Annotated in this window: 110 protein-coding genes and 2 pseudogenes (2 of these 112 only partly in view); 48 read left to right on the forward strand and 64 right to left on the reverse strand. The window is 39.1% G+C overall.

All coding sequences use genetic code 11. The features are described from left to right. From AC2IP4_RS10190 to AC2IP4_RS10210, 5 genes are all read right to left on the reverse strand, one after another. Nucleotides 1–1031: the 5' portion of a hypothetical protein gene (locus AC2IP4_RS10190; protein WP_375321939.1), read on the reverse strand. 670 nt of this gene lie to the left of the window's left edge; the window shows 1031 of its 1701 coding nt (coding positions 1–1031); the start codon lies at nt 1029–1031; the stop codon falls past the left edge of the window. Between the two features lie 90 nt (nt 1032–1121). Then, on the reverse strand, nt 1122–2720 hold the full coding sequence (locus AC2IP4_RS10195) for a BCCT family transporter (protein ID WP_486310238.1): 1599 nt from the start codon (nt 2718–2720) through the stop codon (nt 1122–1124). Between the two features lie 99 nt (nt 2721–2819). Then, nucleotides 2820–3809: a membrane dipeptidase gene (locus AC2IP4_RS10200; protein WP_486310239.1), complete on the reverse strand. Its 990-nt coding sequence runs from the start codon at nt 3807–3809 to the stop codon at nt 2820–2822. Between the two features lie 51 nt (nt 3810–3860). Then, nucleotides 3861–5324 (reverse strand): aldehyde dehydrogenase family protein, encoded by a 1464-nt coding sequence (locus tag AC2IP4_RS10205; RefSeq protein WP_486310240.1) that lies wholly within the window; start codon nt 5322–5324, stop codon nt 3861–3863. Between the two features lie 88 nt (nt 5325–5412). Then, the gene (locus tag AC2IP4_RS10210) at nt 5413–5796 is read right to left on the reverse strand and encodes a RidA family protein (RefSeq protein ID WP_486310241.1); all 384 of its coding nucleotides are present in this window, start codon (nt 5794–5796) and stop codon (nt 5413–5415) included. Between the two features lie 169 nt (nt 5797–5965). On the opposite strand from AC2IP4_RS10210, the gene AC2IP4_RS10215 reads away from it, so the two are divergent. Beyond that, a complete protein-coding gene (locus AC2IP4_RS10215) occupies nt 5966–6850 on the forward strand; it encodes a LysR family transcriptional regulator (protein ID WP_375321934.1) in 885 nt (294 codons plus the stop codon). Between the two features lie 68 nt (nt 6851–6918). Here the strand turns inward: AC2IP4_RS10215 and gmhB are convergent, their stop codons facing one another. Beyond that, nucleotides 6919–7470: a D-glycero-beta-D-manno-heptose 1,7-bisphosphate 7-phosphatase gene (gene gmhB, locus AC2IP4_RS10220; protein WP_130047219.1), complete on the reverse strand. Its 552-nt coding sequence runs from the start codon at nt 7468–7470 to the stop codon at nt 6919–6921. 255 nt (nt 7471–7725) lie between these two features. Here gmhB and metN point away from each other — a divergent pair, with 255 nt between their 5' ends. The 17 genes from metN to ureG all read left to right on the forward strand — a co-directional run bounded on the left by metN (nt 7726) and on the right by ureG (nt 23557). Next, nucleotides 7726–8760, forward strand: coding sequence for a methionine ABC transporter ATP-binding protein MetN (gene metN / locus AC2IP4_RS10225; RefSeq protein ID WP_105063353.1), 1035 nt, complete (start codon nt 7726–7728; stop codon nt 8758–8760). After that, nucleotides 8750–9427, forward strand: coding sequence for a methionine ABC transporter permease (locus AC2IP4_RS10230; RefSeq protein ID WP_486310242.1), 678 nt, complete (start codon nt 8750–8752; stop codon nt 9425–9427). The genes metN and AC2IP4_RS10230 overlap by 11 nt, the downstream gene beginning before the upstream one ends. Before the next feature lie 38 nt (nt 9428–9465). Next, the gene (locus tag AC2IP4_RS10235) at nt 9466–10275 is read left to right on the forward strand and encodes a MetQ/NlpA family lipoprotein (RefSeq protein WP_130047222.1); all 810 of its coding nucleotides are present in this window, start codon (nt 9466–9468) and stop codon (nt 10273–10275) included. Between the two features lie 95 nt (nt 10276–10370). Next, nucleotides 10371–11069, forward strand: a complete 699-nt coding sequence (gene tsaA, locus AC2IP4_RS10240; protein WP_486310243.1) for a tRNA (N6-threonylcarbamoyladenosine(37)-N6)-methyltransferase TrmO — start codon at nt 10371–10373, stop codon at nt 11067–11069. A gap of 148 nt (nt 11070–11217) precedes the next feature. Then, nucleotides 11218–12933: a proline--tRNA ligase gene (locus AC2IP4_RS10245; RefSeq protein WP_130047224.1), complete on the forward strand. Its 1716-nt coding sequence runs from the start codon at nt 11218–11220 to the stop codon at nt 12931–12933. A 377-nt stretch (nt 12934–13310) separates the two neighbouring features. Next, complete coding sequence (locus AC2IP4_RS10250; RefSeq protein ID WP_486310244.1) at nt 13311–14987, forward strand: ABC transporter substrate-binding protein; 1677 nt, start codon at nt 13311–13313, stop codon at nt 14985–14987. Between the two features lie 71 nt (nt 14988–15058). Further along, complete coding sequence (locus AC2IP4_RS10255) at nt 15059–15961, forward strand: ABC transporter permease (protein WP_242504744.1); 903 nt, start codon at nt 15059–15061, stop codon at nt 15959–15961. Between the two features lie 18 nt (nt 15962–15979). Further along, nucleotides 15980–16744 (forward strand): ABC transporter permease, encoded by a 765-nt coding sequence (locus AC2IP4_RS10260; protein ID WP_130088102.1) that lies wholly within the window; start codon nt 15980–15982, stop codon nt 16742–16744. 10 nt (nt 16745–16754) lie between these two features. Further along, on the forward strand, nt 16755–17489 hold the full coding sequence (locus AC2IP4_RS10265) for an ATP-binding cassette domain-containing protein (protein WP_486310245.1): 735 nt from the start codon (nt 16755–16757) through the stop codon (nt 17487–17489). Nucleotide 17490: 1 nt separating this feature from the next. Beyond that, a complete protein-coding gene (locus AC2IP4_RS10270; RefSeq protein WP_130047229.1) occupies nt 17491–18078 on the forward strand; it encodes an ATP-binding cassette domain-containing protein in 588 nt (195 codons plus the stop codon). Nucleotides 18079–18445: 367 nt separating this feature from the next. Then, nucleotides 18446–19309 (forward strand): urease accessory protein UreD, encoded by an 864-nt coding sequence (locus AC2IP4_RS10275; protein WP_486310246.1) that lies wholly within the window; start codon nt 18446–18448, stop codon nt 19307–19309. A gap of 15 nt (nt 19310–19324) precedes the next feature. Beyond that, complete coding sequence (locus tag AC2IP4_RS10280) at nt 19325–19627, forward strand: urease subunit gamma (RefSeq protein WP_130047231.1); 303 nt, start codon at nt 19325–19327, stop codon at nt 19625–19627. A gap of 10 nt (nt 19628–19637) precedes the next feature. Further along, on the forward strand, nt 19638–19994 hold the full coding sequence (locus AC2IP4_RS10285) for an urease subunit beta (RefSeq protein WP_130047298.1): 357 nt from the start codon (nt 19638–19640) through the stop codon (nt 19992–19994). After that, nucleotides 19994–21697: an urease subunit alpha gene (ureC, locus tag AC2IP4_RS10290; protein WP_012533253.1), complete on the forward strand. Its 1704-nt coding sequence runs from the start codon at nt 19994–19996 to the stop codon at nt 21695–21697. The genes AC2IP4_RS10285 and ureC overlap by 1 nt, the downstream gene beginning before the upstream one ends. Before the next feature lie 61 nt (nt 21698–21758). Then, complete coding sequence (ureE, locus tag AC2IP4_RS10295) at nt 21759–22250, forward strand: urease accessory protein UreE (RefSeq protein WP_486307060.1); 492 nt, start codon at nt 21759–21761, stop codon at nt 22248–22250. An 11-nt stretch (nt 22251–22261) separates the two neighbouring features. Then, entirely contained in the window at nt 22262–22927 is a 666-nt protein-coding gene (locus tag AC2IP4_RS10300; protein ID WP_130047232.1) for an urease accessory protein UreF, read from the forward strand. A 9-nt stretch (nt 22928–22936) separates the two neighbouring features. Beyond that, nucleotides 22937–23557: an urease accessory protein UreG gene (gene ureG / locus AC2IP4_RS10305; RefSeq protein WP_486307059.1), complete on the forward strand. Its 621-nt coding sequence runs from the start codon at nt 22937–22939 to the stop codon at nt 23555–23557. A gap of 122 nt (nt 23558–23679) precedes the next feature. Here ureG and nanQ read toward each other — a convergent pair whose 3' ends face one another. From nanQ to AC2IP4_RS10325, 4 genes are read right to left on the reverse strand one after another with little or no spacing between them, the layout of a single operon-like run. Then, on the reverse strand, nt 23680–24135 hold the full coding sequence (nanQ, locus tag AC2IP4_RS10310) for an N-acetylneuraminate anomerase (protein ID WP_486307058.1): 456 nt from the start codon (nt 24133–24135) through the stop codon (nt 23680–23682). Nucleotides 24136–24191: 56 nt separating this feature from the next. Continuing rightward, on the reverse strand, nt 24192–25709 hold the full coding sequence (locus AC2IP4_RS10315; RefSeq protein WP_486307057.1) for a sodium:solute symporter family protein: 1518 nt from the start codon (nt 25707–25709) through the stop codon (nt 24192–24194). A 59-nt stretch (nt 25710–25768) separates the two neighbouring features. Beyond that, complete coding sequence (locus AC2IP4_RS10320) at nt 25769–26644, reverse strand: N-acetylmannosamine kinase (protein ID WP_486307056.1); 876 nt, start codon at nt 26642–26644, stop codon at nt 25769–25771. Beyond that, a complete protein-coding gene (locus AC2IP4_RS10325; RefSeq protein WP_486307055.1) occupies nt 26641–27348 on the reverse strand; it encodes an N-acetylmannosamine-6-phosphate 2-epimerase in 708 nt (235 codons plus the stop codon). The genes AC2IP4_RS10320 and AC2IP4_RS10325 overlap by 4 nt, the downstream gene beginning before the upstream one ends. A 257-nt stretch (nt 27349–27605) precedes the next feature. Between AC2IP4_RS10325 and nagA the strand changes: the two genes are divergently transcribed. After that, on the forward strand, nt 27606–28766 hold the full coding sequence (gene nagA, locus AC2IP4_RS10330; RefSeq protein ID WP_486307054.1) for an N-acetylglucosamine-6-phosphate deacetylase: 1161 nt from the start codon (nt 27606–27608) through the stop codon (nt 28764–28766). Nucleotides 28767–28826: 60 nt separating this feature from the next. On the opposite strand, the gene AC2IP4_RS10335 is transcribed toward nagA, so the two are convergent. Then, on the reverse strand, nt 28827–29705 hold the full coding sequence (locus tag AC2IP4_RS10335) for a MurR/RpiR family transcriptional regulator (protein ID WP_375321919.1): 879 nt from the start codon (nt 29703–29705) through the stop codon (nt 28827–28829). A gap of 290 nt (nt 29706–29995) precedes the next feature. On the opposite strand from AC2IP4_RS10335, the gene AC2IP4_RS10340 reads away from it, so the two are divergent. The 4 genes from AC2IP4_RS10340 to AC2IP4_RS10355 all read left to right on the forward strand — a co-directional run bounded on the left by AC2IP4_RS10340 (nt 29996) and on the right by AC2IP4_RS10355 (nt 34061). Further along, nucleotides 29996–30889: a dihydrodipicolinate synthase family protein gene (locus tag AC2IP4_RS10340; protein WP_486307053.1), complete on the forward strand. Its 894-nt coding sequence runs from the start codon at nt 29996–29998 to the stop codon at nt 30887–30889. Between the two features lie 130 nt (nt 30890–31019). After that, nucleotides 31020–31226 (forward strand): YaeP family protein, encoded by a 207-nt coding sequence (locus AC2IP4_RS10345; RefSeq protein WP_045101423.1) that lies wholly within the window; start codon nt 31020–31022, stop codon nt 31224–31226. Further along, entirely contained in the window at nt 31226–31414 is a 189-nt protein-coding gene (locus AC2IP4_RS10350; RefSeq protein WP_375321917.1) for a DUF4250 domain-containing protein, read from the forward strand. The genes AC2IP4_RS10345 and AC2IP4_RS10350 overlap by 1 nt, the downstream gene beginning before the upstream one ends. 451 nt (nt 31415–31865) lie before the next feature. Then, the gene (locus AC2IP4_RS10355; RefSeq protein WP_375321916.1) at nt 31866–34061 is read left to right on the forward strand and encodes an immunoglobulin-like domain-containing protein; all 2196 of its coding nucleotides are present in this window, start codon (nt 31866–31868) and stop codon (nt 34059–34061) included. A gap of 111 nt (nt 34062–34172) precedes the next feature. Here the strand turns inward: AC2IP4_RS10355 and AC2IP4_RS10360 are convergent, their stop codons facing one another. Then, complete coding sequence (locus AC2IP4_RS10360; protein WP_375321915.1) at nt 34173–35519, reverse strand: sodium-dependent transporter; 1347 nt, start codon at nt 35517–35519, stop codon at nt 34173–34175. A 488-nt stretch (nt 35520–36007) separates the two neighbouring features. On the opposite strand from AC2IP4_RS10360, the gene AC2IP4_RS10365 reads away from it, so the two are divergent. From AC2IP4_RS10365 to AC2IP4_RS10375, 3 genes are read left to right on the forward strand one after another with little or no spacing between them, the layout of a single operon-like run. Then, a complete protein-coding gene (locus AC2IP4_RS10365) occupies nt 36008–36448 on the forward strand; it encodes an ATP-dependent zinc protease family protein (RefSeq protein WP_060993619.1) in 441 nt (146 codons plus the stop codon). Beyond that, on the forward strand, nt 36448–37353 hold the full coding sequence (rimK, locus tag AC2IP4_RS10370; RefSeq protein ID WP_012533521.1) for a 30S ribosomal protein S6--L-glutamate ligase: 906 nt from the start codon (nt 36448–36450) through the stop codon (nt 37351–37353). Before AC2IP4_RS10365 ends, rimK begins: the two co-directional genes overlap by 1 nt. After that, nucleotides 37340–38407, forward strand: coding sequence for a succinylglutamate desuccinylase/aspartoacylase family protein (locus tag AC2IP4_RS10375; RefSeq protein WP_486307052.1), 1068 nt, complete (start codon nt 37340–37342; stop codon nt 38405–38407). Before rimK ends, AC2IP4_RS10375 begins: the two co-directional genes overlap by 14 nt. A 285-nt stretch (nt 38408–38692) precedes the next feature. On the opposite strand, the gene AC2IP4_RS10380 is transcribed toward AC2IP4_RS10375, so the two are convergent. Genes AC2IP4_RS10380 through AC2IP4_RS10390 form a run of 3 tightly spaced genes read right to left on the reverse strand, consistent with a single transcriptional unit; the run spans nt 38693 to nt 39875 of the window. Next, entirely contained in the window at nt 38693–38794 is a 102-nt protein-coding gene (locus tag AC2IP4_RS10380; RefSeq protein WP_105055988.1) for a hypothetical protein, read from the reverse strand. A 14-nt stretch (nt 38795–38808) separates the two neighbouring features. Further along, on the reverse strand, nt 38809–39663 hold the full coding sequence (locus AC2IP4_RS10385; protein WP_486310757.1) for an IS3 family transposase: 855 nt from the start codon (nt 39661–39663) through the stop codon (nt 38809–38811). Continuing rightward, nucleotides 39570–39875 (reverse strand): transposase, encoded by a 306-nt coding sequence (locus tag AC2IP4_RS10390; protein WP_486307050.1) that lies wholly within the window; start codon nt 39873–39875, stop codon nt 39570–39572. The genes AC2IP4_RS10385 and AC2IP4_RS10390 overlap by 94 nt, the downstream gene beginning before the upstream one ends. Nucleotides 39876–40060: 185 nt before the next feature. Here AC2IP4_RS10390 and AC2IP4_RS10395 point away from each other — a divergent pair, with 185 nt between their 5' ends. Beyond that, complete coding sequence (locus AC2IP4_RS10395) at nt 40061–41719, forward strand: methyl-accepting chemotaxis protein (protein ID WP_375321912.1); 1659 nt, start codon at nt 40061–40063, stop codon at nt 41717–41719. A gap of 129 nt (nt 41720–41848) precedes the next feature. Continuing rightward, a pseudogene (locus AC2IP4_RS10400) lies at nt 41849–42049 on the forward strand (transposase domain-containing protein); the annotation flags it as partial. A gap of 24 nt (nt 42050–42073) precedes the next feature. Here AC2IP4_RS10400 and AC2IP4_RS10405 read toward each other — a convergent pair. From AC2IP4_RS10405 to AC2IP4_RS10425, 5 genes and pseudogenes are all read right to left on the reverse strand, one after another. Next, nucleotides 42074–42880 (reverse strand): ISL3 family transposase, encoded by an 807-nt coding sequence (locus AC2IP4_RS10405; protein WP_375321911.1) that lies wholly within the window; start codon nt 42878–42880, stop codon nt 42074–42076. A 713-nt stretch (nt 42881–43593) separates the two neighbouring features. Beyond that, on the reverse strand, nt 43594–44001 hold the full coding sequence (locus AC2IP4_RS10410; protein WP_105054159.1) for a phosphate ABC transporter substrate-binding protein: 408 nt from the start codon (nt 43999–44001) through the stop codon (nt 43594–43596). 9 nt (nt 44002–44010) lie between these two features. Then, nucleotides 44011–45123, reverse strand: a complete 1113-nt coding sequence (locus AC2IP4_RS10415; protein ID WP_375321910.1) for a hypothetical protein — start codon at nt 45121–45123, stop codon at nt 44011–44013. Between the two features lie 32 nt (nt 45124–45155). Next, nucleotides 45156–46748: a methyl-accepting chemotaxis protein gene (locus AC2IP4_RS10420; RefSeq protein ID WP_105054157.1), complete on the reverse strand. Its 1593-nt coding sequence runs from the start codon at nt 46746–46748 to the stop codon at nt 45156–45158. Nucleotides 46749–46866: 118 nt separating this feature from the next. Next, a pseudogene (locus AC2IP4_RS10425) lies at nt 46867–47067 on the reverse strand (IS3 family transposase); the annotation flags it as partial. Nucleotides 47068–47509: 442 nt separating this feature from the next. Between AC2IP4_RS10425 and AC2IP4_RS10430 the strand changes: the two are divergent. Further along, a complete protein-coding gene (locus tag AC2IP4_RS10430; RefSeq protein WP_486307296.1) occupies nt 47510–48559 on the forward strand; it encodes a succinylglutamate desuccinylase/aspartoacylase family protein in 1050 nt (349 codons plus the stop codon). A gap of 74 nt (nt 48560–48633) precedes the next feature. Here AC2IP4_RS10430 and AC2IP4_RS10435 read toward each other — a convergent pair whose 3' ends face one another. Then, complete coding sequence (locus AC2IP4_RS10435; RefSeq protein ID WP_486307049.1) at nt 48634–49119, reverse strand: GreA/GreB family elongation factor; 486 nt, start codon at nt 49117–49119, stop codon at nt 48634–48636. A 232-nt stretch (nt 49120–49351) separates the two neighbouring features. Here AC2IP4_RS10435 and AC2IP4_RS10440 point away from each other — a divergent pair, with 232 nt between their 5' ends. Further along, nucleotides 49352–51892 (forward strand): Ig-like domain-containing protein, encoded by a 2541-nt coding sequence (locus tag AC2IP4_RS10440; RefSeq protein WP_486307048.1) that lies wholly within the window; start codon nt 49352–49354, stop codon nt 51890–51892. 44 nt (nt 51893–51936) lie between these two features. Here the strand turns inward: AC2IP4_RS10440 and AC2IP4_RS10445 are convergent, their stop codons facing one another. The 4 genes from AC2IP4_RS10445 to purL form a co-directional block, all read right to left on the reverse strand. Then, complete coding sequence (locus AC2IP4_RS10445; RefSeq protein ID WP_486310247.1) at nt 51937–53271, reverse strand: IS4 family transposase; 1335 nt, start codon at nt 53269–53271, stop codon at nt 51937–51939. A gap of 134 nt (nt 53272–53405) precedes the next feature. Further along, the gene (locus AC2IP4_RS10450) at nt 53406–53732 is read right to left on the reverse strand and encodes a DUF3622 domain-containing protein (protein ID WP_274443932.1); all 327 of its coding nucleotides are present in this window, start codon (nt 53730–53732) and stop codon (nt 53406–53408) included. 169 nt (nt 53733–53901) lie between these two features. Continuing rightward, complete coding sequence (locus AC2IP4_RS10455; protein ID WP_375321907.1) at nt 53902–54411, reverse strand: RNA methyltransferase; 510 nt, start codon at nt 54409–54411, stop codon at nt 53902–53904. 241 nt (nt 54412–54652) lie between these two features. Further along, nucleotides 54653–58549 (reverse strand): phosphoribosylformylglycinamidine synthase, encoded by a 3897-nt coding sequence (gene purL / locus AC2IP4_RS10460; RefSeq protein ID WP_375321906.1) that lies wholly within the window; start codon nt 58547–58549, stop codon nt 54653–54655. 363 nt (nt 58550–58912) lie between these two features. On the opposite strand from purL, the gene mltF reads away from it, so the two are divergent. Beyond that, nucleotides 58913–60397 (forward strand): membrane-bound lytic murein transglycosylase MltF, encoded by a 1485-nt coding sequence (gene mltF / locus AC2IP4_RS10465; protein ID WP_486307046.1) that lies wholly within the window; start codon nt 58913–58915, stop codon nt 60395–60397. 165 nt (nt 60398–60562) lie between these two features. Further along, complete coding sequence (locus tag AC2IP4_RS10470; protein WP_181044540.1) at nt 60563–60721, forward strand: hypothetical protein; 159 nt, start codon at nt 60563–60565, stop codon at nt 60719–60721. 90 nt (nt 60722–60811) lie between these two features. On the opposite strand, the gene tadA is transcribed toward AC2IP4_RS10470, so the two are convergent. Both tadA and AC2IP4_RS10480 read right to left on the reverse strand, forming a co-directional pair. Further along, entirely contained in the window at nt 60812–61339 is a 528-nt protein-coding gene (gene tadA / locus AC2IP4_RS10475) for a tRNA adenosine(34) deaminase TadA (RefSeq protein ID WP_375321904.1), read from the reverse strand. Next, complete coding sequence (locus AC2IP4_RS10480; RefSeq protein ID WP_486310248.1) at nt 61340–62212, reverse strand: LysR substrate-binding domain-containing protein; 873 nt, start codon at nt 62210–62212, stop codon at nt 61340–61342. It abuts the gene before it with no gap. A gap of 190 nt (nt 62213–62402) precedes the next feature. On the opposite strand from AC2IP4_RS10480, the gene AC2IP4_RS10485 reads away from it, so the two are divergent. Both AC2IP4_RS10485 and fghA read left to right on the forward strand, forming a co-directional pair. Then, nucleotides 62403–63551: an S-(hydroxymethyl)glutathione dehydrogenase/class III alcohol dehydrogenase gene (locus tag AC2IP4_RS10485; protein WP_375321902.1), complete on the forward strand. Its 1149-nt coding sequence runs from the start codon at nt 62403–62405 to the stop codon at nt 63549–63551. 120 nt (nt 63552–63671) lie between these two features. After that, nucleotides 63672–64514: an S-formylglutathione hydrolase gene (fghA, locus tag AC2IP4_RS10490; RefSeq protein WP_486307044.1), complete on the forward strand. Its 843-nt coding sequence runs from the start codon at nt 63672–63674 to the stop codon at nt 64512–64514. Nucleotides 64515–64610: 96 nt separating this feature from the next. On the opposite strand, the gene AC2IP4_RS10495 is transcribed toward fghA, so the two are convergent. Then, nucleotides 64611–65915 (reverse strand): SLC5/6 family protein, encoded by a 1305-nt coding sequence (locus tag AC2IP4_RS10495; protein WP_105054146.1) that lies wholly within the window; start codon nt 65913–65915, stop codon nt 64611–64613. Nucleotides 65916–66207: 292 nt separating this feature from the next. On the opposite strand from AC2IP4_RS10495, the gene AC2IP4_RS10500 reads away from it, so the two are divergent. Genes AC2IP4_RS10500 through AC2IP4_RS10510 form a run of 3 tightly spaced genes read left to right on the forward strand, consistent with a single transcriptional unit; the run spans nt 66208 to nt 68580 of the window. Further along, nucleotides 66208–66588, forward strand: a complete 381-nt coding sequence (locus AC2IP4_RS10500; protein WP_105054145.1) for a Rid family detoxifying hydrolase — start codon at nt 66208–66210, stop codon at nt 66586–66588. A 22-nt stretch (nt 66589–66610) separates the two neighbouring features. Beyond that, nucleotides 66611–67888, forward strand: coding sequence for an L-cysteine desulfidase family protein (locus AC2IP4_RS10505; protein ID WP_130088049.1), 1278 nt, complete (start codon nt 66611–66613; stop codon nt 67886–67888). Nucleotides 67889–67944: 56 nt separating this feature from the next. Further along, complete coding sequence (locus AC2IP4_RS10510; protein WP_130044662.1) at nt 67945–68580, forward strand: helix-turn-helix transcriptional regulator; 636 nt, start codon at nt 67945–67947, stop codon at nt 68578–68580. A gap of 243 nt (nt 68581–68823) precedes the next feature. Here the strand turns inward: AC2IP4_RS10510 and AC2IP4_RS10515 are convergent, their stop codons facing one another. The 3 genes from AC2IP4_RS10515 to guaB form a co-directional block, all read right to left on the reverse strand. Next, entirely contained in the window at nt 68824–70383 is a 1560-nt protein-coding gene (locus AC2IP4_RS10515) for an AbgT family transporter (RefSeq protein ID WP_375321900.1), read from the reverse strand. 277 nt (nt 70384–70660) lie between these two features. Then, the gene (gene guaA, locus AC2IP4_RS10520; RefSeq protein WP_105054141.1) at nt 70661–72214 is read right to left on the reverse strand and encodes a glutamine-hydrolyzing GMP synthase; all 1554 of its coding nucleotides are present in this window, start codon (nt 72212–72214) and stop codon (nt 70661–70663) included. A gap of 201 nt (nt 72215–72415) precedes the next feature. Then, nucleotides 72416–73879, reverse strand: a complete 1464-nt coding sequence (gene guaB, locus AC2IP4_RS10525) for an IMP dehydrogenase (RefSeq protein WP_130044659.1) — start codon at nt 73877–73879, stop codon at nt 72416–72418. A gap of 208 nt (nt 73880–74087) precedes the next feature. Here guaB and xseA point away from each other — a divergent pair, with 208 nt between their 5' ends. Continuing rightward, nucleotides 74088–75425: an exodeoxyribonuclease VII large subunit gene (xseA, locus tag AC2IP4_RS10530; RefSeq protein WP_486307041.1), complete on the forward strand. Its 1338-nt coding sequence runs from the start codon at nt 74088–74090 to the stop codon at nt 75423–75425. On the opposite strand, the gene AC2IP4_RS10535 is transcribed toward xseA, so the two are convergent. The 22 genes from AC2IP4_RS10535 to trmJ form a co-directional block, all read right to left on the reverse strand. Then, nucleotides 75426–75659 (reverse strand): zinc ribbon domain-containing protein, encoded by a 234-nt coding sequence (locus AC2IP4_RS10535; RefSeq protein WP_375321898.1) that lies wholly within the window; start codon nt 75657–75659, stop codon nt 75426–75428. Nucleotides 75660–75966: 307 nt separating this feature from the next. Beyond that, the gene (locus tag AC2IP4_RS10540) at nt 75967–76845 is read right to left on the reverse strand and encodes an alanyl-tRNA editing protein (RefSeq protein WP_375321897.1); all 879 of its coding nucleotides are present in this window, start codon (nt 76843–76845) and stop codon (nt 75967–75969) included. Between the two features lie 75 nt (nt 76846–76920). Further along, nucleotides 76921–78423: a ribosome biogenesis GTPase Der gene (gene der / locus AC2IP4_RS10545; RefSeq protein ID WP_274443951.1), complete on the reverse strand. Its 1503-nt coding sequence runs from the start codon at nt 78421–78423 to the stop codon at nt 76921–76923. A 180-nt stretch (nt 78424–78603) separates the two neighbouring features. Then, nucleotides 78604–79761 (reverse strand): outer membrane protein assembly factor BamB, encoded by a 1158-nt coding sequence (gene bamB, locus AC2IP4_RS10550; protein WP_375321896.1) that lies wholly within the window; start codon nt 79759–79761, stop codon nt 78604–78606. A 10-nt stretch (nt 79762–79771) separates the two neighbouring features. Beyond that, entirely contained in the window at nt 79772–80383 is a 612-nt protein-coding gene (locus tag AC2IP4_RS10555; RefSeq protein ID WP_105054135.1) for a YfgM family protein, read from the reverse strand. Between the two features lie 11 nt (nt 80384–80394). Beyond that, nucleotides 80395–81663: a histidine--tRNA ligase gene (gene hisS / locus AC2IP4_RS10560; RefSeq protein WP_375321895.1), complete on the reverse strand. Its 1269-nt coding sequence runs from the start codon at nt 81661–81663 to the stop codon at nt 80395–80397. A 41-nt stretch (nt 81664–81704) separates the two neighbouring features. Then, a complete protein-coding gene (ispG, locus tag AC2IP4_RS10565; protein ID WP_375321894.1) occupies nt 81705–82823 on the reverse strand; it encodes a flavodoxin-dependent (E)-4-hydroxy-3-methylbut-2-enyl-diphosphate synthase in 1119 nt (372 codons plus the stop codon). Between the two features lie 12 nt (nt 82824–82835). After that, nucleotides 82836–83771 carry a cytoskeleton protein RodZ gene (gene rodZ, locus AC2IP4_RS10570; RefSeq protein ID WP_375321893.1) on the reverse strand — a complete coding sequence of 312 codons (936 nt, stop codon included), beginning with the start codon at nt 83769–83771 and terminating at the stop codon, nt 82836–82838. Further along, nucleotides 83761–84522, reverse strand: a complete 762-nt coding sequence (pilW, locus tag AC2IP4_RS10575; RefSeq protein ID WP_375321892.1) for a type IV pilus biogenesis/stability protein PilW — start codon at nt 84520–84522, stop codon at nt 83761–83763. The genes rodZ and pilW overlap by 11 nt, the downstream gene beginning before the upstream one ends. A gap of 30 nt (nt 84523–84552) precedes the next feature. Continuing rightward, nucleotides 84553–85671 (reverse strand): dual-specificity RNA methyltransferase RlmN, encoded by a 1119-nt coding sequence (rlmN, locus tag AC2IP4_RS10580; RefSeq protein WP_060993652.1) that lies wholly within the window; start codon nt 85669–85671, stop codon nt 84553–84555. Nucleotides 85672–85879: 208 nt separating this feature from the next. After that, nucleotides 85880–86314, reverse strand: coding sequence for a nucleoside-diphosphate kinase (ndk, locus tag AC2IP4_RS10585; RefSeq protein ID WP_105054131.1), 435 nt, complete (start codon nt 86312–86314; stop codon nt 85880–85882). An 89-nt stretch (nt 86315–86403) separates the two neighbouring features. Further along, a complete protein-coding gene (gene pepB, locus AC2IP4_RS10590; RefSeq protein WP_375321891.1) occupies nt 86404–87690 on the reverse strand; it encodes an aminopeptidase PepB in 1287 nt (428 codons plus the stop codon). 62 nt (nt 87691–87752) lie between these two features. Then, nucleotides 87753–87935 carry a hypothetical protein gene (locus tag AC2IP4_RS10595; protein WP_375321890.1) on the reverse strand — a complete coding sequence of 61 codons (183 nt, stop codon included), beginning with the start codon at nt 87933–87935 and terminating at the stop codon, nt 87753–87755. Continuing rightward, the gene (iscX, locus tag AC2IP4_RS10600; protein WP_181044603.1) at nt 87922–88116 is read right to left on the reverse strand and encodes a Fe-S cluster assembly protein IscX; all 195 of its coding nucleotides are present in this window, start codon (nt 88114–88116) and stop codon (nt 87922–87924) included. Before iscX ends, AC2IP4_RS10595 begins: the two co-directional genes overlap by 14 nt. A gap of 131 nt (nt 88117–88247) precedes the next feature. After that, nucleotides 88248–88586 (reverse strand): ISC system 2Fe-2S type ferredoxin, encoded by a 339-nt coding sequence (gene fdx, locus AC2IP4_RS10605; protein ID WP_105054127.1) that lies wholly within the window; start codon nt 88584–88586, stop codon nt 88248–88250. A 2-nt stretch (nt 88587–88588) separates the two neighbouring features. Next, a complete protein-coding gene (gene hscA, locus AC2IP4_RS10610; protein WP_375321889.1) occupies nt 88589–90442 on the reverse strand; it encodes a Fe-S protein assembly chaperone HscA in 1854 nt (617 codons plus the stop codon). 35 nt (nt 90443–90477) lie between these two features. Further along, entirely contained in the window at nt 90478–90993 is a 516-nt protein-coding gene (hscB, locus tag AC2IP4_RS10615; protein ID WP_375321888.1) for a co-chaperone HscB, read from the reverse strand. 15 nt (nt 90994–91008) lie between these two features. Then, on the reverse strand, nt 91009–91332 hold the full coding sequence (iscA, locus tag AC2IP4_RS10620) for an iron-sulfur cluster assembly protein IscA (protein WP_045101378.1): 324 nt from the start codon (nt 91330–91332) through the stop codon (nt 91009–91011). A 128-nt stretch (nt 91333–91460) separates the two neighbouring features. Next, nucleotides 91461–91838, reverse strand: coding sequence for a Fe-S cluster assembly scaffold IscU (iscU, locus tag AC2IP4_RS10625; RefSeq protein ID WP_045101377.1), 378 nt, complete (start codon nt 91836–91838; stop codon nt 91461–91463). A 32-nt stretch (nt 91839–91870) separates the two neighbouring features. Continuing rightward, on the reverse strand, nt 91871–93085 hold the full coding sequence (locus AC2IP4_RS10630; RefSeq protein ID WP_375321887.1) for an IscS subfamily cysteine desulfurase: 1215 nt from the start codon (nt 93083–93085) through the stop codon (nt 91871–91873). A gap of 31 nt (nt 93086–93116) precedes the next feature. Beyond that, nucleotides 93117–93623, reverse strand: a complete 507-nt coding sequence (iscR, locus tag AC2IP4_RS10635) for a Fe-S cluster assembly transcriptional regulator IscR (protein ID WP_060993659.1) — start codon at nt 93621–93623, stop codon at nt 93117–93119. Nucleotides 93624–93733: 110 nt separating this feature from the next. Next, nucleotides 93734–94456, reverse strand: a complete 723-nt coding sequence (gene trmJ, locus AC2IP4_RS10640) for a tRNA (cytosine(32)/uridine(32)-2'-O)-methyltransferase TrmJ (protein ID WP_375321886.1) — start codon at nt 94454–94456, stop codon at nt 93734–93736. Between the two features lie 208 nt (nt 94457–94664). Between trmJ and suhB the strand changes: the two genes are divergently transcribed. Next, the gene (suhB, locus tag AC2IP4_RS10645) at nt 94665–95468 is read left to right on the forward strand and encodes an inositol-1-monophosphatase (protein WP_130046416.1); all 804 of its coding nucleotides are present in this window, start codon (nt 94665–94667) and stop codon (nt 95466–95468) included. Nucleotides 95469–95558: 90 nt separating this feature from the next. Here the strand turns inward: suhB and truC are convergent, their stop codons facing one another. Both truC and AC2IP4_RS10655 read right to left on the reverse strand, forming a co-directional pair. After that, complete coding sequence (gene truC / locus AC2IP4_RS10650; RefSeq protein ID WP_486310758.1) at nt 95559–96233, reverse strand: tRNA pseudouridine(65) synthase TruC; 675 nt, start codon at nt 96231–96233, stop codon at nt 95559–95561. Nucleotides 96234–96345: 112 nt separating this feature from the next. Beyond that, complete coding sequence (locus AC2IP4_RS10655; RefSeq protein WP_375321884.1) at nt 96346–96660, reverse strand: YqcC family protein; 315 nt, start codon at nt 96658–96660, stop codon at nt 96346–96348. Between the two features lie 102 nt (nt 96661–96762). On the opposite strand from AC2IP4_RS10655, the gene AC2IP4_RS10660 reads away from it, so the two are divergent. Both AC2IP4_RS10660 and AC2IP4_RS10665 read left to right on the forward strand, forming a co-directional pair. Continuing rightward, a complete protein-coding gene (locus AC2IP4_RS10660) occupies nt 96763–97803 on the forward strand; it encodes a DUF3549 family protein (RefSeq protein ID WP_375321883.1) in 1041 nt (346 codons plus the stop codon). A 1-nt stretch (nt 97804) separates the two neighbouring features. Beyond that, a complete protein-coding gene (locus AC2IP4_RS10665) occupies nt 97805–98113 on the forward strand; it encodes a DUF3301 domain-containing protein (protein ID WP_375321882.1) in 309 nt (102 codons plus the stop codon). A 90-nt stretch (nt 98114–98203) separates the two neighbouring features. On the opposite strand, the gene AC2IP4_RS10670 is transcribed toward AC2IP4_RS10665, so the two are convergent. The 7 genes from AC2IP4_RS10670 to AC2IP4_RS10700 all read right to left on the reverse strand — a co-directional run bounded on the left by AC2IP4_RS10670 (nt 98204) and on the right by AC2IP4_RS10700 (nt 105292). Continuing rightward, nucleotides 98204–99481 (reverse strand): carbohydrate porin, encoded by a 1278-nt coding sequence (locus AC2IP4_RS10670; RefSeq protein WP_486310249.1) that lies wholly within the window; start codon nt 99479–99481, stop codon nt 98204–98206. A gap of 240 nt (nt 99482–99721) precedes the next feature. After that, a complete protein-coding gene (locus AC2IP4_RS10675) occupies nt 99722–100726 on the reverse strand; it encodes a LacI family DNA-binding transcriptional regulator (protein WP_375321880.1) in 1005 nt (334 codons plus the stop codon). Between the two features lie 69 nt (nt 100727–100795). Then, a complete protein-coding gene (locus tag AC2IP4_RS10680; protein WP_105054122.1) occupies nt 100796–101119 on the reverse strand; it encodes a PTS lactose/cellobiose transporter subunit IIA in 324 nt (107 codons plus the stop codon). Nucleotides 101120–101129: 10 nt separating this feature from the next. Next, nucleotides 101130–102065, reverse strand: a complete 936-nt coding sequence (locus AC2IP4_RS10685; protein WP_486310250.1) for an ROK family protein — start codon at nt 102063–102065, stop codon at nt 101130–101132. A 29-nt stretch (nt 102066–102094) separates the two neighbouring features. After that, on the reverse strand, nt 102095–103504 hold the full coding sequence (locus tag AC2IP4_RS10690) for a glycoside hydrolase family 1 protein (RefSeq protein ID WP_375321878.1): 1410 nt from the start codon (nt 103502–103504) through the stop codon (nt 102095–102097). Nucleotides 103505–103601: 97 nt separating this feature from the next. Then, nucleotides 103602–103907, reverse strand: coding sequence for a PTS sugar transporter subunit IIB (locus tag AC2IP4_RS10695; protein WP_375321877.1), 306 nt, complete (start codon nt 103905–103907; stop codon nt 103602–103604). 32 nt (nt 103908–103939) lie between these two features. Beyond that, on the reverse strand, nt 103940–105292 hold the full coding sequence (locus tag AC2IP4_RS10700; RefSeq protein ID WP_486307034.1) for a PTS sugar transporter subunit IIC: 1353 nt from the start codon (nt 105290–105292) through the stop codon (nt 103940–103942). 1094 nt (nt 105293–106386) lie between these two features. Between AC2IP4_RS10700 and AC2IP4_RS10705 the strand changes: the two genes are divergently transcribed. Together AC2IP4_RS10705 and AC2IP4_RS10710 are read left to right on the forward strand one after the other, a co-directional pair. Next, nucleotides 106387–106656, forward strand: coding sequence for a hypothetical protein (locus AC2IP4_RS10705; protein WP_375321875.1), 270 nt, complete (start codon nt 106387–106389; stop codon nt 106654–106656). Further along, a complete protein-coding gene (locus AC2IP4_RS10710; RefSeq protein WP_061005246.1) occupies nt 106656–107105 on the forward strand; it encodes a YaiI/YqxD family protein in 450 nt (149 codons plus the stop codon). The genes AC2IP4_RS10705 and AC2IP4_RS10710 overlap by 1 nt, the downstream gene beginning before the upstream one ends. 68 nt (nt 107106–107173) lie before the next feature. Here AC2IP4_RS10710 and AC2IP4_RS10715 read toward each other — a convergent pair whose 3' ends face one another. Beyond that, a complete protein-coding gene (locus tag AC2IP4_RS10715) occupies nt 107174–107947 on the reverse strand; it encodes a Zn-ribbon-containing protein (RefSeq protein WP_486310251.1) in 774 nt (257 codons plus the stop codon). 105 nt (nt 107948–108052) lie between these two features. After that, nucleotides 108053–108601 carry a SecY-interacting protein gene (gene syd, locus AC2IP4_RS10720; RefSeq protein ID WP_486310252.1) on the reverse strand — a complete coding sequence of 183 codons (549 nt, stop codon included), beginning with the start codon at nt 108599–108601 and terminating at the stop codon, nt 108053–108055. A 108-nt stretch (nt 108602–108709) separates the two neighbouring features. Here syd and queF point away from each other — a divergent pair, with 108 nt between their 5' ends. The 5 genes from queF to xni form a co-directional block, all read left to right on the forward strand. Then, nucleotides 108710–109555: an NADPH-dependent 7-cyano-7-deazaguanine reductase QueF gene (queF, locus tag AC2IP4_RS10725; protein ID WP_486310253.1), complete on the forward strand. Its 846-nt coding sequence runs from the start codon at nt 108710–108712 to the stop codon at nt 109553–109555. Nucleotides 109556–109674: 119 nt separating this feature from the next. Further along, nucleotides 109675–111894, forward strand: a complete 2220-nt coding sequence (locus AC2IP4_RS10730) for a tetratricopeptide repeat protein (protein WP_486307032.1) — start codon at nt 109675–109677, stop codon at nt 111892–111894. 176 nt (nt 111895–112070) lie between these two features. Next, nucleotides 112071–113633 carry a GGDEF domain-containing protein gene (locus AC2IP4_RS10735; RefSeq protein ID WP_375321870.1) on the forward strand — a complete coding sequence of 521 codons (1563 nt, stop codon included), beginning with the start codon at nt 112071–112073 and terminating at the stop codon, nt 113631–113633. 140 nt (nt 113634–113773) lie between these two features. Further along, nucleotides 113774–115132, forward strand: a complete 1359-nt coding sequence (ppnN, locus tag AC2IP4_RS10740) for a nucleotide 5'-monophosphate nucleosidase PpnN (RefSeq protein ID WP_105054111.1) — start codon at nt 113774–113776, stop codon at nt 115130–115132. Between the two features lie 91 nt (nt 115133–115223). Then, nucleotides 115224–115343, forward strand: the 5' portion of a protein-coding gene (gene xni / locus AC2IP4_RS10745) for a flap endonuclease Xni (protein WP_486310254.1). It continues 669 nt past the right edge of the window; 120 of the gene's 789 nt are visible here — the first part of the coding sequence; its start codon is at nt 115224–115226; its stop codon lies off the right edge, out of view.

Raw genomic sequence — 115343 nt, forward strand, 5'->3', positions numbered from 1 at the left:
CAAGTTGAACTGAGAGCAAGTACATTATCTAAATTGTTCACAAACTCTTTTAATTCAGACACTGCAATATGATTAAGGTTATCTTGAACTTCATTAATAGTAATAACCTGCTCTAAGTGCAGCACTGCTTTTTTCAATAAATAATCCAGAGGTGATTTCTTATTCAGTGACACTCTGTGATGAAGAACCTCAGCCAAAGCCATTTCACGAGCAAACATCCACTGATCTACAATACAAGGATGATTAATTAAATACGGTGCCATCCCTAAGCCAGTCGCGTTGCCTACCCCAAGGTAGCGCTGCAGTTGACGATCTAAATTAACGGCATCTTTCCCTCCTTGCTCGGTTGCTAAATAGTGAACCCAATCTAAACTAAATTGGCGCAACATATAAACCGCACACATTTGGGCACTAAACGACTGATTAAAATCAGGGTTATTTTCCAGCAATTTGAAATCTGCAATGCCAAATTTACCATTACCATAAACAGCGGTCGTTCGAAGGATATAACCCACCTCCGCAAGCACTTTTTGGGCAGGTTGTTCTCCTTTAGCTAAATGAGAAACAAGATGTTCAAACACTCGTACACTTTTATTTGCTCTGGCTAACACCAATACATTATTCGGATTTCTTCCTGCTTCTTGTAATGGGACATTGGCTTTTAAGCGACTTAATAACTCAACATCCACATCTCCAAGAACTAATGCAAAGGTCACGTCCCACTTCTCAGCAATAACACGATCATTACGTTCTTCATCTGCTATCTCATCACAAAATACAACGAGGTGATAAGTGTGATTGCCCGTAACTAATTTATAAATAACATGACCAAAACCTTGGGGGGATAATTGCCATTCATGTTTAGTTACTTGCCAATTTTGTTGTGCCATTTTTCGTATTAAGCTACGAACAAAACTGATCCTATTTTGATGCATTGCACCTAATCTTTCTGGTGCCATTACAATTTCAGGTTTACGCAGATGAGTTTCAGCGTACGTTGAACGATGTGCATCCATGTTGCTCACCACCATTTCTCGTTATAATTATATTGATAGGTAGCTCTTTTATTAGAGCCAGATAGAGTGATGTTTCCACCACTCAATTCACGTTATTGATGTCGTTTATAAACCTTGCTCTTTGGCCATTTTCATTGCTATCTGTGGTGCGTTCCACAATGAAGGCAAAAGAATCAAAGAGACAGGAACCGCGGTGATAACAATGAAGGATTGCAACGCTGAAATACCACCAGACCCTAAGGAAATTAAGATTAATGCGGTTACCCCCATCATCACCCCCCAAAAAGTTCGGATAATGGCATTAGGTTCGGTCTCACCACTGATCACGACACTAATGGTGTACGTCATAGAGTCGCCTGTTGTCACAATGAAGATAGTAGTTAAGATAAGAAATAAGATAGATATCAGCATTGGCATTGGTAGTTGAGATGTAACAGCAAGTAAAACCCCCGGTAAATTAAACCCTTCAAAGGCCGAGCTCACACTACCTGGATTGGCGATTTCAAACGCCAATCCAGATCCACCAACAATAGTGAACCAAAAACACGTCACTAACGGTGCAACAATACAGATCATCGATACTAACTGACGAATACTTCGACCACGTGAGATACGCGCAATAAAGATAGCCATCATTGGTCCGTATCCTAGGAACCATCCCCAGAAAAAGACTGTCCACCAACTTAACCATCCTTCATCACCACGATATGTCGCCATTGGTATGAAGTTATCAATCATGCTACCAACGCCTTGAATATAACTATTCACAATGAAATCAGTTGGACCAAAAATAAGGATATAAAGCATAAGTGCAGCGGCTAAAATTACGTTATATCGACTTAACACTTGCATGCCGCGGTTCAAACCACTTAATGCTGATAAGGTATATAATGCAATCGCAAATAATATGATAATGAACTGTGTGGTAAACCCATCAGGAATATCAAACAACGCGTTTAACGCATAGCTCACTTGTAAACCTAAGAAGCCAATTGGACCTATAGTTCCCGCAGCAACAGCGACAATACAGCATGCATCAATCAATGCCCCAGTGTGACCCTTAAGTACACGCTCACCAAAAAGAGGATAAAGAAGAATTCTCGGTTTAAGAGGCAAACCTTTATCATAATGAAGGTGCATAACAACAATGGAAGTTAAACCACCCACTATCGCCCAGGCTAAAAATCCCCAATGCATAAATGACTGTGACAGTGCATTTACGGCACCTTGCTGAGCGCTCTCTTGAGCACCATATAATGGTGGGGCATTAACAAAGTGTGCTATTGGTTCAGCGGCGGCCCAAAACACCCCACCACCAGCAAGTAAAGTACAAAAGATAATAGCAACCCATCGAAAACCATCCATTTCAGGTTTATCAATGCCACCTAATATCACTCGACCAGTACGTCCTGCGGCAAGCCCAAGAGCAATTAAAAATGTCAGCAATAAAAGTAGCTGCCAATAAGGACCAAATATTTTCACTGCCCATGAAAAGCCAGTATTAACAACCGTTGATAAGAGCTCCCCATCAACCAATGCAAGTAAAACAAATAGAGCGATAAAACCACCGCTATACCATAAAGCAGGGTTATCAAGCCCTAACTTTTCAGATGTTGATTCTTTACTTTGTAATGTTGAGGTTTTAGTTTCCTTTTTTATCGTATTTTTGTTTGACTCTTTCACGCTATTAGCTAAATCAGACATACTCTGACTCCAGAAGTTGCTTTGCAGCTGCAAAGGTGTATTTACCACCTACCCTGTTATTTTTGTATTGAGTAGGCTGCTCCATGTATGGGTCTCGCTTTACGAAATAGGCTCTAGTCCTTGCTGTAAAAAGTTAAACCAGTTTTCACCTAGTATTTTCCCCGCCTCAGATTCACTGAACCCGTGACGCATTAATCCATTGTAAATATTTTCCATCCCAGCACTTCCACAAAACCAAGGGAGCGCATCTGGCCACCCTGAATTACTCGCTGAACCTTCACCATAATTCATCGCTTTTGACCAACGACCATTACGCATCCACTCCAACACTTCTTGTGGTTGATTCAGGCACAAATCACTGCCAATACCTAAATGATCAATTCCAACCATGTCGGCCGTTTTTGCTATCATTTGGCAAAAGTCATTTAATGAACATTGACTGCCATTTGGCAGGTGAAATGGATATAAACTAAAACCAAGTAAGCCACCACGCTCTGCCAATGCTTTAATTACTGTGTCTGATTTATTACGTAATGCATCATGAGCAAAAGAAGGGTTGGCATGACTAATACAAATAGGACGTAACGATAAATCAATCGCTTCAAGGGTTGAGCGCTCTGCACTGTGAGACATATCAACGATCATCCCTACACGATTCATCTCTTCAATCACTTGCTGTCCAAAACGAGTAATACCAGTATCATTTTTTTCATAACATCCCGTCGCGAGTAGGCTTTGGTTGTTATAGGTCAATTGCATGATCAACAACCCTTGTTGACGCATGACCTCAACTAAACCAATTTCATCTTCAATGGGAGAGCAATTTTGTGCGCCAAAGAAAATACCGACTTTGCCTTCCGCTTTTGCAGCTTCAATATCAGCCATCGAATAAACAGGCATGATTAGATCTGCATTTTTCTCAAAACGTAAGTTCCATTCAGCAAAACGACTCAAGGTTTCTCGTGCATTTTCGTGGTACACCATGGTGGCGTGAACCGCTGTAATGCCACTTGCTTTGAGAGTCTGAAAATACTCTCTATCCCAATTGCAGTATTGCAAACCATCGATAACAATCCGTTGTTGATACATAACACGCTCCTTATTTCAGTTTCATCTAGTTAAATAGATTTTCCATCCATTTTAATAAGGACGTTGGTAAGCCGTTTTCACAACCGTATAAAACTCTTTTGCGTACTGGCCTTGCTCACGAGGGCCAAAGCTTGATTCTTTACGCCCACCAAATGGCACATGATAGTCCGTACCCGCAGTAGGCAAATTCACCATCACACAGCCCGTTTGAGCTTGTTGTTTAAATAATGAACTCGTGCGTAAGCTTTGAGTAATAATGCCACCCGTCAAACCAAAGCGAGTATCGTTAGTTGTTGCAATTGCTTCATCTAAATCAGACACTCGGATCACGCTTGCCATTGGTGCAAAGACTTCTTCTTGGTTTACTTCCCACTTATTATCCGTGTTAATAAATAGCGTTGGAGACATGTAGTAACCATCATGTTCAAGATTTAGACGCTCACCACCAAATGCCAATTCAGCGCCACTTTGGCGTGCATTTTCTATCCAACCAAAGTTTGCATCCAATTGATTACCATCAACCACTGGCCCCATGAAGATGCCATCTTCTAATGCGTGACCTACTTTTAATTCACTCATGCGCTTAATTAACGCTTCAACGTACGCATCATGAATACCGTCCATCACAACTAAACGAGATGACGCTGTACATTTTTGACCAGCACCAGAGAACGAACCTGCAATGGTTGCTTCAACGGCAATTTGAATATCCGCATCATCGGCAATCACTAACGCATTTTTACTCCCCATTTCTAATTGGCAACGCACAAAGTTTGGTGCCGTAGCCGCTGCCACTTTACGCCCTGTATCTACTGAACCGGTAAAACTCACACCATTAATTTCTTTTGAATTGATTAACGCATTACCCACTTGAGAACCGTTGCCTAATACCAAATTAAACGTCCCTTCTGGTAGGCCTTGACGATGAATAATCTCAGTAAGTGCCACAGCACTAGCAGGGGTTAGATTTGCAGGCTTCCAAATAACACTATTACCAAACGCGAGAGCTGGAGCTATCTTCCAAGCCGCGGTTGCAGTTGGGAAATTCCAAGGCGAAATCACCGCAATCACACCAACCGCTTCACGCGTCACTTCAACAGAAACCCCCGGTCTTACTGAATCAGCACTATCACCAATTTGACGTAGAACTTCTGCTGCAAAGTATTGGAAGAATTGACCTGCACGATAAATCTCACCACGACCTTCCATAAAAGGTTTACCTTCTTCACTTGAAAGCAAACGGCCTAATTCATCACAACGTGCAATTAGCTCATCACCAATCGCTTGCAGTACCGCTTGTTTGCGCTCTAGTGGTGTTTTCTCCCACTGTGGTTGCACTTTTTTTGCTGCTGAAATTGCGTCTTGAACTTGGCTTTCACTTGCTTGAGCAAAATGGCCTAAATGCTGCGTAATATCTGATGGGTTAATATTGGCAATCGTACTGATACCAGATTGCCATTCACCGCCAATGTACAATGATTTCTCTGCTTGAATATTTAGTGTTTGAACTGTCATGCTATCTTCCTTGTTCTAAGATTATTGCTTGTAAAAATAAGCAATAAAAAACGAATTCTTTAGTATTTAATAAGGTAAAGCGTTGGGCTTATTCTGATCCGACTGCGGCATAAACAACAAATTCAACGAGCATTTCTTCTCGAGCTAACCCTGCAACAATCATTGCAGCACGGTTTGGATAAGGTGCATTAAAGTACTCTGCGTACACTTTATTTACAGTGACTAAATACTCTCTATCAATCACATAAATTAATACCTGCAAAACAGAATCTAAAGATTCACCAGCACACTCTAAGGTATGAGCTAAGTTGTCTAGTGTTTGGCGTGCTTGCGCTTCAATGCCGCCTTCAACAACCGCACCGGATTGGTCAATTGGGATCTGAGCGGTATATAAAGTTCCGTTATTTACAATTGCCCACTCAAGTGGCGCTTTAGAGGCAAATAAGTCAGTTTTTATTGAATGCTTTTTCATTTTAGTCTTCACGCTCTCATTCGTCATGTAATAACAATGTTTCAATATGGTTAAATATTGCACATTGACAGATGATAAATCTAACGGTAAATTTTTTACATTCGATAAGAAAAACTTATCACCTTAGTGAGGGTTCGATAAATAAAGGGATGGCAGTGAGGTTTAAGGTATGAGCATCAAGCTACAACAATTGAAACACTTTACTTTAGTCGTAGAGGAAGGAGGCTTCCGTGCGGCGTCAAATCGAGCAAATCGCTCTCAAGCCGCATTATCAACGTCGATTAAAGAGCTTGAACGCATTTTAGAACAGCCATTATTTGAAGCTGGAAATAAATCAAAACTCACCCCTTTTGGTGAAATTTGCTTTCCTAAAATCTCACAGTTTTTAGATGTGTATGATCGTTTAAAGAATGATTTACGGGCAGATGCCGCAGGACAACAAGGACGCGTTCGGATTGCTAGTGTTCCCTCAGTGGCTGCAAAATTAATTCCAAGTGTACTTGGTGCATTCAGTGAGAAATACCCAAATGTAGAAGTGAGCTTGATAGATGATAATGCCGCAGGAGTAGAAGCGAGATTATTGTCTGGTGAGGTTGATCTCGCATTAGGTAATTATTCACAATTAGAAGAAGAAGCAATTCACTTTACCCCTCTTATTAGCGATCCTATTGGTGTTGTATGCTTAAAAGATAATCCAATTGCAAGTAATCCAGAAGGAATCGAGTGGCAAACGTTACTTGAACAGCCTTTTATAAGAAACGGGACGTGTACTTTACTCAACTCAACACCTGCTCGCATTCTTAGCGAACAAGCCCTCTATTCCGTTGAGAATATCACCTCATTATTTTCTATATTAGAACTTGGTATAGGTATTACCACATTACCTAAATTAGCCTTTCCAACCAATGAAACACGGTTAGTGTGGATCCCTCTGATCGATCCTCCCTTAGAACGACAAATTGGAATATTTCAGTTAGCAGGCAGAACCATCTCACCACAAGCTCAGCAATTCTATGAACTATGCATTGAGTACTTAAATTATCAAAAAGAATAACCAATAAAAAAGCCCACAAACTAAAAGTCTATGGGCTTTCTAAAATTACAGTCGTATGCTTTATTTAATTAAGCAAACAAAAACTTAGGCACATCAGCAATACTATCAAGTACCGTAGTTGCTAACGCTTCACCCTCTTCAGTTACTGGTTTACCAGTACGAACAAGGATACGAGTACCAACACCCGCCGCTTGCGCTGCCATCATGTCTTCTTTCTTATCGCCGATCATGACTGAGTTTTCCATATCGATGTCTAGGAAACTCTGTGCTGAGTTAAACATCCCTGGATTTGGTTTACGGCAATCGCACTCTTCTTTGTATTTTTCTACTGTTGCTTCTGGGTGATGCGGACAATAATAAATACCATCAAAATCAATACCGTGATCAGCAAAGTTCCAATCCATCCATTCCGTTAGGATTTCAAATTGCTCTTCAGTAAACATACCACGAGCAATTCCCGATTGGTTTGTTACTAATACAAGTAGGTAACCCATGTCTTTGCATTTTTTAACGGCATCAAATACACCATCAATATATTCAAAGTCATCACGCTTATGAACATAGCCACGATCAACGTTAATGACGCCATCTCTATCAATAAATACCGCTGGTTTGGACAAGGTGAAACCCTCTAAATAGTCAAATCGGTTAATAAAAAATTATCGCACGCTTTTGCTTTCTTAGCATCATAATTTATACGTTTAGCCGTCTAGACGTAAAAATACCTATTGACTTAAATCAATATCCGAAATAGCATCAGTAGGATATAAAAAATGAGAGATCGCTCAGATTTTTTAACCTTGGTTATCTTTCTATTTACACTGGCTTTCTATTTACATTAGCTCCCTATTTAAAAATGCAGTTCAAGGCGAATCATGATTGAAATAAACCGCGTTAATAAGGTGTTTTATCAAGGTGCAAAGGAAATTAATGCCCTTAAAGATATTAACCTACATATTGCCCAAGGCACCATCTTTGGTGTAATTGGCTCATCAGGTGCAGGGAAAAGTACGCTGATACGCTGTGTAAACATGTTAGAGAAGCCAACAAATGGTGAAGTGATTGTTGATGGTGTTGATTTAACAAAACTCTCTTCAAGCGAGTTAAGCAAAGCACGCCGCAATATCGGAATGATTTTCCAACACTTTAACCTTCTTGCTTCACGAACTGTATTTGAAAACGTAGCTCTACCGCTAGAGTTAGCGGGAAAATCAAAACAAGAGATCAAGAAAAAAGTCACTGAGCTATTAGATTTGGTTGGCTTAGAAGATAAGCACCACACTTATCCTGCAAACCTTAGTGGCGGTCAAAAGCAACGTGTTGCTATCGCTCGTGCACTTTCAACAGATCCAAAAGTACTGCTTTGTGATGAAGCAACCAGTGCGCTTGATCCTGCAACAACAAAGTCAATTCTAGAGCTAATCAAAGATCTAAATCGAAAATTAAATATTACTATCCTAATCATTACCCATGAAATGGAAGTAGTAAAAAATATCTGTCATGAAGTTGCTATTATCGGTGGCGGTGAGTTGGTTGAAAAAGGCATTGTGAGCGATATTTTTGCTCATCCTAAAACCAAACTTGCACAAGAGTTTATTCGTGCAACATTAGATTTATCAATTCCTGATGATTTCAAATCTCGTCTACAAGAAACCTATGTTGAAGGCAGTTACCCTCTTATTCGTTTGGAATTTACTGGTGCCAGTGTTGACGCCCCTGTGATTAGCCAGATCTCTCGTGAATTTGACATTGATATCAGTATCTTAAATGCAGATATCGATTATGCTGGCGGCGTTAAATTTGGCCTTATGCTAGCCGAGTTTTTTGGCAACCAAGAATCAACAGCGCAAGCAATTACATTCTTACGCAATCATCACGTAAAAGTAGAGGTATTAGGTTATGTCATTTGATGTGATTTCTGCATGGCTTGATTTAAACAGCAAGCTGTTATTAAACGCAACAGGCGAAACCCTTTATATGGTTGCGGTTGCTGGTATTGTTGGTTTTGCTATTGGGATCCCGCTTGGTGTTGTTTTACACATCACTAAAAAAGGTGGCTTAATGGAAAACACCACATTCAATAGTACACTTGGCGCTGTTGTTAACGTGGGTCGCTCTGTTCCTTTCTTAGTATTAATGGTTGCGATTATTCCAGTAACAAAACTGATTGTTGGTAGCTTTATTGGTACTACAGCGGCAATCGTTCCGCTGACTATTGGTGCAATCCCATTTGTGGCTCGTCTGATTGAAGGCGCACTAATTGAAGTACCAAGTGGCTTAGTTGAAGCAGCACAGTCAATGGGCGCAACTCCACTGCAAATTATTACGAAAGTACTGCTTCCTGAAGCACTACCAACTATTTTAAACTCAGTAACTATCACACTAGTAACGCTAGTTAGCTACTCTGCAATGGCAGGTACGGTTGGCGGCGGTGGCTTAGGTGATGTTGCTATTCGATATGGTTTCCACCGTTATGATTTAACCATCATGGCTGTGACCGTTGTTATGCTGATTGTTTTGGTTCAAATCATTCAATCTGTTGGTGATTCTTTAGTTAAAAAATTCGATCACCGTTAATTTTATTTAATATGGAATTCATTTTTAAGGAGTAAATAATGAAATTGAATCTAAAAAAACTGGCAGCAGTTGCTGGCCTAGCATCAACACTTATCCTAACTGGCTGTGGTCAAGAAGAAGCAAACACAAACTCAATTAAAGTGGGTGTAATGGCGGGTGCTGAAGCGCAAGTTGCTGAGGTTGCAGCTAAAGTGGCAAAAGAGCAATACGGTCTTGATGTTGAATTAGTAACTTTTACCGATTACGTAACACCAAACGCCGCATTGGATGATGGTTCTATTGACCTAAATGCATTCCAACACAAACCATACCTAGATCAACAAGTGACTGATCGTGGTTACAAAATTGAAATCGCTGGTAATTCATTTGTTTACCCAATTGCTGGTTACTCTAAGCAAGTAACTTCGGTTGACCAAATTGAAGACGGTGCACGTATTGCGGTACCAAACGATCCAACTAACCTTGGTCGTTCTTTACTTCTTCTTCAAGAACAAGGGCTAATCACATTACGTGATGGCTCTGGTCTTGCTGCAACGGTTCGTGATATTACGGCTAACCCTAAAAACATCACTATTGTTGAGTTGGATGCAGCACAGCTTCCTCGCTCTCTTGATGATGTAGCACTGTCTGTAATCAACACAACTTACGCAAGTAGCCTAAACCTTACACCTGAGAAAGATGGCATCTTTGTAGAAGATAAAGACTCTCCGTATGTAAACCTAATTGTTGGTCGTACTGACAACGTAAACACTGAAAACGTAAAAACGTTTGTTAAAGCATACCAATCAGAAGAAGTTTACCAAGCAGCACTTAAAACATTTAAAGGTGGCGTAGTTAAAGGTTGGTAATCCCCTTCTTTTAACAAGCTAACCTACAAAAGGTTGACGTGAGAGCGTCAACCTTTTTTAATATCTAAAGATTATTATTCATAAAGAATACTTCAATGACTTATCACATCGATCCTGTTGGTTTTATCCAATCACCTTACAAAGAAAAGTTTGCGGTTCCTCGCCAACCTCGCTTAGCACCTAGCGCCACATCTCGCTTAAAATTAGTGGGAGAGGCTAATTCACCAGAAGCCGTTCGTGGAATTGAGCAATTCTCTCATCTATGGTTATTGTTCTTATTTGACCAAAACTTAGAGGCGGGATGGAGACCAACGGTTCGCCCACCACGTTTGGGTGGAAACGAACGTATTGGTGTGTTTGCTTCGCGTGCGACCTTTCGTCCCAATGGCATTGGTATGTCAGCCGTCGAATTAAAAGGCGTGGTTCAAGAAGGCAATCAAACCTATTTAGAATTGGGCAGCGTTGATTTGGTGGATAACACACCAATCATAGACATTAAACCTTACATCCCCTATTCCGATTCTATCCCTGATGCACTCGGTGGTTTTGCAGAGAAAGAACCCGATGTTCTTAATGTATATTTATCAATAGAGGCCCAAAAATCACTTAGTTCACACCCACAGAAAACGCAGATAGAAGCGGTCATAAAAGAAGTACTTGGACAAGACCCACGCCCAGCCTACAAAAAAGGGAAAGCTGATAACAAAGAATATGCGGTAAATTTGTTTGATTTGAACGTAAAATTCACTGTAGATAGCAATTCGATCACGGTAACTGCAATTGATCGCTTTTGAGATCGCTTTTAGGCTGATATCATAGAAAGCTTAATTTTAGATTGATCCTGTTCTCATTAAAGAACATACCATAACTAAGATTGAACTCTCGATTTAACTGTTTAAGTCGAGCTATTCCAATATTCATAACTAACAAATGGATGAAAACATGCGCACTAGCAAATACCTTCTTTCAACACTGAAGGAGACTCCAAACGACGCAGAAGTAGTTAGCCACCAGCTAATGCTACGTGCAGGTATGATCCGTCGTCTAGCTTCAGGTTTATATACTTGGCTACCGACTGGTCTACGTGTATTGCGTAAAGTCGAAAACATCGTTCGTCAAGAGATCGACAATGCAGGTGCAATCGAAACTTTGATGCCCGTAGTTCAACCGTTTGAGCTTTGGGAAGAAACAGGCCGTTCTGAAAAGATGGGTCCTGAGCTTCTTCGCTTTACTGACCGTCATGTTCGTCCGTTTGTACTTAGCCCAACAGCTGAAGAAGTTATCACGAGCCTTGTTCGTAACGAAGTTAACTCTTACAAGCAACTTCCACTAAACTTGTACCAAATCCAGACTAAATTCCGTGATGAGCGTCGCCCACGTTTTGGCGTTATGCGTGCACGTGAATTCTGCATGATGGATGCGTACAGCTTTGATATCGATAAAGAAGGCCTACAAAAGTCTTACGATGCAATGCACGATGCTTACTGTAAAGCCTTCGACCGCATGGGTCTTGAGTACCGTCCAGTATTGGCTGACTCAGGCGCTATCGGCGGCAGTGGTTCTCAAGAGTTCCACGTACTTGCTGAAAGCGGCGAAGATTTAATCGCATTCTCAACAGAATCTGATTACGCAGCTAACATCGAAAAAGCAGAAGCTCTAGCACCAACAACTGAACGTGCTGCTCCTACTCAAGAGATGACAACGGTTGATACACCAAATGCAAAAACAATTGCAGAATTGGTTGAGCAACACGGTATCGCGATTGAAAAAACAGTTAAGACATTATTTGTTAAAGCATCTGATGAAATTGACGCTGATATCATCGCTCTTATCATCCGTGGTGATCACGAACTTAACGAAGTTAAAGCTGAAAACCTAAAAGAAGTTGCTTCTCCACTAGAGATGGCTGACGAAGCACAACTTCGTGACCTAATCGGCGCTGGTGCTGGTTCTCTTGGTCCTGTAGGCCTAGAACTGCCATTCATCGTTGACCGCTCTGTTGCAGTAATGAGTGACTTTGGTACAGGCGCAAACATCGATGGTAAGCACTTCTTTGGTGTTAACTGGGAGCGTGATGTACAGCTTGGTCAAGTTGAAGATCTACGTAACGTTGTTGAAGGCGATCTAAGCCCATGTGGTCAAGGTACTCTACAACTGAAACGCGGCATCGAAGTCGGTCACATCTTCCAATTAGGCACAGCCTACTCAGAAGCAATGAACTGTGGCGTGCTTGATGCTAACGGTAAAAACTCTATCCTTGAGATGGGTTGTTACGGTATTGGTGTTTCACGTGTTGTTGCATCAGCTATCGAGCAAAACAACGACGAATACGGCATTGTATGGCCAGAAGCGCTTGCACCATTTACGGTTGCTATCGTACCGATGAACATGCACAAATCTGAGCGCGTTAAAGAAGCAGCAGAAAAACTGTATGCAGAACTAACAGCAATGGGCATCGATGTACTATTTGATGACCGTAAAGAGCGTCCAGGTGTTATGTTTAAAGACATCGAGCTTATCGGTATTCCACATACGGTTGTTATTGGCGACCGTAGCATGGATGAAGGTAACTTCGAATATAAAAACCGTCGTGCAAACAGCAAAGAAGTGGTTGAAATTGCAAACATCGTTGAGCACATTAAAGCTCAATTAAGCTAATTTCATCACCTTTTAAATACCAAAGGCTAAGTAGATTTACTTAGCCTTTTTTATATCCATGAAATAATGTTACTTTTACTCATTTATTTCTTGATTACTTTACATCTACTGATAGAATCCGCAGCAACAAGATCGCTCTCTTTTTTTACCGTTGTTCTACGGCTTGCGATTTTTATATACCGATGAATTTAACTCTCTATTTGTTAATACCATCAAATTCGATCTGATATTATTTACCATCAATCTATACGTATTTAGCACTATAACAACTAATGTGTAATTACCTTTTTATTAAGGTGCTTCGTATTGTCTCAAATATAACTGAATCAACAATCGTTATATTCGTGTGATGAGTTTAGATCGCCACTTAATTTCTAATGCAGTTCGTAAATGCATTCTCTCATTTACCTGCACTACTTCTTTTATATTGGAAACAAGTTGTGAATACATTATTTAAATTAATAAATGGAAATAAAAATCTATTCATTTATTTTCTATTTTCATTAATCATTTCTTTTTTTACTACGTTCAGTCTTTCAACATTCGCTTCTGAACCTCAAGTTAAAAAACCAGATATTTTAAAAGTTGCCCTTGGTAGTGAACCCGCTTCCGGCTTTGACCCGATCCTTGGTTGGGGTAAATACGGTAATCCGTTATTCCAATCTACCCTATTAAAAAGAGATAAAGAATTAAATTTTGTTGGCGACTTAGCGACAAAATGGCGCTTAACCAATAATAAACTGACCTGGATTGTCACTTTAAGAAACGACGTTCAATTCAGTGATGGTACTCCACTGACAGCAGAAGATGTCGCTTTCACTTACAATCAAATTTTACAGCAAAGCAGCACCCATGATCTCAGTGCATTAAAAATGGCAGAGCCTTTAACTCCTTATTCGGTAGCCTTCCATTTGACTCAATGTGACATTACATTTCTAGACCGATTCTCCTCTATTGGAATCGTTCCAAAACACGTTTATCAACAGCAAGATAATAGCTTTCGTTATGGCTCATCCCCGGTAGGCTCTGGTCCTTATGTCCTAACCAAGTGGGTAAAAAACCAGTACGTTAGTATGAAATTGAATCCATATTATTATGGGAAAACACCTCATTTCTCACAGTTAATCGCTGTTTTTGGAAGTGAAGAGTCTCGTTTTATTCAACTAAAAACACACCAATTAGATTTAAGTGTTGTACCTCAACGCTATGCAAATCAAACACTCAAAGGCTATAAGCTATGGTCAGTACCGACACTAGATAATCGTGGTATTGTCTGGCCAATGCACTACAACAAAAATGCTGAAATGACTTACATCACAGCCGACCCTGCCATAAGGGAAGTATTTGATTACTTAATTGATAAGCAATTAATTGTAGATAAATTATTAGATGGTTATGCAACACCTGCGTATTCCATCGCAGATAATATGCCTTGGGGTTTGGATACCCAAGATATTACTTCTAAAAAAGTAAACCTAAGCCATGCTAACGCTTTGCTTGCACAAGCGGGTTGGAGTGACAGTAATAATAATGGGACGCTAGATAAACAAGGTCATGAAGCTGCTTTTTCTCTGCTGTATAAAGCAGGAGATAGTGTCAGAGAACAGCTGGCATTAGCAATCAGTTCAATGGCGGCTAAAGTCGGTATTAACATTAATGTTAAAGGTCTCGAATGGAATGATATTGCCCTCCAAATGACGACAACTCCCGTCCTTATGGGCTTTGGTAGTCACTCTGCAAGTGAAGTAACTTATGTTTATCACTCTCGTTATGCGCATACTGATTTCTATAACTCAGGCGGTTATCGAAATCCACAGGTCGACTCAGCGATTGATAAAGCCCTTAAAGCACCATCATGGGATGCATCATTGCCTTTTTGGCAACAAGCACAACAGCAGATACAACAAGATCGCCCATGGACTTGGTTAGTTAATATTCAGCACCTTTATATGGCTAAAAATTGCTTAGATTTAGGAAAACCAATTACTGAACCACATGATCATGGCTGGCCGCTAACCGCAAATATCGAAGAGTGGCGTTGGACGTGTCAATAAACACCCAACATTCAAGTCGTGTGTGCGTAAGTTTAACTCGCCTTGTGATTCAACTGTGTTTGGCTCTTGTAATGATAACGCTACTCTTGGCGTTATCACCGATTGATCCCATCAGTGCGTATTTTGATGGTAACGCGCTCGCTGTGTTTGGTGAGCGAAAAATACAGCTTATCGAACAACTAGGCCTAAACCAAACCGCCTTGGAGCGCATGATAGATTTTACGACGTCATTACTGTCAGGTGATCTTGGTTACTCTTATCACTATCAAGAGCCAGTCAGTGAGATCATTTGGCAACGCAGTCGTTATTCCATCATGCTAATGGCTAGCGCGAGTGCTTTATCACTTATCCTTGGCTATACCATGGGGCTGTTACTTGGTTTATTTCCGACAAAGAAATGGAGTAACGTTTTTACTCACATCACATTAATGATGAATGCCATCCCTAGTTTTTGGGTTGGTTTAATCCTAATCAGTGTTTTTGCTATAAAATTAGTTTGGTTTCCTATCGGCGGTGTTTCTCCTTTAGGAATTGATCCTGAGAGTTTATCTTTATATGAAAAAGCACCTTACTTCGTATTACCATTAGTGACCTTATGCTTTAGCTTAATGGCACCCATTATTTTACATACGAGAGAAAAGGTCATTGAAGTGAGTCATAGCCAGCATGTGCAATATGCTCGCCTTCATGGTCAATCTATTTTCTCTATTGTTCGGTACCATTTATTAAGAAACACCCTGGTCCCAGCTTTAGTCATTCAATTAGCGGGGTTCTCTGAATTATTAAGTGGATCAGTCATTGTTGAAACCGTCTTTAATTTTCCAGGCATAGGGCAAACCTTAGTAAAAGCAGGCCTTAGTGGAGATACGCCACTGCTGCTGGGGATCACTTTTTGTTGTGCCATCTTTGTTTTTATCGGTAATGCCCTAGCCTCGCTACTCAGTAAGCGGCTCTCTTTGTCCGCCTCATTTTAACCTTAAAGAATATTTATTATGTTAAAGAAGCATCTTCCTTTAACCTTATTTTGTCTTTTATTACTGATTTCCCTCTCTTGGCAAAATAATGGCGAGAACATTGATTTATTCAATAAAAACCTTATGCCAAACGCCCATTATTGGTTTGGAACCGACTGGTTAGGCAGAGATGTCTTTAGCCGAACTCTCAAAGCGCTTTTATTCAGCCTTGCTATGGGAGGGCTAGCCTCTCTCTTCTGCTCATTGCTTTCGATGTGTTTGGCTTTGATTGGAAATATCAATGCAACTTGTAGCTACCTAATTAATACTCTAATTGATGTATGGAGTGCTTTACCACACATCTTAGTCATGATTGTACTGTCCATTTTAGTTGGTGGTGGTTTTGAAGGGTTAGTGGTTGCTATTACCTTTAGTCATTGGCCTAAATTGACGCGCTTGCTTAAAGTTGAAATTGAACAGTTACGCCAAAAGCCTTATGTATTGCATTCACTGGCTTTTGGGCACTCTAAATTGCACAGCTATGTAACGCATTTAACGCCTCACCTTTTGCCACAAATGCTAACCGGAATGTTAGTCTTATACCCTCAAGCATTAGTTCATGGCGCCGGATTGACGTTTTTAGGCTTTGGTATTGAACCGTCCACGCCCTCCATGGGGGGAATGCTCTCTGAAGCAAGTAAATACTTACTTAGTGGCCAATGGTGGCTGGCTTTATTCCCGGGGATAATGTTAATCATTAGCTCATTACTGCTGATGCAAATTGGCGCTAATACAAGAAAATAAGGAGCTGGCAATGATTCAAATTAGTGCACTACATATCAAACAAAAAGATCACCAAATCCCGCTGCTCAGCAACCTTTCTTTATCTATTGATAAAGGTGAAGTTTTAGCGATCATCGGAGCCAGTGGTTGTGGAAAAAGTGTATTAATTAACACCATTATGAACTCCCTCTCTTCTGATTTCAGCGTCACAGGAGAGATTAATATTGATCCAACAATACGAATGGCTTTAGTTCCACAGTACATTGATGCTTTAAATCCGACAGCAAAAATTGGTTCCCAACTAGCGCAATTTGACCCTACAAAAAAATGGTATCAACGCAAAAATACAACCGCTATTCACAAGGCTCTCACTTTTGCTCAATTACCTCAATCTGTCGCTAGTTTGTACCCTTATCAATTATCAGGAGGTATGGCGAAACGAGTGCTCTCTGCGCTGGCTTTCATTCAAAACCCAGACGTTATTATTGCTGATGAACCAAGCTGTGGTATCAATGATGAATATGTTGAACCTTTATTTCAGCACTATCAACACCTCGCTCATAATGAGAAAAAAGGTGTCATCATCATCAGTCATGACTTAAAGCACGTTATTGATATTGCCGATCGAATTCTTGTATTAAATAATAATGATGATGGAAACCAACTGTCATCCATAGAGTACACGAGCCCAAAACACATTAAGGAAGGAAAAAGCCAACCATACAGCCAAGCGTTATGGAAAGCCTTACCTAGCCACTGGGAATAATATGATTCAATTACTTAACACCTGTATTCACTACAAAAATAAACCACTTTCGCTGCCCAATATCAACCTAGAACAGGGAGAGATTCTAGGACTCTCAGGGATCAGTGGCAGCGGTAAATCAACCGTCGCCATGCTATTGGCTGGTTTTATGACTCCTAACTCAGGGAGTGTAACGATACCTGAATACAACAAAAACACACCTAATCCAGTTCAATGGATTGGCCAACATCCAGAACGCTCATTCAATCCTAAGTGGACATTATTACGATCTTTAAAAGAGAGCTTTCGTGATAATCCTTTTGATGAATACCTAGAGCGCTTTAGTATTGATAAAGAGTGGTTGTCTCGTTATCCAGCAGAACTATCTGGCGGACAGCTACAACGTTTAGCTTTATGTCGCGCATTATTGCCCACAACTCAATACTTACTGTGTGATGAGATCACAGCTCAACTCGATCCCATTACTCAAAAAACAATTTGGGAACAACTACTGCAACTGTGTCAGGAAAAAAACATGGGACTTTTAATTATTTCTCATGAAAAAGCCTTACTTAACTCTATTTGTCATAAAATAATTACTATTAATTAAGAAGTTTTATTCAAAGATATCGACCTGTTTTTAGAATAAATTTTCTACTTATATTTAACAAATTTAAAACCCTAAAAAAGTTCTATTTTTCATTATATTTCTGTTGCCAAGTCTAAAATATAGGATTAATATCCAGATCATAAAGCGTTCAAAAATCTTCTCTAAAGTTAATCTATTTTTCATATTCATGTTCACTCAAATTAGATTACCTTTACTGTAAATATGAGTACTTAACTCAACACTGCCGTAATTTAGGCAATTACAATTTATTTAGAATACTTATCTCTCTAGTTTTAAACTGGAGATGTTTGCTATTTATTTTCATTACTTCTTTTGAGGAAAATATGCCATAGCGGCAGGGTTAAATATGCCTGAAATAAATACATCCCCCTCTGGTTGGTTAGCAGACATATCCCTTTTCTATGAAAAAAGAAGCTCAAATACCAAACTAGTTCGTCGTGAACAAGTTGGTCCATTAATGGTGCAGCGTCCTTTTTATCCAGAAACTGGGGTTTCTCATACCTATTTACTTCACCCACCCGGTGGCGTAGTCGGTGGTGATCAACTCAATATTAATATTCATGTTGCACCAGAGGCTCACTCATTAATAACAACACCAGGGGCCACTAAGTTTTATCGTAGCTCTGGCGCAACATCAAGCCAAACACAGCGCTTAAATGTCGAAGAAAAAGGCTTCTTAGAGTGGTTACCTCAAGAAAACATTTTTTTCCCAGATAGCCAAGCACACTTAAATACTCAAGTTGCTCTACATAAAAATTCGCATTTTATTGGTTGGGAAATGAACTGCTTTGGCCGCCCTGTACTCAATGAGATTTTTGAAAAAGGCATGGTGACAGGGCGAACCAACATTAACGTTGATGGCAAATTACTGCTTTCAGAGTCCATGTATATCGACGCCATTAATGAAATTAAGCACGCAGCAGGAATGCGAGATTACCCAATGCTTGGAAATCTGTATATCTACCCTGCATCTGAAACACTAGAAGATAAATTAAGAACACTGATTAATGAACATTTCCATGAACAAACTGGGTTATTTGGCAATAGCGATCCTATTTGTGGAATTACTGAAATTGATGGCTTATTGGTTATCCGTTATTTAGGCCACCAAACAGAGCCAATGATGGCGTGTTTCAGCACTCTATGGCAACACACTCGCCAACATTGGTTAGGCTCCTTACCCGAAGTCCCACGCATCTGGGCTACATAATTAGTTGGAATAGCAATGGAATTAACACCAAGAGAAAAAGACAAACTGCTGCTTGCTTCTGCGGGCATGATCGCTGAAAGACGTAAGGCGCGTGGACTAAAACTGAATTATCCAGAATCTATCGCCTTAATCTGTTTTGAAATTATGGAAGGCGCACGTGACGGACGCACAGTGGCTGATCTAATGAACTACGGTCGTACTATTTTAACCGCTGATGATGTAATGGAAGGCGTCCCTGAGATGATCCCAGATGTTCAGGTTGAATGTACTTTCCCTGACGGAACTAAACTCGTTTCAATTCACGATCCTATTGTTTAAGGAGCAAATGATGATCCCTGGCGAATTAAGAGTTAATAACGACCTAGGTCAAATAGAATTGAACGTGGGCCGCACAACACACACATTATCTGTCGCAAATTACGGCGACCGCCCTATTCAAGTTGGCTCTCATTACCATTTTTATGAAGTTAATGAAGCGCTTCATTTCGACCGTGAGCCAACAAAAGGCTTCCGTTTAAATATCCCTGCGGGCATGGCGATTCGTTTTGAACCCGGCCAACGTCGCACCATTGAACTGGTTGAATTTGCAGGTAAACGTGAAATCTACGGTTTCCAAGCCGCAATCATGGGTAATGTCGATAAGCACATCACTGCAACAATTCCTGACGATAAAGAGGTGAAGTAATGGCGCATATTTCTCGTACGGCTTATGCCAATATGTTTGGGCCGACAACAGGCGACCGCCTTCGTCTAGCAGACACTGAACTGTTTTTAGAAGTAGAAAAAGATTTTACAACCTACGGCGAAGAAGTGAAATTCGGCGGTGGTAAAGTGATCCGTGATGGCATGGGTCAAAGCCAAGTGGTTAATAGTGAATGCGTTGATGTGGTTATTACCAACGCATTAATTCTCGATCACTGGGGAATTGTTAAAGCCGATATCGGTATTAAAGATGGTCGCATCTTTGGTATTGGTAAAGCGGGTAATCCGGATGTTCAACCGAATGTCGATATCGTTGTTGGTCCAGCAACCGAAGTGGTCGCTGGTGAAGGCAAAATCATTACCGCTGGTGGCGTTGATACGCATATTCACTTTATCTGCCCTCAACAAGCGGAAGAAGGCTTAACTTCTGGTGTCACTACCTTTATTGGCGGTGGTACAGGCCCAGTAGCTGGTACCAATGCAACCACGGTAACGCCAGGTATTTGGAACATACACCGCATGTTAGAAGCGGTTGATGATTTACCCATTAACGTAGGTCTATTTGGTAAAGGCTGCGTAAGTAAACCTGAAGCACTGCGTGAACAAATTGAAGCCGGTGCAATGGGGTTAAAAATCCATGAAGACTGGGGCGCAACACCTGCTGCTATTCATAACTGCTTAAACGTGGCTGATGAAATGGACATTCAAATTGCCATTCACTCAGATACCTTGAATGAAGGTGGTTTTTACGAAGAAACGGTTAAAGCCATTGGTGATCGTGTTATTCACGTATTCCACACCGAAGGCGCTGGCGGTGGTCACGCTCCAGATGTGATTAAGTCAGTGGGCGAACCTAATATTTTACCGGCATCAACCAACCCAACCATGCCATACACCATCAATACCGTTGATGAACATTTGGATATGTTGATGGTCTGCCACCACTTAGATCCATCTATTCCAGAAGATGTGGCTTTTGCGGAATCTCGTATTCGTCGTGAAACCATTGCTGCTGAAGATATTCTTCATGATATGGGCGCAATCTCGGTGATGTCATCGGACTCACAAGCGATGGGCCGTGTTGGTGAAGTGATTATTCGTACTTGGCAGTGTGCGAATAAAATGAAACTTCAACGTGGTATTTTAGAAGGTGATAACGAGCATAACGATAACGAACGAATTAAACGTTACGTGGCTAAATACACCATCAACCCAGCGATTGCTCATGGTATTTCACATGAAGTTGGCTCTGTTGAAAAAGGCAAACTGGCTGATTTAGTGTTATGGAACCCAGCATTTTTTGGTGTAAAACCGGCGCTTGTTATGAAAAGTGGTTTAGTCGCTTACGCCCCTATGGGTGACATCAATGCCGCAATTCCAACACCACAGCCGGTACATTATCGCCCAATGTTCGCCTGTTACGGCAAAGCGAAATTCAAGTCTTCAATGATCTTCCTATCTCAAGCAAGTATCGAAGCGGGTGTGCCTGAGAAGTTGAATCTACAAAGCCAAATTGGTGAAGTAAAAGGGTGTCGTAACATCTCGAAAAAATCGATGATTCATAACAGTTATACACCAAATATTGAATTAGACAGCCAAACCTATGAAGTAAAAGCCGATGGCGTTCCTCTTGTATGCGAACCAGCAACAGAGTTACCAATGGCACAACGTTATTTCTTATTCTAACCCCCTGCCTCGCTGGTTTTCTACCTATTTACCGGCGGGGCACTTTTTAGAGTGAACAACCATGATTAAATTTACTCACCTTGTACATCACCATCATGATGAGCATCATAACGGTGAAGAACATACGCACAACACCGCTGAACTAACCATTTGTTTAACGATGCAAGAGCGCACCAAAAGTCGCCTAAAAGTGACCTTAAGTGATGGCTCTGAAGCGGGTCTATTTTTACCTCGTGGCACCGTATTAAAAGAGCACGATATCGTTGAAAGTGACGATGGTATTCAAGCGATTATCACCGCTGCTGAAGAAACCGTATCAACGGTTTACAGCGACGACTTATTGCTACTTGCAAAAGCGTGTTATCACTTAGGTAACCGTCACGTTCCTCTACAAGTTGAAGCTGGTTGGTGCCGCTACCTACACGATCACGTACTGGATGACATGGTGCAACGCTTAGGGCTAAACGTAAAAGTTGAGCAAGCGAAATACCAACCAGAGCCAGGTGCTTACGGTGGCTCAAGTGCAGGCTCACACGATGGTCATCACCACTAAGGGCGGCCATTGTGTTAGAGGATTTACGGCTCTACCAATTAATTAGCCCATCGTTACCCGTTGGCTCATTCACCTATTCGCAAGGATTAGAATGGGCGATTGAAAAAGGTTGGGTGACTAATGTGACTGAGCTAAAACATTGGTTGAATAATCAATTGATGGACAGCTTAGCGACGTTAGAGCTGCCTGTTTTAGCTAAATTAACTCAATTACTGCAGCAAGAAGAGTGGCAACACGCTCAAGATTGGTGTGATTTTATTATTGCCAATCGAGAAACCAAAGAGTTACGACTTGAAGAAAGACAAAGAGGACTCGCCTTCTCTATGTTATTGCCAAAATTAGGGATCGAATTAAATCAAACCACCCTGCCAATGGTAAAACAAACTCAAGTTGCCGCTTTTGCGTTAGCCGCTAACCATTGGAACTTAACACCAACTAAACTCGCCGCAGCGTATGCGTGGGGATGGTTAGAAAATGCCGTGATCGTTGGTATTAAGTTGGTTCCATTAGGGCAAAGTGCCGGACAACAGTTGTTATTAGAAATGGCAGAGGTTATCCCACAAGCAGTAGAAAAATCACAGCACTGGCCTGAACACCTGATTGGTAGCTTCACTCCAGCGCAAGTATTGGCAAGTTCTCGACACGAGAGCCAATACACTCGACTATTTAGATCGTGAGAAAATAAAATGCAAGATTACAAACAACCTTTACGTATTGGTGTTGGCGGCCCTGTTGGTTCAGGCAAAACAGCACTATTAGAAGTACTGTGTAAGACACTGCGCGATACATACCAAATCGCTGTAGTAACCAACGATATCTACACACAAGAAGATGCTAGGATCCTAACTCAAGCTGAAGCACTAGATGCGGACCGTATCATTGGTGTAGAAACCGGTGGCTGTCCTCACACTGCCATTCGTGAAGATGCATCAATGAACTTAGCGGCCGTTGAAGAGTTAGCACAACGCCATAAAAACCTTGATGTAGTATTTGTAGAAAGTGGTGGCGATAACCTAAGTGCAACTTTCAGTCCTGAATTAGCAGACTTAACCATCTATGTGATTGACGTCGCTGAAGGTGAAAAGATCCCACGTAAAGGTGGCCCAGGTATTACTAAGTCTGATCTATTGATCATCAACAAAATCGACTTAGCACCATACGTTGGTGCATCTCTTGAAGTAATGGAATCCGATACCGCTCGTATGCGCCCTACTCGCCCATACGTATTTGCCAATCTGAAAAAAGGCGTTGGCCTAGAAAAAATTATCGAGTTCATCGTTGATCGCGGCATGCTAGACATAAAATAATTACGCTAAGCAAGTTACGATAAACAAGCAACAATCGAATCCTTTCTAGATAAGACAAAGCCCTGATAATACTTATACCATAACTAAGTACTTATCAGGGCTTTTATTTTCAATCAATTATGCTAATGAACTTTAATCACTATCTTTTTAATCAATCCAGATTGAGATATTAAACACCCCGGTTTATGTGGCTCTTCAGGTAAGAACACAGCAAACATTTTAGGGTGCATAATGACTTCATTACACTGATTCATGCTTTCAACTAAGTAAAAATCGTTTTCTTCATCGTAAGATTTAGCGATTGGATTTGCCGCATCTTCCAATGAGTATTGAATCCGCTCTTCGCCATGAATTAAGCATTGTACATCGATGTATTCTTTATGCACTTCAGCTTGCTTACTGCTTGCTTCACCTGTTTCAAATTCCATTACATTAGCAAAAATTCGCTCACCATCAATAATGTGCTTTCCTGTTGGCAAGGCTTCTAAATCTGTCTCATTTAAATAGGCTAAACATTGTTGAATCACACTTGGTAAATACTGGTTTGTTTTTTGATGTTCAATATGACCGTAAATCATAAACTGTCCTTAAAAGAGCCTTTAAGTAAATGCAAAGGCTCAAAGTAAATTATCAATTATGCTTTTGCTGCTGATTTTGAATTCTTGTCTTTCGTTGCACTTAACTCATCAATTTCGTCGTTATTTAAATTATTTTTAAACATCGGTGCCGTTAAATAACCAACAATAACCACCATCAACGTCCCGATAACACCGTAGAAGAAGAAGTTTAAATCCGTAGCAGAACGAACCCACAACACTGTAGCGATACTTGCAACAACACCTAATAACGCACTGTTTGCATTTGCACGGCGGATAAAGATGCCTAGCATAAATAATCCTGTCATTGGCCCCCCCATCAAGCCAAGTAAGCTGTTAAACGCATCCCAGATTTCACTCTCATTCGACATAATCAAATAAGTAGAAGCAACAACACCCAAAATACCAGCGACAACCGTTAAGGTTCTACCCACTCTTAGTTTCTGCTCAGAGGTTGGATTTTTACTTACTTTTTCATAAATATCAGAGGTAAAACACGCGGCAATACTATTCAAGCTACTTGAAATACTTGATTGTGATGCAGCAAAAATAGCGGCAATAATCAGACCTGCAACACCGACAGGCATTTGAGAAATAATATAGAAAGGTAAGATACCACCGGTATTAAAATCAGCAGGAAGCAGCTCAGGATTTTGAGTGTAGTAAGCAAATAGTGCAGAGCCAACCGCAAAGAAGAACACAGGAACACAAGCAACTAATTTTGCATTCGTGATCAGTGCTTTTTTCGTCTCATCAATATTATCGGTAACGATATAACGTTGAACAACATCTTGGCTTGCCGTAAATTGTTGTAAAGAGGCAAAGAAAAAACCAATCATCAATACCGGAATCGTACTTTCAGTCCAACTCCAACTAAATTGCTCAGCTGGGAAGTATTTGTTCGCTTGATTTGACATGCTAAACACTTCAACAATGCCGCCATCTACGTTAAAACAGATAACAACAAAGATAAGAATAGCCGCAATAGAAAGCATAATACCTTGAATTACATCGGTCCAAATAACTCCTTCAATACCACCAAGGAAGGTATAGATAATACAAAGAACACCAATTAAGAAGACAATCATTAACGGGCTAATATCGATGAATGGCATTAGTGCTAATGCGGTTAAATAAGTAACGATTGCAATACGACCAATATGGAACAACATAAAAGAAATACTGCCAAACAAACGCATTCTTACGTCAAAACGTCTTTCTAAATATTCATAAACAGAAGTAAGATTCAACTTTCTAAAAAAAGGAATGTAGAACCAAAAGACAATAGGAAGAATAGCAATAGCAACATATTGACCAATCAAAAAGGTCCAGTCACTGGTGTACGCTTTTGCCGGAATAGACATAAATGTGATAGAACTTAATGTAGTAGCAAAAACGCTGAAACCAGCCGCCCAACCGGGGATCCGCCCTCCTGCTTTAAAGTAATCATCAGCGGATTTCTGACGACGCGCAAAATAAACACCCACAGCCATAATTGCCGCTAAATAGACAAAAAGAGCGATGTAATTTAATGTACCAAATGATTGTGCTTCCATTCGAATATACCTTGTATAATTTTTGTAGGGTTAAGTTTCTATTTCTTATAAGTTCTTACTCAATGTATTGTGTTAGCCCAATGAGCAACGCCAATCAATCCTGCATCAGCGCCACAACGAGCATGCTGAACCTTGGTTTGGTATGGTGAAGGTTGTTGTACTAGGTAGTGCTGTACACGTTCTAAATAATGAGGAGCAAGACCAACACTGCCACCTAAAGTAACCAATTCAATGTCTAGAACCATTTTTAAATCGGCGATTAAATGTGCGATAGCTTTTGCAGAGCGATTAACGATATCTATTGCATTCGGATCATTTTGAGTGAAATGCTTGAAGACTATTTCACCTGTGCAGTCATCACCAAAAAAGGATTTTCCGGCTTCTCCTATCGCCGTTCCTGAAGCAATACTTTCAACACAGCCTTGTCGACCACAACCACATATCGGTCCATTAGGATCAGCAAGTGTATGTCCAGCGTGACCTGCGATACCATTAGCACCAATAAGCAGATCATTATTAATAACAACACCCGCACCAACCCCTGTTGATACCGTAATAAAAGCCATATTGACCATATTTAGCTCAATCGTTTGGTATTCGGCCCATGCTGCAGCTTGTGCATCGTTAATCACAGTTGTTGGTTTTTCTGTAATTTTTTCAATAACTTCTCTTAATGGATAGTTATTTAATCCACCAAGGTTTACAGGATTTAACGCCGTTAGTATTCCGTCTTTAATGATCCCCGTTGAAGCAACGGCAACTATTGTAACTTCGCTAATAAATGGCGTTAATAACCTCTCTAATGCCTTATCCATATCTTCAGGGTGACTAGAAGAAGGGGTTGCTATTTGCTGGCAGCGAATCACTTTTCCTGATTCAATGATTGCCGCCGCAATTTTAGTTCCACCAATATCTACCGCTAAGCAAGACTTCATGCGATGTCCTTAATCATGTTTTTCTTACCAAGTTCAACTTCAGATTTAAACCAACCACAAATATGCTCAATACGTGTAATCGCTGAACCAACAGTGACGCAAGATGCTCCAGCTTCTATTGCCTCTCTAGCCAATTGCGGTGAATTAAAACGCCCTTCTGCCATAACAAAACACCCTTGATTTGCTAACTGTTGGATAAACGGAAAGTCTGGTTCTGCTGGAGTAGTTGGGGTCGTATAACCTGATAGTGTCGTTCCTATAATTTCAACACCAAGATCATGACAGAACATTCCTTCTTCATAAGTCGAAGAATCCGCCATAACTAAACACCCTAAGCTTTGAATTTTTTTCACTAACTCTTCAACAGATACAGGGCGAGGTCGATGAGTCGCGTCTATCGCAATGATGTCAGCCCCTGCCTCTTTTAATGCAATGACATCCTCAATATAAGGCGTAATTCGGACCTCAGAATCATCAAGGTCACGCTTAATAATTCCAATAATAGGGACCGACACATGAGGTCTTACTGCTTTTAGATTATCAATACCTTCTATTCTTAGACCAACCGCCCCTCCTTCAATGCTTGCCATTGCCATAGCAGCGACAATTTCAGGTTTATCCATAGGGCCATCATCAACAGGCTGACATGATGAAACGAAACCTTGCGATAATGCATTCAGTGTTTTGTTGATATTGCTTCCCATAAAGCCAAACTCCAAATTTCACAACAGTACAATAGTATTGCTCCAATATATATTTATGGAGTTATACTTCAACATAAAGGTATGAAAATGGAGATCTAGATCTCCTAAAAAATAAAAACCATAAAATAAAAAAGAACAAAGATCCTTATTTATAAGGTTTTTAATTGATTGAAATCTGACATTACTGTATTTTTCTCTTTATGATTTTCGGAGTGTTACTCCAATAAAATTAAATATTTGATTGATAAGGCAGAAAAATGAACAGTGAAAATGCTCAAAATAATCAGTATATGATTACTAATGTTGATGTATTTGATGGTCAAAAAATAGAAGAAAAACAGGCTATTATTATCAATAATGATTTAATTTCATCTATCATCCCAATGGAAAAAGCACACTCTTTGACGATAAAGAGCATAGATGGGCATGGTGCATTAGCAACTGCTGGCTTTATTGATATTCAACTTAATGGTTGTGGTGGCGTGTTACTAAATACAGACATTAATTTATCTACCTTAGATACGATGAATAAGACCAATGTGAAATATGGCACCACTCAGTATTTACCAACACTGATCACCAGTACTGAAGCCGATCTCAATAACACTTTATCGTTAATGACCCGTTTTGATAATGCAGAACAAGAAGGTGTATTGGGGCTTCATCTTGAAGGACCTTTCATTAGCATTGAGAAAAAAGGGGCTCACCAAGCGAAATACATTCGAGAGCTAGACTTAGTAACAGCTCAACGACTTGCAAAACATAGCTCTCACATAAAGGTATTAACGCTTGCTCCAGAACATATTAAACAAGACGTTTTAGATTGTTTAACAGAGGCAGGGATTACCGTTTCTATTGGACATACCAATGCAACTTACGAGCAAGTCAATGCACGCTCTGGCTTTAGCATGGCAACGCATTTATATAATGCAATGACGCCTCTTTGCTCAAGAGAGCCTGGTGTAGTTGGTTATATTTTCGATAAAAAGCCTCATGCAGGCATTATTGTGGATGGCATTCATGCCTCTTACCCATCGGTTCGAATTGCCCACCAACAACTAAAAGAAAAACTCTTCCTAGTTACCGATGCAGTAACCCCAGCAGGGACAGATTTAGTTGAATTTGATATGGCAGGAACTCAAGCCTATGTGACAGATGGAAAATGTCATTATGAAGATGGAACTATTGCAGGAGCTGCAATTACCATGATTGATGGGGTTAGAAATCTAATTAATCATGTGGGTTTATCAAAAGAAGAAGCATTAAGAATGGCCAGTTTATACCCTGCTCAAGCATTGAAAATAGATGATCAATATGGACAGTTAAAAGACAACTATAAAGCGAACATAACCCTTATCGACAGTAATAATGACATTACTACAACGATTCAAATGGGCAAACTAGTTTATCAGAAATAAAAAATAGGCCGTGAATATACCTTAATATTCACGGCCTAATTATTGTATATGACCAGAAACTTATGATTGATTACAAAGCGCTTCTGTCGTTTTTAACTTATTGGCTTTTGCCCCACTAATGTCGCGTTTCACTAGTAATGTATAAATTAAATCTAATACAAACAACTGCGATATCTTAGTACCAATAGAGTCACCTTGAAGTTGTCCCTGCCTGTTGCCGTTCACTAATACATAATCAGAATATTTAGTGATATCCGAACGGGGATTATGTGTAATAGCTATCGTCGTCGCCCCATTCTCTTTTGCTAGACGTAATGCTTTGGTTGTTTCCACTGAGTTACCCGAGTGGCTAAGACCTACTGCAAAATCTCCCGGTTGCATTAACGATGACTTAATATACATAAAATGGTTATTGGTAAATGCATCCACATTCAAACCAATTCGCATAAATTTATGCTTTGCACTTTCAGCAGTTAAGCCTGATGAACCCACACCAAAAAAGTAAATCGCTTTCGCATCTTTTAGCGCTTCTGACACCGATTCCAAAGATTGAAAATTAAGAAGATTCATGGTTTCAGACAACACGCTTTCAATGGTTGACTGAAGTTTATGCCCTATCACTTCTGCATTATCTTCTGCGGTTACATCCGTATCAAAAATCTCCTTCTCTCTCCCTTGAAGGTTAGAGACCTCTATCGCCAACTCCATTTTGAAATCTTGATAGCCTTTAAAGCCTAATGTGCGACAAAAACGAATGATCGTTGCATCACCTGCATTAACGATCTGTGATAACTCTGCAATTGAATGCTTACTCACTTGAGTCGCATTAGACATAACATAATCAGCAATACGCTTTGAAGACGGCGTTAGGCTATTATAAAGACTGCCTATAGTATCGATGATGTTGCCCGCTTTTATTTGAATATTATGGTTGGACATCAGTAAATAACCCTTGAATAAAACACCTTATACATTCCATTTTGTCACGTCACCTCTAATTTGTGAAGTGTAACTCCATAATTATTATTCCTCTTTTCGACACTAAAAAAGGATAAATTCGACGCATATAAAAATAATTCGTTCTAAATTACCCTTTATAGATCACATTTACAGCATCGAACTATGATTTCCATATTGCCAAATGAAACTTTACTCCATAAAATTAGTTTAACTCCAGTATTGATATTTAAATGAAGAATAACGTCAAGAGATAAACTAACGAGGCTTAAATGAAAAAGTTAACCGGTTTAATTGCTGCTCCACATACACCTTTTGATTCTTCAAACAACGTAAATTTTGAAGAGATTGATAAAATCGCCAAGCATTTAATCAAAGATGGCGTAAAAGGCATTTATGTATGTGGTACAACGGGTGAAGGCATTCACTGTAGTGTTGAAGAGCGTAAAGCGATTGCTGAACGTTGGGTAAGCGCTTCTAATAATCAATTAGATATCATTGTACATACAGGCGCATTAAGCATTGTTGATACTTTAGAGCTTACACGTCATGCAGATACACTGGATATTTTAGCAACTTCAGCTATTGGGCCATGTTTCTTCAAACCGGGCGGCGTGGCTGATCTCGTTGAATATTGTGCAACTATCGCAGCAGCAGCACCATCAAAAGGCTTCTACTATTACCATTCAGGCATGTCTGGTGTAAATTTAAATATGGAAGAATTTTTAATCCAAGCTGATAAACGCATTCCTAATTTATCAGGCCTTAAATTTAACAGCGGTGATCTATACGAATATCAACGCTGCCTTCGCGCTTGTGATGGTAAATTTGATGTCCCGTTTGGTGTTGATGAACATCTGCCTGGCGCACTTGCTGTTGGTGCCAAAAGTGCAGTAGGCAGTACTTATAACTACGCAGCTCCTCACTTTAACTCAATCATTGATGCATTTAATCGTGGTGATCAAGAAGCTGTCTTTAATAAGATGACAAATGTTATTGAGCTTATTCGTGTATTAGTTGATTTTGGTGGTGTAGCAGCAGGTAAAGTAGCTATGGAACTTCATGATATTAATGCTGGAGACCCTCGTTTGCCATTGATGCCACTGAGCGCAGAACAAAAAGTCACTGTAGTAAATAGAATGAGATCTGCTGGTTTCATTCAATAAAATACAACCATCCTTTTGCTCTAAAGCTGAAAAACTTCCCCCTACGTTTTTCAGCTTTTTTTTGATCTATGTTTTCCCTTTTTCAACGTGTAAAATCAATCTTAGTTATCATTTTAAAATGGAAAATTTAATGAAAGTATATGATTGTTGTGAAATGGTTCGTGAGTTGTATTCATTAATTGGTAGTGGCGATCAGGGTTACATTCCTCAAGCAATTACCTGTGCAGTTAAATCATTAAATGATATTGCCGCTGACGAAGCACTTCCAAAAGCCACTCGTGAAAAAGCCGCATTTGCTGCTGCAAACTTATTAATTTCAGATTTTGAGGATGAGTAATGACACCTGAAAAAGTAGCTACAATGGATCCAATTATGTTGATGAGTATCGTTAACATGAAAATTCGAGATGAGTTTGGAGATCTTTATTGCTTAGTTAAGTTCTATGAACTAGATCAGAATGTATTAATTAAACGATTATCTGAAGCAGGCTTCGAATATTTAGAAGAAGCAAAACAATTTAGATAAAATATAAATTAAAAGGGAAATATATTTCCCTTTTAATTTTCTATATCCCCTCGCCTTCCATTACAATGAAAATTTAAACGCAAATTCTTATTATTAACTAATAACAAATAATATAAAAAGAGATGTTGATCCCATATCATTTTAATAAGAAAATACTATAAACCTTATTTGAACACATCGGAATAGTGATATTTATTCCACTTTAAAAATAAGAGCGGAACAAAAAACAAAAACATAAGAATCAATAATTTAATTTAATAAACTACACTTTTATTACGATTAAATATCAATTCAACCTCGATTTAATATAAAAAACAAAAAATAGAAACACTTTGTTACATTTGTAAAATCAGAATTTTCAAATATCCATGATAATTTTATTTTTCTTTATACTCATCGTTAATTAAGTATTTAATTAATAGATTACCCACCAATTAAAAGTGAATTATGTATGGCATTACTAACAAATAAAATGAAGCTAAACACTATTGCATTAGCATTATTGGGAGCAGGTTTCTCTGTTCAAGCAAATGACATGACAAACCCAGATGGCGGTGTTGTTGTTGGCTATTGGCATAACTGGTGCGACGGTCGTGGTTACCAAGGTGGCAACGCTCCTTGTATGGCATTAAAAGAAACAAACCCTATGTATAATGTTGTTGATATTTCATTTATGAAAGTCTACGACACTTCCGAAGGTCGTATTCCGACCTTTCGCCTTGACCCAACAGTGGGTTTAAGTGAAGCTGAGTTTATTGAACAAATTCAAGAGTTGAATACTCAAGGTCGCTCTGTATTAATCGCACTTGGCGGTGCAGACGCTCATATCGAATTAAAGCGTGGGGATGAAATACCATTTGCAGACGAAATTATCCGCTTAGTTGAACTATATGGTTTCGATGGTTTAGATATCGATTTAGAACAAGCAGCTGTAACTGCTGCCGATAACCAATGGGTAATTCCAGAAGCACTAAAAATAGTAAAAGATCATTATAGATCGCAAGGGAAGAATTTTCTTATTACGATGGCTCCAGAATTCCCTTACCTAAAAACTGGTGACAAATACGTTCCTTATCTTGAGCGTTTAGAAGGGTATTACGATTGGATTAACCCACAATTCTATAACCAAGGTGGCGATGGCATTTGGGTTGATGAAGAGAACGCATGGATTACTCAAAACAGTGACACAATGAAAGAGAAGTTTATCTACTACATCTCTGACTCATTGATCAACGGTACTCGTGGTTTTCACAAAATCCCTCACGACAAACTTGTTTTTGGTATCCCAACAAATAATGATGCAGCAGCAACAGGATTTGTAAAAGAACCCCAAGATCTTTACAACGCATTTGATGCTCTAAAGCAGCAGGGCCAACCTTTACGTGGTGTGATGACTTGGTCTATTAACTGGGATATTGGTACTGATTCTGTCGGTACTCCATATAACAGCAGCTTTATTAATGCTTACGGCCCATATATTCACAGTCAAACGCCACCACCACCAGTGGTTGGTAAACCAGTATTTACAGGATTAACTGATACACGAGTTCCACACGGTACTGTATTTGATTCATTAGCGGGAGTTACCGCAATGGATAAAGAAGACGGTAACCTAACATCATCAATTACGGTTGAGGGCTCAGTGAATACACAAGTTCTTGGTGATAATGTACTTGCTTATAGCGTAACTGACTCTGATGGTAACGAAACGAAACAAGCTCGTAATATTGAAGTTTATAGTGCGCTTCCGGAGTTAATAGGCGTTGCAAACACAACCATTAAAATAGGCTCAGATTTCAACCCTCGAACTGACGTAAAAGCAACAGATGCTGAAGATGGAGACTTAACATCTCAGATCTCTATTGAAGGAACGGTAAATACTTCTCTTGCAGGTAAGTACACATTAACTTATTCAGTAACAGACAGTGCGAACCAAACTACAACAGCACAGCGTACAATTACGGTAAATGATGGTTCACAAGTTTGTGTTAACCCATGGAAAGCCGATCAAGTTTATTTAACTGACGAAACAGTAAGCCATAATGGAAAAACATGGCAAGCTGGCTGGTGGACACAAGGTGATGAACCGGGTGCAACCGGAGAATGGGGAGTTTGGAAACAAATTGGTGATAATGATTGTGGTGGTGTAACTCCAGAACCCGGTATTGAGTTAACGGCAAAAATCACAGATCTCAGCAATGAATATTCAATTGCAAACTCTACTGCTAACGTAACGTTTTCTATTACAACAAATAATACCGCTTCTGTAACGGTTGATATCATTGACCGTATGGGCAACAGCATTGCATCGGAATCAACCTCAATAACTGGTATTCAAGCTGTTTCTTTAACGTTAAACAACGTTGAAGCCGGTTATTACTCAATGCGTTTATTAGCATCGAACGCTGATGACTCAGTAGAGGAACGTTACAGCTTTAATCTAGTTTCTGAAGATACGCCAACCCCCCCCCCAACAGATATTCCTGTATATGAAGTAGGTAAAACATACGCCGATGGTGAACAAGTTCTAGGTTCTGATGGCAACATTTATCAGTGTAAGCCTTGGCCATACACACCATGGTGCTCAAGTGCATCTTATGCTCCAGCTGAAAGCCAATACTGGGCTGACGCTTGGGATAAGGTATAAAGAAAAGCACTAAAATATACAAACGTATTTCAAAGTAACACATAGAAAAAAGCCAGCATATCAATGCTGGCTTTTTATATTTAACTCATTTTATTAATGCCGTAACGGGTATTAGAATGATGCCCAAAGAACGGTAATCACCAAAATAGGACAAACAAATTTCACATACAGAGGCCAGATCTTACCAAAGAAGCCTTGCTGAAATTCTGGGTAACCTTGCTCAAGTTCTTTGATTTTAGAATGTCGACTCCACACCCAACCACCAAACACACAGAACAACAATGCCGCAACAGGTTGTAAATATTGAGTAGCAATCATAGCTACCAAACCAAATAACTCACCAAAATTAAAGACAATTACTACGCTGAAAGCAGCTATCAGTGCACCTAGCACCCAACTTGTTGGCGTTCTTTTTGTTTTGAATCGCTCACTCACTAAAGAAACTGAACACTCAAGCATTGAGATTGAAGAGGTTAATGCTGCAATCGTTAATAGTAAGAAGAAAGCAATCGCAAACAGATCACCAAACAACCCTAAGCTATCAAACATCATTGGTAACACAGTAAATACCAAAGTATCAGAACTAATTAATGAACCATCTTCTGCATAGATTTGAACGCCCTTTTCCATTGCAACGAACATTGCAGGCATTACCACTAATCCAGCAATAAATGCAACAGCCGTATCGACCAAAGTTACGTTCATTGCCATCTTTGGTAAGTTCTCTTTTTTACTTAAATAAGAACCATAAATCAGCATTGAACAACCACCAATAGTCAAAGAAAAAAAGCCTTGTCCCATCGCTGCAAGGATCAATTTTTTGTCCATTACCTTTTCAAAATCTGGGATCAGATAATGCTTTAATCCTTCAACGGCACCTTGCTGCATCATGATATAAACAAACAATAAGCCAAATAAAACAAACAAAGCAGGCATTAAACGAGTTGACCATTTCTCTATACCGTCTTTAATTCCACCTTGTACGATTAGAATAGTTAATACATAAAAGATTATCGTACCCAGTAAATTACGTTCAATGCTAAAGCCTTTAAACCATTCAGCAATATCATGCAGCCCAAGCACATTTGCCATTGCACCAAGTAAGAAACAGATTAACCAGCCACCAACAATGCTATAAAACATCAATACAGCGCTAGGTACGCTCAAACCAATCCAACCAACAAAAGCACCTACATGCTTCCCAATTGGGCTAGAAGTCAATGAACGCATACTATCAACAGGGTTTGCTTGACCATGACGGCCTATCGCCATTTCAACAACAAGCATAGGAAAAGCAACCACAAGTATCATGACGAGATAAACCAATAAGAAAGCCCCGCCGCCATTACTAGCCGCTTGGGTTGGGAATCCCCAAATATTTCCTAATCCAACAGCCGCTCCAGCAGCTGCCAATATAAATCCTATCCTTGAGCTAAAACTTTCTCTATTATCCGTCATTCTCTGTATCACCACACTAGTACAATGCAAGTATAATAACTTTACTCATAATTAAACACCAGTTTTAAATCTCTAATTAACTCATTTATTTACATAACAAATAAGAGTCCAGATCTTCTCACCTCAACGGCACCAATAGGCAGCATTATATTTATTCATTATTTGTTAAAAAAAGAGAATTTTAGTGTTCTTTTTTTAAACAATATAAATAAAATTACATTATCTATTCACAACATAAAGCATTAGAAAAACTAATTAAAAAGCGTTAAAATTATAATCTATTTTTTATTTGACGAAATTAAAAACTACTGATAAATTCGCGTCATTGAGTCACGGTGTACACATCCTATAACACCTCTCTACGTATTCCACCAAACTCCAGACTACTGAGTTACACACTCAGACAATTAGATGGTAGCCAAATGGGTTAGATATCCGCCAAGTATTAACTATACTTAGTGTGGATTTTTTCTATTTGAGACAAATTAATGACAGATAAAATCATTGTCGGATGGCGCGAATCATTAAGCCTTCCAGAACTTGGTATTAAATTAATTAAGGCAAAAGTTGACACTGGCGCCAAAACTTCTTGTTTACATGCTTTTAAAGTAGAGCCCTTCACAAAGGATGGTGAAGACTGGGTCCGCTTCTGGATTCATCCAGAAAAAAGAAATAATGACTTCGTACAAATATGCGAAGCTAAAATTTTCGATCAGCGTTCAGTAAAAAGTTCAAGCGGACAAGAAGAGATGCGTTATGTCATCAAAACAATGATCCGACTAGCAGGCCAAGAATGGCCAGTACAAATTACATTAAGTAACCGAGAAACAATGGTGTTTCGTATGTTACTTGGAAGAACATCAATGCAAGATCGCATTGTTGTTGATCCATCATCGTCTTACCTAGTTGATTTTGAGGAAAATTTATAATGAAAATCGGTATTTTATCGCGTAACCAATCTCTTTACTCTACAAGCCGCCTAATTGAAGCTGCTGAGAGTCGTGGACACGAAGTAAAAGTGATTGATGCGTTACGTTGTTATATGAATATCAATTCAGAAAAACCTCAGATCCACTTTAAGGGTGAAGAGCTTGTTGATTACGATGCTATCATTCCTCGTATCGGAGCATCAGTAACGTTCTACGGTACAGCGGTACTGCGTCAATTCGAAATGATGGGCGTATATCCAGTAAACGAATCTGTTGCGATCACTCGTTCTCGTGACAAACTTCGTTCAATGCAATTACTTTCTCGTAAAGGCATTGGTATGCCTATCACAGGTTTTGCAAGCAAGCCTGATGACGTAAAAGACTTATTAGACATGGTTGGCGGTGCGCCAGTTGTGATCAAGCTCTTAGAAGGCACTCAAGGTATTGGTGTTGTTCTTGCAGAAACGCGTAAAGCAGCAGAAAGTGTTGTTGAAGCATTCATGGGCTTAAAAGCAAACATCATGGTTCAAGAGTTCATCAAAGAAGCTGGCGGTGCTGATATCCGTTGTTTCGTAATTGGTGGCAAAGTGATCGCAGCAATGAAACGTCAAGGTGCAGAAGGTGAATTCCGTTCTAACTTACACCGCGGTGGTTCAGCATCACTAGTTAAATTAACTCCTGAAGAGCGTAAGACAGCGGTAGCTGCAGCAAATATCATGGGCTTAAATGTAGCAGGCGTAGATTTACTTCGTTCTGAGCGTGGTCCACTAGTTATGGAAGTGAACTCATCTCCGGGCTTAGAAGGCATTGAAAAAGCAACTGGTAAAGATGTTGCTGGCCTAATTATTGATTTTATTGAGAAAACTGCAGCGACTAAAAGGACTAAAACTCGTGGCAAAGGCTAAAAAAAATCAAGCGTTTGAAATACTAACGCACTCGGTTGCACCTGGTGAAAGAAAGGTAATTGAGATTGAAGCCGCTAAGCTTTATACACACTCACCTCTATCGATCCCTGTTGAGATCATAAACGGCCAGCATGCTGGCCCAATCCTGATGGTAAATGCTGCCATTCATGGTGATGAACTTAATGGTGTTGAAATTGTTCGACAGCTAATTAACAACGTTGATCCTAAGAAATTAAAAGGTACCCTTATTGCGGTACCTATCGTTAATGTCTTTGGTTTCATTCATAAATCACGCTACCTTCCAGATCGCCGTGATTTAAACCGTTGCTTCCCTGGTTCTGAAAAAGGCTCTTTGGCATCTCGTATGGCAAATACCTTTTTCACCCAAATCGCACAACGTTGTGACTACATTGTTGACTTACATACTGGAGCAATTCACAGAACGAACCTCCCTCAAATCCGTGCAGATCTAAGCAATCCTGAAACGTTACGTATTGCACACGCATTCGGTACGCCAGTGGTTGTTGACTCACCTTTAAGAGACGGTTCTCTTCGCAGTGAAGCTGAAAAATGTAACATCCCAGTATTAACCTATGAAGCAGGTGAAGCGTTACGCTTTGAGCCGATTGCTATCAATGCGGGTTATGTTGGGGTGCACCGTGTAATGCAAGCCATCGGTATGCTAAAGGCAAGCAGAAAGCGTTTACCTGAAGCTATTATAGCAAAATCAACAAGTTGGTTACGTGCAGAGAGTGACGGTATTTTACGTACTGTTGTGACTCTAGGTGAACAAGTTGAGAAAGGTCAGGTTCTGGCTTATATCAGCGCACCGCTAGGCCACAGTGAAATCGAGCTTCGCGCTCATAAAGGTGGTATCGTTATTGGCCAGCAAACTTTGCCTTTGGTTAATGAGGGAGATGCTATTTTCCATCTTGCTTATTTTACTGAAGATGATGAAATGGTAGGTCAAACGGTTGAAACCTATATCGATGAAATCATCGAAGCGGATACAGATCAATTGACTAATGGTCAAATCACAACATCTACACTGTAGTATTTTTTACTAACACTGTTTAAAAATAAGAGAGGTTCGCCTCTCTTATTTTATGAATAAAGCCTTTCTTTTATCATCAACCCTACTTATCTCTTTCCATGCATTAGCCGATGGAAATACAACAATTAACTCTTTTAGTAAGGCAAAGAAAACAGGGTCTTCTGCGTTTCTTGTTGGTCAAAATCCGAATGTTTTATACCAATTCCGTTAATTTTATGATCTAATATGGACTCTTAAAAGGAATCCTTATGAAGCATGATTTTCCGAGTTTGATTAATGTAATGGTCAACAAAAACCGGACACCAAATCTCGTGTTTCTTTCTCATATTGGAGCGGTGACAAATAACCATTAGCGGTATGTGGGCGCAATCCATTGTAATACGCCAAGTAATCTAAAATACTTAGCTTAGCTTAGCTTCTTTTTTAGTTTTAAACGTTTCATAATTCAATTGTTCGTGCTTGAGACTACGAAAGAAACGCTCTGTAGGAGCGTTATCCCAGCATTCACCTTTTCCACTCATGCTGATATTCATTTTCATATCGTTCATTAAAGAACGATACTCATAGCTTGTATATTGACTTCCTCTATCAGAATGATGCAATAAACCTGCGGGTGGCTTTCTTTGCCAAAAAACCATTTGAAGGGCTGAGTTACAAAGAGATGTTTTCATGTGGTCTGCAATCGACCAACCAACAATTCGTCGTGAATATAAGTCCATAACAACAGCAAGATAAATAAATCCCTGATGTGTATGGATGTAGGTAATATCTGTTGTCCAACAAGTATTTATCTTATTAACTAAGAACTTACGATCTAGCCTGTTTGGTTCAATCCTATTATTATGAGTGCTATCAGTAGTTACTTTAAATTTCTTAGGATACCTCGGCACAAGCCCTAATCTGCGCATCGTCATTCTGGCTTTGTAACGTCCAATAATGATCCCTTTTTTAGCTAATTCAGAAACCATTCGACGACTACCTAATGTCATCTTATGCTCTTTAAAGGTTTCCTTCACAGCCACATCAAACTGAAACCTATTGATATCAATGACGTTTTTGGGTTTCTTTTGCCATGTGTAAAAAGAACTCGTACCTACATTCATGACCGCGCAAAGTATTGTTATTGGCCAGTCTTCTTTATGCTGTTGAATAAATTGGTATCTTATCCGTTTTCTTTCGCAAAGAAGACTGCGGCCTTTTTTAGAATATCGCGCTCCATCAATAAGCGTTGATTCTCTTTTCTTAAGCGCTCTAATTCACTGCGTTCTGAAAGGTTTAATGTAACTGATTTAGCTTCTTTTGAATCACCTATTGGTGATTTTTGCCTAACCCAGGTAATGATAGCGCTTAATGAGATACCTAAACTGTCAGCTGCCTTCTGTCTTGAATAGCCTTGCTCTGTAACTAATTTAACTGCATCTTGTTTATACTCAAGAGTAAACGTTCTAAGTGTATTTTTCTTATTCATATTCACCTCTAGTGACATAATAACTAAAACTTATAGAGGTGTCCGGAACTATTAGAGCACTACATACCACCAGTGAAGTGGCTCGGATTATTTTAACATATAGTTAGTTTTTAAAACGGATTCTTAATTACTGGCATGGATATTGATAGTAGTATCACTATTTACTTCCAAATAAAGATATTTAAATGAATCTATCAATAAAAGTAAGATTGTACTTGCTTGCAATTTTACCAATTGTTTTAACATCCGTGTTGATCATGGCAATAACTTATAAAGAAACGAAAGCACTTCACCAAGCTAAAATGGATATGACTCGTTCGCAAATGATGGAAATGAAGCGAACAGAGCTTAAATCGTACATGGAAATAATCTCGTCAGAGCTTAAGCATTTGTCAGAAAATGAAACTAAAGAATCGGACATATATGAATTGTTGAGTTCTATAACTTTTGATGGCCCTTATAGTTATATTATGGGTTTTAAGCCTAATGGTTTGAGGGTGATTGGCCCCAATGGTGTAGGTGAAAATGTTTGGGAGCTTCAAGATAAAAAAGGTAATTACCTGATCCAGAACCTTATTAGGGCCGCAAAAAATGGTTCAGGGTATACGGAGTATTTTTTCCCAAAGCCAAACACTAATATCCCTTTAGCAAAGCTGACTTATAGTATTTATGTTCCTCAATTTGATTTAATCGTAGGCACTGGTTTTTATACTGATGATATTGATGCAGCGCTGAATGATATGAAAATGCTGAGTGATGATAAATTATCTCAAAGTATGAGAACTATTATGATCTTTACTTTGATTATTGTTGTGGTTGTTGCTGTGCTTGGTTTTGTTATCAATCGAAGCATTATCTCTCCTATTCGATTATTTGATGAATCTATCCGTTCATTTGCTTCTGGGGATGCAGATTTAACGGCAAAGATGCCCGACTTTACCGCTCCAGAATTTAATCAATTAAGTAAAAATTTCAATCTATTTGTAGCCTCACTTCATCAAATCATCAGTAATGTATCGGTAGTTAGTCAAGATGTTATGGCTGAAACGATAAGCGTGTCTGAACGTTCAGATAAGGTTAATACCGTTGTCATGAATCAACGTTCAAAGACAGAGCAGATTGCGACAGCAATGACGGAGTTAACCACATCCTCTCATGATATTTCATTGAATGCAGAGCTGGCAGCTAGCTCTGCTCAAGATGCCGATAATCACGCACAGGTAGCGATGAGGACTGTTAATGAAGCCTCTGAGTCAGTGAAAACGTTAGCGTCTGAATTGGATGAAGCAAGTCATGTGATCTCTAAATTAGAAGAGGATGTACAAAATATAGCAAGCTCATTATCTGTTATCCAAGGAATTGCAGAGCAAACTAATTTACTTGCATTAAATGCTGCCATTGAAGCGGCAAGGGCAGGAGAGCAAGGCAGAGGTTTTGCAGTGGTTGCCGATGAAGTTCGCCAATTAGCAAGCAGCACTCAGGACAGTACAGCTAAAATTCATCAACGTATTGAAGCGTTGAAATCAGGCTCAGACTCTGCGGTTCAGGTGATGGCGGCAAGCAAAAACTTTAGTTTATTGACGGTGAGTAAAGCAGAAGCGGCTTCTGAAGTATTGAATGAAATTTTAGTATCTGTGAATACGATAACTGAAATGAATTTGTTAATAGCAACAGCGACACAAGAGCAGAGTATTGTAGGTCAAGAGATCTCAGAGCTCATCGTTTCGATTTCAGATCAAAGCTCTGAGTCAGCAGAGCTAGCTGAGCATAATAGAGCAGGTGGCGTTTTACTTAATAAAAAAGCGAATACACTTGTAGATATTGTTGACCGATTCACATTGTAATACTTAAAATAAATATAGGACAAAGTAAAGGCCACTAAAATAGAAGTTAATGCCGATCGTTTAAGGTACTTGAACGACCCTAAGATCGCGTGATAATCCCTACTAACTTTTGTTGGTAGGGATTTTTATATGTTAGTTGATGAGTTAAACCAAGCGCATGAAACGATAGAAAACAATAGTAACTATGAGTCTGTTGTTAATGCTATTGAGATGGAATGGATTGAACAGGCTCTTCATAATACTAACAAAACAAGTATTCGGCGTCGCCGATTACCAGCTCAACAGGCCGTATGGCTCGTTATTTCGATGGATTTACAACGCAACAAGTCAAGGGTCTTCTGCGTTTCTTGTTGGTCAAAATGCGAACATTTTATACCCCTGCAAATCCAGAACCAATCTCTGAAATAATGACTCCGTTTTAAAAAATCCATAGCAACGTCGTTTTATTACTTTGATTTTATTATTTAGTCCTTCGACAAAACCACTCGTATTTCGCGTCTTAAAATAATTAGCGATGTACCCTTTGTACTTTTTGAGAGTCTTGATAAAGCGGTTAAAACAAGTAAGTTCACTACGCTCCACACTTTCTACCCAGCGGTCAATCTTCGAGAGCGTAGATTCTCTATTAGAATGGAGATTGAAGATTTGTGTCAGTTTTAGCCCGTAGCTATGCGCTTTTTTTAGTATCGGTGAGTGCTGGTAAAGCAATGCTAGTTTGTTTTTTTCAGCTTCGGTTAGGCATTCATGCTGCTTGCGTAAGATCCACATCATGCCTTCTAATTCACTATATTCTGCCACAGTAAGCTCTTTCTTAAGCCTTACCATTTCCTTGATCCTGAGATCGTCCAGTGGTTTTCTATAGAACTTAGCTACATGGTACCTATCAGTGATAACTGCTTGTTTTCCGAAGACTTCTATCGCGGGATAGACAAAACCATCATGCATATCTGTGCAGACACATTTTACGGTTCTTCTTAGGTGCTCAGGTATCGAACCAAAAAATTCTTTCACTGTCTCTTGCTTCCTATCATCAAGGACAGCAATCACAGTTAATGCTCCGTACTTATCTTTGGTGCTCACAATAGCAATGAAATTTTGATGAACTTTACAGTTACTTATTTCATCAATGCCAATCGTGTGAATATTCGAGTACTGCTCCAATCAACGGATTTATCTATACGTGACTTCATGATACTCACTAATACGCGATAACCAATTCGTTCTTTTTTGGATACGTCCTCTACCGTGCTATTAATGACACATCGCATCAAATAGTCCTCCAATCCTTTCGTCACCTTCCCACCTTTAGCGCACCAGTCATATTTTTCAGTTGTGGTTGGGTGATCATCGCAATGCTCACATTGATAACGAACTGGTCTGATTTTTAATAGGACTTGAGTATCAAAAATTGAGGTATGCCTGATTTTAATTGGAGATGAGTACCCATAGCATTTTGTCGCGGGTTTTCCACATTTATAGCAGTCAGTTTGAGTTTGCGTACTTGTGACAGTAATTACTATTCGACCTTTGAATCAATGAGTTGCGATTCAATATCAAGAGTTTTAATACCTAGAGGGATGCGTAAATTTTTCATAAAAGCAGGACGTTTTGAAATCAATACTACATTCTAATCCTTATGGTTACTGGGTTCTACTCCAACAAGAAACGCAGAAGACCCATATATCTTTGATCTGTTGATTTAAATAGTTATTTTCAACCATCATGCGAGCATATTCTAGTTTTTGTTCGTTAGTATAATTCATTCGTTCTTTACGTTTCATAACATACCTCATAATAAGATTATAAGGCTTAAATAATCTCCAGGATCATCGTACCATTACAGGAGGCCATGGTGAGCCCCCATCCTACTCAATTTAAAGCTTAAGTAATACTACAACTTGATCATCAACTAAGCTTTCGTCAACATAACCAATCATTGCACTTCCTGTCGCAACTTTTGCTTTCATTTCCGCTTGACTAGCTGTAGTTTTTAGTGGTTTAGCTTTACCAGTAAATAACTGCTTAGCCCAAAAAGAGTTAAGTTGAACAATTGATTTATTGGTTACTTGCTTGTGAAAATCAGATTTAATTGCTTCACTTTCATTGATTTCAATCGCAGTTAACTTACCACCGTTAAAGTTAACTTTTTTTCCTAAGTAAACTTTTTTTACTTCCTTTGCAGAAATTGGCCCCGTAAGGTCTGGAGAACCAATAATTACAATTCCCGCGTTAGCTGTAAAAGATGCCAATAACACTATTAAGACACTTATTTTATTAAACATATTTATTCCTTAAAATGTTGCATCAAGTTTGATTGTGTAAATGTAATCATCATCCGCATTTGATGTGAGGCCTCCAATTGTGCCCCCATTTGTATCCGCATAATCAGAATAGGTTACATCAGCTTTAAGTGCTAAGCCTTGTTTAATATCCCAGCGAGCACCAAGGCTATAAGAATTACGTTCATAGTCGAAAGCCGTCTCAATGGTGCCTCCTCCGATCATATGACCAGTATCATCAATCCCTAGCGTCTCAATTCGAGAGTATGAAATGTATGGCATAACTGAGTTAATATGATAACCAAGCGTTACATAACCAGCATTATTTTCTGGATACAATGGTATGCCATCATTGTTTGATATACGTGTATGAGTAATCTCACTCATAGCTAGCCATACTCCATTATCATATCGAGCGCCTACACTCGCAAAACTAGCATCTTCGGAGCCTTCAGAAAGAACAGGCTTTGGAAATGGCCCAGAACCTTGATTGATCTCATCTGCGACGATAGTCGCTTGACTGTAGCTAGCATGAAGAGTCCAACTATCGTCATACCAAGTAGCATTTAAACCATACGCGTCCTTCCCTTCACCATCTACCCCTGCAAATGAGAACTTTTGTGATCCTGCGAATACTTGCAGTGCTAAGTAAGAATCATCAAATGAGAATTCGTATTGAACATCAACACCAGTTACAGAATCAACAGGAATTAAACCGTAAACTTCTTCTGGTGAGCGCGCCCAAGGTTGTGCATAACCGACATCTAGATACTCAGAAAGAAGAAAGAACGGAGCACGAATAACACCAGCGCGGGCTTTTATACCATTATCAAACTTATAACTTAAATTTGCTTGAGATACTTCAAGATCCCACTCTTCATTACCACGAGCTACAACTTGTACTGTTGCTTCAACACTCTCGTTCACATCAAAATTGCCTTGCAATCCGAATAAGCTTTCTGGATACATATTACTATCATTAATTCCAGCAAAACCTGAATTGTTCTTCGAGTTGGTATAACCAATAGATGCAAAGCCGTTAATCGTTGATTCAGCAAGAGCCTGAGTCGACACTTGTAAAGCTAGTAACGAAGATATAGCGAGAGTTAACCTACTTATTTTCATTTATATTTCCTACTTCCTATTTTAAATATGACCTATTGGCCGGATAGATGATTTAATTGTTTTGTTACTTCGCCTATCTGGTTTGATATTTGAAGTAATTGACTCATCATTTCTATTGATACTTCAGACTGAGAATCTATTTCTTTTAACTTTTGCTCTATACTATTAGAGTTAACTGATTGTTGTTCTGCTGTGCTTGCAATTATTTGATTACTATCAAGTAACTCACTAACTCCTGTGTTAACTTGATTCATTATATTTACGACCTGCTCTGCATTATCCAAACCTATCGCTGCTCTTTCGACACTGGTAGACATAACGGTAGATACCTCAGATGATATATTTGAAAAACTATTTAACATTTCACGAATAGCTAACGTAGTGCTTTGTGTTCGGTTTGCTAAGGTACGAACTTCATCTGCAACAACTGCAAAACCCCTACCTTGTTCTCCTGCGCGAGCTGCTTCTATAGCCGCGTTTAATGCTAATAAATTTGTTTGCTCGGCTATATCGCCGATTGTATTGACCGCTAATCCAACTTTATTTGTATACTGAATCAGTTCACCAACCACCTCTGATGAACGAGTAACATCACGACTAAGTTCATTCATTGCTGTGATAGAATTATTAATAATTACTTTACTTGCTTCTGTTGATTCGCTTGTTCGTTTAACGCTATTTTTGGCATTAACCGAATTATCAGAAATCACTCTTACACCTTGCAACATTTCTGATATATCTGTAGTTGATTGATATATAAGATTTTTTTGGAATTCGCTGTTTGAATAGCTTTCAGAACTAAACTGGTTTAATCCAGAGACAATATCAGTTAACTTATCGACGGATACTTTTATAAACCCTATGTTTTTTTCTTGTAATGACACGAAACTATTAAAGTTATTAATAAGCTGCTGTAAACCATTTCCCTCACCGACATCTATTCGTTGAGTTAAATCCCCTTCACCAAGAGCGAAACTTTGAAGTGCTGAAGCAACTTCATCTATAGCATTAGTCATTCTTGTCGAAACAATAAACGCGTAAGATGCAAAGCCAATGATTATAATTAGCCCTACAATTAGGAAGATAAAAAACACATTTTGCTTTGCTTTAATATATTTATTTGTATAAGTTATGAGTGAATTAAGCTCTGTAGATTGAGTGATGATTAATTTTTCCATCTCTTTTTCTATTTGCTCATACTTCGTTGTGTTTGATTGGGCTTGAACTAAAAAATCATTTATTTTAATCGAACCATTTAGAAAACTTTCAACCTGATTAATAACGGTTTGATGATATAACTTAACTTCTTTTTTTATGTTTGTTACATTTCTTTTATCGCTTACCAATGCTTCTAATTTTACCAATAAATCAGTCATATCATTGAAGTTTTTTTTTGCTACTTTAAGAGCTTCTTTATCACCGATGACTACTGCATTTTCTATATTTTGATGATAACTACGAAGTAAATTATTTGCTTTTACAGCAGCTTCGTTAGCTGGAAATATGTTGTTTTTGACTAGTTGTAATTCTTCTGTTGCTTTGGAACCTACTTCGTGGAAAAAATAACCACTAAGGCTAAGTAGCACTATGACGAATCCGCAAAAAAAACTTAATTTTAATTTCATAACTTACCTTATTAAAAAATTGATAAAAGTCACCTAAAAGATGTTTTTACTCTATCGAATTATCGGAAGAAATCTACTTATACGTACAAAGTAGCACTCTTGGACTCCAAACCTTGGATAGCGCCGCGGTTTCAGCAAGCGCCTTTTCTTTGTACCGCAGCTCTTTCTTTAACTCTTTTATTTCGAGTTTATCTTCTTTAGCCTGTTTTTTGGCTTTAGCTTCCTGCTCTTTACTGGATTTAAAGCCTTGCATACATTCATTTTTCCAGTTTTTAATTTGTTCGAGATACAAGCCTTTTGCTCGACAGTATTGGCTGAGTTGTTGTCGCCAATAATACAGGGTTGCTCTGCTGATACCTTCTTCTTTTGAGACTTCCGCTACTGACATTAAGTGTGGCGGTAACAGTTTTTTAATATTGCTTCTTTTCTTTCTATTGAAATACGAGACAAGGTGAACTCTTATGCCGCCCTAAACTGGTTAAATTTTAACAGTGACAACTATCCTGCCAGATAGGGGGGCTATCGCTGTATATTTTATTATCAGCTTGGTAGTTATATTGAAATACAATAACAACATGAGAGGCTCTAAAGATGACGCGCTAAATTATTGATGTACTGAGTTAATGCTTACAAAGGAATCAAACAGGAAGATAATGCTAATTACAATTAAGTCAGTAAGAGGATACTACTTACAATTAAACAGGATATGTCAGGAGAATGTAAAAGTGTATGTTAGATGTAAAAAAAAATACACATGTCGAATTTCTAATCCTGATTTTAAATGGAAACACTTTGCACCTGGTGAAAGAAAGGTAATTAAGATTGAAGCCGCTAAGCTTTATACACACTCACCTCTATCGATCCCTGTTGAGATCATAAACGGCCAGCATGCTGGCCCAATCCTGATGGTAAATGCTGCCATTCATGGTGATGAACTTAATGGTGTTGAAATTGTTCGACAGCTAATTAACAACGTTGATCCTAAGAAATTAAAAGGTACCCTTATTGCGGTACCTATCGTTAATGTCTTTGGTTTCATTCATAAATCACGCTACCTTCCAGATCGCCGTGATTTAAACCGTTACTTCCCTGGTTCTGAAAAAGGCTCTTTGGCATCTCGTATGGCAAATACCTTTTTCACCCAAATCGCACAACGTTGTGACTACATTGTTGACTTACATACTGGAGCAATTCACAGAACGAACCTCCCTCAAATCCGTGCAGATCTAAGCAATCCTGAAACGTTACGTATTGCACACGCATTCGGTACGCCAGTGATTGTTGACTCACCTTTAAGAGACGGTTCTCTTCGCAGTGAAGCTGAAAAATGTAACATCCCAGTATTAACCTATGAAGCAGGTGAAGCGTTACGCTTTGAGCCGATTGCTATCAATGCGGGTTATGTTGGGGTGCACCGTGTAATGCAAGCCATCGGTATGCTAAAGGCAAGCAGAAAGCGTTTACCTGAAGCTATTATAGCAAAATCAACAAATTGGTTACGTGCAGAGAGTGACGGTATTTTACGTACTGTTGTGACTCTAGGTGAACAAGTTGAGAAAGGTCAGGTTCTGGCTTATATCAGCGCACCGCTAGGCCACAGTGAAATCGAGCTTCGCGCTCATAAAGGTGGTATCGTTATTGGCCAGCAAACTTTGCCTTTGGTTAATGAGGGAGATGCTATTTTCCATCTTGCTTATTTTACTGAAGATGATGAAATGGTAGGTCAAACGGTTGAAACCTATATCGATGAAATCATCGAAGCGGATAAAGATCAATTGACTAATGCTCAAATCACAACATCTACACTGTAGTATTTTTTACTAACACTGTTTAAAAATAAGAGAGGTTCGCCTCTCTTATTTTATAAATAAATGCCCAATATTAATTACTGCACACCTATTATTTCATAGTGCTGTTTCTTACCCGCTAAATTCAATTCAAACTCATCACCAAGTTGTTGCCCTATCATGGCTTTCCCAAGCGGAGCTGATGGTGTGATTAATGAAAATGTCATTTTGTTATGTATTACTTTTACCCCACCAGCTGACGGGCCGATAAAGAATCGACTTTCAATATCATCTTGATTAACAAGCGTCACTAAAGCACATTGATTAATCACACTCCCTTCATTGTATTCTAAGCGTGGTAATTTACGATAAGCAAGAATATCAGCTTCACACTCTGCAACTCGTAATGCTTGTCCATGAGCCAAATAAGACGCTTCTAAGCCAAAAGTTTCATACTTACTGCGTGCAATCGCTTCTTTGTCTGTTGCTTGATCAATCGCTCTCTTGGTTGCTTCTATCGCCATTTGATGTACATCACGCAACGCTTTGATGATTGATTCTAATAATGCTTCTTTTTCTATCATCTTACATAATCCATAAAATCTACCGGGCTATAATAACAAAAATTAAGATTCGCGTTTCTATTTCCAATCATTTTCTTAATGTGAAGTCTTTCTAAAAACAGCCGTAACTTAATGAGAATTAAAATATTCTCTGTGATCCCCTGTTAAATCAGAACACAAAATAAAAGTAATTACCTTATTTTATACTAGTAATTAAGTGTCTATAAACACTCACTAAATTAAGGGTAAATAAATGAAAAGGATTTTTATTAGAAGCGCGATTGCTTCAGCTCTCTTTATGTCATACGGCGCAAGTGCATTTGATTGTAGCTCTCTCCCACTTTGGCAAAGTTCTGAAGCCTATGGAGGTGGTACTGAAGTCCAACAAAATAATACAGCTTATCAAGCACAATGGTGGTCACAAGGTAATTCTCCAGAAGTCCATTCGGGAGAATGGCAAGAATGGAAAAGCCTAGGGCAATGTAGTAATGGAGGAGGGAATATTGCGCCAACATTATCAATAATCTCACCATTGAATAATGCAATAATCACAGAAGGAAGTGAAATCACGCTACAAGCAAACGCTAATGACAATGATGGTTCAATTGCTCAAGTTGAATTTTTTTCTAACAACCAATCTATAGCAACAATAACAAAAGCCCCTTACAGCACACCTTGGATTGCAGTTAAAAATACAACAAATATTTCTGTTATTGCAACAGATAATGAAGGCAGTACAGCAACTGAATCTGTAGCGATTAGTGTTCAATCCGCTGGAGAATTAATACCACCAACAATAGAACTCATTTCTCCGAATGGAACTGAAAACTTATCTATCAATGATTCACTTGTTATCTCAGCAAAGGCGACTGACAGTGATGGAGAAGTCAGTAAAGTAGAATTTTATATTGATAGTCAACTCGTATTCACCGATACCAGCGTTCCATTTGAGCATTTATGGACAGCAACAAGTGGTTCTCATAACTTCAAAGCAAAAGCGACAGATAACGATGGTCAATCAATCATTAGTAAAGAAGTTACACTCACTGTTTCTGAACCGTCTAGCGGCGGATGTACAGGATTACCTCAGTATCAAGCGGGAACTAATTATGCTGCTGGTGATGAAGTTCAAAACCTTAACCAAAAATACCGTTGCGAGATAGGTGGTTGGTGTTCATCATCCTCTGATTGGGCTTACGCTCCAGGAACGGGATCAAACTGGCAAGATGCATGGACAGGATTAGGCGTTTGCAGTACACCACCACAAGTTAGCATTACCTCACCTAGCGACAACAGCGTTATTTTGGCAGGTTCATCAGTCATTGTTAATGCAACTGCAAATGATAGCGATGGAAGTATTGTTGGTGTTGAATTCTTTGCTAATAACATAACATTAGGATCTGACACACAAGCACCTTATTCAATTGGTTGGGACGCAACCCTAATTGGCTCGAATACATTAAAAGCAGTTGCAACCGACAACGAAGGCAATAATTCAGACAGTAGCATTCTTGTTACTGTTAGCGATCAAAACGTAGTAACAAGCCTCACATCACCACAATCAGGTACTAGCCTTGCTCTAGGTAAAATAGCTCAATTAAGTGCAACAGCAACCTCATTAACGAGTTCAATCAGCCACGTCGATTTCTTAGTTAATGGCGTTATTATTGGTTCAGATACTACGACGCCATATAATACAAACTGGATGCCAAGCGCCATTGGTGCTTATTCTATTTCTGTAGAAGCAACTGACGCTCAAGGTAATACAGCCCTATCTACAGCATCTAGTGTTACGGTGTTAGAACAAAGCCAAGCCAAACATAAATTAATAGGCTATTGGCATAACTTTGTTAATGGTTCTGGCTGCCCTACTCGATTATCTGAAATGTCAGATTCTTGGGACGTCATCGATATTGCCTTTGCTGATAATGATAGAAACAGTAACGGAACAGTACACTTCAATCTTTATTCTGGCGATATACACAGTAGCTGTGCCGCACTAGATCCAGCACAATTCAAACAAGATATGGCAGCATTACAAACAAAAGGAAAAATATTCGTCTTATCCCTCGGTGGTGCAGAAGGTACAATTACCTTAAATACAGCAGAAGACGAAGCAAACTTTGTTAGTAGCCTAACCGCTATTATTGCTGATTGGGGCTTTGATGGATTAGACATTGATTTAGAAAGTGGGTCTAACTTACTTCACGGGACACAAATCCAAGCTCGTTTGCCTACCGCGTTAAAGAAAATCGAAGCAAACATGGGAGGAGATATGTATTTAACTATGGCTCCTGAGCATCCTTATGTGCAAGGGGGAATGGTTGCTTACAGTGGCATTTGGGGTGCTTATATCCCAGTCATCGACCAAGTTCGAGATACCTTAGATCTTCTTCATGTTCAGCTATATAACAATGGTGGATTAGCAAATCCATACATGCCAGGAGCAGCGCCAGAAGGCTCTGTTGATATGATGGTTGCCTCTGTGAAAATGTTGGTCGAGGGTTTTGAGTTAGCCGATGGGTCATTCTTTGCCCCACTTAGAGATGATCAAGTCGCAATTGGCTTGCCATCTGGCCCAAGCTCTGCAAACTCAGGTCAAGCACCAACTCAAAATATTATTGATGCTTTAGATTGTGTCACTTATGGATCGGCATGTAGCACTGTTGTACCAAATAAACTGTATCCAAATTTTGGCGGAGTCATGACATGGTCAATCAACTGGGATAGACATGATGGATTTAACTTCTCACAACCTATCGGTGACAAACTCACGCAGATGAACAATCAATAAATAAATAGCAAGTACAAAAAAGGCGCTCAAATAAGTAATGCCAGTCAGTTAAGCTGACTGGCTTTTTTCTTTTTCCAGCAAGGGTACTTCACGGCTTTAGCTCGAACTCTCCTTGGATAGCGCCTATCTTCTCTCTTTGGCGGTAAAATGTAGTGAGCGGTATTTGCCTGTAAAGAGGCGATAGTCTTCGGGATATTACCTGCACTATTTAGTGACATTGTGTACAACATATTTATGATTGCCAGCGAGCATGATGTGAAACTTAATTGGTTTGCGTGAAGCCCCTTCACCGTATGTGACATCTTAACCATTTGATATCTAAGTAAGTTATAACCAAGTAATATCCCCCATAATTCTTGTCTAATCATCTCAGGCTTTTTACTTCGAAGGTGATGCTCACTATTTAGAAGCGTCTGTTTCATTTCTCTATAACCGACTTCTATCTCCCAACGCTCACTGTACAGCTCTACCATTTCAGACGATGGAAAACGCATTGGATCAACCATTGAAGTTAAAATTTGAGTCTCTTTTCCTTTCACTTTTTTACTCACTAACCGAGCTTCAATATATTCCGGCAGATCAAGGAACTTCTTTCTAGCTTGTGGCGATGTTTTTAAACGCACTAATTTATCTTGTCGACCTAAAGTTCGTACTTCCTCATATATTGTTCCTTTCTTCACAGGAAGCAACCAATGACGTTCCGATCCTGTTGTAGACCATTTATGAAGTAAGCCAAGGGAATAAAATCCTTTATCAAACAAAGTTATAGAGTTATCTGGAGTGGATGAGATAAGTTGTTCAGCTAAAACCATTTCACTGACTTTTGTGCTATCAAAAGCACTATTGATCAATAAATGGCTAGTGAGTTCCATTTGGCATACCATTCTGATTTTAGGGTAGCAGGTTTCGCCATGCTGATTACTTTTAGGTTCAAATACTTGAAGGTTTTCTTTTGTGTCAGGCGCTCGCCAAACTACGCCATCAACACCTAATAATTGTAAACCGTTCCATGTTGGATGGTTTGCTTCGGTATTCCAGATTTCAGCTGTTGATGTGAAAATATGTCTTACTGCTTCGCTTCCAAGTCTTTGTCTCGCTTGAACTACTGCACTCGGAGCCACTAGTGGCCGCTTTCCTGGCAGCATAAGCTGCATATTACTGGTAATGTCCCAGACTGACTCATCTCGATAGAAAGCCATGCCTAACACAACCCAAATCATCATATCTAATGGTAATCGGCGCTTACGGATCGTAGCTATCCCAGCCTCTTCTAAACATTGATTAATAAATTCAGGAGGTAATATATCACTGAGTTTTCCGAGAGAATCAGAATCAGGGACGAAATCATTAGCCAGTGTTAGAGCTTTAGTTAGTTGCATAAAAAATCCGATATTGGTTACCCAATATCGGATTTTGAAGGTTTTTAACGATCAGTCAAATGATCTGGAAAATTTCTTAACTGATCGGCATTACTCAAATAAGCGCCTTTTTTATTTTTAATTATTCGAGAAGATTACTCTTCGTCGTAATCGTATTCGTCTTCATCGTTTGCTGCATCACGAGCGGCTTCATATTCCGCTTTTTGTGCTGCTGATTTTTCTTTCTTACGTGCGATCATTTCTTCTTTTTCGCTACGTTGCTCAGCTTTACGGTCGTTACGAACAGCTTGAGTTTTAGCAAATTCAACAAGCTCTTTCTCTGCCCATTCAACTGCTTCAGCTTCGCTTTCAAAACCAAGTTGACGCTTAGATACAACCGTTCTGCGAGAAGTTACTTGGCGCGTAATTTCAGCAGCCCAAGCGTTACGTTTTTCTACAATACGGTAATCAAATTTTGCCATTTTTATTTCCTAGAATTCGATAGTTAAGGGATAGATCATTGCTAAAAAATCCATCTATAACTGCAGCATATTAACTGCATTCCCTTTAATGCCCGCTATTAGAACACATTCAGCCAAAAATGCACCAAAAAGATGTCAATCTACTCATGCTTTAAAGGAGAAGTAAGTCTTATTTTTTCACTACTAAATGATTACGGTTATCTCGACTGCTGCGTATTAGTTCATCGCCTTTAACGATATCCACAGATTTAGCCAGTCGATCATATAAAAGAACATTAACTGTCGCCGCCAAGTTCATACAACCAACCGTTGGAACATACACAACATGATCAGCGCGATCGGCAACTTGTTGAGTAATTGAACCATCTTCAGGGCCAAAAACATAAATGGCTTTGTCTGGATGCTGAAACTCAGGGAGCGACGTTGCACCCTCGGCAAGTTCAACACACACGACTTTCATGTCTTCAGGAAGTCCGTCCAATAAACTATCGACACTGGTCAAGGGGATTTTATTGGCTACTTTTTTAGTATCCGTTTGAAACTTTGCAGCGCGATCGTATCGTTCACCAGTGTAACGAACATCATCAACCTGATAACACCCTGCAGCACGCATGACTGCACCAACATTGGTTGGGCTTTTCGGATTACTCAAACCAATCGTAACGTGCGTATTTTTCATTGTTTCTTCCAACAGATAAAATTAAAGCGTTATTCTAACAAAAAAACCGCTGAAGCCTAAACTCCAACGGTTTTATTTGAAAAGAGCCGTCTTTACCCAACTCTTTTATTTATTATAGAACAGACTGTTAATTCAATTTTCAGATTTTTATCACACTTTCAAAAAATCATGATAAATAATGGATTATTAAATTAAAGCTATTGATTAAAACTTAATAAGCATCAATCAAAACATATCCTAATTAACCAAGGTTCTTACGTGCGTTTTGGAACATACGCATCCAAGCACCATTCTCTCCCCACGTTTCTGGAGCCCAAGAGTTTGCAACCGTACGGAATACACGCTCAGGATGAGGCATCATGATCGTTACACGACCGTCCGTTGTTGTTAAACCAGTGATAGCGTTTGGCGAACCATTCGGGTTGTTCGGGTATTGCTGCGTTTGGTTACCGTTGTTATCAACGTAACGTAGAGCAACCGTACCTGAGTTTTCAATCGCGTTTAGGTGGTCGTTGTCACGCACTTCTACACGGCCTTCACCGTGAGAAACAGCGATTGGCATACGAGAACCTTCCATGCCGTTAAAGAACACAGAATCAGACTTCTGAACTTCAACCAGGCTGAAGCGAGCTTCAAAACGCTCTGATTCGTTACGAACGAAACGTGGCCAGTACTCAGCTCCTGGGATAAGTTCACGCAGGTTAGACAACATCTGACAACCGTTACATACACCTAAAGAGAAGGTATCTTCACGCTTGAAGAAGTTTTCAAATTGGTCACGAGTAGAATTGTTAAACAGAACCGATTTAGCCCAACCTTCACCTGCGCCCAGTACATCACCGTAAGAGAAGCCACCACAAGCCACAAGACCGTTGTACTCTTCTAGTACCGCTTGACCCGTTAGGATATCACTCATGTGAATATCTGTTGCTTCAAAGCCTGCACGGTCAAATGCTGCAGCCATTTCAACGTGAGAGTTAACACCCTGCTCACGTAGAATCGCCATCTTAGGTTTAGCACCTAGGTTGATATAAGGCGCTGCGATATCTTCATTTACGTCGAAACTTAGTTTCACGTTCAGACCTGGATCTGAGTTATCTTTCTTCGCTTCATGTTCTTGGTCAGCACAGATTGGGTTATCACGTAAACCTTGCATCTTATGCGTCGTTTCAGCCCAGATAGTACGTAGTTCAGTACGGTTACGTTCTACTATAACTTGCTCACCAGATTTAATTACGAGTTCGTTTGAATCTTCAACAGAGCCGATTACATGTGAACATGCTTCTAGGCTATTTGCTGCAAGAGTAGAAAGCACTGCATCTAAATCGTCGTTACGAACTTGGATTACCGCACCTAACTCTTCATTAAATAATGCTGCTAGCGTGTCTTCGCCTAGCGCTGCAATATCAGCATTAACACCACAGTGACCTGCGAATGCCATTTCAGCAAGAGTAACAAATAAACCACCATCGCCTTTATCGTGATAAGCCACAACTTGGTCGTTTGCTACTAAAGTTTGAATACCTTCGTAGAAACCTTTTAGCTGCACTGCGTTGTCTACGTCTGCTGGTTTATCACCAAGCTGCTTGTAAACTTGTGCAAGTGCTGTTGCACCCATGCGGTTTTTACCGTTACCTAGGTCGATAAGAACTAGAGAAGAATTACCTTTGTCAGTACGAAGCTGAGGAGTAATCGTCTTACGAACATCTTCAATACGGGCAAACGCTGTAATCACAAGAGAAAGCGGAGAAGTAACTTCTTTTTGCTCGCCGTTCTCTTCCCATTTAGTCTTCATAGACATTGAATCTTTGCCCACTGGGATAGTTAGACCAAGTGCCGGACAAAGCTCTTCACCTACTGCTTTAACTGCTTCATAAAGACCGGCATCTTCACCTGGGTGACCCGCTGGAGACATCCAGTTTGCAGATAATTTAATGTTCTTAATGTCGCCAATATTCGTTGCTGCAATGTTGGTAATTGCTTCACCAACCGCTAAACGAGCTGATGCACCAAAGTCTAAAAGTGCAACAGGAGTACGCTCACCAAGAGACATAGCTTCACCGTGGTAAGTGTCATAACTTGCCGCAGTTACTGCACAGTTAGCAACAGGAACCTGCCATGGACCAACCATTTGATCACGAGCAACAAGACCCGTTACCGAGCGGTCACCAATTGTGATTAAGAATGTTTTCTCTGCAACCGTTGGCAAACGAAGAACACGTTCAATTGCATCGTTCATTTCAATGCCTGAACGATCAATCGCTGGGTTATTCGCTTTTAGTGTTTTCGCATCACGGTGCATCTTAGGCGTTTTGCCTAAAAGAATGTCCATTGGCATGTCGATTGGCGTATTGTCGAAGTGTGAATCTTCTAATTTCAGATCACGTTCTTCAGTTGCTTTACCAACCACTGCATATGGCGCACGTTCACGCTTACAAATAGCTTCAAATGTCGCTAAGTCTTTATCTGCAACCGCCATTACGTAACGCTCTTGAGATTCATTACACCAGATCTCAAGTGGGCTCATGCCCGGCTCATCGTTTGGAACGTCACGTAGGTTAAAGATACCACCACGCTCACCATCATCAACAAGCTCAGGTAATGCGTTTGAAATACCACCAGCACCCACATCGTGGATAAATGCGATTGGGTTTGCATCACCAAGCTGCCAACAACGGTCGATAACTTCCTGACAACGACGCTCCATCTCTGGGTTTTCACGTTGTACTGAAGCGAAATCTAGATCTTCAGAAGAAGAACCTGAGTCCATTGAAGATGCTGCACCGCCGCCAAGGCCGATGTTCATCGCAGGACCACCAAGTACGATTAAGCTTGCGCCTACTGGGATCTCTTTCTTCTGAACATGATCATCACGAATATTACCTAGACCACCAGCAAGCATAATTGGCTTGTGATAACCACGTACTTCTTCACCATTATGAGAGTTTACTTTTTCTTCGTAAGTACGGAAGTAACCTAACAGGTTTGGACGGCCAAATTCATTGTTAAATGCCGCGCCACCTAGAGGGCCTTCAAGCATAATATCAAGCGCAGTAACGATACGGCTTGGCTTACCAAAATCCGTTTCCCACGGTTGAACAAAATTAGGAATTTTTAAGTTAGATACAGAAAAACCAACTAAACCTGCTTTTGGTTTACCACCGATACCTGTTGCGCCTTCATCACGGATTTCACCGCCAGAACCTGTTGACGCACCCGGCCAAGGAGAGATTGCTGTTGGATGGTTATGCGTTTCTACTTTCATCAAGATGTGTGTTTTCTCTTGATGGTAACCATAGCCACGAGTTTCTGGATCTGGGAAGAAGCGACCGACTGTAGAACCCGTCATTACAGCTGCATTATCTTTATAAGCAGACAGTACGTTTTCAGGAGTAACTTCGAAGGTGTTTTTAATCATCTTGAATAATGATTTCTCTTGCTTAATCCCATCGATTGTCCAATCCGCATTAAAGATCTTGTGACGACAATGCTCTGAGTTCGCTTGTGCAAACATCATTAATTCGATGTCCGTTGGGTTACGACCTAACTTTTCAGTAAAGCTTTCAAGTAAGTAATCTATTTCATCTTCAGCCAGTGCAAGACCTAGGGTAACGTTTGCGTTTTCTAGCGCTTTACGACCACCAACAAGTAGGTCGACTTCAGCATATGGTGCAGGTTCAGCTACCGTAAATAATGCCGCTGCTGATTCAAAATCAGTAAAGACCACTTCCATCATACGATCATGAAGAATGGCTTTTAATTCAAGCAATTGAAGTTCAGAAAGAGTTTCAGAAGTTTCTACATAATACGCAGTACCACGCTCTAAACGTGCGATTTTAGCTAAGCCACAGTTATGGGCAATATCAGTAGATTTTGAAGACCAAGGAGAGATAGTACCTGGACGAGGTGCAGAAAGAAGTAATAAACCTTCAGGCTTATGTTCTTCAATCGTAGGGCCGTAAGTTAGCAATTTTTCTAACTTTACAATTTCAGATGCATCAAGCTCTGAGGTTACGTCAGCAAAGTGAGCAAACTCAGCATAAATACCAGTAACAGGTAAATTTAGCTCGCAACAAAGCTCAAGTAGCTTGTTAACACGAAATTCAGATAAAGCAGGTGAACCACGCAAAATTCTCATGTACTTAGGTCTCTTCGGCAATGAATTAAAGGTAATATTGGAATAGTTTCATGTCGTTATAAATAGCTAACTCTATTAATTATTCATAACACATAGTGACTATGCCGATGTTACCTCTGGTATTGCGAACGCATTATAAAGGATTTTGTTTTGTGAAGTAACACCAAAAGCAACCGTTTGCGTGTTTTTTTGGAAAAAAGTTTAAATGGCCTCTCAATTTGATGGTTTTGAATAAAAAATAAACAATGAATAATTTATTCTGCCTTAATCTCTAATAATTGTTCTAATTTGTTACCGTGCTTTTGCCTCTTATTCTCCCATTTGATATAACTACGCCCTACTTATTTAAAAGAGCATTCAGACTTGAGCCGCATCCGATATTATCGCTTTTTACCATCTTGTTTGGTTGTTTTTACTTTGCTTCTTACCTTAACTGGCTGCCAAGTAGAATCAGAACCAAAAAACAAATTAGAACAAGTGAGAGAACGCGGTATTTTACGAGTCAGTACACTAAACAACCAACTCTCTTATTACATCGGTTCTGATGGCCCAACAGGGTTAGATTACGATCTAGCTAAGGCTTTTGCTGAAAAACTAGAAGTTAAGCTAGAAATCACACCAGCTTATACTTATTCAGGTTTATTCCCCGCTCTTGATCGCAATGAAGTTGATATTGTTGCTGCTAATATGACGATTACACCAGACCGCCTACAACAATTTAATCCTGGACCTGTCTATTATTATGTCAGCCAACAAGTGGTTTATAAAAAAGGCAGTTGGCGCCCTCGTAATATTAAAAACCTTACAGAGCTTGATGAGAACTTAACTATAGTCAAAGACTCTAGCTTTGAAGGCACGTTAACAAAGTTAAAAGAAAAGCATCCTGATCTCGATTGGAAAACAGAACCAGATACCGACGTTAGCGAATTATTAAAAAAAGTAGCCAATGGAGAGATACATTACACTCTCGCCGACTCTGTTGAATTGTCATTAACTCAGCGTATTCATCCTGACTTAGCGGTTGCTTTTGAGTTAACTGAAGATCAGCCTGTCGCCTGGTTCCTACAAAAAACTGAAGATGATAGCTTACAAGCATTATTGATCGAGTTTTTTGGTGAGTTAAAAGAAAGTGGCAAACTCGCTCTTTTAGAAGAAAAATATTTTGGTCACGTTGAATCGTTTGATTACGTCGACACTCGTGCTTTTATTCGTGCGTTAGAAAGCAAACTGCCTAAATGGGAACCTCTATTTAAAAAGTACGCAGGGGACTTTGATTGGCGTTTCTTAGCAGCACTGTCATACCAAGAATCACATTGGAACCCATTAGCAAAATCTCCTACTGGGGTGCGCGGCATGATGATGTTAACGCTTCCAACAGCTCAATCTGTTGGCGTTAAAAATCGCTTGAGCCCAGAGCAAAGCATTCGTGGCGGAGCAGAATATTTACGCCGAATAGTAAAGCGCGTACCAGATTCCATTACTGAACATGAAAAAATTTGGTTTGCTTTAGCCTCTTATAACATTGGCTTTGGTCACATGATGGATGCACGTCGTTTAACGCAACGTCTAGGTGGTGACCCTGATTCGTGGACAGATGTAAAAGATAATTTACCGCTATTACGCCAAAAACGTTATTACAAATATCTACGCTATGGTTTTGGTCGTGGTGATGAAGCCCAAAATTACGTTGAAAATATTCGTCGTTATTACCAAAGTATTATTGGTTATGAACAAGAGCAAGCAAATAAGTTGATTCAAGAAGAAATCACGGTTGAAGATTTAACGGTGATTGATGTTCCACTTTCTTCTGCTGCCACTACAATTAGTGATACAACTCCAAGTAAGTAGAACTCTAATTACAAATAAAGAAATATAACTAAAAAATGCGTATAAAATGGCATGTTCATGTTACGGTAACAATTAGCACATACTCTGAGTTAACTTGTACTCAACATCATACCAATTAAAGTTAAATACACTTTAATTTTTATTCGTTAATTTAAGGGGGAGTTTATGCTCTCTAGCAGAAAAAAACTAAAGCCAAGTACATCGCTAAAGGGCAGTACTCAGCGTCGACGTAAACTGTTAAATAACCACAAAAAGGTACTTCATCGTCAACGTACCTATGCGATGTCACTGTTTGATGAAGGCGAAGCATTCTCGTGCCGCTAACCTTTTGGACATATTTTTTCTTAACGCTCAATAAAAAAGGCAAATTGCGATAATTCAATTTGCCTTCTCTCTATTTTAGTGTTTTCTGAATTAATCCATCACCTGATTTTTCAATTCTTCTCGTTGTAATTTTCGCTCTTCTTTCTTCTCTTTACGTCTTCTTTTAAAAAAAGCTTGTAGTTGCTCTCGGCACGCTTCTTCCATTAAACCTGATTCACACTCTACGAAATGAAACGCGGTTGCAGAAGTAAATAAGTTAATAACGCTGCCAGATGCACCAGTTTTCATATCAGAAGCACCAAAAATGACTTTTTTTATTCTACTATGAACAATCGCACCAGCACACATAGGGCATGGCTCTAACGTAACGTATAACGTCGCATCAACTAAGCGATAGTTTTCAATTTTACTTCCCGCTTGTTTAATCGCCATCATCTCAGCATGTGCCGTTGCATCATGAGAACCAATTGAACGATTCCACCCCTCACCTATGATTTCACCATCTAAGACAATCACAGCACCAACAGGAACCTCACCTTCTTCTTCAGCAATTGCAGCCAGTTCTATTGCTCGCTGCATATAGAAGTTCGCACCTTTATTTTCTTTTTCAACACTCATCTATTCAGCTAACTCTTGGGCTAAAAATTCAACCAATAAACGAACTTTCGTCGAAAGGTGTCGATTATTTGGGTAAACCGCCCAGATCCCTTCTTTTGGTTCACGATATGGAACAAGGATTTCAACTAACTCTCCTTTATCCATTGATTCTTGAACATAAAAATCTGGCAGTTGGACAATCCCTAATCCTTTTAAAGCGGCGTTAGTTAGCGCTGCACCACTATTACAATGAACAGATCCTTTTACTCTCACGCTTTTTTCTTTTTTATTTTCAATAAAACGCCAAATAGGCAAACTACCAATTAAGCAGTTGTGCTGAGAAAGCTCAGATAAGGTATGAGGTTCACCATGTTTTTCAATATAGCTAGGAGAAGCACATACGCGTACCTGTCGACTAGATAAACGCTTTGCTATCATGGTTGAATCCGTTAAACGGCCCAGTCGAATTGCTAGGTCAAAATCCTGTTCAACTAAATCTAACGTTTGGTTTGATAGTATTAATTCAAGTTCAAGCTGTGGGTACATCAGCATAAAGTCACTAAGCAATGGGGCTATTAACTGCTCACCATAAGTCACTGACGAAGTGATTTTTAAACGACCTTGAGGCGTTGCATTAAGCTCAGTGATCGCTCTATCTGCTTGTTTTAATCCTTCAACTAAATGGCGACAGTGCTGATAATAAGTTTGGCCAGCTTCTGTAACTGATACTTTTCTCGTTGTTCGGATCAGTAATTTAATTGATAAACGATCCTCTAATGCTGCTACTTTACGGCTGATCTGTGCAACCGATGTTTCCAATGCTCTTGCTGCTCCAGTGAAGCTTTGAGCTTCAGTAACGGCAACAAACTCAGTAACGCCTTCCCAATCAATCACAACGTTTTCCTTATTGCTATTATTACGTATACGTAAAGATAATTTACCATTCTACCGTATTATCAAATAAGGAGAAATGCTTATAATGGCACACAACAAGACGACGAGCACAAACAAAAAATAGCACTATGCTTAAAATGAAACTGCTTATTAATGTCTTAAATTAAATTACCCCACTAAGGAAAATCCAATGGCTCTTGATATTAAACCTGGTCAAACTCACATCAAATCTAAAGCAATGGTAGCTTGGGCTGCTGGCGAACCTCTTAAAATGGAAGAAGTGGATGTTCAACTTCCTAAAGCAGGCGAAGTTTTAGTTCGCATCGTTGCTACTGGTGTGTGTCACACTGACCTATTCACTCTATCTGGTGATGATCCAGAAGGTATCTTCCCTTCAATCTTAGGTCACGAAGGTGGCGGTATTGTTGAAATGGTTGGTGAAGGCGTAACTGGTCTTGAAATTGGTGACCACGTTATCCCTCTTTACACTGCTGAATGTGGTGAGTGTAAATTCTGTAAATCTGGCAAAACTAACCTTTGTCAGGCTGTTCGTGAAACTCAAGGCCAAGGTCTTATGCCTGATGGTACTAGCCGCTTCTCTATTAACGGTGAAACTATCTTCCATTACATGGGGTGCTCTACGTTCTCTGAATACACAGTACTTCCTGAAATTTCATTAGCGAAAGTTTCTAAAGAAGCACCACTTGAAGAAGTGTGTCTTCTAGGTTGTGGCGTAACGACTGGTATGGGTGCGGTTCTTAACACGGCTAAAGTTGAAAAAGGCGACACGGTTGCTGTATTCGGTCTAGGTGGTATCGGTCTTTCAGCTATCATCGGCGCGAAAATGGCGGGTGCAAGCCGTATCATCGGTGTTGACTTAAACGAAAGCAAATACGAACTGGCTAAAAAATTAGGCGCGACTGATTGCATCAACCCAACAAACTTCGACAAGCCAATTCAAGAAGTGATTGTTGAAATGACTGACGGTGGCGTGGATTACTCTTTTGAGTGTATCGGTAACGTAAACGTTATGCGTGCAGCACTTGAGTGTTGTCACAAAGGTTGGGGTGAATCAATCATCATCGGTGTTGCTGGTGCAGGTCAAGAGATCTCAACTCGTCCGTTCCAACTTGTGACTGGTCGTGTATGGCGTGGCTCTGCATTCGGTGGCGTTAAAGGCCGTACTGAACTTCCAGGTATCGTTGACCGTTACATGCAGGGTGAATTCGCTCTTGATGATTTCATCACTCACACTATGGGTCTTGCGGATGTAAACGCAGCGTTCGATCTAATGCACGAAGGTAAATCTATCCGTACTGTTCTACATATGGATAAATAGGTTCTAGGTTCTAGGTTCTAGGTTCTAGGTTCTAGGTTCTAGGTTCTAGGTTCTAGCATTATTACTATTGTACTTTGCTTGCAGAGTACAATAGTTCACCTCTTCAAAAGGCCTCATTTCATGACCGTTGAAAACATCAGCCAAGCTAAAGTTGCCGGTGGCTGGCACAAACAGTATATACATACATCATCGACATTAAATTGCGATATGCGCTTTGCTATTTTTCTACCTGCAAACGCTTCTGAGACAAACCCAGTACCTGTTTTATACTGGTTATCAGGCTTGACCTGCACCGATGAAAACTTCATGCAAAAATCAGGGGCATTCAAAAAAGCGGCTGAATTAGGCATTGCGATTGTTGCTATGGATACAAGCCCTCGTGGTGAAGACGTTGCTGATGATGCAGAAAGCGCATACGATTTTGGCCTAGGTGCTGGATTCTACTTAAATGCAACTCAAGCCCCTTGGAATCGTCATTATCATATGTATGACTATGTGACAAAAGAGCTACCATCATTAATCGAAGAACACTTTCCTGTATCAGATAAAAAATCGATTTCTGGTCATAGTATGGGTGGTCATGGTGCTATTACTATCGGTTTAAAAAACCAAGATATGTACCAATCAATTTCTGCATTTAGTCCTATTGCTAGTCCAATTAACTGCCCTTGGGGACAAAAAGCGTTAGGTTTATACCTAGGTGATAATAAAGAAGCTTGGTTAGAATACGACAGTGCTGAACTTCTTAAAAAAGGCTCAAAACTTCCGATCTTAGTTGACCAAGGTGAAGCGGACGGCTTTTTGGAAGAACAGTTAAAACCGGAATACCTACTTTCTTCAGCAGAGCAATCTGGTGCCGATGTAGAAGTAAGAATGCAACCAGGTTACGACCACAGCTACTTCTTCATTTCTACTTTTATTGATGAGCATTTAGAGTTTCATGCTGCTTATTTGAATAAATAATACTGATTTAAAATAAGCAAAAGTATAAATAGAAAAATCCCAGAGTAGGTTCTCCTTCTCTGGGATTTTTTATGTCTATATATTACTTTTCTATAATTAGATAAACGCTAACACTGGAGAGATACAAAGAAGAATACCTGTAACAATAATTAGATTAGTTGATAAGCCTTTGTACTTATGAAGTGTTGGCACTTTATGCACAAGGTAAGCTGGAATTAAACAACCTACTAAACCAAAAACAGGGCTACAAATCGAAGTAAAAGATAAGATAGGCGCATTTAACGCAACAGCAGACCACGCAAGCAAAATAATAAACACCGTAATTAGTTTATTTACTAACTCTTTATTAATTACAGACTCATCCATACGTCTTAACAATACGTTCATTGCAATACCACGACACGCTTCTTGAAATGCCATAAACACACCAAAGAATGAAGTTACGACAGCAAAAATATTAATCACAATGCCGGTAACCGTTGCCCAACTTCCTGGGAAGTAATGAGCAATAATAGCTAATGCAGAGATGTTTTTATTCATTGCTTCAGCCGCTTGTTCTTGGCTTATTGCAAAGGTAAATGACACTGCAAAAAAGAACACAACAACAAATAAAATAGCAAAAGCAATATTCATCGCTCTTAATGATTTATAACGCGCAACTTCAATTGATTTCTCACGTGAACGATACGAGATAACCATAGGGCTAAGAGATTGAATAAAAAGAATAGACGTTAGGGTAAATGGAAGCGTAATAATCGCATCTTTTAGCATTGGACCAAACGATCCCATTGCTGGAATATTAGAAAAATCCCAACGAGAAACCAGTAATAAGCCCATAACTGCAACTAATGAAAGTACTGTTACAGCCATAAATCCAGATAGTTTAAATAGTACTTTCTCACCTTTAGAGCCAATAAAAGCAAGAACACAGATCAGCCCTAAACCATAAAAAACATTGTCATTTAAATGCCCTTCCGTTACACCAAACGAGTGTAAGTATGAAGAACTGTCATTGGTTACCGCTAATGAGTAAACCAATACCCAAATAACCAACATAATGAAATAAAGGACACCTAAGGCCACTCCCCAATTCTTACCTAAATAACCAGTAATGACACCTGGATAATCTGTACATGTTTTTGCTTCGGCAAGAGTATTAATGAAAAGTTTTTGAAACAAATACATGGCTGGATAGCCAATAATTGAAGATAGAAGGAAAACCCAAAGTCCCATAATACCTACTTGAACAGGTAGAAAAACAATACCCGCACCAATAGCCATACCAATACTAATCACTATCCAACCAATATCAGTGCTGTCAAATTTAGTGGCTTTTTTCCATTCAGAATCAGTCATATTACTTTGATCACGACCAAGTCCTGCTAATGTAGCTGTGTTCATATAAAACTCCATCTTTGTAGGGATCACTATTCTTATAATTTTAAAGCGACAAATTGCCGCCAACTTGCAACTTTTGAAGAATTTACTCTCTAATCTAAAAATAACAATGCAATTTTATTTGAAATGATAACGAGATCTCAGTTCGTAAAATAAACAAAAAATTGCTACAAAGTAATTGCAATCCCTTACAAATAAGAATAAATTCAACTCACACAAACTAAATGCAATTATTTTTGCATATTTTGAGTTAAAACTTAAAATCAAAAATAGTTGTAAGAAAAGGACAATACATATGAAGCAAATTATCGTGGCAAAATCAGCACCAGAAGCAATCGGCCCTTACTCTCACGGCACCGCATTTAATGGGCTTATTTTTACATCGGGTCAATTACCAGTAGATGGTTCAACAGGCTCAGTTGTTGAAGGGGGAATTGCTGCTCAATCTGAAATGTCTCTTAAAAACTTAATTTCAGTAATCGAAGCCGCCAATGGTAATGTTAATACCGTTTTAAAAACAACCTGTTACCTTGCTAATATCACTGATTTTGCTGCATTTAATGAAGTATATAAAACAGTTTTCCATACAGACTGCCCTGCACGCTCTTGCTTTGCGGTAAAAGATCTTCCGCTTGGTGTACTTGTTGAAGTAGAAGCAATTGCGCATCAAAAATAATAATTAGATAAAGGCGAACAAAATGAACTCTACCTGGAAACAATACATCACTATTTTAAAAAATGTTGTGAAACCAGCCCTTGGGTGTACTGAACCTATTTGTGCAGCCTATGCGACAAGCGTAGCAACACAGATGCTTGGAGAAAAACCAGAAACTATTGATGTTTTTGTCTCTGATAATTTGTATAAAAATAGTATGGGTGTTTTTGTTCCAAGAACAGGTAGAGTTGGTCTTGCCATTGCTGCAGCTACAGGAGCTACTGGCGGAGATCCAGAAGCCGGGTTGGAAGTACTAGCAAAATTAAACGAATCTCAACTCAACGAAGCTCAGCAACTGATTGATGCAGGACACGTTCAAGTAAAACGAGAAGCCACAGATGAATTTATCTATTGTCGCGTTATCGTTAAAAGCTCACAACAGCGAGCAGAAGTAACGATCAGCGGAGGTCATACGCTCATTGTTGAAAAACGTCTAAATGGTAATATCATTTTTTCCCTTGATTCTTTATTACCAAAAGCTTCTACTGCTTCTATTTGTGATGGCGTAGATATCACAATATCATCAATTTATAACTTCGCTACTCAGGCTGAATTTGATGACATTAAATTTATTCTTGAAGCTAAAGAACTCAATATTGCACTCGCTCAAGAAGGATTAAAGAATCCATACGGCTTAGAAGTTGGCCGTACCTATCAAAAAAATATTGAAACTGGCTTGCTATCAAAAAGTTTAGATAGTGATATTTTAATTTATACCTCAGCAGCATCTGATGCACGAATGGGCGGTGCGACCTTACCGGCGATGTCTAATTATGGCAGTGGTAACCAAGGTATCGCAGCAACAATCCCTGTGGTAAAAATGGCTGATTTTTATAATGCCGATGACGAAGCATTAGCAAGAGCCTTTATCATGAGTCATCTTGGTGCTATTTACATTAAATCTCATTACCCACCACTATCGGCATTTTGTGGCAATGCTGTAACCTCAGCCGCCGCCGCTATGGCAATGGTTTATTTAGCTGGTGGGACATTCGAACAATCTTGCTCTGCGATTCAAAATACCATTAGTGATACGAGTGGAATGATCTGTGATGGAGCGAAATCAACCTGTGCAATGAAAGTCGGCAGTAGTGCTCAATCAGCCATGAAATCATCTCTTCTTGCTTTGAATGACCATTGTGTAACGAAGCAAGGTGTTATCGCAGAAGATGTAGAAAAAACCATTAAAAATATAGGTAGAATGATAACAACAGGCATGCCGAATATTGACCATGAAATCATTGAAATAATGGCATCATAATGAAAAGATGTCACTATTAGCTAGTGACATCACCTTCCACTAACATAAGAGTATCTATGCTACATAAACTATCTACCGCCGATAAGCTAATTCTTCAATCAACCTTTAGTATCGTTGATGGCATTGCTGCTATGTTTGGAAAACATGTCGAAGTCGTATTGCACTCTTTAGATTCAGACAATCCATCAATCATTAAAATTGCTAATGGGCATGTCACGGGTCGTGGTATTGGTGCGCCTATAACCAACTTAGCGTTAGAAAAGTTAAAAGCGGGTTCTGATGTATCAACCCCTTATTTCACACGAACAGATAAAGGCGAATTAATGCGTTCTGTTACTTCAATGATTCGAAATGAGGCAGGTATACCTATTGCTTTACTTTGCATTAACTCAAATCTTGATGTACCAATGAACAGCTTTTTTATGGATTTATTTCCACAATCAGCTCAGTTAGCAGCGTCCCCAGAAACCTTTGCAAAGGACAGTATAGAAATGCTAACGGATTCGATTTCAAGAATACAGAGTGAAGTGTTAGAAGATGAAAGTATAGCCGTCTCTCGAAGAGTCAGAACCATTGTTGAACGTTTACACCACCAAGGTGCATTCAATATCAAAGACGCTACTCAGATCACCGCCAATATTCTTAATGTGTCGAAAGACTCTGTGTATCGTTATCTAAGAAAATTTAAGTAATACCATTCTGGATAAATAGTTGATCAGATAATTGCGCAGGAAAAATCGATTAGAGCAAGGCATAAATTACAGTAACTAGTGGTTCTAATTACAAAATTTATAACGCAGATATAATCGATTTTAACAAGCAAGAATGATCAAATACTTATGTAGATTGGTATAATCTCCCCTCCTCTTCTTCACTTTCATAAAAAAGCCCTGAGAACTTACCATTCTCAGGGCTTTTATTTTTACTAATACAAATTAACCAGGAAGGTTATATGTGTATGGCGCTTGGATACCTAGTGGAATACCTAGAGCCCAGTATGCTAGTAAGAAGATTGTCCAACCAATTAGCATTGCGATAGAGAAAGGCATCATTAGAGAAGCCAATGTACCGATACCCGTTGATTTAACATAGCGTTGGCAGTAAACCACAACTAACGGGAAGAATACCATTAATGGTGAGATGATGTTTGAAACAGAATCACCTACACGGTATGCCGCTTGAGAAAGCTCAGGAGAGATACCAACACCCATTAACATAGGAACTAATACAGGACCAATTAGAGCCCATTTCGCTGATGCCGAACCGATAAGCAAGTTAACGAATGCCGTTAGTAAGATCATACCAATAATCGTTAATTGACCAGGAAGATCTAATGCTTTTAAGAAATCAGCACCGTACATTGCTAAAATTGTACCGATGTTTGATTGACTGAAAGCAACTAAGAATTGTGCACAGAAGAATGACATAACCATGTATGCCCCCATCGTGCCCATCGTTTCTGACATTGCTTTAATTACATCATTACTGCTTTTAAATGTACCTGATACACGTCCATAAACGATACCTGGAATAATAAACAGAATGAAAATAAGCGGTACAATTGACTGCATTAAAGGCGCTGAGAATGACGTAATTTGGCCATCAGGAGAACGCAGTGCTGAATTTTCAGGATAAATAAGTGCAATTAACAGTGCGATACCAGCAACCATTGCCCAACCAGCGAACTTAAATGCTTTCGATTCAATCTCTGTAAAAGAGCCTAAATCCGGTGCTGTTTCTGCATCTTCATCAACAGGAGTATTTGCTAAACGTGGTTCGATAATTTTATCAGTTACATACCAACCAATCGCAACAATTAGAATTGAAGAAAGGCCTGTAAAGTAAATGTTTGCTAATGGGTTAACAATGTAAGTCGTATCGAGTACTTGTGCTGCTGTTTGTGTAAAGCCAGCCAGTAATGGATCGATTCCCGATGGGATAAAGTTTGCAGAGAAACCACCAGATACACCCGCAAATGCAGCTGCGATACCCGCTAATGGGTGACGACCTGCCGCGTGGAAAATGATACCACCTAGTGGGATAACTAAAACGTAACCCGCATCTGCTGCTGTGTGTGACACGATAGCAACAAGAATAAGCATTGGCGTTAATAGTTTCGCTGGAGTGAAGTTAAGCATTTTCTTTAGGCCAGTTTGAATAAAGCCTGAAGAGTCAGCAACACCAACACCTAGCATCGCTACTAATACGATACCTAGTGGAGCAAAACCGGTGAAGTTTTTCACCATTGTTGCTAAAAAGTTTGCTAAAGAATCACCAGTTAAAAGGTTTTTCACTTGAACTGCATCTTGAGTAACAGGATGAATCAAGTCAAATTGTACTTGTGATAATAGCGCTGAAAGACCCCAAACAATTAAAAGGCCCCAGAAGAACAGTAGTGCAGGATCTGGGATCTTATTACCTACTCGTTCGATTGTATTTAGAAAACGATCCATACCACTAGGCTTAGATGCTTTCTCTGCTACTTGGTTACTCATTCGTAACTCCATTTTATGTAATGTTGTATTTAAAGATAAAGAGATTTGATTTTTTTTATTCTTTATCTATTCCTTTGCTAAATCAGTGTAAACCAGATATTGCCAAGAAAAGCTTAATACATTGCATTTTCATCGGTATGCAAATGTTTAATTTGTAAATCAATGTTTCAATGAAACATATAGCCAACAAAATTAATATTTACATTACAATAGAAACAAAAAAGCGCCTTTCGGCGCTTTCTATTTATCTAATACAAACTAATTCACTAAATGGAGATTATTCCCACTCAATCGTTGCTGGTGGCTTACCAGAAATATCGTAAACGACACGAGAGATACCACTAACCTCATTAATAATACGGTTAGATACTTTACCTAAGAAATCGTATGGTAAATGTGCCCAATGCGCTGTCATAAAATCGATAGTTTCTACTGCACGTAAAGAGACAACCCAATCGTATTTACGACCATCGCCCATTACACCTACAGAACGTACTGGTAAGAAAACAGTGAATGCTTGAGATACTTTATTATAAAGATCAGCATTGTGTAATTCTTCAATGAAGATTGCATCAGCACGACGCAGTAAATCACAGTACTCTTTCTTAATTTCACCAAGAACGCGTACACCTAGACCTGGTCCAGGGAACGGGTGGCGATAAAGCATGTTGTATGGAAGACCTAATTCTAGGCCAATTTTACGCACTTCATCTTTAAACAGTTCACGTAATGGCTCAACAAGGCCCATTTCCATGTCATCAGGAAGACCACCAACATTGTGATGAGATTTGATAACGTGCGCTTTACCTGTTTTCGATGCTGCTGATTCGATAACATCTGGATAGATAGTACCTTGAGCTAACCATTTCGCATTTGATAGTTTCTTCGACTCTTCATCAAAGATATCTACAAATACGTGACCAATGATCTTACGTTTCGCTTCAGGATCAGATTCACCTTCAAGTGCATCTAAGAAACGTTTTTCAGCTTCAACATGAATGATCTTAAGACCAAACTTGTTACCGAACATTTCCATTACTTGGTCTGCTTCATTTAAACGAAGTAAACCATTATCAACGAATACACACGTTAGTTTGTCGCCAATTGCACGGTGTGCAAGCATAGCAACAACAGATGAATCAACACCACCAGAAAGACCAAGAATTACTTCATCATCGCCTACTTGCTCTTTAATTCGAGCAACGGCATCTTCAATGATTGATGCTGAAGTCCACAGACCTTCACAGCCACATACATTAAGAACAAAGTTCTCAAGCATTTTTAGACCGTTTTTAGTATGAGTTACTTCTGGGTGGAATTGAACACCGTAGTATTTTTTCTCTTCGTTCGCCATTGCAGCGTAAGGACAAGTTTCTGTCTCTGCAATTTTTACGAAATCAGATGGGATTTCAACAACTTTATCACCGTGGCTCATCCAAACATCTTGAGTTGCTTCAAGATCTTTAAACAGCGCTGATTCACCTGTTACTTGTACCGCAGCATAACCAAATTCACGCTCAGTAGACGTTGCTACTTTACCGCCAAGTTGTTCTGCCATTGTTTGCATGCCGTAACACACACCAAATACAGGAACACCAGAATCAAATACATATTGAGGAGCACGAGGAGAATTTGCTTCAGTAACACTTTCAGGACCACCAGATAAGATGATGCCATCTGGGTTAAAATCACGGATGTCAGATTCTTCTACATCCCAGCTCCAAAGCTCACAGTAAACACCAATCTCACGGATACGACGCGCAACAAGCTGCGTGTATTGAGAACCAAAATCTAAAATAAGAATGCGTTGATCGTGGATATTAGTCGTCATTAGTCTTTCTCAAAAAGTCATTTATTTAGTGTGGTTTTACTATAAAACCACACGCTTAAAATTGAATTTGGTACAAAGTCTTTTTCTTTATTTTTCGAAGCAGAATCATTCGAGTTCTAGGAAAAGGCACGGAGTTTACAAGTGTAAATGAGTACCTTTGACAACGAAATCGGAAGATTCTGCAAAGAAAATTAAGAAAAATTAGCCTAGGCGATAGTTTGGTGCTTCTTTCGTGATCTGAACATCATGTACGTGAGACTCTTTCATCCCTGCACCTGAAATACGAACAAATTCAGCTTTAGTACGCATGTCTTCAATTGTTGCTGAACCTGTTAGGCCCATGCTTGAACGTAAACCACCCATTTGTTGGTGAACGATCTCTTTTAGACGACCTTTGTATGCGATACGACCTTCGATACCTTCAGGCACAAGCTTGTCCGCTGCATTATCAGATTGGAAGTAACGGTCTGAAGAACCTTGAGACATCGCACCAAGAGAGCCCATGCCACGGTAAGATTTGTATGAACGACCTTGATAAAGAATCACTTCACCCGGTGCTTCTTCTGTACCCGCAAACATTGAGCCAACCATTACACATGATGCACCAGCTGCAATTGCTTTACAGATATCACCAGAGTAACGGATGCCGCCATCTGCAATAACTGGAATATCGTGAGCCGTTGCAACTTCTGCTGCATCTGAAATAGCCGTAATTTGAGGAACACCCACACCCGTAACGATACGAGTAGTACAGATTGAACCTGGGCCGATGCCTACTTTTACAGCACTTACACCAGCATCGATTAATGCTTTAGCGCCCGCACCAGTAGCAACGTTACCACCAATAATTTGTAGGTCTGGGAAAGATGCACGAGTTTCACGAATACGTTGTAAGACGCCTTCTGAATGACCGTGAGATGAATCGATAAGTAGAACATCAACGCCCGCTTCAACAAGAGCAGCAACACGCTCTTCATTGCCAGCGCCGGCGCCAACAGCAGCACCTACACGTAGACGACCACGTTCGTCTTTACATGCATTTGGTTTACGTTCTGCTTTGTGGAAATCTTTTGCTGTAATCATACCGGTTAGTTGGAACTCATCGTTCACTACCAATACTTTCTCAACACGCGCTTCATGCATTTTCTCTTGAACTTCTTCACGAGTTGCACCTTCTTTAACAGAAGCTAAGCGTGCCTTTGGCGTCATAACAACGTCAACTTTCTTAGATAGGTCAGTTACAAAACGAACATCACGACCAGTAATTATACCAACAAGTTCGTTAGTTTCAGTTACTACAGGGAAGCCAGCAAAACCATGTTTCTCTGTCAGTTCTTTCACATCTTGGATAGTTGCGTCAGGACGAACGGTTACTGGAGCAGAGACAACACCTGCCTCAAAGATTTTTACTAAGCGAACTTGTTCAGCTTGCTGTTCAATAGACATGTTTTTGTGGATAAAACCGATGCCACCCTCTTGCGCTAATGCAATAGCAAGGCGCGCTTCTGTCACTGTATCCATTGATGCTGAAATCATTGGAATATTTAGAGAGATAGTCTTCGTTAACTGAGTGCGAAGATCAGCGGTGTTAGGAAGAACTGTGGAGTGTGCTGGGACGAGTAAAACGTCATCGAAGGTTAAAGCTTCTTTTGCGATTCGTAGCATTTGCAATATCTCACAACATAAGTGTTTAAAGGAATAAATCCCACTTTATCGTTTCGCATAATAAAGTGTTTTGGATTTGATATTGCAGACGGATTATACGCACTGCGCAAACGCTTGGCTACACATTTTTTTATTTTTAATTTGCATTTACCCCCTTGATATGTATTATATTGCCGCTAATTCCTATACTCATGTCTAAGGCATTCTGATGTCTCTCGATTCTAATCCTCGTATCTTTACAGTCTCGCGTCTCAACTCTGAAGTTCGTCTATTATTAGAAAATGAGATGGGGATTGTTTGGCTGATTGGCGAAATTTCTAACCTTACTGTGCCCGTTTCTGGTCACTGGTATCTCACTCTTAAAGACAGTCAAGCTCAAGTCAAATGTGCCATGTTTAAAGGCAATAACCGCCGAGTTACCTTTAAACCTCAAAATGGTAAACAAGTTCTTGTTAAAGCCCGCCTCTCGCTTTATGAACCTCGTGGCGACTATCAAATAATCATTGAAAGTATGCAACCCGAGGGAGATGGTCGTCTTCAACAAGAGTTTGATCAATTAAAAATGTCACTCGCAGCTGAAGGGCTTTTTGCTCAAACTGCCAAACAACCTTTACCTGAACAACCAAAACGTATTGGGGTTATTACCTCTCAAACAGGTGCTGCGCTGTTTGATATTCTTAATGTATTAAAACGACGAGACCCTAATCTACCAGTTATCATTTATCCGACAATGGTGCAAGGCTCGGGGGCTGCAATTCAAATTGCACAAGCTATTGGACGAGCTAATAGCCGTAACGAATGTGATATATTGATCGTTGGGCGTGGCGGTGGCTCATTAGAAGATCTTTGGTGTTTTAATGAAGAGATCGTAGCGAGAACGATTGCGGCAAGTGAGATCCCTATCGTCAGTGCTGTTGGTCATGAGATCGATATTACTATTGCCGATTTTGTTGCAGATGTTCGAGCTCCAACCCCTTCAGCTGCAGCTGAATTAGTAAGTCGAGACCTCTCTTCTCAACTACAAACAGTAACACATCAGAAACGCCGCTTACGCAATGCTATAGAGCGTTATTTATCATTTCAACAACGTACATTGTCAACGTTGCAGCACCGCCTTGAAAAACAGCATCCACAAATGCAGTTGAATAATCAAAGTCAAAAGCTAGATGATTTAAACCAACGATTAATGAGTCATATGATGCAGCGGCTGCAGCGCAATCAACATAGCGTTGCAAATTTAACCCTACGTTTAAATAACCTATCACCAAGTAAAAAAATATCTCAGGATCAATTACGTATTGAAGAATTAAAACGTCGATTATTAGATTCAATGGATAGAAATTTACTTATGCAACGTCATCAATTAGCGTTAGCGGCAGAGAAACTCGATACTGTTAGCCCATTAGCCACCTTACAACGTGGTTATTCTATTACTCGAAATGAGAAAGGGTCTGTAATCACTTCAACAAAGCAAATCAGCACTGGAGATAGTATTACGACTCGCTTTGTTGATGGTGAAGTTAAATCGACAGTAACTATAAGCTAGCTAACTCTGTTCTATTTCAACAAATTCAGTTTTAGCACGAGATTTAGATTTTAATTCATTACAATCATGACAAAAATAGCTTGCTGCACCACAGGCATTAAGCTTTTCCATTTCTTTGCTACAGTCAGGGCAATACGCTACTTTTTTAAAATCTACCTGACAAAAATCGCAGTGGTACCCTTCTCTATTCCAACGTAATTCAGACTGACACTTAGGACATTCGTTTGTTTGCATTACTCATTCCTTATTAATTTATTTCAACCAAATACTGATACGCTGCCTATCTCAAAAAACATAGATCTTTATGCTTATAGGGATCTGATCAGCGATCATGCCCTTTAAGAACATTTATATAACCACACCCCGAAAGCATTAGTTACATATACTGTATTTCAATTTAAAACGATATAAAACTTCAAGAAATGCACTTTCATACAGTAGATCCAGAACATCAATCAGCATTGAGCTTATATATTTCAGTAGAAAAAACGGGAATTACACGAAATGTAGAATAAGATATACACCTCATGTAATTTCAATTTTAAATTCGTTTTTTCGAATAGGTAAGCATTAATAACTCTTGTTCACCCTTTGCTTTTAATTCAACTCGAATCTCTTGATAATCTTTAAACGAAGAAACATGAGTACCACCACAAGGAAGCTTTACTACACCATCTATACCAAAATCTGCAATCCAGTAACGTGAATCCGTTAACGCTTTACCTTCACACTCGATAGAAATCTCACTTTCTAAGGCTAACCATACAGTTATCTGTTCATTTACTTGATCAGTAATAGAGTTGAGGTTTTCCATCATTTCAGAACTATTAAGACCGCGCTTACGCAGTGTTTTACCTAAACGATACACATCTTCACAATGATCTTCTGTGACAAAGCTGGTTTCTTGAGCATAACTATTAAAGTTGTAATGACCCAATTCATCTTTTCGATCTGCATCTTTACGCCAATAATTAGCATGAAGCACTTTATTTAAGGCTAAATAAGCAATATGCCCCGCACTATGTCCACGACTCAGTGAACCTTGATACTCTTTATCAACCTTTAGCTCTACAGTATTTTCTACTGCAATACCCACATCTTTAGATATTAAATGTGTAACAACAAATACCCATCCTTCTTCGCCACGTTTAATTGGAATATTTTTGTCGATATATAACTCACCCGTTGCTAGCTCAATCGCACCCGTTTGACAAGCAAGGATTGGATACTCATTGTCGCCGATTTGCACCGTCCCTTTATCTTCTGGGTGATCTGGCCAAATATGGCTTACAGGATGAAAAGGCGTTTCTTTAGTCACAAACCATTTACCTTGATCTGTTTCTTTAATTAATTGCACTACTGATGTGTGTAGCCATGTGTTATGACAAAAAAGAATCTCTGTTGCTGATAGTTGAACCATGATTTCCACCTAAAAAAAACGCCCAACAAGATGGGCGTTTTATTATTCAATATGTATAAATAAAGTAATTAAAGATTACTTTTTATTGCGGTTTTTCACTGCACCAACTAGGCGCTTACGTTGACGTTCTTGAGATAGAGTCAACTTACCACCACGATCTTCAAATGGGTTTTCACTATTCTGAAATTGAATACGAATAGGTGTACCCATAATTTCTAACGACTTACGGAAGTAGTTCATTAAGAAACGTTTGTAAGAAGAAGGCAATTCTTTTACTTGGTTACCGTGAATAACGATAAGTGGTGGGTTGTAACCACCTGCGTGTGCATACTTTAGTTTCACACGACGGCCACGAACCATGGGTGGTTGGTGATCATCTTGAGCCATTTTCATAATACGAGTAAGAACAGATGTACCTACACGCTTAGTCGCTGAAACATACGCTTCTTGTACTGATTCATATAAATGACCAACACCTGTACCATGAAGAGCTGAGATAAAGTGAAGACGAGCAAAGTCAACAAAGCCTAAACGACGGTCTAGCTCAGATTTCACTTTCTCTTTAACTTCATTATCAAGACCATCCCACTTATTCACAGCAATAACTAATGAACGACCCGCGTTCAATGCAAAGCCTAATAAGCTTAGATCTTGATCTGAGATGTTTTCACGAGCATCGATAACAAGCAAAACTACGTTCGCATCTTCAACTGCTTTCAATGTCTTGATTACAGAGAATTTCTCAACCGTTTCATTGATACGGCCACGGCGACGAACACCAGCAGTATCAATAAGCACGTATTCTTGACCTTCACGTTCCATTGGAATGTAAATAGAGTCACGAGTTGTACCTGGCATATCGTAAACAACCACACGCTCTTCACCTAAAATACGGTTAATTAGCGTTGATTTACCTACGTTAGGACGACCGATAATCGCAAGTTTAATCGGTTGGTCTTGCAGACGTGCAAAATCTTTTTCTGCATCTTCTTCTGTTAGATCTTTTTCTTCTTCTTCGAAATCTTCAAATTCAGTAAGATCCATGATCTCACCATTTTCATCTTTCAAAGATTCTTCAATTAATTCTTCCATAAAAGGAGCAAGAGCTAATTCAAGTAGAGATGTTACACCACGGCCATGTGAAGCTGCAATTTGGTAAACCTTGTTCATCCCTAATTGCCAGAATTCAGCACTTGCCGCATCAGCATCAATACCATCGATCTTATTTACTACTAAGAATGTTGGTTTTTCACGTGAGCGTAAGTGTTTTGCTATCGCTTCATCAGATGATGTTAAACCAGCACGGCCATCAACCATAAATAACACAACATCAGCTTCTTCAATCGCAGCTAATGACTGTTCTGCCATTTTAGTTTCTACACCTTCTTCAGTTCCATCAATACCGCCGGTATCGATCAAAATGAATTCAAGCTCTTCTAACTTAGCACGGCCGTATTTACGGTCACGAGTTAAGCCTGGAAAGTCAGCAACTAATGCATCCCTTGTACGCGTAACACGGTTAAACAGCGTCGATTTACCAACATTTGGACGCCCTACCAGAGCAACAACAGGAATCATATATACCTCTTAATTTAATCATAGGCATAGCGCGAGCTAATACCAATTTGATGATAGTTTTTTTAATATGAACGGATAAAAACCATCACCAAATTGGATTATCTTTCACTATCTAAAAACAATAAAAGGCCCCAAAGTCAAAAGGACTTGGAGCCAATTCACAATTATAGCAAATAAAACTTATTTAATTCGCATTTTTTTGATATCGCCTTCGCGAGTAACAATTAAAAAGCCATCTTCAACAATAATTGGGGATACTGCGATACCATCACTGTCGATCTCTTGTTGAGAAACAAACAGCCCAGTATCTCTATCTAACCAATGTAGATAACCTTCACTGTCAGCTAAAACAATATAATTATCAATGATCATTGGCGGTGTTAATTGACGATACTCTAGCTCTTCATTATTCCAAAGTTCAGTACCACTTCGTGCATCAACTGCCACTACGTGATCTTTCTCTGTTACTAAGAAAAGACGTTTACCATCAGATGACATATTCATTGCTGATGAATAATTACGTTTCCAGACAGGTTGCCCTGAGCGAAGATCCAGAGCAATTAATTGTCCGTTATAGCCAATTGTATATAAACGACCACCTAAAATAAGTGGTGAAGCATCAACATCGACTAAACGGTCAATCTCAGTAGCCCCTTTTGGCGTACCTACTGGCTGTTGCCACAACAATTGACCTTTAGAGATCAATGCTGCCGCTAAACGACCATTAGACATTCCCCAAAAAACGCCACCTGAAATACTGACTGGAGTACTATCACCACGAAGGGTTAAGTTAGGCACTTCACTGTTAATTTGCCACTTTTCATCACCAGTTTCAGCATCGAAAGCAACCAACGCCCCGCGACTAGTATGAACAATGAGATAACCTTCATCTGCTAATGGTTTAGCAAGAACTTCACCATCAACCGTTTTACGCCACAACTCTTCACCAGTTTCAGCATCAAGAGTAATGACTTCACCATTCTCTGAGCCGATGAATACTTTGCCGTAAGTTAAGGTTAAACCGCCAGATAATCGAGCTGATACGTCTTGTTCTAAATCTTTCTCCCAAATGGTTTTTCCATTTTCAGGATCAAGCGCTTTAACAAGACCATCACGGCTTGCAACATAAACTTTTTGATAAGCATAAACTGGCGCTAGACGTGAAAAATAATGTCCAACACCATCACCAATTGAACTTGTCCATTCCGTTGTTGGTTCAAATTGATTCTGAACAACAGGAACCGGTGCCATTACGATTGTATCTTCTTCACTCGCACAACCAAAAAGCATGGAGAAACCAAAGGTACATAATGCCGCTTTTTTTAACACCTTACGCATTCAGTTGTCCTTACTCTGCTAAGTCATCCAGTTTCATTTGAACGGCTTGGTTCATTCCTGCTTGTAACGCTTCGGTATAAGCAGAACGAGCCGTAGCTACATCACCTTGACTAAGAGCAATATCACCTTTTAGCTCAGCAACACGTGCTGCCCAGCTTGTCGGTTTTACACTTTCTAATGTCGCTAAAGCTGCATCAAATTTCTCTTGTTGAGCTTGAATACGAGCAGTGCGAATTTGAGCAGTAGCAATCAGTGATTCATCGTTACTGTTACTTGCCACCCAATTTAATTGCTCTAATGCTGCATCAAGTTGGCCAGCATCTACCTGAACTTTTGCTAACTGAAGTGCCGCCAATACTGCGTACTCACTTTTAGCATGAGCGGTAATAAATGCTTGCGCTGATTCTGTAGCATCAGCACCAGAAGCTTGCAATGCAGTTAGTGTTTTTTCATAAGAAATTGAAGTTGTTTCTTTTGCTTCAATTTGTGTCGATTGGTAATATTTCCAACCTAGAATTGCACCAATACCAACAACACCACCAACTACGACAGCCTTGCCGTTTTCTTTCCACCAACTTTTAATGGCTTCAACTTGTTGTTCTTCAGTTTCGTAGGCTTCCACGTCCTATCCTCTTAAATCAATTCAGCTAATTTTTCGAATACATCTGCTTGAGCGAACGTTTCTTGTTCGCCAGTACGTAAATCTTTTACGTTTACTGTTTGCTCTGCCACTTCACTCTCACCTAAGATAAGAGCAACTGCAGCACCTGCATTATCAGCACGTTTAAATTGCTTTTTAAAATTACCACCACCGAAGTGACACATTACACGTAAACCAGGAACTTGTTCACGTAGTGACTCAGCCAGTTTCATCCCTGCCATTAGAGTACCTTCACCAGACGTTACCATGTAAACATCCACTGAACGACGCACATCTGTTAATTCTAATGTTTCCATCAGTAATACCAGACGCTCTAATCCCATAGCAAAACCAACTGCTGGGGTTGTTTTTCCGCCTAATTGTTCAACTAGACCATCGTAACGACCACCACCACATACTGTACCTTGAGCACCTAAACTTTCGGTAATCCACTCAAAAACAGTACGGTTATAATAATCTAATCCACGAACTAAACGTTCATTAACTTGATATTGGATGCCAGCAGCGTCAAGTAGTTCACATAAACCAGAAAAATGTGCTTTTGAATCATCATCCAAATATTCAGATAGTTTAGGTGCATCACCTAAAATAGCTTGTACATCTGGATTTTTAGTATCAAGAACACGCATTGGATTAGTATGCATACGGCGTTTACAATCTTCATCCAATACATCTAAGTGCTGCTCTAAAAATTCAACTAATGCGATACGGTAGTTAGCGCGAGCCTCTAATGAACCGATAGAGTTCAACTCTAAACGAACATGCTTATCAATACCTAGTTCACGCCATAAACGTGCTGTCATCATAATAAGTTCAGCATCAACATCAGGACCGTTCAAACCAAATACTTCAACACCTACTTGGTGGAACTGACGGTAACGACCTTTTTGAGGGCGCTCATGACGGAACATTGGGCCCATGTACCATAAACGTTGTTCTTGGTTGTACAGTAAACCATTTTCAATCCCTGCACGTACACAACCTGCTGTTCCTTCTGGACGAAGCGTTAAGCTATCACCATTACGATCTTCAAACGTGTACATCTCTTTTTCAACAACATCAGTTACTTCACCGATAGCACGTTTAAATAGATGTGTTTGTTCAACAATTGGCATACGTACTTCATTGTAACCATATGCACTAATAACGCGTTTAACGCCATCTTCTACTTTGTGCCACAATGGCGATTGTGTTGGAAGGCAGTCATTCATGCCTCGAATTGCTTGGATTGCTTTAGCCACGTTCACTTCCCAATGGGTTTCATTTATATCTGGTTTACTAATCAGTCAATCTGATTAATATCAATTTGGTTTTCTTTTGATAACATCGCGGCTTTCGCTCGGATCTTCGCTTCTAGCTTATCCACGATATTATCATTATCAAAACGTTCTTTCTGACGAATACCATCTTCATAGAACGCACTTTTACGATTACTTCCCGCAATCCCCATATGAGAGACTTCAGCCTCACCCGGGCCATTGACTACACAGCCAATTAAAGAAACATCCATTGGCGTGATTAAATCTTCTAATCGTTGTTCTAGTTCATTTACTGTTGCAATAACATCAAACTCTTGACGAGAACACGTAGGGCAAGCAATGAAGTTAATACCACGAGAGCGAATACGCAATGATTTTAAAATATCAAAACCAACTTTGATCTCTTCAATAGGATCAGCAGCCAATGAAATTCGTAGTGTATCGCCAATACCTTCAGACAATAACATGCCTAAACCTACCGCTGATTTAACAGAACCAGCACGAGCGCCACCAGCTTCGGTAATACCTAAATGCAATGGTTGAGCAATCTGCTTTGCCAATAATCGATAAGAATCAACCGCTAAGAATACATCAGAAGCTTTCACACTGACTTTAAACTGGTCGAAATTCATTCGTTCCAATATGTCTACATGGCGCATTGCTGATTCAAGTAACGCCTGAGCCGTTGGTTCTTTATATTTTACTTGGATATCTTTTTCTAATGATCCCCCATTCACACCAATGCGAATAGGAATATTTTTATCTTTCGCACAATCAACAACAGAGCGAATACGTTGCTCATTACCGATATTACCCGGATTAATACGTAAGCAATCTACGCCATACTCGGCAACTTTTAATGCAATACGATAATCAAAATGAATATCAGCAACTAAAGGGACTGAGACTTGTTGTTTAATTAGCTTAAACGCCTCAGCAGCATCCATTGTGGGTACTGAAACACGAACAATGTCGGCACCGACTTTCTCAAGTGCTTTAATTTGAGCAACTGTCGCAGCAACATCAGTCGTTAACGTGTTTGTCATTGACTGAACTGCGATCGGAGCGCCATCTCCAATAGGAACATTACCCACATAAATGCGAGTAGATTGACGGCGTTTAATTGGGGATTCTGTATGCATGGAATCAACTCATTATTGAGGTAGGGTTAATCGTGCAACTTTACCGGCAGGATATGCAGATAAATCAACAGGTTTACCTTTATAAGTTAATGTTACGGCACTTGGAGCACCAATAACTAGTTTATAAGGCGCTTTACCTGTCAGTTTTAGTGTTTGATTTGCTTTTTTCACGCCTGAGTATAGACGGTTATTTGCTGCGTCCTGAACTTGTAGCCAACAATCATTATTAAAGGTCATTAGTACATCTTCAGCAATTGCTACTGGCTCTACTACTGCGACTTTTTCGTCAGCTTTTGTTTCTGAAGTTGCATCTACTGCTTCATTGGTACTTACGTCTTCTGCAATAGGTACTTCAAGTTCTTCAGGTGTTGTTTCTAATTCTGAAAGTTTAGTATCAACCTCAAGAGCATTCGTCTCATTAAGCACTGAATGTTCATCTGTAGCGCCATCTTCACCAGTAGTGCTTTCTGTCACTTGGGTTGGCGCTTCAGATATCACTTCTGTAATTAATTCTGCGTCTTGTTTGCTCTCTAATTGAGCTTGCTCTTGCCACCACCACAAAACAGACATACTAAGAATTAACGCAAAAATAACCCATGTCAGTTTCATTATGCGGTTATCGTGCTTTTCTCTTTTCGTCTTACGAGAAAAACTTTGCATATCATGTTGTTCTATTTTTGCTTTACCTAATTGATCTAATGCGTTAAGAACTTTACTTTCAGGTACGTTAACGACTTTAGCATAAGAACGATAATAGCCACGTGTAAACGTGGCTAGTTTTCCCATATCAAACTGGTCAGCTTCGATCTGTTCTAGAACTTCCACTCGTAAACGTAAACGAGAAGAAATATCTTCTATCGTTAAATTTAATGCTTCACGAGCTTCTTTTAATAATTGCCCAGGAGCAACAAGGGTTTCTGCTTTTTCTTCAATCTTTTCAGGAGTCATAATTTAAATAATTCTGATATTCTCTGGAGTCCGGATATTTTTTCCCGAGCAAATCTGCGTATTTTTTAACCAAATGCGCATTACCTGCTTTTTTTTCTAATTCTATAAGTAAGCTTAGGCTAACGGGTTTATATCCGTACTTCTTAGTAAATTTAAACAGCGCAATTCTCGGTTCTGAATAGTTACCTTCATCAATATTCAATTTTGCCAATTGAAGGGTGGAACGAACTCGATTAGGATCATGAGCCAGTGAGCGCTCAAAATACGTTTTTGCTGTCACTTTATCCCCACTACCTAATGCGCACATAGCTGCATTTTCATAACTTGCCGAAACAAGGTAATAGTAAGGTTGGTCTATTGCTTGAGCAAACTTCTGTTGAGCTTCCTCATAACGGCCATTTTTACAAAGAAAAACGCCGTAGTTATTTAATACATTACCATTTTTTGACGAAGAACGTAATGCTCGTTTGTAAGCCTTTTCAGCTAATTCGTTTTCTTCTACTTGTTGGTAATAATAAGCGAGGGAAGTTTGAGAGCGGTAATAGTCAGGAGCGTATTGTACAGCCAGTTCCAAATTTTCACGGGCTTTGATCATGTTGCCCGCATTTAAATAGCTTAATCCAAGGGTAATTCGAGCTTCAGCAGCTCGAATTATCTCTTCTTTGCTCATGTCATCGGCTTCATTTACCGTGACACAACCAGCACTAACTAACAATCCAACGGTTAATAGTGCCGCACTCCATTTTCTCATACTGCCTTCCCTTGCTGTTATACATCAAGGTTAAACAGTTTTAACAGGGATAGCCTCACCTTGCTGTTTAACTTGAGTACGTTTAGTTCTATCGATTACATCACCCACTAATTGACCACAAGCAGCATCAATATCATCGCCACGAGTTTTACGAACGGTTACCGTAAAATCGTATTCCATTAGTGTCTTCATGAATCGATCGATACGTGAATTACTTGGCTTTTTGTATGGTGACCCAGGATATGGGTTAAATGGAATCAAATTAATCTTTGCAGGGGTATCTTTTAGTAATTCTGCGAGTTGTCTTGCATGATTCATATCATCATTAACATGATCTAAAAGTACATACTCTACCGTTACACGACCACGGTTAGCATTTGATGATGCAATGTATTCGCGAACACACGATAAAAATGCATCAATATTCCAACGATCATTGATTGGCATAATTTCGCTACGTAGTTCATCAGTTGGCGCATGAAGAGAAATAGCTAATGCTACATCGATTTTCCCAATCATTTGCTCTAGGCCAGATACAACACCAGAAGTCGATACCGTTACACGACGCTTAGATAAACCAAAACCTAGATCATCAAGCATAATTTCTAATGATGGGATTAAGTTTTTCATATTAAGCAGCGGTTCGCCCATACCCATCATTACAATATTAGTAATTGGACGACGACCCGTTTCTTTTTCTAAACCAATTTCACGAGCTGCACGCCAAATTTGGCCTACAATTTCAGAAACTTTAAGGTTACGGTTAAATCCTTGCTGAGCGGTTGAACAGAATTTACATTCCAATGCACAACCTACTTGAGAAGAAACACATAATGTAGCACGGTCACCGTCAGGGATATAAACCGTTTCAACATCTTGATCTCCTACTTTCATCGCCCATTTGATGGTGCCATCAACTGAATGCTGAGCTTCTGAAACATAAGGAGCACGGATCTCACACTTGTGCTTTAGTTTTTCACGAAGCTTTTTGTTGATGTTGTTCATTTGATCGAAGTCATCACAACCAAAGTGATACATCCACTTCATGATTTGATCGGCTCTGAATGCTTTCTCTCCTAATTCCTCAGAAAAAAATGCTCGAAGTCCTTTACGATCAAAGTCCAGTAGATTTATTTTAGCTGTAGTCATGTTGCCTCTCTGATAAATAACATCACCGCGAATATCGGGCGCAGAATTGTACAAGTTTTGAGAGGATATTGCTAGTGGTTCGAGGTTCGAGGTTCGAGGTTCGAGGTTCGAGGTTCGAGGTTCGAGGAGGATTATGGGGAGTGTCTACAAAAAACAAACTCCCTATATTCTGTAGGGAGCTTGCGACCATCCTAGACTCTAGTCACTATTACTCAGCTGGACGAGGACAGATTTCATCTTCAGCAAAGAAATAAGCAATTTCACGAGCTGCAGATTCAGGGCTATCAGCACCATGAACAGAGTTATGACGCATGCTGATTGCATAATCTGCACGCAATGAACCACAAGCGGCTTCTGCTGGGTTAGTTTTTCCCATCAGCTCACGGTAACGAACAACCGCATTTTCACCTTCTAATACCTGTACCATTACCGGACCAGACATCATATAAGCAACTAGATCATTAAAGAATTCTTTGCCTTCATGCTCAGCATAAAAGCCTTCCGCTTGTTCTTTAGTTAAGCGCAACATTTTAGCTGCAACAACTTGCATACCTGTTTTTTCAATACGACGGTAAATAGCACCAATAAGATTACGCTTAACAGCATCTGGTTTTACAATTGAAAAAGTACGTTCTATTGTCATTTTACTTTCCTTTAAGTTTCTTTTACTTCTTTTGAAGCTATTATAGTTATAAGAAAAAAGACCGAGTTTAGGGCTCGATCTCTTATTCGTTATTTAGTAAGTAGGTTCGCTAATGTTCTTACACCTACACCGGTTGCACCGGCTGACCACTTATCTGAAGGAGCAGTACGGTAAGTTGCAGAGCAATCCATATGCAGCCACCCTTTCTTATAATCATCAACAAAGTAAGAAAGGAAACCAGCGGCCGTACTTGCACCTGGCGAGTATGGGCCTGAACCAATATTTGCCAAATCAGCAAAGTTTGATGGTAGCATATTACGATGAAATTCCATTAATGGTAAACGCCATAAGCCTTCATTTTCTTCTTGAGCTGACGTTAATGCTTTTTGGCTCAACTCATCATCAAAGCTTAATAAAGAATGGAAGTCATTACCCACAGCCATTTTTGCAGAACCAGTTAAAGTTGCACAATCAATTATCAGTTCTGGATTTTGTGTTGAAGCAAATTGAAGGCCATCAGCTAATACTAATCGCCCCTCAGCATCTGTATTTAAAATCTCAACCGTTTTACCATTTTTATAGGTAATAATATCACCTAACTTTAATGCTCGGCCTGAGATCATATTTTCAGCGCAACATAGAACCAGCTTAACACGCTTATCTAAACCACGAAGAATAGACATTGCAAGACCAGCAGTCGCTAACGCCGATCCGCCCATATCTGATTTCATTGATGCCATACCACCAGAAGGTTTAATACTGTAGCCACCCGAGTCAAACGTAATGCCTTTACCAACAAGACAAGCAAAAACAGGTGCATCAACATCACCTGTTGGGTTGTAATCTAATTGCAGCATCGCCGATGTGCGCTCAGAGCCACGACCGACAGCATACGTTCCAGCCCAACCTTCAGTTAAAAGGTCTTTATCTTTTACAATTTTTGTCGTCACGGTTCCTGCTGGTGCCACTGATTTAATAAATTCAGAAGCCATCGTAGCAAGTTGACGTGGCGCTACTTCTTCGGCTGTTTTATTGATGATGTCGCGTGTCCAATTCGTCGTTAGGATACGGGCATTCAATTCTTTTTCATCAACATCAGTTAATGCAGCCCAAATAACATCATTGTTCTTTTTAGAATCACGGAAGCCTTGAATAAAAGACCAAATAGATTCGAGATCCCACTCTGTTCCTTTTAATTCAACCTCAACAATACCCTGACCATTTAACTTTCTAGCAGCTTGCTGAATTGCACCATACACATCATCATTTGTACAATGAATTACAGCCCCTTCAGAAGCGAATGAAATAAGAGCATTATCACCCCAGTGAGCCGCTGCTGTTTCTGTTGAAAGTTGTACTGTCATCTTTTGTGACATGTGAATCTCCTTTAAATACGCAATAACGCCATACAACCACATAAACTGACACTGGTGGTTATTTATATTGCGCGACTATCCAATGGGAATAAGCGAACTGAACGTTCGTTTTTATCTAATTTGCCTACTTTACCAGGGTGATACAAGGTATTTACACAAAATGTAAGAGATGGATCCAACCAGTTGATGGGATTTTGTACGTTATCAACGGCATTCATTAATACGATTAAATTAATCTCGTTCATCCATCCAACAAAGCATTATCGCTTCTAATATTTTTTCACCAGAATGATTTGGATCATCATCAAATTCATCTAAAGCCATCACCCACTCTCTTAAATCAGTAAAGCGAACAGTTTGAGGGTCAATCTCTGGGTATTGCTCTGAGAGTTCAATTGCTATATCACGTGAGTCAATCCACTTCATGCTCATAATTTCATCCTTAATTATGTTGTATAATAGTATAGGTATAAAAAAAGGTAAGTTCTGAAACGCAAGTTTTCACTTGTTTTCCATCTCTTACCTTTATCAAAAGTAGTTCAATTAATCAGGTAGGATTAATGGTCTTCTGATGCTAAGTTTAGTGTATATTTTGGAATTTCTACCACTAAATCTTGTTTTGCCATTCTTGCTTGACAACCTAAACGAGATTCAGGCTCTAATCCCCACGCTTTATCTAGCATGTCATCTTCAAGCTCATCACTTTCTTCAAGTGAATCAAACCCTTCACGAATAACAACATGACACGTTGTACACGCACATGATTTTTCACAAGCATGTTCAATTGCAATACCGTTTTTTAAAGCAACGTCTAAAACCGTATCACCTTCATTTGCTTCAAGTACTGCACCTTCTGGGCATAACTCATCGTGTGGTAGAACAATAATCTTTGGCATTTCTATACCTCATCAATAGATTGACCGGCTAATGCAGCGCGAATAGAAGCATCCATTCGGCGCGCAGCAAACTCTTGGCTTGCTTCATCAGCGTGTTTAATTCCATCTTCAATTGCTTGCGTATCTGTACCTTGACGTACTGTGATTAACGCTTCAATTGCTTGTAAAATTTCTACTTGTTCTTCTTTGGATAGTAATGCATCGCCATCATTATTAAGCGCTACAACTAATCCTTCGATAACACGGTCTGCTTCAACTTGCTGCTCTGCTAATGCACGAGCTTGCATATCTTCTTTTGCAAATGTCATCGAGTCTTTCAGCATGTTTGCAACTTCATCATCGCTTAAACCATAAGAAGGCTTAACTTGGATATGAGATTGAACACCGGTACTTTTTTCCATTGCTGTTACAGATAAAAGACCATCAGCATCCACTTGGTAAGTCACTCGGATATGTGCAGCACCCGCAGTCATCGGTGGAATACCTTTCAATGAGAAGCGAGCAAGTGAGCGACCATCTTCCACCATTTCACGTTCACCTTGAACAACGTGAACCATCATGCCTGTTTGACCATCTTTAAAAGTGGTGAATTCTTGCGCTTTTGCAACAGGGATGGTGGTATTGCGTGGAATGATTTTTTCAACCAAGCCACCCATGGTTTCAATCCCTAAAGACAACGGAATAACATCAAGTAATAACATTTCAGCATCTGGTTTATTACCAACTAAAATATCCGCTTGAATAGCTGCACCAATAGCAACCACTTGATCAGGATCGATGCTGGTTAATGGTGTTTTGCCAAAATAGTCACCAACAGAGCTGCGCACGATAGGCGTTCTTGTTGAACCGCCAACCATAACCACTTCCATTACTTCTTCAGAGGTAATGTCTGCATCTTTTAGGGCACGGCGACAAGCCATTAGTGTTTTCTTTACTAATGATTGAATTAATTGATTAAAAACATCAACTGTAATATTGCCTGACCATTCTTTAAAAGAAACAGTAACTGAGTCGGCATCTGATAGTGCCACTTTAGTTTCTGTTGCTAGTGTCAAAAGCTCACGCTGTTCTTGATTAGAAAGCGCAGTTGTAATACCTGCTTGGTCTTTAATCCATTGCACTACTGCATGGTCAAAGTCATCACCACCAAGTGCTGAATCACCACCTGTAGCTAAAACTTCAAATACGCCTTTTGATAAACGTAAAATTGAAATATCAAACGTACCACCACCCAAATCATAAACCGCAATAACGCCTTCTTGACCTGAATCTAAGCCATATGCGATTGCTGCTGCTGTTGGTTCATTTAATAGACGAAGCACATTTAAGCCAGCTAATGTTGCTGCATCTTTGGTTCCTGCGCGCTGAGCATCATCAAAATATGCAGGTACTGTAATTACAACACCTTCAAGATCACCACCTAATGTTGCTTGAGCGCGATTAGATAATGATTTGAGGATCTCTGCAGAGACTTGAACTGGATTCACATCACCTTGAGGTGTACTAATAACAGGTAACCCATTATCACTTTCTTTAAATTGGTAAGGTAAATCAGGGTAACGTGCTTGAATATCTTTCAATGAGCGTCCCATTAAACGTTTTACTGAAATAATGGTATTTTGAGGATCGGAAGCCGCTGATTGATAAGCGTTGGCACCCACACAAATTTTATCGTTTTGATATTGCACCACGGACGGAAGAATTACGTTACCTTTTGTGTCAGGCAGTGTATTTGCTTCACCACTTCGAACTGAAGCGACCAATGAGTTAGTTGTGCCTAAATCGATGCCGACTGCTAGCTTATGCTGGTGTGGTGCAGCACTTTGTCCAGGCTCAGAAATTTGTAGAAATGCCATGGGTAATATCCTTCACTTAATTAATCTAACAAAGATTAATTTAATAATTTATCTTCTAACTTTTCGACTTCTTGATTGAGCTTATCAATAAACTTTAGTTTACGTACGCTTTGTGCCGCTTCTTGCCATGCATCCGCATCTAATTGTTGTTTTAATTCAGACAATTGTGATTTACGCATTGCGGAGACATTTTCAGAAAAATCAAATAGTGCACTTTCAGGATCAGAACTTGATGAGATATCTTCTAGATCTTCTCGCAGTTCCATTTGCTGCATTAAAAACATTGGATCTTGCATCGTCGTTTGTTCACCACGAATGTCATGACCTTGTTCTGAAAGTAGATATTCTGCACGGGAGACTGGATTTTTTAGCGTTTGATAAGCGTCGTTAATTTGCGCCGCTTTTTGAACGGAAAGTAAACGGTCACGTTCTGACGAAGTCGCGAAGTTATCAGGGTGGAATCGTTTCTGCAATTCACGGAATTGAGCAGAAAGAAGGCCACCATCCAGTTCAAACTGGTTTGGCAGCCCAAATAATTCGAAATGATTCATAGTTAACGTTATGCTCTATACGTTGAAGCTTTCACCACACCCACATTCACTTTTTACGTTTGGATTGTTGAATTGGAAACCTTCATTTAGACCTTCTTTGGCAAAATCTAACTCTGTTCCATCCATGTAAGCTAAGCTTTTTGGATCGATGATAATCTTAACCCCAAACTCTTCAAACACTTGGTCTTCTTCGTTTAGTTCATCAACAAATTCAAGAATATACGCCATACCAGAGCAACCAGAGGTTCTTACGCCTAAACGTAGACCAATGCCTTTTCCTCGGTTTTCAAGAAATGTTTGAACACGGCTTGCTGCTGCTTCAGTTACTGAAATGGCCATACTACAACCTTCACTATATTTGTTTTGTGGTCATGGGTGTCGTTAGTCAATAACGACCTATATTAGACAATAAAGCGCCTATTTACACGATATTACGTAAACAAGACGCTTTATAACGTTACTTAATCTTAGTGTTTATTACGGTAATCAGATACCGCAGCTTTAATCGCATCTTCCGCTAAGATTGAACAGTGAACTTTCACTGGTGGTAATTCTAGTTCTTCAGCGATTTCAGCATTTTTAAGCGCTGCTGCTTCGTCTAGCGTTTTACCTTTAACCCACTCCGTAACTAGTGAGCTTGATGCGATTGCAGAACCGCAACCGTATGTTTTAAATTTTGCGTCTTCAATAATCCCTTCTGGAGATACTTTGATTTGCAATTTCATTACATCACCACACGCTGGTGCACCAACCATACCGCTACCAACGGATGGATCATCTTTTTCAAATGAGCCAACGTTACGTGGGTTTTCGTAGTGATCGATTACTTTTTCGCTATAAGCCATGATAAATACCTCTAAATTCTGGAACGTCCGTGTTAGTGGTGTGCCCACTCAACCGTGTTTAAGTCGATGCCTTCTTTATACATATCCCATAATGGAGACATATCACGCAGTTTATTTACTGCTTGGCTAATTTGTGTGATTGCATGATCAATCTCTTCTTCCGTCGTATAACGACCAAATGAGAAACGAATTGAACTGTGTGCTAGTTCATCATTCAGACCTAACGCACGTAATACATACGATGGCTCAAGACTTGCTGACGTACATGCTGAACCCGAAGAAACCGCAAGATCTTTCAGTGCCATTAGCAGTGATTCACCTTCAACAAATTCGAAGCTGATGTTTAAGTTATGTGGTACACGTTGGTCTAAATCACCATTAATATGTACAGCTTCCATATCTTTAACACCATCAAGAAGACGATCGCGCATTGCTAAACAATGGTCATAATCTTTTTGCATCTCTTCTTTTGCGATACGACACGCTTCACCCATGCCAACGATTTGATGAGTTGCTAATGTACCAGAACGGAAACCACGCTCATGACCACCACCGTGCATTTGTGCCTCTAAACGAATGCGTGGTTTACGACGAACGTACAATGCACCAATCCCTTTAGGGCCGTACATTTTATGAGCAGAAAGAGAAATTAAGTCCACTTTCATTTCTTGTACATCAAGAGGAATTTTACCTGCTGACTGTGCAGCATCAACATGAAAAATGATTTTACGTGAACGACAAAGCTCACCAATTGCTGTGATGTCTTGAATCACACCAATCTCATTGTTTACGTGCATAATAGAAACAAGCACGGTATCTTCACGCATCGCTGCTTCTAATTTCGCTAAATCAACTAAACCATTTGATTCAGGCTCTAGGTACGTTACTTCGTAGCCTTCGCGCTCAAGTTGACGGCATGGATCCAGAACTGCTTTATGCTCAGTCTTACAAGTAATTACGTGCTTACCTTTCTTATGGTAGAAATGTGCAGCACCTTTAATCGCAAGGTTATCTGATTCTGTAGCGCCTGATGTAAATACGATCTCACGTGGGTCAGCATTTAATAAAGCGGCAATATTATCACGAGCAGTATCTACCGCTTCTTCAGCCTGCCAGCCGTAGCGGTGTGAACGTGATGCAGGGTTACCAAAGCATCCGTCCATTGTCATATGTTGAACCATTTTATTCGCTACACGCTCATCAACAGGACAAGTCGCCGAATAATCAAAGTAAATTGGCAGTTTCATTTTCATCTCCGAGAATACAGACGTTTGACCGTCAAAGGCGGACATTAACACCCACAGAATTTGTTATTTTAGAACCCGTTGCTAACCCATTATTCAGGGCTGCATCGATATTTTGTCTATCTGATACTTGTTGAACTTCATTATCAATCATAAGCTCACCAAGTGTAATACCATCTAAGAAGCTACTAATTCGTGAACTTAAATCACGCCATAAGGTATGCGTTAAACAACGCGTTCCACCTTGGCAGCCTTCTTTGCCATGACATTTAGTTGCATCAACCGACTCATCAACCGCTGAAATAACCATTCCAACTGCAATTTCATTAGGTTTCAAGCCTAAGCGATAACCACCACCTGGACCTCGAACACTGGCAACTAAACCGGCTTTACGTAACCTAGAGAATAATTGTTCAAGATAAGATAATGAAATCCCTTGTCTCTCCGAGATATCGGCAAGTGGCACGGGGCCTTCTTGTGCATGCAAGGCAACATCAAGCATTGCTGTTACTGCATACCTTCCCTTCGAAGTTAATTTCATAAGTTACCTCATATCCACACTATTCGTATGGAATGAAGTTTCCCATACCTGACTATTTTGGTCAAGTATTTATCCTACTATTTTAGTCAAGTATTATAACTTGATGATAATTATTCTTTTATGCTTCTTTCTACTGAAGTTAAAATACCGCGCAATGTACGTAATTCGTGCGTTTCTGGGCGAGCGCGATTAAACATGCGACGCATTTTATTCATCACTTGCCCTGGGTGAGCCTTATTAATAAAATCGGTGTCGGTCATGACTTTTTCAAGGTGCTCGTAGAATAATTCTAATTCGTGGTTTAAAGGGTATTCTGCTTCTTTTGATTCCCCTTTATATGCTTGACTATCTAACCAAGCAACACGTGCTTCATAACTGATTGTTTGTACTGCCATTGCTAGATTTAATGAGCTGTATTCAGGGTTAGCAGGAATACATACATGGAAATGACATTTTTGTAATTCGTCATTTGTTAATCCAACTCTTTCTCGGCCAAATACAAACGCAATTGGGTGCGATGGCACTTCCTCAATAGCTTTTACACCAGCTTCTCTTGGCTCAAGCATTGGCCACTCAAGTGTTCTTGAACGCGCACTTGAACCAATCACTAAACCGCAATCAGAAATCGCCTCATCTAATGTATTAACTATGCGTGCGTTATTCGCAATATCACTTGCGCCTGCTGCTAATGCAATAGCTTGGCCGTCAACTTCACATTCAGGAGCCACTAATACCATATTAGTTAAGCCCATCACTTTCATTGCACGAGCTGCTGAACCAATGTTTCCTGAGTGACTAGTGCCAACAAGGACAATACGAATTTTATCTAACATGTTATTTTTCCATATGATGAAAAGAGCCGCCGGATACTACCATAAACCAATATCCCTTTCTTCTTTATATACCAGAGATTTTAACCCACAATCGCTTTTTTTATAATAAAGACACTAACTGAACAAAAAATAAACGCTTCCTTTTGAACGTTAGTTTATGTATACTCGCGGCCGATTTCTGTTCTTTAACATCTTTTGGGATATAACTATGCATCCAATGCTAAATATTGCTATACGTACTGCGCGTAAAGCCGGTGACTTTGTTGCTAAATCTTTTGAGCAAACTGACAAAATTGAAACAACAAAAAAAGGCAATAACGAGTTTATTACGAACATCGAAAACGATGCTCAATACATGCTTGTTGACATGATCAAGAAATCTTACCCTGATCACAGCATCATTTCTGAAGAGTCTGGCCTAATCGAAGGCAAAGACGCTGACGTTCAATGGATCATTGACCCATTAGATGGCACGACTAACTTCGTAAAAGGTATTCCACACTTCTCTATCTCTATGGCAGTTCGCATTAAAGGCCGTACAGAAGTGGCTTGTGTATACGATCCAATCCGTAATGAATTATTCACTGCTCAACGTGGTGCTGGTGCTCAACGCAATAACCAACGTATTCGTGTTAAAGAATTAAAAGACATGAACGAGACAATTCTTGCAACGGGTCTTCCTTACCGTCAAAAACAACACGTTGAAAGCTACTCAAAAGTACTAGGCGCGATGTTTGTTGAATGTTCTGATATCCGTAGCTCTGGCTGTCCTTCTCTAGATTTATGTTACCTAGCGGCAGCTCGCATTGACGGTTTCTTCGCTCTTGGCCTTAAGCCTTGGGAGATGGCTGCAGCAGATCTAATCGCTCGTGAATCTGGCGTTATCTGTACTGACTTCTCTGGCAACACTGAATACATGAAGACTGGCGGCCTAGTTGCTGGTAGCCCACGTGTTGTTAAGTCTATGCTTAAGAAAATCCGTGAAAACGGCAGCGAAGCAATGGCTAAATAATCTTAATTGATTATCAAGATTTGAATTAAAAATCTTGATTAAAAAAAGGGAAGTGAGTTTATCTCACTTCCCTTTTTTATTGTCTTTAATCTAATGTCCTAATAACTCAATATCCCAACCAAACTCGGCCATTAATCTCTGCCACGTTTCATCAACGTTTGCTTTTATTACTATATTTTCACTAGTAATTGGATGAGTAAAACTCAGCTCTGATGCATGTAATAACAAACGGTGGCTATCCAAATTCTCTTTGAACAATCGATTATGCTTGCCATCACCATGACTCGTGTCACCTACGATAGGATGACGTAAATGAGCCATATGACGACGAAGCTGATGCTTTCTCCCCGTATGAGGCTTAAGCTCCATTAAACAATAACGGCTGGTTGGAAATTTACCCGTTGAATAAGGCAGCTCTACTTTAGCTAATGGTTTGTATTCCGTTATAGCTTCCTTCGCTTCAACTTCTTTTGAGGCTTTTTTATCGGCAATTTTATCCAACTCTTTTTTAAGAGGATAATCAAGCGTATCTGCTTCTTCTATCCAGCCACGAACAATCGCATGATAGGTTTTCTTTATTTCTCGGCTTGCAAAAAGCGGAGATACTTGTGCCGCAATCTCACTTGATAAAGCAAAGAATAATATTCCTGATGTTGGTCTATCTAAACGATGCAACGGAAAGACATGCTGACCAATCTGATCGCGTAATGTCTGCATCGCAAATACGGTTTCATGTTTATCAAGCCACGAGCGGTGTACTAGCATTCCCGCAGGTTTGTTTATCGCAATTAAGTGCTCGTCACGATAAACGATCTCAAGCTCAACTTGCTCTTCTAATAACTCATCGAGAGTCACTGCGTTTTCTTCTGTATTCACTTTATTTACCTAATGCATCAATGGTGTGACATAAACGAACAATTTCAATGTAGCCATCAACATCTTTTAATGCTTCTTCAATATAAGGCGCAATCGAAAACCCTTTTGGCGTCGGTTGACCATGAGAAATTAGCTGATTCATTTTAGGAATGAAAATCCACTGTAGCCATTCAGTAGCAGATAAGGTGTCGATTGAAAAAGGTTCTGTACTTGATAAATCAGCTATCGATGGTGCTGTAATTTGCCAGTGTCCATGATATTCCAATTGTTGAGCTAGCTGCTCTAGTAACTCTGATAATACTAACGATGCTGTCATAACCGATTGAACTCGCACTCTCTGATACTTTTAATGACAAAGGATACCATCTTATCAAGGCTTGGGTATAATCACGATATTAACCATAGAATAAGACATATCATGGACCAGATTTATACGCTTAGCCAACTGATACAACAATCAGACTGTGAATACACAATTTATGATTTAGGTCGTCGTGTACAACCTATTTCAAATAAACAATTTGAATCCATAGAAGCGGCTCAGCAACCTTATCCTTACCCTCTTCAACGTCATGCTCATTTAGCGATTGCATATTGGAATAAAAGTAAACAACCTTGGATTTGGTTTTTAAAACTTCCTTTAGATGAACGCGGTTTATTACAACAAGGTGATATCGGTAACTTCATTAAATACGTGGTTGAAGCTATTGGCGTATCATTAAGTGGCGACCTAAACGAAGAGCAACAACAAAAGCTTTCAAGTAATCCATACACGTTTAAGCCTAAAGACGACAAAATGGCTATATTTCATAGTGTATTACGTACCACACTGAAACAGCCTATGAGTCAGTATTACGAGCACGCTCAAACTTATCTTTCTGGTAATAATGGGTGGGATAACTGGCAGTTTGTTGGTGTGCAAGGGTTAGCAGATGTGTGTGCAAATCTTGATAAAGAAAATAATGGCGTTGCATTACGTAAAGCATTGCCGCATTTACCTACTACGGTTTTATATGCAACTCTTGGCTGCTTAGAGCACATTGAGCTACCAGAGAAGTTAGCGCTAAAACAACAAGAAATCATTAGCGATCTTTGCAGTGATGATAGTACTGATCTATTTTTACTATCTGCACATATTCGTGCTCTTTCTGGTGCAGGAACAAAAATCTTAGCTCAAGCATTAACTCAAATTTTATCGAGTGAACGTCTAAGTCATCCAGAAGTATTGGTGGCAATTGCTGGTCGTTGCTGGACAGGATTAGAAGATATAACGACTGCGAATTTATTTTTACTTCGTTTAGCTCAAACGGGTGACCAACAACTGTTCAACCAACTGTTTTCCGATTTAGTAATGCAACCTAAATTACGTATGTGCATGCTACAGATCCTTCATGGTGAAGCGGATCCTAAACTAGCAGACGCATTATTAACTTTACAGCAAACCACCAAGAGCGAATGATATGGATAATCTTTTTGCGATACTTGGCTTAACCTTTTTCTGTTTTCTTTTTTGGCAACAAAGAAGACAATCAGAATACGCACATCAAGCTATCCAGCAATATTGTAAAAAAATGGAATTGCAGCTATTAAGTGTCGCAAGAGGATCGTATGGCTTTCGCTTACCAAGTGGCAAGAAACGCTTATATACTACGTATGAATTTGAGTTTTCTTCTATTGGAGATGACCACTATACGGGGAAATTAATCATGATCGGTTTTAAAGCTGCGAAGTTTAATTTACCTCCATATCGTATGGCTCAAGAATATTAATCACGTTTATTACTCCTTAATAAATTTCAAAATTGAGCAGGTACTAACCTAGCTACCCACTCAATCATCTCTTGATTTATAAGCTTGGGATTACCACCAAGCTTCCCACATTGCACCTACGGCAAATGTATCTTGCTTACCCGTTTCTCCACGAGTTAAATCCACCTCGGTATTTGAATCACCAACCGTTGCATAGAATCTCAACATTGGGCGTGCACCTGAATCCATATCAAAGCTGATATTTTGAGATAGAGTGACTTTCCACGCGTCGTTTTGTCCGCTTTGATTATCAAAATCAACGACAGAGTAACCCGCTTCTAACCAAGTAGAATGAATGCTGTTCCATGCATAGGTTGGACGTACAATTGCACTGTAGTTCGCTCGATCATCTTTACTTGCATTCTTATCTTCTAGCGATTGATAACCCGCTAAGTATTCAATATTGGTTTGATTACTTATAACCAATTTACCTTCTAATTGCATAAGCAATGTAGTGAGATCTTCTGTTTTATTAAAGATATTATTATCGACATTGTTGCCATAACGAGTAACAAACTGATTCGTCATTGCACCATAAGTATGATCAAGTTGAATTGCTAGTTGGTATGAATCGATATCATCAACATAGCACTGTCTATCCACCCCTGTACTTGTACATGTTTGTGTATCTTTATCTGTCTCTGTATTTTTAGAAGAGAAGCCATAGTTAGCATACAGTGATAATGCTAATGCATCTGTCAGGTTAATATCATGCAATTTAGAGGTAATCGCGTAATTTCCGCTATCGCCAGTACCGCCATTGTCGTCAACTTGCGCTACTGCTGCCATATCAAATTTTACACTTCCAAACTCAAGATTTTTAATACCTGCACCTTGAGCATCATTCTGCATCCAGAAGTAATCGTTCAGCCCTGTTTGAGGACGGTTATGAAAATCTCGACCCGCCCAAATATAAGCATTAGGTTGTGATTCAAAAACATTCGTAGCCCCCGCATAGAATTTCTTCAAACCAACCTCATCACCCCAATGCTCTAACATTAAAACGACATCCCAAATAGTGCCATAATCAGAGACGAATCCTTTAGCAAATTGAAATTCCCCTCCATTACTTTCGTTACCTAAACGACCCGTAGCATTCCCAATCAGCTGACCGTCAGCAGAAACGTATTTCTCTGTATCATCTGAAAAATGAAAGCCATAACGAGCGTATCCTGAAAATACAATTCCATCAGGTATGTCAGTTTCAGGTGAAATAACCAAAGGTTGTTGATCATCTAATTGAATATTATCTAGCAACTCTGTTTCAGCCAAAATAATTGGTGATGAAAGTGCCGCTGTAACAGCAAAAGCAACAGGTAATAATTTCATTTTATATTCCTTTAAATATTTAGACAGCAAAAATTGAATCAATGCAAAGATGCACTAATTAAAGTTATTCATTTCATTCTCTATTTAATTATTAAACACTTAATTAAAAGCATTCAAACACAAGAAGTATTAACTATTAAGTTAATCACATGAGTTTTATATTTATATATATTTATTCTGTGTAACTTTAACAAAAATATCAAAATATCCGATTTAATTATATTCAATCGGATATTTATATTAATTATTTTCTATACTAGAATCGCGAATAATAAGATTACCAGTTAATACTTCCGTAGTTGGTTTAATCTCTTTATCTGAGATTAACGCTAAGGCTTTATTCATTGCCAATTGTGTTATTTCTTGTATTGGGACATTAATTGTTGTTAATGCTGGAGATAAAAATGCTGATATCTCATCATTATCAATACCGACAATCGAAATATCTTCAGGTACTCGTAGATTCATTTCCTTTAATGCTTTAATTGCACCTAAAGCTAAATGATCATTAAAACAAAATATAGCGGTAATTTTATCTGATTTACTCAATAGTTCCTTGCACGCTTGATAACCATCTTCCAATTTACCATGCTTCACGATTGTTAGGTTCTCATCGTAATGTAAACCATGTTTTTCCAATGTTTCTCTCGCGCCCTGCAATCTTATTTGTCCGGTACTTGATGCTAGGCTAAGAGTGATAATTGCAATATTTTTATGATTTAATTCAATAAGATGTTCTATTGCCATTCGACTAGCATCATATTGATCAAAAGCAACAGCATGCCCTAACCCATCAGGTAAGGTTCTATTTATAACAACCAAAGGGATTGGTAGTGTTTCTTGGATCTTACAATAGTCAGTCGCAGTCATAGTTCGGCTATAAATTAAGATAGCATCACACTTTCTAGCAACTAATGAATTAATGGCTTCTATCTCGGTTTCAAGTTTATTGTGTCCATCTGTAACAATTAACTGCTTACCCGAATCTTCTGCAATTCTTGTCGCTTCTTTGAGTAAAATACCAAAATAATAACCATCAAAGAAAGAGACAATAAGACCAATGCTATTTGAACTATTTGTTGCCAATGCTTGAGCGACAAGGCTCGGTTTGTAGTTCAATGTTTCCATTGCATCAAAAATCAATTTTTTAGTTTCTTCCTTTACCGGCCCTTTCCCATTCATTACACGAGAAACAGTCGCTTTAGAAACACCAGCAAGCTTACACACATCATTAATTGTTGCCATTCACCCACCAAATACACCCAAAAAGAATTAGCGTAATAATAGCTAAGTTATTACGCTAAATACACTTTATTATTTATTCTGCAAAGCTCGATGGATCTCTATCAACTCTTGAATCATTTCTTTTGCAAGCATCGAAGTCATTATATGATCTTGAGCGTGCACCATAATTAAATTTACCGGGACTTTACCTTCCCCTTCATCAAGACCAATTAATTGCGTTTGTACATCATGCGCTCTTTTTGATGCTTCTGCTGATTGCTTTAATAACTCATCAACTTTATCCCATTCACCCGATTTTGCAGCTCGAAGTGCTTCCATTGCGCATGATTTTGATTCACCCGCATTAATAATTAGTTCCATTACTGTAGTTTCTAGTTCTTCACCAACTAACATCGCTTTATTCCTATTTAATTTGATTGGTCATTGATAAAAAGTGATAAACAGATCCAATTAATCCGCTGTCATTATTAAACGTACTTTTTTCAATAGTGACTAACTCTTTAACATTAAATTTTTTGATTGATGATTGCGTTTGTATAATATTTTCAAATTTACTTTCTATATTTAAAATTAAGTCATCTCGCTTACTTATTGCACCACCAATAATTATTTTTTCCGGGTTTAAAATAAACGTTAAATTATATATACCAATGGCTATATTTTTATAGAAGTCATCGATAACATTAATTGCAATATTATCTCCAGATTCTGCTAATTTAAATATATCTTTACCTGATAGATTTCCAATACTATTAATATTCTTTAATTTAGAATATCGACGTCTAAGCCCTTCTCTTACTGATGCAGTAAAACTCATCGTTGCAGTGGCTTTATCTTCAGTATCAAATATATTTTTTGTAAACATATAACCAAATTCACCAGCCATGAAACCATGGCCTCGAACCATTTGATTATTGATATAGATAGCACCACCGATACCTGTACCTATCGTAATGCAGATAAAATTATCAACCGATTGTGCTTTACCAAGCCATTTTTCAGCTAAAGCCACACAATTAACGTCATTTTCTAATTCAACCGGTAATGACAATTTTTCAATCATTACCTCTTTAAATTGAAACCCGTAAAAATCATCAATGGCTCCACCTGTTTTTAAATACCCCGTATTTACATCAACAAAACCTGGCAATGAAAAAGCCGCGCCGTCAAACGTATATCGTGTAGACCATTGTTCTTTTATATCAACAATGGATTGAATGATTTGCTCCCCACTTGGCTCAGTTTTCACCTTACCTTGCTCTAGGATCTGGCCGTGTTCATTCAACACGCCAAACTTAATGTCTGTTCCACCAATATCAAACGATAAATACGTTGCCATAATTCGACTTTCCCACTTCTAAGATAACGTTAGATGTTTTCACCACGAGTCGCAATTACATCTTTAAACCAATGAAAAGACGCTTTTTTCTTACGTTCTAATCCATTTTGATGATCAACATAAATGAAGCCATATTGTTTTTTGTATCCATTTAACCAGCTTAATAAATCAATCGCTGACCAAGCATAATAGCCCTTAATATGAACACCACGACGAACCGCTTCTTTTACTGCACCTAAATGCTCTTTAATGAAATTAATTCTTGGGATATCACACACTTCACCTTCAATGATTGGGTCTTCATCACCTAATCCATTTTCTGTAATATAAAGTTTAATTTGACCATAATGCTCTTTTAGCATTTCGAGTCCACCTACAAACCCTTGAGGTGAAATTTCCCAATCCCATTTAGTGTATTTCTTATCGTCCATTTTTACTGTGCGATATACATTGTCATAACTTGGATTACCAGGAGATCCTGTCGAGTTCTCACGAGTGATAACACGAGCTTCAACATCACCTTGAATTTTTTCAACACGTTGTGGTTGATAGTAATTCAGTCCCATAAAGTCATTCAAAGGCGCGGCTTCAAAAATAGTTTGTAGCTCTTCATCTGTCCAATCAGGTAAGTTCCCTTCTTCTTGTAGTTGCTTAACTACGTATTCAGGATATTTACCAAGCAGAATAGGATCATAGAACCAGTTCATACTAAATTGATTCGCATGCATTGCAGCAAAATGACTCGCCTCTGACTCATCGACTCCAAACGCTGGGCTAAACACATGGCTCAAACCAATTTCACCAAATTGGTTTAATTTTTTGTATTCAATAACCGCTTTAGCATGGGCATAAAATACGTTGTGTGTTGCTTGGAAATATTTTTTTGGATCATTTTTAATGCCTGGAGGATGCGCGCCCGCCATATAACCTAGAGCACAAAATACAACCGTTTCATTGAAAGTAATGAAGTGTTTAACTCGATCACCAAATTCATTAAAGCATAGTTTGGCAAACTCAATGTATGCATCACCAGTTGCTTTATTTAACCATGCGCCCTCTTTTTCAAGAGGCAATGGTAGATCCCAATGATAAAGCGTTACAAATGGAACGATGCCGTACTTCAAACATTCATCAATCAGGTTGTTATAAAAATCAATGCCTTTCTGATTAATCTTGCCTGTTCCATTCGGAAATATACGAGCCCAAGAAATAGAAAAACGGTAAGACTCTAAGCCCATTTCAGCCATTAATGCGATGTCTTCTTTGTAGCGATTGTAGTGATCAACCGCAACATCCCCATTTGTCCCTTCAAAGGTTTTTCCTGGGATTTTAGTAAATTCATCCCAGTTAGTAAGTCCTTTACCGTCTTGATCCCATGCTCCTTCAACCTGATAAGAAGCGGTCGCGGCACCAAATAAAAAGTCATTTGCAAATTTCATATCGAATTCCTGTTTTACTTCAACAGTAGTGTAAATATAGCCAACTGAAGTATTAATTTAATACGGCCTAAGTAACAGCCTAGGCCTGTAGATATTGTTAAACTAAAAGAGCAAGCGCATCATCTAAGATTTTTTCACCTTTCATCATGCCGTAATCCATCATGTCGATAACTTCTACTTTCTTATTAACATCGTCAGCTAACTTCTGAAGTTCATCTTTCTTAAAACGAATTTGAGGACCTAATAAAAACAAATCGTACTCAGCTAAATAATCTTGAATCGTCTCAACACCATGGGCCTCAATATGAACATTAATGCCTTTTTTCTCTGCCGACTCGCGCATCTTTTTAACGACCATTGATGTAGACATACCCGCTGCGCATAATAATAAAATCTTTTTCATAATAACCTCGATAATAATCTAATCTGTTTTAATTAAGTTGTTTCTGTTTCTGGCGCCGCTGATTTAGCTTCTTCTTGCGCTGTTAATTTGTCTAAATATTTAAAGAATGGGAAATACACACACACTGTCATACAAAATACTGCTACCTGTAATACAGCGGCACTCCATCCTCCAACAATAAATCCACTTAATACCATAGGTGTCGTCCAAGGCACTTGAACTGCCGTGAATGGTCCAACAAACCCCATGTTAATTGAGGTGTAAACCATGACTGCTGACAGCACAGGTGCAGTAACAAATGGAATAAACATAATTGGATTAAAGATGATTGGTGTTGCGAAAATTACAGGCTCATTGATATTAAAGATTCCAGGAATAAAAGAGAGGCGGCCTAGCTGCTTAAACTGAACAGAGCGAGCAAATAAAACCATGCAACACACCAAGCCAAAAGTAAGACCTGAACCACCGACTGTGATAAATTGGTCAACAAATTGGTTAGTTACTATCTTGCCATTTTCACCCGCAATTAGAACGTCACTGGCATTAACAATTGATTGGTTATGAAGCGCATTCGCCGTTACGATTGGTCCCATAATTCCCATAACAATGACTGGACCATGAACACCACACCACCAAAGTAGAGAAATAAGCAAGGCGATACCTACTGCACCAAAGAAAGAGTCAGACATGCTTTGCAGCGGTGTTTGAATAATATGGTAAATAGTTTCAATAAACGTTCTTTCAAAAACCACCTCAAAAAAGATATACGTCAAGAAAGCAAGTGTGATAATTAGAAAGCCAGGAATAAGAGATTTAAAGGCATTTGATACCCCTTCAGGCACACTATCAGGTAGCTTAATAACCCAGTTACGGTTAAAGGCCATTGAGTAAATCATACCGACAACTAAACCAATAACGATAGCTGCAATCATGCCTTTACCACCAAGGAAGGCTTTTGGTATCACTCCACCGATATGCGTTACACCATCTGGTGCAACAACAAAAGCGTTCATTACGATAAGTAGAGAAACAATGGCTAACACCCCCGCATTTACGCCATTGTGTCCTTCATACTTCACGTAAGTATACGCAATACCAAAAGCACCAATTAATGCCAAAATATCAAACGTTGCACCAACCACTTGAAATAACGGTGTTGACCATTCGGCACCAAAAATTCCCGCCATAAATTGGTCATAGCCATCAATAGGAACAAAAGCCAGTAATAAAAATACTGAACCAATAATGGTCAATGGCATGGTTAGCATGAAGCCTTCTTTAATAGCTACAATTGGTTTTGAATTAACTACCTTTAAAAGCTTAGGAAGGATTTTATTTACCTTCTCCATTATTGTGCTTTGCATCGTTGCCGCTTGCGTACTCATTTTTCACCCCTGAATTGAATTTTAAACATGCGAAATCATAAACTGAAAACAATGTAACCGGTTTCAGTAACCGGTTACATTGCGTGTTTGAGCAAATTTGATTCAACTCACGCTTATTAATTAAACGCATAATAAAAATGTGATCTATGTAATTTATTACTTATAGGTATTAGGTAAATGTATTTTTGAAGGAGGGGAAAAAAGAAAAACCCCACTAAGCTTTCGCCTAATGGGGTTATAACCTTACTTGCAGCAATCCGGCTACCCGTATGCTCCATGCATCAAATCCTTGATAGTATGCTGAATCCGTCAGCCCATTCCTTTCGCGCTATCCTAGCGGTGTCCATAATCCAATCCTGATCCGTTAACAATCCTTCGCTAACTCTCTTCACTTAATCCTTAAGCGGTGTCCTTTACATCATCCTGATGTCTAATCCTTCCTCTATCCTAGAGGTGTCCATTGCCTTTCCTTAGTAGTAACCATCCTAGCTACTATTGAATCCATTCAATGTCCAATTTTGCTTTCCATGCCGATTACTCATCCTAAGTAACCGAGAGCCTCATCCTGAAGCGTACCAAATCCTTGGTGAGTTCCTGTTCCGTGTCAGCATCCTTCCGACACCAATAAGATTACGCTTTTCACTTTTTTGAACAATACCCTAACTCTTCTTTCATTAAATAAATACGAGACACGTCATAACAACATTTAATAAAACTCATTACAAACAACAAATTAAGATGCACAACACTGATTAACACTATAAATAAAACGACATATCTCAGATTACAGTGAGAGATCTCTTACAAGGTTTCTCTGTTATTTCTACCCTATTTTCTACTAGGTCGATAAACGTTAGTCAAACCTAAGTAATACCAATGCAACTAATTAGATGATTTATTACGTAGGAAAATCACTTAAGAGTAAGACAATAGTTCTTATAAGTAGTTATTCTACAATAATTTTTAACGTAGCTATTGAGTGATTTAACCAGTAAGAATGATCAGATAATTATTGGAATTGGTATAATTTACCTCTATGGTGCATTGAGGCAGTATTCGATATCATGGCTTTAGATGATATATAGGAAGTTAGAATGAAAAATGTAACGGAAGAGCTGCAAACAATAATGCAAGATTTAATTAATGAAGGGAAAAAACCAACAACAGCCTTAGTTAAATCTCGCCTAAGTACTCAAGTTCCTATGCCAGCAATTATTACTGCAATTAAATCCTTTCAGGCCAGTGCTCATGTTCCTAAAATTGAAGTACGTGAAAATACATTAACTGCCGATGAGCGTATCATTCAGCTTGAACAACAAGTAAAAGAATTAACCCAGCGTTTAAACGCTTTGGAGAATAAATAATGCAAATTTGGGTAGATGCTGATGCATGTCCAAAAGTCGTCAAAGAAGTACTTTGCCGCGCAGCTACACGAACAGGGATCCAACTGACTTTTGTTGCAAACCACTACATTCCTGTACCAACCGCTTTCAATATTAAATCAATACAGGTTGAATCTGGTTTTGATGTTGCAGATGACGAAATTGTAAGACGTTCAGAAGCAGGAGATTTAGTGATCAGCGGGGATATTCCATTGGCTGCCGAATTAATTGCCAAAAAAGTACAAGTGCTAAATCCTCGTGGAGAGCTTTATACAGAAGCAACCATTAAAGCTCGTCTAAATATCCGAGATTTTATGGAAACGATGCGTGCCAGTGGTATTCAAACCGGAGGACCGGCTGCATTATCACAAACTGACCGACGTGAATTTGCTAATCAGCTTGATCGTATTCTTGCTAAATTCAAGAAATAGAAAGTTAAAAATAAATCAAAATGGGAGCTCATTATGAGCTCCCATTGGTTTATCTGTATACAAGTTAATTAATCTTTAAAATCCCAAGACAGGTTACTCACTAACCTACATTCATCGCATTTAAAATCAAACACTTCATGAATTGGTTCTTCTAATGCCCAATCACCGTCACACACAGGGCATTTACGCGCTAACTCTTTTTCTTTACTCTCGCCAGCCACACGATAAATATACAAATACGTTGGAATCCCACTGACTACCGCCATACGACGACATAAATCCCAACCACGTTTAAATAAATGACTCTTACTTGAGCTTATCTCGTGTAATGATGGATGCTCAACCACAGAGCCATTCATCTGCAACTGGTCACACGCACTCCAATCTTCTTGCCATTTAATAAATTGTTTTTGATCGCCATTAGCAACGGGAGGTAAGCGATAAAGAGGAATGGGTTGAAATGTCTCACCATGACGAATTGGAGAACAAGTATGTAAATGGCTGGTATACAATATCTGCCAACTCACTTTTTCACTCTCATCGCTTGGATCAGAGTTCATGTCTTGACCTACCACTTTTACTTTTGGTTGTAATAGACCAAACTCACTCAATTGTTTAAACGCTAAATTCACTTGTGGGCTATGATTATCAGGATGAAGAGAGTCTTCTTCAGGGCAAATCACACGAGCAACAAAATTAGTTCCTTTCATTACCACCGGTAATTCACGACCAATCACTTGTCCGTTATAACGTAAACAATCCAAACAATAATTAATCGCCCTCTCTACTGCAGCCATTGAAGTATCGCAGTAAATTTCAAAATCTAACTCAGTGACAAACATTAACGCTTATTTCCTACTACAACGTTTAAAATAAAAATTCCGATAAACATACCTTTATCGGAATTCATTTAATTATGATCTTTCTAGGGGATATCAACCGATGGCTCAAGCAACAACCGGTTCAAGCTTCTCTAAAAACTCAGCCATATTCTCAGCCAATACTTTGCGTTTCTTTGTACCCACCGTATCTAAAATTACTTCACCAGACTGGTTACAAATAGAAATGACTTCCATCTCATCATCAGTTACAGCAATAAATAACGTTGGAACTAACTTTAATCGACGTTGCATCACAAGATGACCAAGCATATTACCTTGTAAATTTTCCAAGTCTTCATCACTCCAAACCTGAAGTAATTCGATATTCATATCTTCAAATTTAGCGGCCATATCTGCGCTAAATTGAGCACCATAAAACGCATGAAAATCATCATGAAGATCTAATTCAATGCCTTTTTCGATATTAACTAATCGAATACTCTCTTCACGAGCAATAGGTTGCCATGAGATCTCTAAATCACGCGTTTCATCAATACAAGGAGAAGCTAATCCCACCAATTCTTCATTTATCGGAAGGCTATCATGTTTGACTTTCCATGCATCTACATAACGTTGACTAAAGTTAGCAAGCGCTTGCTCTACCGAAAGTGGCATTCGATTCTCCTAATAAGATAAAAATTCAAGTAAACTAACGCTAATTGTATCAAACTGCGCTAATTTATTAAGCGATCTCTATTCTAATCTACTTTTGGCATTTTCAATATGACTAAATACACTAACGCTGATGAGCTAAAATCACTAACTCTTGGCCAGAAAACTGAATACAAACATAGCTATGAGCCAGAATTATTGCAGGCCGTTCCTCGCTGTTTAAATCGTGATGATCTTGAACTTGGTGATGAATTACCTTTTGTTGGTTGTGATGTATGGACACTGTATGAACTGTCTTGGCTAAACCAAAATGGATTACCTCAAGTTGCGGTTGGCGATGTCACCTTACCAGCGACAAGTCCTAATCTTGTTGAGTCAAAATCATTTAAATTATATTTGAATAGTTTTAACCAAACTAAATTCTCTTCATGGAATGAAGTAACTCGTACACTAATAAAAGATTTAAGTGCATGTGCGGGTGGCGAAGTCACCGTTGAAATTCACCCAGTACAAGCGTACTCACAGCAACCTATTGTCGATATGCAAGGCGAGTGCATTGATAACCAAGACATCGTTATTGATGATTATGAGTTTGATGCTGAGTATTTACAATCAAGCACACTAGAAGAAGTGGTAAGTGAGACATTACACAGCCACTTACTAAAATCAAATTGCCTTATTACTAATCAGCCCGACTGGGGCAGTGTTGAAATTAATTACGAAGGTAAAAAAATTGATCGTGAAAAGCTACTTCGTTACTTAATTTCTTTCCGTCAACATAATGAGTTTCATGAACAGTGTGTTGAACGTATCTACACCGACATTATGAAATACTGTAAACCAAACTCATTAACAGTATTTGCTCGTTACACCCGTCGTGGCGGACTTGATATTAATCCATTCCGTAGTTCATATTTAACAAAACCAGAACATAACCTACGTTTAGCTCGACAATAAGAACCCAAGAACTAAAAGCGTTTAAAATGATGAGTTTTGTCTACTTGGAACCGTATTCTTAGTAGACAAATTTCACTATATCGCTAGTATGTAATGGTTGTCTTTTAGTGGATCATTACATGTCTTTGCGCCAGTGTCTTCTCATTCTTTTTGTTTTTTTCCCGCTTTCTGCGTGGGCTAAATTTTTCTCTGCGCCTATTTTAAACGACGCTTATCAATTATTGGATACTAACCCAGAACAAGCACGATCTATTGCTCAACAATACTTAGAGCAACGCCAAATCTCGCCAGAGCAAGATCCGAATCGTATTCATATTAACAATGATTCAGAACGAACCATCCGCACACCTATCAGCACAGTTGAAGCTTTTCAAATTAAAGCATTAGCAAACAAACGTCTTGATCGTAACCGTGAATCAATCGAAGCAATTAAACAAGCAATTACTCTTGCTAAAGATTTTAATTTAAAGTCAGGTTACCTAGAATCAAAGCTCATCTATTCAAGTTTATGGTGGAACTTAACTCAAGATGTCGATGAGACAAATACTATTTTGAAAGAAATTTCCGCCGAATTAAATGAATACAATAAACACATACCATTGAATCAAAAGATCTACTTTGGATTAGCTTTAGTTCATGCTGAAGTTGAATCATTTCAAGGAAACAACAGCCAGGCGCAACAATATTATAAACAGGCTATGTCTCATGGAAGCGCCCTTAATGATCCGACTAGTATGATTTATTATCACATTTCTTATGGTAAGTATTTTTTAAAAAATAAACAGTTTGACCAAGCGCTAACTGAGCTATTAAGTGCTTACTGGCAGTCAATTGAAGCAGATAGAAGTGGGCAGTTAGCAACGACTAACTATTTACTTGGCCAATTATTTTTCCAAAGACAGGTATTAGATAAAGCATTAGAACATGCCTCACAATCTGCCGAATTTTATGGCCGATACAATAACAGCGAACAGCTCTCTAATGTCCTAACTTTAATTGCTCAAATACACTTAAAACAGGGACGATTTAACCTAGCCTTAGTGCAATATTTCAATGCTCTTGACCAAGAAAAAGAAAAAAACAACGTCGATAAGTTAATCTCATTACGTTTAGACATCGCAAATACCTATTTCTTGCTTTACAACTATGCTCTCAGTGAGCACTACCTTAAACAAGCAAACAACCTTAATGAATATGTGAATTTACCTGAACAAAAAGCGTGTTCGTCCCTATTGCAGGCGAAGCTTTATCTCGTAAATAATAAAGCCGACCTTGCTGTTCAACAAATACAGCAAGCGATAAAATACAGTAAAAAAGATAATGACTTGCGCTTAAAATTACAGTCACAAAAACTGTTATCAAAAACTTACGAAAAAATGGGGCAATACCAACTCGCGTTAAAAGCTCAAAGAGAATATGAAACACTGAATTCATCAATCCAAGCAGTACAGAATGAAATCAACGAAGACGTATTTAGACAACAAAAAAGCATCATTGAGCAATCACTGCATTATCAAGGCTTAGAAGAACAACTGAAAGAGAACCACCTACAAACTCGAAAAATACAAAAAATAGCCGGATTCTTATTGGTTCTATTAACGTTAATTTCTATCTATGCCTTTAGACAACAACAAGTTAATCGTTTTCTTAAAAAGCGTCTGCACCTACTATTGAATAAATATTACACTCATCCACGAAGTGGATTGCGCAATTTTCGTCTATTAACGGAAAGACTGCCCTCCTCTTTACAGCAAAGCAGTTCAAACATAGAACAATGGCATTTAGGTGAATTAATAAATGAACCATTGAGTGACCGTCTTCGATTTACTCTGTTTCACGTACCTATGTTGCAAGAGTTATACTTTACTCATGGCTACCAAGAAGGGTTGTCAATCGAGAAGGCATTTGGGGATTACTTATCAACAGTAGTTACTCTGCCAAGTCGAATCTATCATTTTTCTGATGCTAGTTTTCTATACATTGAGCATAAATCCGATTCAACATCAAATGCCCAAGAAATGGCAGAAACCATTCAATCTTGGATAAACAATTTTGAATCCCAAACAATGACAGATAGAACCGTTAATATAGGTATGGTGGAATATCCATTCTTACCACGAGCTTATACCGCTATTAATGATCGTGAATTAATTGATATTTTACTTATGGCAACCAACACAGCTTGCGATATTAGTTCTGAAGATTCTGGCAGTCAATGGGTTCATTATCGAGCCATTGATAATGCGCCTGCAGCGAGTTTTGCTAGCAATAATATTATTTCAGCGTGCAAGCAAGCAATTAACCAAGGCTTAATTAAAGTCATGACATCCAAACAATAAACTTCGGATTTGGCTTATGCATCACAAATTTAATAATAATCATTAGTGAATGATTATCAATTAAACAAACGGCATACTTTTTTTAGTCTGTTAATTATAAATTTGTTATTATTCCCAACTGGCCTTATCAATAATTTTATATTTTTTATAACATATGAATTACTCTCTAAACTATTATGATTGAAGTCTCTATCGTTGCCTCTGAATTAAGTCAGTTAAAGCAACAACTAGATCAAACACGCTTATCGCATCGTGATACCACTTTGAAATCACGTCGTGAAATACTACTTTTAAAACGTATTATTTTACGCTTTTGTGCTGCGTGTAAACATCATGATGGTGAGTTAGACAAAGAGATTGTAGAACTTGCTACAAGTATTGAACAGGTCGAAAATACATCTGAATTAACAGTACGAATTGCAACTTTTGAGCGCCTAATTAACCGTTACAAAATGAATGTTCAAAGAGAGCATTCTGTTATGGAAGAACATATTTCCTATTGTGGTGAAACTCTTCAACGTGTTGTCGGTTTGCCTGCTGGTCTAAAAAGAGATCTTCGAACTCTTTTACAATACCCTTCCCAAGATGGCAGTAAGCATATTCAACGTATTGTTCGTTTAGTAGAGCTTTACGAACGAGCCATTAAATTTATCTCTGTCGGTAAAATTTCATCTGAAATAAACACCAATGAAATTATTGATGTTGATACTCAAGAGCAACTAAGTCACGAGTTACAGCATTTAATATCTGAACTAGATTTTGATAATACTTCTGGCAATAAACTACTTGGGATTCGTAATAAATTATTAACGGGGGTTGACGCCGTTTCTCTGATTGATCTAGCACTACAAACACTTCAACTAGTATTAGAAGGTACAAATAACGAACGTAAAGCTTCTCAAGCTTTTGTTGGTGATATGAACACTCAAGTAGCTCAGATAATCAAAACCAGCGAGCAGAATCAAAACCAAGGACAATCTTATTTAGAACAGCGCTCTTTACTAAATGAAGAATACTCTCTTCTAATTAAACAAGCAGAAAGCGTACTAGAAAGCAAAAGTAGTGAACAAGAATACAAAACAAAAATGGCAATGCTGTTAAGTGAGATGAATGACTTATCAGAACGCAATAAAGCAATGCAGTCTCGTGAAGCGGCATTAATTGAGCGTCATGAATACACAACAAAAAAACTAAATAATTTATATGAAGAGACATTGGAGTATCGCCGTCAGCTTAGTGACCAACAACAGCGTATCTTTAAAGACCCTCTAACCAAAGTATATAACCGTGCAGCTATGCATGAACGTTTAGATTTAGAATATAAACGCTGGGTTCGTCATCAACACTCTCTTGTTCTTACTATGATAGATATCGACCAATTCAAACGTATTAATGAAAGGTTTGGGCATTTAGCTGGAGATAAAGCATTATCTATTATAGCAAAAACAATTGAAAACAAGGTGTCAGATACCGATTTCGTTGCGCGTTTTAGTGGTGAAGAGTTCTTAATTTTATTTACCGAAACCGAGAAAGAAGAAAGAGATAAAGCACTTAAAGCCATTCAGCTCGCTATTGCAAAACTGCCTTTCAAATTCAAAGATGATCATGTCCAAATAACCGTATCTATTTGCAGTTCAGAATTTACCAATAGTGATATACCTGAAAAAGTAATTAAACGTTCAGTTGATGCCCTTTATAAAGAAAAATCAAAAGGCACTGGACAGTTTATCAATCTGTAATCTCTTACTACTGTGCTATAAATATAAATTCATAAATGGTTATAAACTTCTCAATTTTTTTGTTTTTTCCTCGCTAAATCTCCCATTGCTGTGTAAGTTAAATATCTGAACAATAATAAAAACAGCTAGGGAGGCACTGTATGATCACTCATATTAGTCCCGCAGGTAGCATGGATTTGCTATCACAATTGGAAGTCGACCAACTAAAAAAAACTGCTTCTAGTGACGTCTATAGGATGTATCGAAACTGTACATTAGCCGTCTTAAACTCAGGCAGTCACACCGATAGCTCTAAAGAGCTTCTAGAAAAATACGAATCTTTTGATGTGTCCGTAACACGTCGAGATCGCGGTATTAAACTCGAACTAAGTAACCCACCAGAACATGCTTTTGTTGATGGAACCATTATAAAAGGGATCCAAGAACATCTATTTTCGGTATTACGTGACATGGTGTATGTGAATATGCAAATTGCAGATCACAACCGTCTAAATCTAACAAAAGACACCCACCTAACTAATCTTGTCTTTAGTATTTTACGTAATGCAAAAGCGCTTCATACCGGAATTGAGCCTAACCTTGTTGTATGTTGGGGCGGGCACTCTATTAATCCTATCGAATATCAATACACGCGTGAAGTTGGCCACGAATTAGGGTTAAGAGAATTAAATATTTGTACGGGTTGTGGACCAGGCGCAATGGAAGGACCGATGAAGGGAGCTGCTATTGGCCATGCTAAGCAACGTTATTCTGATAGCCGCTTTGTTGGATTAACAGAACCTTCAATTATCGCAGCTGAGCCACCAAACCCTATCGTAAATGAATTAATTATCATGCCTGACATCGAGAAGCGATTAGAAGCATTTGTTCGTATGGCTCATGGCATTGTCATTTTCCCTGGCGGTCCGGGAACAGCAGAAGAATTACTGTATATCCTGGGGATCATGATGAACCCAGCCAATCGTCAGCAACCAATGCCGATAGTATTAACTGGGCCAAAAGAGAGTGAAGCTTACTTCCTTTCAATCGACACATTTATCCGAGAAACATTAGGTGAAGAGGCAACTCATTATTATGAAATCGTTGTCGATGATCCAGAAAAAGCAGCAGTGATGATTAATCATGGCATCAAGAAAGTGAAAGAATACCGTAAAGCAACAGATGATTCTTATAGCTTTAACTGGGCGTTAAAAATTGAATCAGAATTCCAGCAGCCATTCGAACCAACACACGAGGCTATGTCTGCACTTGATTTACATTTAGATCAACCAACAGAAAACCTCGCAGCAAGTTTACGCCAAGCATTCTCTGGAATAGTCGCGGGAAATGTAAAAGCAGAAGGCATTGCTGAAATAGAAAAACACGGTGTGTTTAAACTTCATGGAGATCCTAAGTTAATGAAGAAAATGGATCGTCTTTTACAAGATTTTGTCAAACAAGGTCGAATGAAGCTTCCCGGCTCTAAATACGAGCCTTGTTATGAAATCGTCGTAGATTAGGCTGGAATCCCTCCCCTTCAGTAACGTACAATAGAAAGCCTATGCTGAATACATAGGCTTTTTCTTTTTTCTATATAGGAATGAATACGTTATGGCAATTCATCTGGTTATTATTGACGCATTAAACCTTATTCGTCGCGTTCATTCCGCCCAACCTAATCAAGACGATATCCAAGCGGTCATCACAACAACGAGTCGCACAATAAATCGT

It is taken from the genome of Aliivibrio thorii (genome assembly GCF_057368585.1).

Excerpts from the sequence above, each read along its gene's own strand:
- AC2IP4_RS10195 (WP_486310238.1), bottom strand. The coding sequence starts at position 2,720 with ATGTCTGATTTAGCTAATAGCGTGAAAGAGTCAAACAAAAATACGATA.
- AC2IP4_RS10200 (WP_486310239.1), bottom strand. The coding sequence starts at position 3,809 with ATGTATCAACAACGGATTGTTATCGATGGTTTGCAATACTGCAATTGG.
- AC2IP4_RS10205 (WP_486310240.1), bottom strand. The coding sequence starts at position 5,324 with ATGACAGTTCAAACACTAAATATTCAAGCAGAGAAATCATTGTACATT.
- AC2IP4_RS10210 (WP_486310241.1), bottom strand. The coding sequence starts at position 5,796 with ATGAAAAAGCATTCAATAAAAACTGACTTATTTGCCTCTAAAGCGCCA.
- AC2IP4_RS10215 (WP_375321934.1), top strand. The coding sequence starts at position 5,966 with ATGAGCATCAAGCTACAACAATTGAAACACTTTACTTTAGTCGTAGAG.
- metN (WP_105063353.1), top strand. The coding sequence starts at position 7,726 with ATGATTGAAATAAACCGCGTTAATAAGGTGTTTTATCAAGGTGCAAAG.
- AC2IP4_RS10230 (WP_486310242.1), top strand. The coding sequence starts at position 8,750 with ATGTCATTTGATGTGATTTCTGCATGGCTTGATTTAAACAGCAAGCTG.
- AC2IP4_RS10235 (WP_130047222.1), top strand. The coding sequence starts at position 9,466 with ATGAAATTGAATCTAAAAAAACTGGCAGCAGTTGCTGGCCTAGCATCA.
- tsaA (WP_486310243.1), top strand. The coding sequence starts at position 10,371 with ATGACTTATCACATCGATCCTGTTGGTTTTATCCAATCACCTTACAAA.
- AC2IP4_RS10245 (WP_130047224.1), top strand. The coding sequence starts at position 11,218 with ATGCGCACTAGCAAATACCTTCTTTCAACACTGAAGGAGACTCCAAAC.
- AC2IP4_RS10250 (WP_486310244.1), top strand. The coding sequence starts at position 13,311 with ATGCAGTTCGTAAATGCATTCTCTCATTTACCTGCACTACTTCTTTTA.
- AC2IP4_RS10255 (WP_242504744.1), top strand. The coding sequence starts at position 15,059 with ATGATAACGCTACTCTTGGCGTTATCACCGATTGATCCCATCAGTGCG.
- AC2IP4_RS10260 (WP_130088102.1), top strand. The coding sequence starts at position 15,980 with ATGTTAAAGAAGCATCTTCCTTTAACCTTATTTTGTCTTTTATTACTG.
- AC2IP4_RS10265 (WP_486310245.1), top strand. The coding sequence starts at position 16,755 with ATGATTCAAATTAGTGCACTACATATCAAACAAAAAGATCACCAAATC.
- AC2IP4_RS10270 (WP_130047229.1), top strand. The coding sequence starts at position 17,491 with ATGATTCAATTACTTAACACCTGTATTCACTACAAAAATAAACCACTT.
- AC2IP4_RS10275 (WP_486310246.1), top strand. The coding sequence starts at position 18,446 with ATGCCTGAAATAAATACATCCCCCTCTGGTTGGTTAGCAGACATATCC.
- AC2IP4_RS10280 (WP_130047231.1), top strand. The coding sequence starts at position 19,325 with ATGGAATTAACACCAAGAGAAAAAGACAAACTGCTGCTTGCTTCTGCG.
- AC2IP4_RS10285 (WP_130047298.1), top strand. The coding sequence starts at position 19,638 with ATGATCCCTGGCGAATTAAGAGTTAATAACGACCTAGGTCAAATAGAA.
- ureC (WP_012533253.1), top strand. The coding sequence starts at position 19,994 with ATGGCGCATATTTCTCGTACGGCTTATGCCAATATGTTTGGGCCGACA.
- ureE (WP_486307060.1), top strand. The coding sequence starts at position 21,759 with ATGATTAAATTTACTCACCTTGTACATCACCATCATGATGAGCATCAT.
- ureG (WP_486307059.1), top strand. The coding sequence starts at position 22,937 with ATGCAAGATTACAAACAACCTTTACGTATTGGTGTTGGCGGCCCTGTT.
- nanQ (WP_486307058.1), bottom strand. The coding sequence starts at position 24,135 with ATGATTTACGGTCATATTGAACATCAAAAAACAAACCAGTATTTACCA.
- AC2IP4_RS10315 (WP_486307057.1), bottom strand. The coding sequence starts at position 25,709 with ATGGAAGCACAATCATTTGGTACATTAAATTACATCGCTCTTTTTGTC.
- AC2IP4_RS10320 (WP_486307056.1), bottom strand. The coding sequence starts at position 26,644 with ATGAAGTCTTGCTTAGCGGTAGATATTGGTGGAACTAAAATTGCGGCG.
- AC2IP4_RS10325 (WP_486307055.1), bottom strand. The coding sequence starts at position 27,348 with ATGGGAAGCAATATCAACAAAACACTGAATGCATTATCGCAAGGTTTC.
- nagA (WP_486307054.1), top strand. The coding sequence starts at position 27,606 with ATGAACAGTGAAAATGCTCAAAATAATCAGTATATGATTACTAATGTT.
- AC2IP4_RS10335 (WP_375321919.1), bottom strand. The coding sequence starts at position 29,705 with ATGTCCAACCATAATATTCAAATAAAAGCGGGCAACATCATCGATACT.
- AC2IP4_RS10340 (WP_486307053.1), top strand. The coding sequence starts at position 29,996 with ATGAAAAAGTTAACCGGTTTAATTGCTGCTCCACATACACCTTTTGAT.
- AC2IP4_RS10345 (WP_045101423.1), top strand. The coding sequence starts at position 31,020 with ATGAAAGTATATGATTGTTGTGAAATGGTTCGTGAGTTGTATTCATTA.
- AC2IP4_RS10350 (WP_375321917.1), top strand. The coding sequence starts at position 31,226 with ATGACACCTGAAAAAGTAGCTACAATGGATCCAATTATGTTGATGAGT.
- AC2IP4_RS10355 (WP_375321916.1), top strand. The coding sequence starts at position 31,866 with ATGGCATTACTAACAAATAAAATGAAGCTAAACACTATTGCATTAGCA.
- AC2IP4_RS10360 (WP_375321915.1), bottom strand. The coding sequence starts at position 35,519 with ATGACGGATAATAGAGAAAGTTTTAGCTCAAGGATAGGATTTATATTG.
- AC2IP4_RS10365 (WP_060993619.1), top strand. The coding sequence starts at position 36,008 with ATGACAGATAAAATCATTGTCGGATGGCGCGAATCATTAAGCCTTCCA.
- rimK (WP_012533521.1), top strand. The coding sequence starts at position 36,448 with ATGAAAATCGGTATTTTATCGCGTAACCAATCTCTTTACTCTACAAGC.
- AC2IP4_RS10390 (WP_486307050.1), bottom strand. The coding sequence starts at position 39,875 with ATGAATAAGAAAAATACACTTAGAACGTTTACTCTTGAGTATAAACAA.
- AC2IP4_RS10395 (WP_375321912.1), top strand. The coding sequence starts at position 40,061 with ATGAATCTATCAATAAAAGTAAGATTGTACTTGCTTGCAATTTTACCA.
- AC2IP4_RS10410 (WP_105054159.1), bottom strand. The coding sequence starts at position 44,001 with ATGTTTAATAAAATAAGTGTCTTAATAGTGTTATTGGCATCTTTTACA.
- AC2IP4_RS10415 (WP_375321910.1), bottom strand. The coding sequence starts at position 45,123 with ATGAAAATAAGTAGGTTAACTCTCGCTATATCTTCGTTACTAGCTTTA.
- AC2IP4_RS10420 (WP_105054157.1), bottom strand. The coding sequence starts at position 46,748 with ATGAAATTAAAATTAAGTTTTTTTTGCGGATTCGTCATAGTGCTACTT.
- AC2IP4_RS10435 (WP_486307049.1), bottom strand. The coding sequence starts at position 49,119 with ATGATAGAAAAAGAAGCATTATTAGAATCAATCATCAAAGCGTTGCGT.
- AC2IP4_RS10440 (WP_486307048.1), top strand. The coding sequence starts at position 49,352 with ATGAAAAGGATTTTTATTAGAAGCGCGATTGCTTCAGCTCTCTTTATG.
- AC2IP4_RS10445 (WP_486310247.1), bottom strand. The coding sequence starts at position 53,271 with ATGCAACTAACTAAAGCTCTAACACTGGCTAATGATTTCGTCCCTGAT.
- AC2IP4_RS10450 (WP_274443932.1), bottom strand. The coding sequence starts at position 53,732 with ATGGCAAAATTTGATTACCGTATTGTAGAAAAACGTAACGCTTGGGCT.
- AC2IP4_RS10455 (WP_375321907.1), bottom strand. The coding sequence starts at position 54,411 with ATGAAAAATACGCACGTTACGATTGGTTTGAGTAATCCGAAAAGCCCA.
- purL (WP_375321906.1), bottom strand. The coding sequence starts at position 58,549 with ATGAGAATTTTGCGTGGTTCACCTGCTTTATCTGAATTTCGTGTTAAC.
- AC2IP4_RS10470 (WP_181044540.1), top strand. The coding sequence starts at position 60,563 with ATGCTCTCTAGCAGAAAAAAACTAAAGCCAAGTACATCGCTAAAGGGC.
- tadA (WP_375321904.1), bottom strand. The coding sequence starts at position 61,339 with ATGAGTGTTGAAAAAGAAAATAAAGGTGCGAACTTCTATATGCAGCGA.
- AC2IP4_RS10485 (WP_375321902.1), top strand. The coding sequence starts at position 62,403 with ATGGCTCTTGATATTAAACCTGGTCAAACTCACATCAAATCTAAAGCA.
- fghA (WP_486307044.1), top strand. The coding sequence starts at position 63,672 with ATGACCGTTGAAAACATCAGCCAAGCTAAAGTTGCCGGTGGCTGGCAC.
- AC2IP4_RS10495 (WP_105054146.1), bottom strand. The coding sequence starts at position 65,915 with ATGAACACAGCTACATTAGCAGGACTTGGTCGTGATCAAAGTAATATG.
- AC2IP4_RS10500 (WP_105054145.1), top strand. The coding sequence starts at position 66,208 with ATGAAGCAAATTATCGTGGCAAAATCAGCACCAGAAGCAATCGGCCCT.
- AC2IP4_RS10505 (WP_130088049.1), top strand. The coding sequence starts at position 66,611 with ATGAACTCTACCTGGAAACAATACATCACTATTTTAAAAAATGTTGTG.
- AC2IP4_RS10510 (WP_130044662.1), top strand. The coding sequence starts at position 67,945 with ATGCTACATAAACTATCTACCGCCGATAAGCTAATTCTTCAATCAACC.
- AC2IP4_RS10515 (WP_375321900.1), bottom strand. The coding sequence starts at position 70,383 with ATGAGTAACCAAGTAGCAGAGAAAGCATCTAAGCCTAGTGGTATGGAT.
- guaA (WP_105054141.1), bottom strand. The coding sequence starts at position 72,214 with ATGACGACTAATATCCACGATCAACGCATTCTTATTTTAGATTTTGGT.
- guaB (WP_130044659.1), bottom strand. The coding sequence starts at position 73,879 with ATGCTACGAATCGCAAAAGAAGCTTTAACCTTCGATGACGTTTTACTC.
- xseA (WP_486307041.1), top strand. The coding sequence starts at position 74,088 with ATGTCTCTCGATTCTAATCCTCGTATCTTTACAGTCTCGCGTCTCAAC.
- AC2IP4_RS10535 (WP_375321898.1), bottom strand. The coding sequence starts at position 75,659 with ATGCAAACAAACGAATGTCCTAAGTGTCAGTCTGAATTACGTTGGAAT.
- AC2IP4_RS10540 (WP_375321897.1), bottom strand. The coding sequence starts at position 76,845 with ATGGTTCAACTATCAGCAACAGAGATTCTTTTTTGTCATAACACATGG.
- der (WP_274443951.1), bottom strand. The coding sequence starts at position 78,423 with ATGATTCCTGTTGTTGCTCTGGTAGGGCGTCCAAATGTTGGTAAATCG.
- bamB (WP_375321896.1), bottom strand. The coding sequence starts at position 79,761 with ATGCGTAAGGTGTTAAAAAAAGCGGCATTATGTACCTTTGGTTTCTCC.
- ispG (WP_375321894.1), bottom strand. The coding sequence starts at position 82,823 with ATGCATACAGAATCCCCAATTAAACGCCGTCAATCTACTCGCATTTAT.
- rodZ (WP_375321893.1), bottom strand. The coding sequence starts at position 83,771 with ATGACTCCTGAAAAGATTGAAGAAAAAGCAGAAACCCTTGTTGCTCCT.
- pilW (WP_375321892.1), bottom strand. The coding sequence starts at position 84,522 with ATGAGAAAATGGAGTGCGGCACTATTAACCGTTGGATTGTTAGTTAGT.
- rlmN (WP_060993652.1), bottom strand. The coding sequence starts at position 85,671 with ATGACTACAGCTAAAATAAATCTACTGGACTTTGATCGTAAAGGACTT.
- ndk (WP_105054131.1), bottom strand. The coding sequence starts at position 86,314 with ATGACAATAGAACGTACTTTTTCAATTGTAAAACCAGATGCTGTTAAG.
- pepB (WP_375321891.1), bottom strand. The coding sequence starts at position 87,690 with ATGTCACAAAAGATGACAGTACAACTTTCAACAGAAACAGCAGCGGCT.
- AC2IP4_RS10595 (WP_375321890.1), bottom strand. The coding sequence starts at position 87,935 with ATGAACGAGATTAATTTAATCGTATTAATGAATGCCGTTGATAACGTA.
- iscX (WP_181044603.1), bottom strand. The coding sequence starts at position 88,116 with ATGAAGTGGATTGACTCACGTGATATAGCAATTGAACTCTCAGAGCAA.
- fdx (WP_105054127.1), bottom strand. The coding sequence starts at position 88,586 with ATGCCAAAGATTATTGTTCTACCACACGATGAGTTATGCCCAGAAGGT.
- hscA (WP_375321889.1), bottom strand. The coding sequence starts at position 90,442 with ATGGCATTTCTACAAATTTCTGAGCCTGGACAAAGTGCTGCACCACAC.
- hscB (WP_375321888.1), bottom strand. The coding sequence starts at position 90,993 with ATGAATCATTTCGAATTATTTGGGCTGCCAAACCAGTTTGAACTGGAT.
- iscA (WP_045101378.1), bottom strand. The coding sequence starts at position 91,332 with ATGGCCATTTCAGTAACTGAAGCAGCAGCAAGCCGTGTTCAAACATTT.
- iscU (WP_045101377.1), bottom strand. The coding sequence starts at position 91,838 with ATGGCTTATAGCGAAAAAGTAATCGATCACTACGAAAACCCACGTAAC.
- AC2IP4_RS10630 (WP_375321887.1), bottom strand. The coding sequence starts at position 93,085 with ATGAAACTGCCAATTTACTTTGATTATTCGGCGACTTGTCCTGTTGAT.
- iscR (WP_060993659.1), bottom strand. The coding sequence starts at position 93,623 with ATGAAATTAACTTCGAAGGGAAGGTATGCAGTAACAGCAATGCTTGAT.
- trmJ (WP_375321886.1), bottom strand. The coding sequence starts at position 94,456 with ATGTTAGATAAAATTCGTATTGTCCTTGTTGGCACTAGTCACTCAGGA.
- suhB (WP_130046416.1), top strand. The coding sequence starts at position 94,665 with ATGCATCCAATGCTAAATATTGCTATACGTACTGCGCGTAAAGCCGGT.
- truC (WP_486310758.1), bottom strand. The coding sequence starts at position 96,233 with ATGCTAGTACACCGCTCGTGGCTTGATAAACATGAAACCGTATTTGCG.
- AC2IP4_RS10655 (WP_375321884.1), bottom strand. The coding sequence starts at position 96,660 with ATGACAGCATCGTTAGTATTATCAGAGTTACTAGAGCAGCTAGCTCAA.
- AC2IP4_RS10660 (WP_375321883.1), top strand. The coding sequence starts at position 96,763 with ATGGACCAGATTTATACGCTTAGCCAACTGATACAACAATCAGACTGT.
- AC2IP4_RS10665 (WP_375321882.1), top strand. The coding sequence starts at position 97,805 with ATGGATAATCTTTTTGCGATACTTGGCTTAACCTTTTTCTGTTTTCTT.
- AC2IP4_RS10670 (WP_486310249.1), bottom strand. The coding sequence starts at position 99,481 with ATGAAATTATTACCTGTTGCTTTTGCTGTTACAGCGGCACTTTCATCA.
- AC2IP4_RS10675 (WP_375321880.1), bottom strand. The coding sequence starts at position 100,726 with ATGGCAACAATTAATGATGTGTGTAAGCTTGCTGGTGTTTCTAAAGCG.
- AC2IP4_RS10680 (WP_105054122.1), bottom strand. The coding sequence starts at position 101,119 with ATGTTAGTTGGTGAAGAACTAGAAACTACAGTAATGGAACTAATTATT.
- AC2IP4_RS10685 (WP_486310250.1), bottom strand. The coding sequence starts at position 102,065 with ATGGCAACGTATTTATCGTTTGATATTGGTGGAACAGACATTAAGTTT.
- AC2IP4_RS10690 (WP_375321878.1), bottom strand. The coding sequence starts at position 103,504 with ATGAAATTTGCAAATGACTTTTTATTTGGTGCCGCGACCGCTTCTTAT.
- AC2IP4_RS10695 (WP_375321877.1), bottom strand. The coding sequence starts at position 103,907 with ATGAAAAAGATTTTATTATTATGCGCAGCGGGTATGTCTACATCAATG.
- AC2IP4_RS10700 (WP_486307034.1), bottom strand. The coding sequence starts at position 105,292 with ATGAGTACGCAAGCGGCAACGATGCAAAGCACAATAATGGAGAAGGTA.
- AC2IP4_RS10705 (WP_375321875.1), top strand. The coding sequence starts at position 106,387 with ATGAAAAATGTAACGGAAGAGCTGCAAACAATAATGCAAGATTTAATT.
- AC2IP4_RS10710 (WP_061005246.1), top strand. The coding sequence starts at position 106,656 with ATGCAAATTTGGGTAGATGCTGATGCATGTCCAAAAGTCGTCAAAGAA.
- AC2IP4_RS10715 (WP_486310251.1), bottom strand. The coding sequence starts at position 107,947 with ATGTTTGTCACTGAGTTAGATTTTGAAATTTACTGCGATACTTCAATG.
- syd (WP_486310252.1), bottom strand. The coding sequence starts at position 108,601 with ATGCCACTTTCGGTAGAGCAAGCGCTTGCTAACTTTAGTCAACGTTAT.
- queF (WP_486310253.1), top strand. The coding sequence starts at position 108,710 with ATGACTAAATACACTAACGCTGATGAGCTAAAATCACTAACTCTTGGC.
- AC2IP4_RS10730 (WP_486307032.1), top strand. The coding sequence starts at position 109,675 with ATGTCTTTGCGCCAGTGTCTTCTCATTCTTTTTGTTTTTTTCCCGCTT.
- AC2IP4_RS10735 (WP_375321870.1), top strand. The coding sequence starts at position 112,071 with ATGATTGAAGTCTCTATCGTTGCCTCTGAATTAAGTCAGTTAAAGCAA.
- ppnN (WP_105054111.1), top strand. The coding sequence starts at position 113,774 with ATGATCACTCATATTAGTCCCGCAGGTAGCATGGATTTGCTATCACAA.